At 63.1% G+C, this 111,139-nt stretch carries 113 protein-coding genes, 1 tRNA gene, 1 other RNA gene, 1 pseudogene and 1 riboswitch (2 of these 117 cut by a window edge); of the genes and pseudogenes, 67 read left to right on the top strand and 49 right to left on the bottom strand.

The features are described 5' to 3' along the window. From ftsZ to EOC94_RS18545, 8 genes are all read left to right on the top strand, one after another. On the top strand, positions 1-380 hold the end of the coding sequence (gene ftsZ, locus EOC94_RS18580; RefSeq protein ID WP_127292455.1) for a cell division protein FtsZ. It extends 1,285 nt beyond the left edge of the window; the window shows 380 of its 1,665 coding nt (coding positions 1,286-1,665); its start codon lies beyond the left edge, outside the window; its stop codon occupies positions 378-380. Positions 381-665: 285 nt separating this feature from the next. After that, positions 666-1,601 (top strand): UDP-3-O-acyl-N-acetylglucosamine deacetylase, encoded by a 936-nt coding sequence (gene lpxC, locus EOC94_RS18575; RefSeq protein ID WP_127292452.1) that lies wholly within the window; start codon positions 666-668, stop codon positions 1,599-1,601. Positions 1,602-1,816: 215 nt separating this feature from the next. Beyond that, positions 1,817-2,686: an outer membrane protein assembly factor BamD gene (locus EOC94_RS18570; RefSeq protein ID WP_127205066.1), complete on the top strand. Its 870-nt coding sequence runs from the start codon at positions 1,817-1,819 to the stop codon at positions 2,684-2,686. 13 nt (positions 2,687-2,699) lie between these two features. Next, positions 2,700-4,370, top strand: a complete 1,671-nt coding sequence (recN, locus tag EOC94_RS18565) for a DNA repair protein RecN (protein WP_095483343.1) — start codon at positions 2,700-2,702, stop codon at positions 4,368-4,370. A gap of 237 nt (positions 4,371-4,607) precedes the next feature. Further along, the gene (ligA, locus tag EOC94_RS18560) at positions 4,608-6,761 is read left to right on the top strand and encodes an NAD-dependent DNA ligase LigA (protein ID WP_127292449.1); all 2,154 of its coding nucleotides are present in this window, start codon (positions 4,608-4,610) and stop codon (positions 6,759-6,761) included. Next, on the top strand, positions 6,758-7,453 hold the full coding sequence (locus EOC94_RS18555; protein ID WP_127292446.1) for a TIGR02453 family protein: 696 nt from the start codon (positions 6,758-6,760) through the stop codon (positions 7,451-7,453). Before ligA ends, EOC94_RS18555 begins: the two co-directional genes overlap by 4 nt. A 150-nt stretch (positions 7,454-7,603) precedes the next feature. Beyond that, the gene (locus EOC94_RS18550) at positions 7,604-8,332 is read left to right on the top strand and encodes an AzlC family ABC transporter permease (RefSeq protein ID WP_126105896.1); all 729 of its coding nucleotides are present in this window, start codon (positions 7,604-7,606) and stop codon (positions 8,330-8,332) included. Further along, the gene (locus EOC94_RS18545) at positions 8,329-8,625 is read left to right on the top strand and encodes an AzlD family protein (protein ID WP_095483346.1); all 297 of its coding nucleotides are present in this window, start codon (positions 8,329-8,331) and stop codon (positions 8,623-8,625) included. Before EOC94_RS18550 ends, EOC94_RS18545 begins: the two co-directional genes overlap by 4 nt. A 29-nt stretch (positions 8,626-8,654) precedes the next feature. Here EOC94_RS18545 and EOC94_RS18540 read toward each other — a convergent pair whose 3' ends face one another. Continuing rightward, positions 8,655-10,499, bottom strand: coding sequence for an aminopeptidase P family protein (locus EOC94_RS18540; protein ID WP_127292444.1), 1,845 nt, complete (start codon positions 10,497-10,499; stop codon positions 8,655-8,657). A gap of 271 nt (positions 10,500-10,770) precedes the next feature. On the opposite strand from EOC94_RS18540, the gene EOC94_RS18535 reads away from it, so the two are divergent. Then, on the top strand, positions 10,771-10,956 hold the full coding sequence (locus tag EOC94_RS18535) for a hypothetical protein (RefSeq protein WP_095483353.1): 186 nt from the start codon (positions 10,771-10,773) through the stop codon (positions 10,954-10,956). Positions 10,957-10,990: 34 nt separating this feature from the next. Here EOC94_RS18535 and EOC94_RS18530 read toward each other — a convergent pair whose 3' ends face one another. Both EOC94_RS18530 and EOC94_RS18525 read right to left on the bottom strand, forming a co-directional pair. Further along, positions 10,991-11,863, bottom strand: a complete 873-nt coding sequence (locus EOC94_RS18530) for a 50S ribosomal protein L11 methyltransferase (RefSeq protein ID WP_127292544.1) — start codon at positions 11,861-11,863, stop codon at positions 10,991-10,993. 65 nt (positions 11,864-11,928) lie between these two features. Then, positions 11,929-12,507 carry an SCO family protein gene (locus EOC94_RS18525; protein ID WP_127292541.1) on the bottom strand — a complete coding sequence of 193 codons (579 nt, stop codon included), beginning with the start codon at positions 12,505-12,507 and terminating at the stop codon, positions 11,929-11,931. Between the two features lie 200 nt (positions 12,508-12,707). Here EOC94_RS18525 and EOC94_RS18520 point away from each other — a divergent pair, with 200 nt between their 5' ends. The 3 genes from EOC94_RS18520 to EOC94_RS18510 all read left to right on the top strand — a co-directional run bounded on the left by EOC94_RS18520 (position 12,708) and on the right by EOC94_RS18510 (position 14,481). Further along, positions 12,708-13,211, top strand: coding sequence for a CreA family protein (locus EOC94_RS18520; protein ID WP_095483478.1), 504 nt, complete (start codon positions 12,708-12,710; stop codon positions 13,209-13,211). A gap of 106 nt (positions 13,212-13,317) precedes the next feature. After that, on the top strand, positions 13,318-13,959 hold the full coding sequence (locus EOC94_RS18515; RefSeq protein WP_127292441.1) for a DapH/DapD/GlmU-related protein: 642 nt from the start codon (positions 13,318-13,320) through the stop codon (positions 13,957-13,959). A 93-nt stretch (positions 13,960-14,052) separates the two neighbouring features. After that, positions 14,053-14,481 carry a low affinity iron permease family protein gene (locus EOC94_RS18510; protein WP_164897887.1) on the top strand — a complete coding sequence of 143 codons (429 nt, stop codon included), beginning with the start codon at positions 14,053-14,055 and terminating at the stop codon, positions 14,479-14,481. Positions 14,482-14,484: 3 nt separating this feature from the next. Here the strand turns inward: EOC94_RS18510 and EOC94_RS18505 are convergent, their stop codons facing one another. Continuing rightward, positions 14,485-15,351, bottom strand: a complete 867-nt coding sequence (locus EOC94_RS18505; protein ID WP_127292439.1) for an SDR family NAD(P)-dependent oxidoreductase — start codon at positions 15,349-15,351, stop codon at positions 14,485-14,487. A gap of 132 nt (positions 15,352-15,483) precedes the next feature. Here EOC94_RS18505 and EOC94_RS18500 point away from each other — a divergent pair, with 132 nt between their 5' ends. Next, positions 15,484-15,765, top strand: a complete 282-nt coding sequence (locus tag EOC94_RS18500) for a hypothetical protein (protein ID WP_029351415.1) — start codon at positions 15,484-15,486, stop codon at positions 15,763-15,765. Between the two features lie 6 nt (positions 15,766-15,771). Here EOC94_RS18500 and EOC94_RS18495 read toward each other — a convergent pair whose 3' ends face one another. Next, positions 15,772-16,347, bottom strand: a complete 576-nt coding sequence (locus tag EOC94_RS18495; protein WP_095483356.1) for a TMEM175 family protein — start codon at positions 16,345-16,347, stop codon at positions 15,772-15,774. A gap of 153 nt (positions 16,348-16,500) precedes the next feature. Between EOC94_RS18495 and EOC94_RS18490 the strand changes: the two genes are divergently transcribed. Beyond that, positions 16,501-17,697: an MFS transporter gene (locus EOC94_RS18490; protein WP_127292421.1), complete on the top strand. Its 1,197-nt coding sequence runs from the start codon at positions 16,501-16,503 to the stop codon at positions 17,695-17,697. Between the two features lie 9 nt (positions 17,698-17,706). Here EOC94_RS18490 and EOC94_RS18485 read toward each other — a convergent pair whose 3' ends face one another. Together EOC94_RS18485 and EOC94_RS18480 are read right to left on the bottom strand one after the other, a co-directional pair. Further along, positions 17,707-19,179 carry an MATE family efflux transporter gene (locus EOC94_RS18485; RefSeq protein ID WP_127292417.1) on the bottom strand — a complete coding sequence of 491 codons (1,473 nt, stop codon included), beginning with the start codon at positions 19,177-19,179 and terminating at the stop codon, positions 17,707-17,709. A 171-nt stretch (positions 19,180-19,350) separates the two neighbouring features. Continuing rightward, on the bottom strand, positions 19,351-22,041 hold the full coding sequence (locus EOC94_RS18480) for a UvrD-helicase domain-containing protein (protein ID WP_127292414.1): 2,691 nt from the start codon (positions 22,039-22,041) through the stop codon (positions 19,351-19,353). 253 nt (positions 22,042-22,294) lie between these two features. On the opposite strand from EOC94_RS18480, the gene EOC94_RS18475 reads away from it, so the two are divergent. Then, positions 22,295-24,607 carry a glucose/quinate/shikimate family membrane-bound PQQ-dependent dehydrogenase gene (locus tag EOC94_RS18475; RefSeq protein WP_127292411.1) on the top strand — a complete coding sequence of 771 codons (2,313 nt, stop codon included), beginning with the start codon at positions 22,295-22,297 and terminating at the stop codon, positions 24,605-24,607. A gap of 9 nt (positions 24,608-24,616) precedes the next feature. Here EOC94_RS18475 and EOC94_RS18470 read toward each other — a convergent pair whose 3' ends face one another. Genes EOC94_RS18470 through EOC94_RS18460 form a run of 3 tightly spaced genes read right to left on the bottom strand, consistent with a single transcriptional unit; the run spans position 24,617 to position 27,095 of the window. Further along, positions 24,617-24,868, bottom strand: coding sequence for a hypothetical protein (locus EOC94_RS18470; RefSeq protein ID WP_101954435.1), 252 nt, complete (start codon positions 24,866-24,868; stop codon positions 24,617-24,619). Between the two features lie 48 nt (positions 24,869-24,916). Further along, the gene (locus EOC94_RS18465) at positions 24,917-25,711 is read right to left on the bottom strand and encodes a class I SAM-dependent methyltransferase (RefSeq protein ID WP_126105912.1); all 795 of its coding nucleotides are present in this window, start codon (positions 25,709-25,711) and stop codon (positions 24,917-24,919) included. 10 nt (positions 25,712-25,721) lie between these two features. Next, entirely contained in the window at positions 25,722-27,095 is a 1,374-nt protein-coding gene (locus EOC94_RS18460) for a cytochrome P450 (protein ID WP_126105913.1), read from the bottom strand. Between the two features lie 211 nt (positions 27,096-27,306). Between EOC94_RS18460 and EOC94_RS18455 the strand changes: the two genes are divergently transcribed. Next, positions 27,307-28,212, top strand: a complete 906-nt coding sequence (locus EOC94_RS18455) for a dienelactone hydrolase family protein (RefSeq protein WP_127292409.1) — start codon at positions 27,307-27,309, stop codon at positions 28,210-28,212. Here EOC94_RS18455 and EOC94_RS18450 read toward each other — a convergent pair whose 3' ends face one another. After that, positions 28,213-29,118 carry a DMT family transporter gene (locus tag EOC94_RS18450; protein ID WP_095483363.1) on the bottom strand — a complete coding sequence of 302 codons (906 nt, stop codon included), beginning with the start codon at positions 29,116-29,118 and terminating at the stop codon, positions 28,213-28,215. Positions 29,119-29,207: 89 nt separating this feature from the next. Here EOC94_RS18450 and EOC94_RS18445 point away from each other — a divergent pair, with 89 nt between their 5' ends. Next, entirely contained in the window at positions 29,208-29,687 is a 480-nt protein-coding gene (locus EOC94_RS18445) for an Lrp/AsnC family transcriptional regulator (RefSeq protein WP_127205082.1), read from the top strand. A 41-nt stretch (positions 29,688-29,728) separates the two neighbouring features. On the opposite strand, the gene EOC94_RS18440 is transcribed toward EOC94_RS18445, so the two are convergent. Together EOC94_RS18440 and EOC94_RS18435 are read right to left on the bottom strand one after the other, a co-directional pair. After that, positions 29,729-29,926: a hypothetical protein gene (locus tag EOC94_RS18440; protein ID WP_006335908.1), complete on the bottom strand. Its 198-nt coding sequence runs from the start codon at positions 29,924-29,926 to the stop codon at positions 29,729-29,731. A gap of 250 nt (positions 29,927-30,176) precedes the next feature. Next, a complete protein-coding gene (locus EOC94_RS18435; RefSeq protein WP_127292406.1) occupies positions 30,177-30,665 on the bottom strand; it encodes a thioesterase family protein in 489 nt (162 codons plus the stop codon). A gap of 98 nt (positions 30,666-30,763) precedes the next feature. Between EOC94_RS18435 and EOC94_RS18430 the strand changes: the two genes are divergently transcribed. From EOC94_RS18430 to EOC94_RS18420, 3 genes are all read left to right on the top strand, one after another. Continuing rightward, positions 30,764-32,176: an FAD-linked oxidase C-terminal domain-containing protein gene (locus EOC94_RS18430; protein WP_127292404.1), complete on the top strand. Its 1,413-nt coding sequence runs from the start codon at positions 30,764-30,766 to the stop codon at positions 32,174-32,176. 105 nt (positions 32,177-32,281) lie between these two features. Next, on the top strand, positions 32,282-32,803 hold the full coding sequence (locus EOC94_RS18425; RefSeq protein ID WP_126105922.1) for a hypothetical protein: 522 nt from the start codon (positions 32,282-32,284) through the stop codon (positions 32,801-32,803). 116 nt (positions 32,804-32,919) lie between these two features. Continuing rightward, complete coding sequence (locus tag EOC94_RS18420; protein ID WP_127292401.1) at positions 32,920-36,927, top strand: AsmA family protein; 4,008 nt, start codon at positions 32,920-32,922, stop codon at positions 36,925-36,927. 2 nt (positions 36,928-36,929) lie between these two features. Here EOC94_RS18420 and EOC94_RS18415 read toward each other — a convergent pair whose 3' ends face one another. The 4 genes from EOC94_RS18415 to EOC94_RS18400 form a co-directional block, all read right to left on the bottom strand. Then, positions 36,930-37,154: a ribbon-helix-helix domain-containing protein gene (locus tag EOC94_RS18415; RefSeq protein WP_126105924.1), complete on the bottom strand. Its 225-nt coding sequence runs from the start codon at positions 37,152-37,154 to the stop codon at positions 36,930-36,932. 20 nt (positions 37,155-37,174) lie between these two features. Next, a complete protein-coding gene (locus EOC94_RS18410) occupies positions 37,175-37,420 on the bottom strand; it encodes a DUF4169 family protein (protein WP_095483369.1) in 246 nt (81 codons plus the stop codon). A gap of 18 nt (positions 37,421-37,438) precedes the next feature. Continuing rightward, positions 37,439-37,972, bottom strand: coding sequence for an SspB family protein (locus EOC94_RS18405; protein ID WP_127292538.1), 534 nt, complete (start codon positions 37,970-37,972; stop codon positions 37,439-37,441). Between the two features lie 118 nt (positions 37,973-38,090). After that, complete coding sequence (locus EOC94_RS18400) at positions 38,091-38,780, bottom strand: TetR/AcrR family transcriptional regulator (RefSeq protein WP_127206155.1); 690 nt, start codon at positions 38,778-38,780, stop codon at positions 38,091-38,093. A gap of 165 nt (positions 38,781-38,945) precedes the next feature. Between EOC94_RS18400 and EOC94_RS18395 the strand changes: the two genes are divergently transcribed. Next, the gene (locus tag EOC94_RS18395; RefSeq protein WP_127292398.1) at positions 38,946-40,151 is read left to right on the top strand and encodes a multidrug effflux MFS transporter; all 1,206 of its coding nucleotides are present in this window, start codon (positions 38,946-38,948) and stop codon (positions 40,149-40,151) included. 60 nt (positions 40,152-40,211) lie between these two features. Here EOC94_RS18395 and EOC94_RS18390 read toward each other — a convergent pair whose 3' ends face one another. Then, positions 40,212-40,766, bottom strand: a complete 555-nt coding sequence (locus EOC94_RS18390) for an AAA family ATPase (protein WP_210212086.1) — start codon at positions 40,764-40,766, stop codon at positions 40,212-40,214. A gap of 136 nt (positions 40,767-40,902) precedes the next feature. Further along, positions 40,903-41,261, bottom strand: a transfer-messenger RNA (tmRNA) gene (gene ssrA, locus EOC94_RS18385). Positions 41,262-41,430: 169 nt separating this feature from the next. On the opposite strand from ssrA, the gene EOC94_RS18380 reads away from it, so the two are divergent. The 8 genes from EOC94_RS18380 (at position 41,431) to EOC94_RS18345 (ending at position 46,808) form a co-directional block, all read left to right on the top strand. Further along, on the top strand, positions 41,431-41,742 hold the full coding sequence (locus EOC94_RS18380) for a DUF2853 family protein (protein ID WP_127292395.1): 312 nt from the start codon (positions 41,431-41,433) through the stop codon (positions 41,740-41,742). A 158-nt stretch (positions 41,743-41,900) separates the two neighbouring features. After that, on the top strand, positions 41,901-42,695 hold the full coding sequence (locus EOC94_RS18375) for a thymidylate synthase (protein WP_095483374.1): 795 nt from the start codon (positions 41,901-41,903) through the stop codon (positions 42,693-42,695). Positions 42,696-42,697: 2 nt separating this feature from the next. After that, positions 42,698-43,111, top strand: coding sequence for a DNA-binding protein (locus EOC94_RS18370; RefSeq protein WP_127292393.1), 414 nt, complete (start codon positions 42,698-42,700; stop codon positions 43,109-43,111). Beyond that, on the top strand, positions 43,090-43,485 hold the full coding sequence (locus EOC94_RS18365) for a hypothetical protein (protein ID WP_127292390.1): 396 nt from the start codon (positions 43,090-43,092) through the stop codon (positions 43,483-43,485). Before EOC94_RS18370 ends, EOC94_RS18365 begins: the two co-directional genes overlap by 22 nt. A 267-nt stretch (positions 43,486-43,752) precedes the next feature. Further along, positions 43,753-44,547, top strand: coding sequence for a molybdate ABC transporter substrate-binding protein (modA, locus tag EOC94_RS18360; RefSeq protein ID WP_127292535.1), 795 nt, complete (start codon positions 43,753-43,755; stop codon positions 44,545-44,547). A gap of 15 nt (positions 44,548-44,562) precedes the next feature. Then, positions 44,563-45,267 (top strand): molybdate ABC transporter permease subunit, encoded by a 705-nt coding sequence (gene modB / locus EOC94_RS18355; protein ID WP_126105929.1) that lies wholly within the window; start codon positions 44,563-44,565, stop codon positions 45,265-45,267. Continuing rightward, the gene (gene modC, locus EOC94_RS18350) at positions 45,264-46,376 is read left to right on the top strand and encodes a molybdenum ABC transporter ATP-binding protein (RefSeq protein WP_127292387.1); all 1,113 of its coding nucleotides are present in this window, start codon (positions 45,264-45,266) and stop codon (positions 46,374-46,376) included. The genes modB and modC overlap by 4 nt, the downstream gene beginning before the upstream one ends. 90 nt (positions 46,377-46,466) lie before the next feature. Further along, complete coding sequence (locus EOC94_RS18345; protein ID WP_095483377.1) at positions 46,467-46,808, top strand: winged helix-turn-helix domain-containing protein; 342 nt, start codon at positions 46,467-46,469, stop codon at positions 46,806-46,808. Positions 46,809-46,844: 36 nt separating this feature from the next. Here the strand turns inward: EOC94_RS18345 and cobF are convergent, their stop codons facing one another. After that, positions 46,845-47,618: a precorrin-6A synthase (deacetylating) gene (gene cobF, locus EOC94_RS18340; protein ID WP_127292384.1), complete on the bottom strand. Its 774-nt coding sequence runs from the start codon at positions 47,616-47,618 to the stop codon at positions 46,845-46,847. Positions 47,619-47,752: 134 nt separating this feature from the next. On the opposite strand from cobF, the gene EOC94_RS18335 reads away from it, so the two are divergent. The 8 genes from EOC94_RS18335 to EOC94_RS18300 all read left to right on the top strand — a co-directional run bounded on the left by EOC94_RS18335 (position 47,753) and on the right by EOC94_RS18300 (position 54,076). Beyond that, positions 47,753-48,772 (top strand): DUF4424 domain-containing protein, encoded by a 1,020-nt coding sequence (locus EOC94_RS18335; protein WP_127292380.1) that lies wholly within the window; start codon positions 47,753-47,755, stop codon positions 48,770-48,772. Further along, positions 48,772-49,290: a dihydrofolate reductase gene (locus EOC94_RS18330; protein WP_095483380.1), complete on the top strand. Its 519-nt coding sequence runs from the start codon at positions 48,772-48,774 to the stop codon at positions 49,288-49,290. Before EOC94_RS18335 ends, EOC94_RS18330 begins: the two co-directional genes overlap by 1 nt. 142 nt (positions 49,291-49,432) lie before the next feature. Beyond that, positions 49,433-50,536, top strand: a complete 1,104-nt coding sequence (gene hflK, locus EOC94_RS18325; RefSeq protein WP_095483381.1) for an FtsH protease activity modulator HflK — start codon at positions 49,433-49,435, stop codon at positions 50,534-50,536. Next, positions 50,536-51,480 (top strand): protease modulator HflC, encoded by a 945-nt coding sequence (locus EOC94_RS18320; protein ID WP_095483382.1) that lies wholly within the window; start codon positions 50,536-50,538, stop codon positions 51,478-51,480. Before hflK ends, EOC94_RS18320 begins: the two co-directional genes overlap by 1 nt. Before the next feature lie 6 nt (positions 51,481-51,486). After that, positions 51,487-51,675: a DUF2065 domain-containing protein gene (locus tag EOC94_RS18315; RefSeq protein WP_126105936.1), complete on the top strand. Its 189-nt coding sequence runs from the start codon at positions 51,487-51,489 to the stop codon at positions 51,673-51,675. A 147-nt stretch (positions 51,676-51,822) separates the two neighbouring features. Further along, a complete protein-coding gene (locus tag EOC94_RS18310; protein ID WP_127292377.1) occupies positions 51,823-53,337 on the top strand; it encodes a DegQ family serine endoprotease in 1,515 nt (504 codons plus the stop codon). A gap of 71 nt (positions 53,338-53,408) precedes the next feature. Continuing rightward, positions 53,409-53,819 carry a putative toxin-antitoxin system toxin component, PIN family gene (locus EOC94_RS18305; protein WP_245465598.1) on the top strand — a complete coding sequence of 137 codons (411 nt, stop codon included), beginning with the start codon at positions 53,409-53,411 and terminating at the stop codon, positions 53,817-53,819. After that, a complete protein-coding gene (locus EOC94_RS18300) occupies positions 53,816-54,076 on the top strand; it encodes a pilus assembly protein HicB (protein WP_095483386.1) in 261 nt (86 codons plus the stop codon). The genes EOC94_RS18305 and EOC94_RS18300 overlap by 4 nt, the downstream gene beginning before the upstream one ends. Here the strand turns inward: EOC94_RS18300 and EOC94_RS18295 are convergent, their stop codons facing one another. Both EOC94_RS18295 and serB read right to left on the bottom strand, forming a co-directional pair. After that, positions 54,077-54,640 (bottom strand): GNAT family N-acetyltransferase, encoded by a 564-nt coding sequence (locus tag EOC94_RS18295; protein ID WP_095483387.1) that lies wholly within the window; start codon positions 54,638-54,640, stop codon positions 54,077-54,079. Then, positions 54,637-55,524 carry a phosphoserine phosphatase SerB gene (serB, locus tag EOC94_RS18290; protein WP_127292372.1) on the bottom strand — a complete coding sequence of 296 codons (888 nt, stop codon included), beginning with the start codon at positions 55,522-55,524 and terminating at the stop codon, positions 54,637-54,639. Before serB ends, EOC94_RS18295 begins: the two co-directional genes overlap by 4 nt. Between serB and miaA the strand changes: the two genes are divergently transcribed. Then, complete coding sequence (gene miaA / locus EOC94_RS18285) at positions 55,514-56,482, top strand: tRNA (adenosine(37)-N6)-dimethylallyltransferase MiaA (protein WP_127292533.1); 969 nt, start codon at positions 55,514-55,516, stop codon at positions 56,480-56,482. The two genes, serB and miaA, sit on opposite strands and share 11 nt — an antisense overlap. A gap of 104 nt (positions 56,483-56,586) precedes the next feature. Further along, positions 56,587-57,378, top strand: a complete 792-nt coding sequence (locus tag EOC94_RS18280; protein WP_095483389.1) for a GGDEF domain-containing protein — start codon at positions 56,587-56,589, stop codon at positions 57,376-57,378. 202 nt (positions 57,379-57,580) lie between these two features. Here EOC94_RS18280 and EOC94_RS18275 read toward each other — a convergent pair whose 3' ends face one another. Then, positions 57,581-59,419, bottom strand: coding sequence for an ATP-binding protein (locus EOC94_RS18275; RefSeq protein ID WP_127292369.1), 1,839 nt, complete (start codon positions 59,417-59,419; stop codon positions 57,581-57,583). Between the two features lie 155 nt (positions 59,420-59,574). Here EOC94_RS18275 and EOC94_RS18270 point away from each other — a divergent pair, with 155 nt between their 5' ends. From EOC94_RS18270 to EOC94_RS18260, 3 genes are read left to right on the top strand one after another with little or no spacing between them, the layout of a single operon-like run. Next, positions 59,575-60,141 (top strand): XRE family transcriptional regulator, encoded by a 567-nt coding sequence (locus tag EOC94_RS18270; RefSeq protein ID WP_127292366.1) that lies wholly within the window; start codon positions 59,575-59,577, stop codon positions 60,139-60,141. 4 nt (positions 60,142-60,145) lie between these two features. Continuing rightward, positions 60,146-60,454, top strand: coding sequence for a hypothetical protein (locus EOC94_RS18265; protein ID WP_127292363.1), 309 nt, complete (start codon positions 60,146-60,148; stop codon positions 60,452-60,454). Between the two features lie 49 nt (positions 60,455-60,503). Further along, entirely contained in the window at positions 60,504-61,031 is a 528-nt protein-coding gene (locus EOC94_RS18260; RefSeq protein ID WP_127292360.1) for a GNAT family N-acetyltransferase, read from the top strand. Between the two features lie 13 nt (positions 61,032-61,044). Here EOC94_RS18260 and EOC94_RS18255 read toward each other — a convergent pair whose 3' ends face one another. After that, positions 61,045-62,847 (bottom strand): NAD(P)/FAD-dependent oxidoreductase, encoded by a 1,803-nt coding sequence (locus EOC94_RS18255; RefSeq protein WP_127292357.1) that lies wholly within the window; start codon positions 62,845-62,847, stop codon positions 61,045-61,047. Positions 62,848-63,322: 475 nt separating this feature from the next. Between EOC94_RS18255 and EOC94_RS18250 the strand changes: the two genes are divergently transcribed. The 9 genes from EOC94_RS18250 (at position 63,323) to EOC94_RS18210 (ending at position 74,054) form a co-directional block, all read left to right on the top strand. Beyond that, positions 63,323-65,104 (top strand): acetolactate synthase 3 large subunit, encoded by a 1,782-nt coding sequence (locus tag EOC94_RS18250; RefSeq protein ID WP_126105945.1) that lies wholly within the window; start codon positions 63,323-63,325, stop codon positions 65,102-65,104. A gap of 84 nt (positions 65,105-65,188) precedes the next feature. After that, positions 65,189-65,761: an acetolactate synthase small subunit gene (gene ilvN / locus EOC94_RS18245; RefSeq protein WP_095483396.1), complete on the top strand. Its 573-nt coding sequence runs from the start codon at positions 65,189-65,191 to the stop codon at positions 65,759-65,761. A gap of 151 nt (positions 65,762-65,912) precedes the next feature. Then, the gene (locus EOC94_RS18240) at positions 65,913-66,509 is read left to right on the top strand and encodes a LysE family translocator (protein WP_127292354.1); all 597 of its coding nucleotides are present in this window, start codon (positions 65,913-65,915) and stop codon (positions 66,507-66,509) included. Between the two features lie 167 nt (positions 66,510-66,676). Next, on the top strand, positions 66,677-67,912 hold the full coding sequence (locus EOC94_RS18235; RefSeq protein WP_127292351.1) for an efflux RND transporter periplasmic adaptor subunit: 1,236 nt from the start codon (positions 66,677-66,679) through the stop codon (positions 67,910-67,912). After that, positions 67,909-71,073 carry an efflux RND transporter permease subunit gene (locus EOC94_RS18230; RefSeq protein WP_127292348.1) on the top strand — a complete coding sequence of 1,055 codons (3,165 nt, stop codon included), beginning with the start codon at positions 67,909-67,911 and terminating at the stop codon, positions 71,071-71,073. Before EOC94_RS18235 ends, EOC94_RS18230 begins: the two co-directional genes overlap by 4 nt. 66 nt (positions 71,074-71,139) lie before the next feature. Continuing rightward, entirely contained in the window at positions 71,140-71,751 is a 612-nt protein-coding gene (nthA, locus tag EOC94_RS18225) for a nitrile hydratase subunit alpha (protein WP_095483485.1), read from the top strand. After that, the gene (gene nthB / locus EOC94_RS18220) at positions 71,748-72,407 is read left to right on the top strand and encodes a nitrile hydratase subunit beta (RefSeq protein WP_095483400.1); all 660 of its coding nucleotides are present in this window, start codon (positions 71,748-71,750) and stop codon (positions 72,405-72,407) included. The genes nthA and nthB overlap by 4 nt, the downstream gene beginning before the upstream one ends. Next, positions 72,394-72,828: a nitrile hydratase accessory protein gene (locus EOC94_RS18215; RefSeq protein ID WP_127292345.1), complete on the top strand. Its 435-nt coding sequence runs from the start codon at positions 72,394-72,396 to the stop codon at positions 72,826-72,828. The genes nthB and EOC94_RS18215 overlap by 14 nt, the downstream gene beginning before the upstream one ends. A 98-nt stretch (positions 72,829-72,926) precedes the next feature. After that, a complete protein-coding gene (locus EOC94_RS18210; RefSeq protein WP_095483402.1) occupies positions 72,927-74,054 on the top strand; it encodes an ATP-dependent RecD-like DNA helicase in 1,128 nt (375 codons plus the stop codon). A gap of 36 nt (positions 74,055-74,090) precedes the next feature. On the opposite strand, the gene EOC94_RS18205 is transcribed toward EOC94_RS18210, so the two are convergent. After that, positions 74,091-74,495 (bottom strand): STAS/SEC14 domain-containing protein, encoded by a 405-nt coding sequence (locus EOC94_RS18205; RefSeq protein ID WP_095483403.1) that lies wholly within the window; start codon positions 74,493-74,495, stop codon positions 74,091-74,093. Between the two features lie 111 nt (positions 74,496-74,606). Between EOC94_RS18205 and EOC94_RS18200 the strand changes: the two genes are divergently transcribed. Further along, complete coding sequence (locus tag EOC94_RS18200) at positions 74,607-75,347, top strand: pyridoxine 5'-phosphate synthase (RefSeq protein ID WP_127292342.1); 741 nt, start codon at positions 74,607-74,609, stop codon at positions 75,345-75,347. 103 nt (positions 75,348-75,450) lie between these two features. Further along, entirely contained in the window at positions 75,451-77,364 is a 1,914-nt protein-coding gene (locus EOC94_RS18195) for a potassium transporter Kup (protein WP_095483405.1), read from the top strand. A 53-nt stretch (positions 77,365-77,417) separates the two neighbouring features. Here EOC94_RS18195 and EOC94_RS18190 read toward each other — a convergent pair whose 3' ends face one another. Then, on the bottom strand, positions 77,418-78,311 hold the full coding sequence (locus EOC94_RS18190) for an SDR family oxidoreductase (RefSeq protein ID WP_127205211.1): 894 nt from the start codon (positions 78,309-78,311) through the stop codon (positions 77,418-77,420). 136 nt (positions 78,312-78,447) lie between these two features. On the opposite strand from EOC94_RS18190, the gene EOC94_RS18185 reads away from it, so the two are divergent. Together EOC94_RS18185 and EOC94_RS18180 are read left to right on the top strand one after the other, a co-directional pair. Continuing rightward, a complete protein-coding gene (locus tag EOC94_RS18185; protein WP_126105955.1) occupies positions 78,448-78,858 on the top strand; it encodes a helix-turn-helix domain-containing protein in 411 nt (136 codons plus the stop codon). A gap of 2 nt (positions 78,859-78,860) precedes the next feature. Then, positions 78,861-79,094 (top strand): annotated as a pseudogene (locus EOC94_RS18180) (FAD-dependent monooxygenase); the annotation flags it as partial. On the opposite strand, the gene EOC94_RS18175 reads toward EOC94_RS18180, so the two are convergent. Further along, positions 79,057-79,767, bottom strand: a complete 711-nt coding sequence (locus tag EOC94_RS18175; protein WP_164547317.1) for a glutathione S-transferase family protein — start codon at positions 79,765-79,767, stop codon at positions 79,057-79,059. The pseudogene EOC94_RS18180 and the gene EOC94_RS18175 overlap by 38 nt on opposite strands. Before the next feature lie 150 nt (positions 79,768-79,917). Between EOC94_RS18175 and EOC94_RS18170 the strand changes: the two genes are divergently transcribed. Then, on the top strand, positions 79,918-80,376 hold the full coding sequence (locus EOC94_RS18170; protein WP_126107433.1) for a MarR family winged helix-turn-helix transcriptional regulator: 459 nt from the start codon (positions 79,918-79,920) through the stop codon (positions 80,374-80,376). Positions 80,377-80,395: 19 nt separating this feature from the next. On the opposite strand, the gene EOC94_RS18165 is transcribed toward EOC94_RS18170, so the two are convergent. Next, on the bottom strand, positions 80,396-80,824 hold the full coding sequence (locus EOC94_RS18165) for a DUF1772 domain-containing protein (RefSeq protein ID WP_127292338.1): 429 nt from the start codon (positions 80,822-80,824) through the stop codon (positions 80,396-80,398). A gap of 168 nt (positions 80,825-80,992) precedes the next feature. Between EOC94_RS18165 and EOC94_RS18160 the strand changes: the two genes are divergently transcribed. Together EOC94_RS18160 and ilvC are read left to right on the top strand one after the other, a co-directional pair. Next, positions 80,993-81,646: a TetR/AcrR family transcriptional regulator gene (locus tag EOC94_RS18160; RefSeq protein WP_127292335.1), complete on the top strand. Its 654-nt coding sequence runs from the start codon at positions 80,993-80,995 to the stop codon at positions 81,644-81,646. Positions 81,647-81,670: 24 nt separating this feature from the next. Beyond that, on the top strand, positions 81,671-82,690 hold the full coding sequence (ilvC, locus tag EOC94_RS18155) for a ketol-acid reductoisomerase (RefSeq protein WP_127205213.1): 1,020 nt from the start codon (positions 81,671-81,673) through the stop codon (positions 82,688-82,690). Positions 82,691-82,883: 193 nt separating this feature from the next. On the opposite strand, the gene EOC94_RS18150 is transcribed toward ilvC, so the two are convergent. After that, a complete protein-coding gene (locus EOC94_RS18150) occupies positions 82,884-83,168 on the bottom strand; it encodes a PilZ domain-containing protein (RefSeq protein ID WP_095483412.1) in 285 nt (94 codons plus the stop codon). Positions 83,169-83,371: 203 nt separating this feature from the next. After that, positions 83,372-83,935: a BA14K family protein gene (locus tag EOC94_RS18145; protein WP_127292332.1), complete on the bottom strand. Its 564-nt coding sequence runs from the start codon at positions 83,933-83,935 to the stop codon at positions 83,372-83,374. Between the two features lie 165 nt (positions 83,936-84,100). Here EOC94_RS18145 and EOC94_RS18140 point away from each other — a divergent pair, with 165 nt between their 5' ends. Both EOC94_RS18140 and EOC94_RS18135 read left to right on the top strand, forming a co-directional pair. Then, a complete protein-coding gene (locus EOC94_RS18140; RefSeq protein WP_127292330.1) occupies positions 84,101-85,213 on the top strand; it encodes an endonuclease/exonuclease/phosphatase family protein in 1,113 nt (370 codons plus the stop codon). A 150-nt stretch (positions 85,214-85,363) separates the two neighbouring features. Beyond that, positions 85,364-86,080, top strand: coding sequence for a hypothetical protein (locus EOC94_RS18135; protein ID WP_126105960.1), 717 nt, complete (start codon positions 85,364-85,366; stop codon positions 86,078-86,080). Positions 86,081-86,179: 99 nt separating this feature from the next. On the opposite strand, the gene EOC94_RS18130 is transcribed toward EOC94_RS18135, so the two are convergent. The 4 genes from EOC94_RS18130 to EOC94_RS18115 all read right to left on the bottom strand — a co-directional run bounded on the left by EOC94_RS18130 (position 86,180) and on the right by EOC94_RS18115 (position 89,772). Then, a complete protein-coding gene (locus EOC94_RS18130; RefSeq protein ID WP_095483416.1) occupies positions 86,180-86,422 on the bottom strand; it encodes a hypothetical protein in 243 nt (80 codons plus the stop codon). 125 nt (positions 86,423-86,547) lie between these two features. After that, entirely contained in the window at positions 86,548-87,765 is a 1,218-nt protein-coding gene (locus EOC94_RS18125) for an ABC transporter permease (protein ID WP_126105961.1), read from the bottom strand. Beyond that, the gene (locus EOC94_RS18120) at positions 87,762-88,475 is read right to left on the bottom strand and encodes an ABC transporter ATP-binding protein (protein WP_095483486.1); all 714 of its coding nucleotides are present in this window, start codon (positions 88,473-88,475) and stop codon (positions 87,762-87,764) included. The genes EOC94_RS18125 and EOC94_RS18120 overlap by 4 nt, the downstream gene beginning before the upstream one ends. A gap of 4 nt (positions 88,476-88,479) precedes the next feature. Beyond that, positions 88,480-89,772, bottom strand: a complete 1,293-nt coding sequence (locus EOC94_RS18115) for an efflux RND transporter periplasmic adaptor subunit (RefSeq protein WP_127292327.1) — start codon at positions 89,770-89,772, stop codon at positions 88,480-88,482. Positions 89,773-89,886: 114 nt separating this feature from the next. On the opposite strand from EOC94_RS18115, the gene EOC94_RS18110 reads away from it, so the two are divergent. From EOC94_RS18110 to EOC94_RS18100, 3 genes are all read left to right on the top strand, one after another. Beyond that, positions 89,887-90,798, top strand: coding sequence for a PhzF family phenazine biosynthesis protein (locus EOC94_RS18110; protein WP_127292324.1), 912 nt, complete (start codon positions 89,887-89,889; stop codon positions 90,796-90,798). 104 nt (positions 90,799-90,902) lie between these two features. After that, positions 90,903-90,978 (top strand) — tRNA-Lys (locus EOC94_RS18105). 128 nt (positions 90,979-91,106) lie between these two features. Next, on the top strand, positions 91,107-92,096 hold the full coding sequence (locus EOC94_RS18100) for a hypothetical protein (protein ID WP_127292321.1): 990 nt from the start codon (positions 91,107-91,109) through the stop codon (positions 92,094-92,096). 2 nt (positions 92,097-92,098) lie between these two features. Here the strand turns inward: EOC94_RS18100 and cobT are convergent, their stop codons facing one another. Genes cobT through cbiE form a run of 7 tightly spaced genes read right to left on the bottom strand, consistent with a single transcriptional unit; the run spans position 92,099 to position 98,408 of the window. Next, positions 92,099-93,109 (bottom strand): nicotinate-nucleotide--dimethylbenzimidazole phosphoribosyltransferase, encoded by a 1,011-nt coding sequence (cobT, locus tag EOC94_RS18095; protein WP_127292318.1) that lies wholly within the window; start codon positions 93,107-93,109, stop codon positions 92,099-92,101. Positions 93,110-93,133: 24 nt separating this feature from the next. Beyond that, entirely contained in the window at positions 93,134-93,901 is a 768-nt protein-coding gene (locus EOC94_RS18090; RefSeq protein ID WP_127292315.1) for an adenosylcobinamide-GDP ribazoletransferase, read from the bottom strand. Beyond that, on the bottom strand, positions 93,898-95,211 hold the full coding sequence (locus EOC94_RS18085) for a cobyrinate a,c-diamide synthase (protein ID WP_127292312.1): 1,314 nt from the start codon (positions 95,209-95,211) through the stop codon (positions 93,898-93,900). The genes EOC94_RS18090 and EOC94_RS18085 overlap by 4 nt, the downstream gene beginning before the upstream one ends. Next, positions 95,208-96,026 (bottom strand): uroporphyrinogen-III C-methyltransferase, encoded by an 819-nt coding sequence (gene cobA, locus EOC94_RS18080; RefSeq protein ID WP_127292309.1) that lies wholly within the window; start codon positions 96,024-96,026, stop codon positions 95,208-95,210. The genes EOC94_RS18085 and cobA overlap by 4 nt, the downstream gene beginning before the upstream one ends. Then, positions 96,023-96,787, bottom strand: coding sequence for a precorrin-4 C(11)-methyltransferase (cobM, locus tag EOC94_RS18075; RefSeq protein ID WP_127292306.1), 765 nt, complete (start codon positions 96,785-96,787; stop codon positions 96,023-96,025). Before cobM ends, cobA begins: the two co-directional genes overlap by 4 nt. After that, a complete protein-coding gene (locus tag EOC94_RS18070) occupies positions 96,784-97,170 on the bottom strand; it encodes a cobalamin biosynthesis protein (RefSeq protein WP_126106047.1) in 387 nt (128 codons plus the stop codon). Before EOC94_RS18070 ends, cobM begins: the two co-directional genes overlap by 4 nt. Continuing rightward, positions 97,167-98,408, bottom strand: coding sequence for a precorrin-6y C5,15-methyltransferase (decarboxylating) subunit CbiE (gene cbiE, locus EOC94_RS18065; RefSeq protein WP_127292304.1), 1,242 nt, complete (start codon positions 98,406-98,408; stop codon positions 97,167-97,169). Before cbiE ends, EOC94_RS18070 begins: the two co-directional genes overlap by 4 nt. Position 98,409: 1 nt before the next feature. Between cbiE and EOC94_RS18060 the strand changes: the two genes are divergently transcribed. Then, positions 98,410-99,177, top strand: coding sequence for a cobalt-precorrin-6A reductase (locus EOC94_RS18060; protein WP_127292301.1), 768 nt, complete (start codon positions 98,410-98,412; stop codon positions 99,175-99,177). Here the strand turns inward: EOC94_RS18060 and EOC94_RS18055 are convergent. From EOC94_RS18055 to EOC94_RS18020, 8 genes are all read right to left on the bottom strand, one after another. Next, positions 99,141-99,905, bottom strand: coding sequence for a precorrin-3B C(17)-methyltransferase (locus EOC94_RS18055; RefSeq protein WP_127292298.1), 765 nt, complete (start codon positions 99,903-99,905; stop codon positions 99,141-99,143). The two genes, EOC94_RS18060 and EOC94_RS18055, sit on opposite strands and share 37 nt — an antisense overlap. Continuing rightward, positions 99,902-100,663 (bottom strand): precorrin-2 C(20)-methyltransferase, encoded by a 762-nt coding sequence (locus tag EOC94_RS18050; RefSeq protein WP_127292296.1) that lies wholly within the window; start codon positions 100,661-100,663, stop codon positions 99,902-99,904. Before EOC94_RS18050 ends, EOC94_RS18055 begins: the two co-directional genes overlap by 4 nt. Next, positions 100,660-101,301, bottom strand: coding sequence for a precorrin-8X methylmutase (locus EOC94_RS18045; RefSeq protein WP_127292293.1), 642 nt, complete (start codon positions 101,299-101,301; stop codon positions 100,660-100,662). Before EOC94_RS18045 ends, EOC94_RS18050 begins: the two co-directional genes overlap by 4 nt. A 2-nt stretch (positions 101,302-101,303) precedes the next feature. Continuing rightward, positions 101,304-102,788: a precorrin-3B synthase gene (gene cobG / locus EOC94_RS18040; RefSeq protein ID WP_127292291.1), complete on the bottom strand. Its 1,485-nt coding sequence runs from the start codon at positions 102,786-102,788 to the stop codon at positions 101,304-101,306. Then, entirely contained in the window at positions 102,785-106,444 is a 3,660-nt protein-coding gene (gene cobN / locus EOC94_RS18035) for a cobaltochelatase subunit CobN (protein ID WP_127292288.1), read from the bottom strand. Before cobN ends, cobG begins: the two co-directional genes overlap by 4 nt. A gap of 18 nt (positions 106,445-106,462) precedes the next feature. Further along, entirely contained in the window at positions 106,463-107,500 is a 1,038-nt protein-coding gene (gene cobW, locus EOC94_RS18030; protein WP_127292285.1) for a cobalamin biosynthesis protein CobW, read from the bottom strand. Beyond that, positions 107,497-107,931: a DUF1636 family protein gene (locus tag EOC94_RS18025; RefSeq protein WP_127292282.1), complete on the bottom strand. Its 435-nt coding sequence runs from the start codon at positions 107,929-107,931 to the stop codon at positions 107,497-107,499. The genes cobW and EOC94_RS18025 overlap by 4 nt, the downstream gene beginning before the upstream one ends. Positions 107,932-107,968: 37 nt before the next feature. Further along, a riboswitch (cobalamin riboswitch) is annotated at positions 107,969-108,173 on the bottom strand. Positions 108,174-108,202: 29 nt separating this feature from the next. Next, positions 108,203-109,402: a winged helix-turn-helix domain-containing protein gene (locus tag EOC94_RS18020; protein ID WP_127292280.1), complete on the bottom strand. Its 1,200-nt coding sequence runs from the start codon at positions 109,400-109,402 to the stop codon at positions 108,203-108,205. Positions 109,403-109,737: 335 nt separating this feature from the next. Here EOC94_RS18020 and EOC94_RS18015 point away from each other — a divergent pair, with 335 nt between their 5' ends. The 3 genes in view from EOC94_RS18015 to EOC94_RS18005 are tightly spaced (at most 8 nt apart) and all read left to right on the top strand, a layout consistent with a single transcriptional unit that may run on beyond the window. Continuing rightward, on the top strand, positions 109,738-110,103 hold the full coding sequence (locus EOC94_RS18015) for an NADH-quinone oxidoreductase subunit A (protein ID WP_023798850.1): 366 nt from the start codon (positions 109,738-109,740) through the stop codon (positions 110,101-110,103). After that, positions 110,094-110,675 (top strand): NADH-quinone oxidoreductase subunit B, encoded by a 582-nt coding sequence (locus tag EOC94_RS18010; RefSeq protein ID WP_027156092.1) that lies wholly within the window; start codon positions 110,094-110,096, stop codon positions 110,673-110,675. The genes EOC94_RS18015 and EOC94_RS18010 overlap by 10 nt, the downstream gene beginning before the upstream one ends. An 8-nt stretch (positions 110,676-110,683) precedes the next feature. Beyond that, on the top strand, positions 110,684-111,139 hold the 5' portion of the coding sequence (locus tag EOC94_RS18005; protein ID WP_127292278.1) for an NADH-quinone oxidoreductase subunit C. It continues 147 nt past the right edge of the window; only the first 456 of its 603 coding nucleotides appear in the window; it begins with the start codon at positions 110,684-110,686; its stop codon lies off the right edge, out of view.

Raw genomic sequence — 111,139 nt, 5'->3', positions numbered from 1 at the left:
TGCTTCAACCGGTAGCCGCAGCACCCCAGCGCATGCCGCGCGTCGAGGATTTCCCGCCGGTGGTGAAAGCCGAAGTGGAAGCCAAGGGCCGCCCGGCCGACCATGAGAACAGCGGACCGATGGGACTGCTCAAGCGCCTGACGAACGGCCTTACCCGCCGCGAAGAGGAGCCTGCACGACTGCAGCCGGCGCAGCCGCGCGAGCCGAAACTGCGCCAAGCGGCACCCGAAGTGCGCCGCCTTGCCAGCCAGGATCCGCAGCTTTACGCGCCGCGTCGCGGCCAGTTGGACGACCAAGGCCGGCTGACGCCGCAGAGCAGGGCTGTCCAGGAAGACGATCAGCTGGAGATTCCAGCATTCCTGCGCCGCCAGGCCAATTGACCTGTTAACGGTCCGTAACAATTGTTAACAGGCAGACAAGAGATTGTTTGCCTGTTAGCGTTAAAAGCAGTTGCAAAACAGGGCGTTACGAGACCAGATCCGCTTCGGCTCGCGGTTACAGTGAGTAAGAAACCGTGATTTGGAGACTTCTTGCCGGACCACTATCTTCGCCCCGAGCAATGTCGGTTTGCCGGGATTCGGGGGAACTGCCCTGCCTGCCGATCAAAGAGCCGCGCCCTCGGGCTAATGAAGCGGACGTAGGCAGTGTGGGCTAAGGGGTTTGTTTTGCACGACTATCAGACGACACTTAAATCGCGTGCGACGCTGACGGGTACCGGCGTTCACAGCGGCAATTCCGTTACCGTTCATTTCCTGCCGGCGGACGCCGATACGGGTGTCGTGTTCCAGCTTTCGAATGGAAGCGAGGGCCGTGAGTTCCGTGCGCTCGTTTCCGAAGTCGGCGCCACCGATCTCTGCACGATGCTCGGCGACCCGGCAGGTGAGCATATCGCCACCGTCGAACATCTGATGGCCACGCTTTTCGGGCTCGGCATCGATAATGTCGTCATCGAGATCGATGGCCGCGAGGCTCCGATCCTTGATGGCAGCGCCATGGCGTTCGTGGAGGCAATCGACCAGGCGGGCATCGACACGCTGCCGGTCAAGCGCCGCTATATCCGTGTCGTCAAGCCGGTTCGCATCGAGAACGGTGCCTCTTGGGCGGAGTTTAGGCCTTATGACGGCACGCGCTTCGAGATCGAGATCGATTTTGAAAGCCCGGCGATCGGCCGTCAGCTCTTCGCATCCGACATGAACGCCGACATTTTCCGCCGCGATATCGCGCGGGCCCGTACCTTTGGTTTCATGAAGGATGTCGAGCGGCTGTGGGCAGCCGGCTATGCGCTTGGCTCCTCGCTGGAAAACTCGCTGGTGATCGGTGACGACAACCGCGTGATCAATATGGGAGGCTTGCGCTATCCCAACGAGTTCGTGCGCCACAAGACGATGGACGCCATGGGCGATCTGGCGCTGGCCGGCGCCCGGTTCATTGGCTGCTTCCGTTCGTATCGCGGCGGCCACAGGCTGAACGCGGCAGCGTTGCGCCGCCTTTTGTCGGACCGTTCGGCGTTCGAGATCGTCGAGACGACACGCCGCGAGCGCGGTCGTGCGGCCGATATGAGCGCCGTCCATGCGCACGTTTACGCGCCCTGGATGATCTGATTCTTAACGTTTTTCGGGTTTTATAGCCGCCGGCCTGTGTTGCAGGAATGCATCATTGGCCGGCGAAATCATGTAAGTGCGCGGGCCGCGCCAAGCCGCCACAAAAATGTGCGATTGGCCGGGGATAGCGTTGCCGGGCACGGCGGTTATGGTTTATGGCTGCTGCCCCAGAGCGAATGACGACTGAAATGACGCCGAAAGGGCGGAATCCAATCATGTTTTTCAAGCGAATTGGTCAATCGAAAGCGCCGCATCGGTCTGTTTTCCTGGCGCTTTCGGTGGTTGTTCCATCGCTGTTCCTGTCGGCCTGCATGTCGTCCGAGAAGGATGTCGACCTGTCGACCTATGTCGAGCAGACCGAGCCAGCCGACGTTCTCTACAATCAGGGCCTCGCCAATCTGAATGCCGGGCGCCTGCAGGAGGCGAGCCGCAAATTCAGTGCGGTCGACCGGCAGCATCCCTATTCGGAATATGCCCGCAAATCGATGGTGATGGGCGCCTTTGCCGACTATCGCCAGGGCAACTATAGCGAGGCAATCGGTTCGGCCAAGCGCTATCTCACGCTCTATCCCTCGACCGACGACGCCGCCTATGCCCAGTACATCATCGGGCTGAGCTACTACCGGCAAATCAGGGACGTCACCCAGGACCAGAAGGAAGCGCGTCAGACCGTGCAGACGATGCAGGATCTGGTGACGCGCTGGCCCGATTCCGAGTATGTCGATGACGCCAAGGAAAAGATCCGCTTCGCCAACGACCAGCTCGCCGGCAAGGAGATGCAGATCGGCCGCTACTATCTCGAGCGCCGTGAATATATCGCCGCCGTCAAGCGTTTCCGCAACGTGGTGGAGACCTATTCCAACACGCGCCATGTCGAGGAGGCGCTCGCGCGCCTTACCGAAAGCTACTATGCGATGGGGCTGACATCGGAGGCGCAGACTGCCGCGGCTGTGCTCGGCACCAACTATCCCGACAGCGTGTGGTATAAGGATTCCTACAAGCTCCTGCAGAGTGGTGGGCTCGAGCCGCGCGAGAATGCCGGGTCGTGGATCGCCAAGGCCGGGAAGCTGATCACCGGCGCCTGAGCGGCGCGTCACCATGCTTTCCAGACTGTCGATCCGCGATATCGTTCTGATCGAGAAGCTGGACATCGACTTCTCGTCCGGCCTTTCGGTGCTGACCGGCGAAACCGGCGCTGGAAAATCCATCCTGCTCGACGCGCTGTCGCTGGCGCTTGGCGCCCGCGGTGACGCTTCGCTGGTGCGGCATGGCGCGGCACAGGGCCAGGTCATCGCCGTGTTCGACGTGCCGCGCAACCATCCTGCCCGCATGCTGCTAGCCGACAATGCCATCGAGGACGATGGCGACATCATCCTGCGCCGCGTGCAGACGGCAGACGGCCGTACCCGCGTCTTCGTCAACGACCAGCCTTCGAGCGTGACGCTGATGCGCGACGTCGGTCACGCGCTGGTCGAGATCCACGGCCAGCATGACGAGCGTGCCCTGGTCGATCCCGGTGCCCATCGCGAATTGCTGGACAGTTTTGGCGGCCATCTCGGCGCGGCCCGGGCGACCGGCGAGGCATGGCGGCACTGGCGGGCCTGCGAGCAGGAATTTTCGCGACACCGCGCCAAGGTGGAAGCGGCGGCCCGCGAGGCCGACTATCTACGCGCCGCGGTCGCCGAATTGACGAAGCTCGATCCCCAGCCCGGCGAGGAAGCCGACCTAGCCGAATTGCGCGCCTCGATGATGCGGGCGGAAAAGATCGCATCGGAAATCCACGACGCACAGGATGTACTCTCGGGCCCGTCCTCGCCCCTGCCGCAACTCGCCAGCCTGTTGCGGCGACTGCAGCGCAAGGTGACCGAGGCGCCCGGCTTGCTCGAAGACGTGGTCAAATCGCTCGATGAGGCGATGCTGTCGCTCGACGCGGCACAGTCGGGGGTCGAAGCGGCACTTCGCGCCACCGAATACGATCCGCGGAGGCTGGAGCAGGCCGAAGAGCGGCTGTTTTCGCTGCGTGCCGCCTCACGCAAGCACAGTGTGGCGGTCGACGATCTGGCGCAACTGCGTGACACGATGGCGGCCGATCTCGCCGACCTCGACGCCGGCGAGGAGCGCCTGCATGGGCTGGAGAAGCAAGCCGCCGCCGCCCGCGAGACCTACGACATTTCCGCGGCACAGCTTTCGTCGCTTCGCCATGCGGCGGCGGTCGGATTGACCAAGGCGGTGATGGCCGAACTGCCGGCACTCAAGCTCGAACGGGCCGCCTTCATCGTCGAGATGGCAAGTGAGGCCGAGAGCCGCATGGAAGACGGCATCGATCAGGTCGAGTTCTGGGTGCGCACCAATCCCGGCACAAGGCCGGGGCCGATGATGAAGGTCGCTTCCGGTGGCGAACTTTCACGGTTCCTGTTGGCGCTGAAGGTGGCGCTGGCCGATCGTGGCTCGGCGCCGACCCTGGTCTTCGATGAAATCGACACTGGGGTTGGCGGCGCGGTTGCGGACGCTATAGGCCAAAGGCTGGCGCGATTGTCGAAGCGCGTGCAGGTGCTTTCGGTCACCCACGCGCCGCAAGTGGCGGCGCGTGCGGCGACGCATTTCCTGATCTCCAAATCCGGCAGCGCCGACCGGGTTGCGACCGGTATCGCCGAGATGGACCGGGCAGCGCGTCAGGAAGAGATCGCGCGGATGCTGGCTGGAGCGACGATCACCGACGAGGCACGCGCGGCGGCCGAGCGTCTGCTGCGGGAGAACACCGCAGCATAGCGGAACTCACGCTCGGCGTTATGGATCGAGTCAGGATGTGGCTCCATGCTGCTGTTCCGGAATGATTTTCTCACGATCTGGCTCCCTTGCGGGAAAATCCTGATCTATTGTGGCGCCGCCGCTACAGCGCCGCGCGTCCTTTCGGACGTGCAAAGGACGCTGTAGCAATTTGATTTTGCGCATAGTCATTTCCGAAGATCGTTCCGAGCTTCGGGATCATGCGTCGAGGAGCAGTGCATGTCCGAAAAACCTGTCGATTCGCTTGATGAAAGCGAGGCAGCAAGCGAGCTGAAGCGGTTGGCGCAGGAAATCGCCGGCCATGATTTGCGCTACCATGCCGAAGATGCGCCGACGATTTCGGACGCCGCCTACGATGCGCTGCGGCGGCGCAATCTCGCCATCGAGCAGCGTTTTCCTCATCTTGTGCGCGAGGATTCGCCGTCCCGGAAAGTCGGTGCGGCGGTCTCCGAGAAATTCGGCAAGATCGTCCACGCCATTCCGATGCTGTCGCTCGACAACGCTTTTGCCGATGCCGACGTGATCGATTTCGTCGGCCGCATCCGCCGTTTCTTGCGGCTCGGCGCCGACGCGCCGCTGGCGATGACGGCCGAGCCGAAGATCGACGGCCTGTCGCTGTCGCTGCGCTACGAGGCGGGACGGCTGGTGACGGCAGCAACGCGTGGCAACGGCCAGGTCGGGGAAGATGTGACAGCCAACGCCCGTACCATCGCTGAGATTCCCAATGTGCTTTCGGGGGATTTCCCCGAAGTATTGGAAGTGCGCGGCGAGGTCTATATGCGCCTCACTGATTTCGCTGAGCTCAATCGCCGCAATGCCGAGGCCGGAAAGCAGGTTTTTGCCAATCCGCGCAACTCGGCGGCAGGCTCTCTGCGCCAGCTCGACACCTCGATCACCGCCAGCCGGCCGCTGCGGTTTTTCGCCTATGCCTGGGGCGCGGTGAGCGCCATGCCCGCCGACACGCAAATGGGCATGGTGGCAGCGTTCGAGCGCTTTGGCTTCAGGGTCAATCCGCTGATGAAGCTGTTCGACAGCGTCGAGGGGTTGCTTGAACAATACCGGCTGATCGAATCCAACCGGGCGACGCTCGGCTACGACATCGACGGCGTCGTCTACAAGGTGAACAGTCTCGAGCTGCAGCAGCGGCTGGGTTTTGTGTCACGCTCGCCACGCTGGGCGATCGCGCATAAATTCCCGGCCGAGAAGGCGACCACGATCCTGACCGGCATCGACATCCAGGTCGGCCGCACCGGAGCGCTGACACCGGTGGCGCGGCTGGCGCCGGTGACGGTCGGCGGCGTCGTGGTGACCAACGCGACGCTGCACAATGAGGACTACATCAAGGGCATTGGCAATAGCGGCCAGCCGATCCGCGAAGGCCGTGACATTCGCATCGGCGACACTGTGAGCATCCAGCGTGCTGGCGATGTCATCCCGCAGGTCATCGACGTGGTCATGGAAAAGCGGCCGCCCGACAGTGTGCCATATGCATTCCCAGTGCTTTGCCCGGCCTGCGGCAGCCACGCCGTGCGTGAGGAGGGTGAAGCAGTCAGGCGCTGCACAGGCGGTTTGATCTGCCCGGCGCAGGCGGTGGAGCGTCTGCGCCATTTCGTGTCTCGAGGCGCTTTTGATATCGAGGGGCTGGGCGAGAAGCAGATTGAGTTCTTCTTCCATGCCGAGGATCCATCGCTGCGCATCTATTCGCCGGCCGACATCTTCACACTGAATGCACGGCAGGCAGCATCGCTGACCAAGCTCGAGAATGTCGACGGTTTCGGCGCGACCTCGGTACGCAAGCTGTTCGCGGCAATCGACGACCGGCGGCAGGTCGAGTTCTCACGCTTCCTCTATGCGCTCGGCATTCGCCACATCGGCGAAACCAACGCCAAGCGGCTGGCTCGCCATTTCCTTTCCTTTGCCGCTTTCCGCGAAACCGGGCAAAGCGCCGTCATGCCGGCCGGCAAGGGCGACCCGGGCAACGCCGCCTGGCAGGAGTTGAACGGCATCAACGGCATCGGCTCGATCGTGGCCGAAGCGGTGGTCGACTTCTTCGCTGAAGACCATAACCGGCAGGCGCTCGACGCATTGCTGGCGGAAGTAACAGTGCTCGACGAGGAGCCAGTCGGTGGCGTGTCGTCGCCGGTCTCCGGCAAGACGGTGGTCTTCACCGGTGCGCTGGAGAAAATGTCGCGCGACGAGGCCAAGGCAATGGCCGAAAAGCTCGGCGCCAAGGTCGCCGGCTCGGTGTCGAAGAGGACCGATCTCGTCGTTGCCGGACCAGGTGCGGGCTCCAAGCTCAAGCTCGCCACCGAGCTCGGTATCGAAGTGATCGACGAGGATGCGTGGTTCGTGCGGATCGGCAAGGGCGGATGACGGCCGCTGCGTTCAACGGTTTCGGCCAAAAGGCAATTCCCTTCCTCAAGGCGCTCAATTTTCATCAGCGCCGGGAGTGGTTTGTCGAAAACCGCGACCTTTTCGAAAGCGAGTTGCGCGATCCTTTCGGCGATCTGGTCGAAACGCTCTCCGAGCGCTTCGCTGTAGTGGGGCTGGGGTTGCGCGGCGATCGCAAGAAGTCGCTGTTCCGGATCAATCGCGACGTGCGTTTCGCTAAGGATAAACGACCCTATAACCGGCATCTGTCGGCAATTCTTTCGCCTGACGGCACCAAGATGGAACAGGGCGTGTTGTTCGTCTATATCGGGATTGAGCGCTGCTTTGCCGCCGTTGCCTGGTGGCAACCCGGGCCGGCGCTTTTGCTGGCGATGCGCCAAGCCATCGGGACACGGCCGGGTGAATTCCGAGCGCTGATCAAGGCGTTGAAGCAAAACCGTCTCGAACTTGATCCGGAAGGCTGCATGAAGCGCACACCGCGTGGCTTCGAGCATGTCACCGACATCGACCTCGTGGCCGCCATCCGCAATCGGCATTTCGTAGTCCGGCACGAGATCGACCCTGCGGGAATCCACAGTGCGGCACTGGTCGACGAACTCGTCGATTTCACCATGCGGGCCAAGCCGCTGCTCGACTGGGGCAGGGCGATCGAAGGCCAAGTCCCGGTGGACTAAGCTCCGGACCGATGATGCAGGCCTGAACGTGCAAAATGGTTGCGCGATCATTTCCGCTGATCGTTTGGCTCAAGCGAATTGGTGTGACAAGGCAAGTGGCGCTCCCTACATACGACCTTTCTCCAAAAGAATGGTCCCAAGGAGTGGCTGATGTCGGCGGAAGCAATCTCCGAAAACCGCGCGAAGAGCGATTTCTGGCAAGGCGTGCGGCTCAGCATGCCCGTCGTGGTGGCGGCGGCGCCGTTTGGACTGCTGTTCGGTGCGCTTGCCGTCGACAATGGTTTTTCGGTGCTCGAAGCCGTCCTGATGAGCGCCATGGTTTACGGCGGCGCGAGCCAGATGGTGGGTATCGAATTGTTCGGGCAGCATGTCGCGCCATGGCTGATCGTGCTGTCGATCTTCGCCGTGAATTTCCGCCATGTGCTTTATTCCGCCGGTATCGGCCGGCGCATCGCGCACTGGCCGCTGATCCAGCAAGCGGTAGGCTATTTCCTGCTCACCGATCCGCAGTTCGCGGTGGCTGAGCGTAAGGCGGAAGCCGGCGAGACGGTCGGCTTCGCCTGGTACATGGGGCTGGGACTGCCGGTCTATGTGTTCTGGGTAACCGAAAGCGCGCTCGGCGCGATGTTCGGCAAGCTCATTCCCGATACGCATGCGCTGGGCATCGATTTCCTGCTGCCGATCTATTTTCTCGGACTGGTCATGAGCTTTCGCAAACGGCCACTGTGGCTACCGGTGGTCGTCGCCAGTGCTGCTGCCTCCATCATAGCCTACAAGACGGTGGGCTCGCCCTGGCACGTCTCCATTGGCGCCGTGGCCGGCGTGCTGCTCGCTGTCATCCTGCCGCCGCACCACAGTGGTGTGGAGGCGCGGCCATGAGCACAACCCTGTGGATCATCATCGCCGGCGCGATCGCCACCTATCTCACCCGCATCGGCGGCCATCTGGTCATCTCGCGCTTCGAAAACATCCATCCGCGCGTCGAGGCCGGGCTGAATGCGGTGCCGGCGGCGGTGCTGACCACTCTGGTCGCGCCGGCAGCGCTGAGCGCCGGGCCGACGGAATGGGCGGCATTGATCGTCGCCGGGCTGGTCTCGCTGCGCGGCGGGCTTATGGCGATGTTTTTGGCCGGTGCCGCCGTGCTGATCCTCGCCCGGCAGTTCGTCGGATAGACGAAACCTGCTACACGCCTTTGTGAAAATCACGACTTCTGGTCGTGCGGCAGCGGTGCGGTTGCCTTTTCCAGCCATGCCAGCATCTCGCCGTCGAGCATTGGTCCGATCTCGGCCAGCACGCGCGCATGATATTGGTCGAGCCAATGCAACTCGTCACGCGTCAAAAGGTCGGACCGCACCAGCCTGGTGTCGATGGGCGCCAGCGTCAGCGTCTCGAAGCCATGCATGGCGATGTCGCCGCCCTCTATCTGCTCGGCTGGCGTCACTAGGAGGAGATTCTCGATGCGGATGCCGTAAGAGCCTTCCTTGTAGTAGCCCGGCTCGTTGGAGAGGATCATGCCCGCCAGCAGCTTTTCAGTGCCGGTCTTGGCGATGCGTTGCGGTCCTTCGTGGACGGCCAGATAGGAGCCGACGCCGTGGCCGGTGCCGTGGGCGAAATCGCAGCCATGTCTCCACAGGGCAAGACGCGCCACGGCATCGATTTCGGAGCCGCGCGTGCCCGGGGGAAAGCGCAGCATGGAAATGCCGATCATGCCCTTCAGCACCAGCGTGAAGCGTTCGCGCATTTCCTCGGTCGGCTTGCCGATCGGCACAGTGCGGGTGATGTCGGTGGTGCCGTCCTGATACTGCCCGCCGGAATCGAGCAGGAACAGCTCGCCAGACTGAAGCTTTCGGCTGGTGGCGCGGGAAACGCGGTAGTGCATGATGGCGCCGTTCGGACCGGCGCCCGAGATCGTGTCGAAGGATACGTCGCGCAGCGGCATCTGCGTTTCCTCGCCCGTGCTCCGTCGGCATTCCTCGAGCTTGGTGACGACGGCGATTTCGTCGAGCTTGCCGGGTTTCTGGCGGTCGAGCCAGCAGAGCAGCTTGGCCACCGCGGCGCCATCGCGGCGATGCGCGGCGCGGGTGCCGTTGATCTCGGCCTGGTTTTTCGTGGCGCGTGGAATGCGGGCAGGGTCAGGCGCTGAAATGACGGTGCCGCCATTGTCCTCGACTAGCATTTTAAGCTTCTCCGCCGCCAGCACCGGATCCAGCGCGATTTTTGCGCCGCCCTTGGCCAGGGCTGCGATAACAGCTTCGAATTCACCGGGCTGGTGCAATTCGGCGAGCTGCGTCAGATAGGCCGCGACGGTGCGCGAAAACTTGCGCTGGTCCATGAAAAGTTGGTGCGACCCGTCGGCGGCGAGCACAGCGAAGCCGAGCGCCAGCGGCGTATGCGGCACGTCGCCGCCGCGGATGTCGAAGGCCCAGGCGATGGAGGACGGGTCGGTCAGCACGGCATGGGTGGCGCCATCCTTGCCGATGGCCGACGCCAGCCGCGCCAGCTTGTCCTTGGCCAGTTCGCCGGCAAAGGCGATCGGATGGAGCTCGACCGGCGCCCGCGGCGGGTCGGGCTGGTCCTTCCAGATGGCGTCGATTGGATTCTTCTCGAGCGGCACCAATGTCGCCCCCGATTTTTCGGCCGAAGCTTTCAGCGCTTTCACGTCGCCGATCGTCTGCAGCCACGGATCGAAGCCAAGCCGCACGCCCTTGCCGAGATTGTCCTTGATCCAAGTGGGAGGCGGATTGTCGACCAGGCTTTCGATCGAGAAGATGTCGAGATCGACTTCCTGGCGCACCTGCAGCGTGTAGCGCCCGTCGACGAACATGACGGCGCGGTCGCCGAGCACGATGGCGATGCCGGCCGAGCCACTGAAGCCGGTCAGCCATTTCAGCCGCGCCGAGCGGTCGGCGACATATTCGCCCTGATGCTCATCGGCACGCGGCACGATGAAGCCATCCAGGTCGTTGGCCGCCAGCCATTGACGCAGCAGCGCCACCCGCGGCTTGCCGACGGCTGGGTCGCCGGCGGAATCAAAAGTCTGGAACATGACGGGGCTCTCCTCGGATGCTGGCGCGACCGTAGCGCATGACCCCGAAAATCGGAATCGACTTTTGCTGGGCTGATCTTCGGTTCGGAGAAAACCAGCGCAAGATCAAAGTGCTACAGCATCAGCCGCCTGACAACCGACGGGATTTGGTCCAGCAGCATCGCTTTTGCGCATAGACGCCATGCAGAATCAGCGATTTTCAAATAGGTCAGCAGAGCTTACCTTTTTGGAGTGGAGGAACGACTCTTATTGCACTGCAAAGGAGACCATCATGTCCACGATTTCAGCCAGACGCGGATTTTTCCGAAGCGCCATGAACGCTCTCATCGAAGCGCGCCAGCGCGAAGCGAGCCGCTATGTGAGCGGCGTTCTGCTTGGCTTTGACGACGAAACGCTGAAAGCGCACGGCTACGATCGCGAAGAGCTGAGGAAGGCGGCAAGGTCGCCCTACGTCTGAGCGACTTGCTGCTTGCGTTTGAAGGCGCTGCGCGTCACCGCTTGAGGTGGATCGTCACCCAGCCCTCGCGGTGCAACGTCCTGACATGGCGGAACCGCTGGCCGACATAGGCCGAGATCACTGCGTCGCGCTGCCGGTCGAGGATGCCTGATAGCACGATCGAGCCGCCCAAGGTGACATGCCCGGCCATTTCGGGCGCCAGCCGCATCAGCGGCCGCGCCAGTATGTTGGCGACGATGAGGTCGAAGGGGCCGCGCGCGGCAAAGATCGGATGGTGGAAGCCCGGCGCCGTCGCCGTTTCGACGAGCGCCTTGACGTGGTTGAGCCGCGCATTGGCGGCTGCGACCTTTATGGCGACCGGATCGATATCGGTCGCCAGCACCGGGATGTGGGCGAGCTTGGCCACCGCGATCGCCAGCACGGCACTGCCGGTGCCGAGGTCGAGCGCGTTGCGCGGGTGCTCGCGCCGCACGACCTGTTCCAGTGTTTCGAGGCAGCCGGCGGTGGTGCCGTGATGGCCGGTGCCAAAGGCGAGGCCCGCTTCGATCTCGATGGCGAGCTCGCCGCTGTGGCGCTTCCTGCGGTCATGCGCGCCGTGGACGAAGAAACGGCCGGCGCGTACCGGTTTCAGTCCCTCCAGCGAGCGCGTCACCCAGTCGATATCAGGCACGGGCTCGCGCGCAATCGGCCTCGACAGGGCAAGCCCGGCAAGAACCTCTTTCACGCGCGCCTCGACGGCATCGACATCGCCGTCGGCATAGAGCGACACTTCGTGGATGTCGCGATCCTCATCGACTTCGAGGCTGGCAATCGGCAGGCCCTCGTCCTCAAAGGCTGCTTCGAACGCCGCGAAGATACGGTCGGCCTCGATCTTTCCAGTGGTGAAATAAAGCCGCGTTTGGGTCATCAAACGATGTTTTTGTTTGAGCATGATCTTTTCCGAAAACCGGTCTCACTTTTCGGGATCATGCTCTAATCTTCCGCCGCCAGCCGCTTGAGCTTGGCGATGGCGGTGTCCGGGCTTTCGCCGTAGGCGATGGTGCCGGCGAAGTCGCCCCTGGCGTTGAGCAGCAGCACCGAAGCGGTGTGGTCCATCGTGTAGTCGCCGTTGCCCGTATCGACCTTCTTCGAATAGATGCCGAAGGATTTGGCCATGGCGTGGACCTTATCCGGTTCGCCAGTGATGCCGAGGATGCGGTCGGAGAAATTGCTGATATAGGCGTTCATGATTTCGGGTGTGTCGCGTTCCGGGTCCACCGAGACGAAATAGGCGCGCAGGTTCTTGCCGTCGTCACCCATCGTCTTCAGCCAGCCGGCCAGTTCGAACAGCGTGGTCGGGCAGACCTCCGGGCAATGGGTGAAGCCGAAGAAGACGACGCTGGGGTGGCCGCGAAAGGCAGCCTCGGTGACTGGAGCGCCCTTCTGGTCGACCAGCGTGAACGGCGCGCCGAACGGCTCGCCGCCATAGTGCCCGCGGTACCAGTCGAAGGTGAGCCAGCCGATGCCTGCTGCCATCAGGACAAGAATGCCGACCAGTATCGAACGCATCATCAATTGGGTGTCCGTCGTGATTTTCATTGGCGCCGTATCGGCGCAAGCTTGTTCGGCGAACACTCTTAACGGTTTGATCTCGCGCGCGCAAAGATGTCGCGTTGCCGCAACCGGCATTCCTGTCAAAAAATGATCCGCTTGCAAAGCGCTGCCGCCGGTCCCACCTGAGGTCGGCAAAACGCGAACCGCAGGAGGCTTCCTTGCAAGGACTGATTGGGCGAAAACTGATCGGCGGCGCTTTGGCCGCATGCCTTGTCATCGGTGCTGGTGCGGCTTTCGCCCAGGAGGTCGGCAAGGTCGGCGTCGACTGGCTAGGCAACGACATCATCGTCGAGGCAATCAAGGACCCCAAGGTCGAAGGCGTGACCTGCCACGTCTCCTATTTCGACCGCGGCGTGATCGATCGCTTGCAAAAGGGCAACTGGTTCGAGGATCCGTCCGATTCCTCGATCTCCTGCCGTCAGACCGGGCCGATCACCATCAGCGAGATCGACATGAGCGAGGCCGGCGAGGAGGTTTTCAAGCAAGGCATCAGCCTGATCTGGAAGAAGCAGGTGGTGAACCGCATCTACGACAAAGCCAATGAGACCTTGATCTATCTGTCGCACTCGCGCCAGGTGCAGGACGGTTCGGCGAAAATGTCGGTCACCACCGTGCCGCTCTACGGCCAGAACGTGGTGTGGACCAACGGCAAGCCAAAATAGGCTCTGGCACAGGCGACGGACGATTGGTCCCGCTTGCGGGACCAATCGGCGACGCGACAATTGCTCCCGCCTTGCAGGAGCAATCGCGCGGGGGTAAAGCCGCGGCATGGACCGCCCCGAAAACCTCGTCCTGAAAGACCCCGAGCCGCGTATCCACCCGACCGCGGAGCTGAAGGCGTGCAAGCTTGGACGCTACGCCTCGATCGGCGAGCGGGTCATCTTGCGTGAAGTCATAGTGGGCGATTTCTCCTATTTCGAGCGCCACGCCGAGGCGATCTACACGACCATCGGCAAGTTCTGTTCGATCGCCGCCAACAGCCGCATCAACGCGCTGGAGCATCCGATTGAGCGGCTGACCCAGCACAAGGTCAGCTACCGCCCGAACGAGTATTTTCGCTGGCTGGGCGTCGACGCGGCTTTCCGGGAACGGCGCCGGGCGCAATCCGTCAGCATCGGCCACGATGTCTGGATCGGCCATGGCGCGGTGATCATGCCTGATGTGACCATCGGCAATGGCGCGATCATCGGCGCCAATGCGGTGGTGACGCGCGACGTTCCTGCCTATGCGATTGTCGCCGGCGTTCCGGCCAGGCAATTGCGCCAACGCTTCGCGGCGGACATCGCCGCGCGGATCGAACGTCTTGCCTGGTGGGACTGGCCGGTCGAGAAACTGGCCAAGGCGGTCCCCGACATGCAGGCGCCGTCCATCGAGGTTTTCCTCGACCGCTGGGAAAACGAAATACCCTGATCTTGCGGGTGCGTGCACGGCTATGTCCGTGAAATCCCGTGAAATCCCTCCTTTCAGGGAACCCGGAGCGGTTGCCGGTTGTTTCTCCCTACCATGATAGAGAAGCGTTTCACGAAGATCGCCAACTACGTCGCCCATCTCGCCGGTCTGCCGTCGACATTCGCCATCTGCTGCCTGATCATCATGGCCTGGGCGATAAGCGGGCCGATTTTCGGCTTTTCCGATACGTGGCAACTCGTCATCAATACCGGCACGACGATCGTCACCTTCCTGATGGTGTTCCTCATCCAGAACACCCAGAACCGCGATGGCACGGCGATTCAGACGAAACTCGACGAGTTGATCCGGGCCGGCAAAGCTCACAATACTTTTATCGGCATCGAGCACCTGACCGAATCCGAGGTCGAGGAGATCCGCAAAAAATGTGAACAGGCGGCGAAACGGCATGACCAGAAGATCGCCGATGCGGCGGTCAAGAAAGCCGCTGCGCAAAAGCGCGGCTCGAAGACACGTGCGGCGTAAGCATCAGCTTTCCATGAACGCCGCGAAAGCGTCCTTGTGGTCCGGGTGCCAGCGCGACAGAGCAGGGCGGTTCTCGATGATGTCGCCGATCGCCCAGGCCATGCGCTTTTCGTCCATGGGTCGTGTCGCCTCGTTGTCGGGGCACAGGATGTAGAAGTCGCCACGCACCAGCGCGGTCAGCATGAAGTCGATCACCTGCTCGCCTGTCCAGGCACCGGCGGGTTTTTTGGTCGCGCCCTCGGTCAGGCCGGTAAAAGTGAACCCCGGAATGAGCAGATGCGCCGCAACCTTTGCGCTGGGCTCGTTGCGCAGCGCGTGTGCCAGGCCTTCGGTGAAGGTCTTCACGCCTGATTTGGAGACGTTGTAGGCAAGGTTGCCGGGCGGCGTGGTGATGCCTTGCTTGGAGCCGGTGTTGACGATCAGGCCCGGCCTGCCGGCCGCCAGCATGCGCGGCGCGAAGGCCTCGACGCCATGGACGACGCCCCAGAAATTGATGTCCAGCAGCCGCTTCCAAGCGTCGCGGTTCTCCCAGGGTTTGCCGGGATTGTTGCCGACCCCGGCATTGTTCATCAACAAAGACACCTCGCCGAAGGCACCGAATGCCTTTTCGGCCAGCAGGTCTAGTTCGTCGGCCTTGGAAACATCGGTGGCGACAGCAAGCACCGCGTTATCGCCGGCAATTGTGGCAACGGCGCGGGCAGCCTCGTCGAGCCGCGCGCCACCGATATCGGCCAGCACGATTTTCAGGCCCATCGCCGCCAGCCGCTTGGCCGCAGCAAGGCCGATGCCGCTGGCGCCGCCGGTGATGACGGCAGCGTTGCCGGAGGCAAGGGCAGGCAAAGCGGTCTGGATTTCGGCGTCGGTGGTCATGGCGATTGTCCTCGTTCAGTTGCGCCGAACTTAACGCGGCTAGGGGCCCGCGCAAGCCCGCTTTGGCGTCCTTGGGTTGACCACATCGGCAGGCGCTGCGCATGCTGTCCTGACAAAAAGGAGATTTACCGATTGACCGATTGGATCGAGATCCTGAAAGAACAGACCGCTACCGGTGACCAAATGAGCCGCGAAGTGCCGCAAATGCTTGCCAATCCCGATATCAGTGAAGCGCAAGTGAAGACGCTGTTTTCGGCGCTCGAAAAACAGGCGGAGTTCGTCGAGAAGCTGCGCATGGCGCTGGAAAAATTCGGCCATGATTTTTCGGTGATCAAGGCGGCCGAGCGGCTGGAGGAACGCTACGCCGATCTTGCTGCCTCGGTGGCGGAAAAGCTGAAAGCGATGCGAGGCTAGGCAGACCTATTTTTCGATCTGCTTTTCGAACCGCTTGTCCGGCACGAACCAGATAATGGCAACCAGCACATAGAGCGCGACGCTGATCCATTGATTGACGAAGGTCAGCGGAATGGCGGCGATGTAGAGGACCACCGAGATCTTTTCCTTGCGGTCGGTGCCTACCGCCCTGGCGAAGGCAGTGTCGTTGCCATGCAGCCGATGCAGCATGACGACCAGAATGAAGTAGGCGGCCGCGCAAAGCGCCAGGACAACACCGTAAACGGCGACAGGCACCGGCGCGAAATGGTTTTCACCCATGAAGGCGGTGGTCACGGGCATCAACGACAGCCAGAACAGCAGATGCAGATTGGCCCACAGCACGCGGCCATCGACGCGCTGCACGGTGTGGAACATGTTGTGCAGATTGTTCCAGTAGATGCCGACATAGATGAAGGACAGCACATAACTGAGAAAAGTGGGCCATAGAGGTGCCAGCGCGGAAAATTCCGCGCTATGCGGCACCTTCAATTCCAGCACCATGATGGTGATGATGATGGCCATGACGCCATCGGTAAATGCCTCGACCCGTCCCTTGCCCATGGATTCTCCTTACCAATGCGCTGAAGTTAAAAGATGATTTCGCGCAGCGCCACCGGCAATACCGCCAAACCTGTCAGGAGCACGTCCGAGGAGGGGAACACCTGGCCCGAAACAGGCGTTAGCGTCACGATTCCCTGACAACTGGAGGTCGAAATGATCGCCATGACGCGCGATAACGAGCTCGGCGGCAGGGCGGCAATGGCCGCCGTTGCTGCCATGATCGCAGTTCTTTTCGCCGGCAGCACGGTGCTGACGCCGCTTTACGTCATCTACAAACAGGCGTTCGGCTTCTCGCAGATCACCCTTACCCTGGTCTATGCCGTTTATGTCTTGGGTAACCTGGCGGCGCTTTTGATGTTCGGGCGCGTGTCGGATGTCATCGGCCGCCGGCCGGCCGCCCTGGCGGCAATGGCGGTGGCGGTCGTCAGCGCGCTGTTTTTCCTGTTCGCCGAAAATGTCGCGTGGCTCGACATCGCCCGGATTCTGAGCGGCTTGGGAATAGGCGTCGGTGCGGGAACCGGCACCGCCTGGCTCGCCGAGCTGGTCGCTACCGACGACAAATCACGTGCCGCCATCATTGCCACCAGCACCAATTTCTTTGGTCTCGGTCTTGGTGCGCTGGCGGCGGGACTGCTTGCCGAATATGCGCCGTGGCCACTAAGGCTGACATTCGTCGTCTATCTGGCGGTGCTTGCCCTTGTCGCGGCGCTGGTCTGGCGCACGCGAGAAACCATTTCACAACCGGGAAAACTGGCCGATATCTCCATGCAGCCACGGTTCTCGGTGCCTGGTGAAATCCGCGCCGGTTTCGTGGCGCCAGCGGTAACCGGCTTCGGCGCCATGGCGCTGGTCGGTTTCTACGCGGCGCTCGCGCCGAGCATACTGGCGCAGCAGCTCCATGTGACCAACCATGCCCTGGCCGGCGCCTTGTTCTTCGAAATGGCGATCGTGGCCGCCGTCACCATATTGGTGACGACACGCCTTTCGAGCCGCAGCACCATGCTCGCGGCTTTGGCCCTGATGATCCCGACCGTCGTCCTGGTCGTGGCGGCGCAGGTCTTCGCTTCGATGGCCATCATGATCGCCGCGACTGCATTCTGCGGCGTCGCGGCAGCGCTCGGCTATCGTGGCGGCCTGCAAGTGGTCAACCAGATCGCGCCGGCCAGCCGCCGCGCCGAAGTGGTCTCAGCCTTCTTTATCTGCTGCTTTTGCGGCAATGCGCTGCCGGTCATCGGTATTGGCATCCTGTCGACGGTGATAAGCGCGACAATGGCAAGCCTGGCCTTTGCCGGCATGATCACGATCTTTTCCCTGGTGGCGCTCGCATTCGGAGCCAGATATGCGCGGTGAGCCGATCGTTCAGCCGTTCGGCGTCTCGGGCGAAAGATGCGCGCGCTGGCGCGGCACGCCGAGGCCGGTGTCCGGCGGCTCGCCGGCGGCCGGCCTGTCCTCGATCATGTGCATAGTGCGCCAGCGGCCGAAGCGGTAATAGGCCGCTGCCAGCGCGAGCGAGGTGATCGAGCCGACCGGAAAGCTCCACCACAGCGCTTCCTCGCCGATCACGCTTCGGAAGAAATAGGCGAAGCTGGTGCGCACCAGAAGCACCGAGATCACCAGGATGATTAGCGGCGGCATCACCGCGCCGGTGGCGCGCACCGTGGCGAAGAGCACGATGGTGACGCCGAACAGGATGAAGGACCAGGACGCGACCTTGTTGATATGGGTGGCGATGTCGATTGCGGCACTGTCGCTGCTGAGGAAGAGGCCGAGCACCGGGCGGTCGAAGACGAAAAGCAAAGCGACCAGCGCGCCGGTCAGGACGAGGTTGAAGGCAACGCCTGACATGGCGATGCGGCCGATGCGGTCCCAGCGCCCGGCGCCGACATTCTGCGCGGCCATCGAGGAGACCGCGGCGCCGATCGCCAGCGCCGGCATCTGGATGTAGGTCCAGAGCTGCGCGGCGATGCCGTAGGCGGCGGCGACCTGCGAGCCGTAGGAATTGACGATGCCCATCACCGTCAGCGCCGCGGCCGAGATCACGATCATCTGCAGGCCCATCGGCACGCCCTTGAAAACGACGATGCGCAGCAGCGCCGGGTCCGGCCGCAGCAGAGCGAGGTTGGCGCCGGCCAGCCGCAACGGATGCTTGCGCGCGTAGAGCACGACCAGGATTGCGACGACGCTCACCGTCTGTCCGATCAGCGTCGAGGTGGCCGATCCTGATATGCCGAGTTCGGGAAACGGGCCGATGCCGCGGATGAGCAGCGGGTTCAAGATGATGTCGAGCACCACAGCCAGCGCCATGAAGATGAAGGGCGTGCGCGAATCGCCGGCGCCGCGCAGCACCGTCATGACGAAGGAGAGCAGGTTCATCATCGGCACGGCGACGAAGATGATGCGCAGATAGGAGCGGGCTAGCGGCAGCGCATCGGATGGCGTGCCCAGCGCATTGAGGATGGCGTCGACCCAGATCCAGCCGCAGACCGCAAGCACCACCGAGACGGCGAAGAAGAAGGTGGCACTGGTGCCGACGATGCGCCGGGCCTCGGGCAGGTCACGCGCGCCGACCGATTGCGCGATCAGGATGGTCGCCGCCATGCCGATGCCGAAAACGGTGCCGAGAATGAGAAACAGCACGAGATTGGCGTTGGACGTGGCCGTCAGCGCCGATTCGCCGAGGAAGCGGCCGACCCAGACGGCGTTGACCGACCCATTGAGCGACTGCAGCACGTTGGAACCGAGCACCGGCAGGGCGAACAGCAGAAGCGTGCGCGGGATGGGGCCACTGGTGAGGTCGCCGGTCCGCCGGCGCGCGGGCATCTTCTCGTCCATGGCGGGCAGCTCGGCAAAAGACCATATGAATCAGGCCCGCGATGATATCGCAGGGTTGTTCCACATGCATCTTTTCCCAGGTGCCCAGGACTCCCGCCTGCCTGGAACAGTTATGTCGAGGCGAGGGTCGGCGTGCGTCTGATCCAGCTCTTTTATTGATTTTGCTGTCTCTCACACCCCGGTGACAAACCCGTCCAGAACGCGTTTCTGGCCGGCCTTGTCGAAGTCGATGGTCAGCTTGTTGCCATCGATGGCCGAAATGTTGCCGTTGCCGAATTTCTGGTGGAAGACGCGGTCGCCGACATTGAAGGGAGATGGCGTGTCAGCGACGGACTTGGCGACCAGCTCACCGTCGATGGTGCGGCCTTTTACGCTGGTGCGGCCGGCGCCATAGCCACTGTCGGTTTCGCCATAGCCGATGCGCTCGACTTGGTGACCGGAACGCGAGCCCCAGTTGCGGTCGGTCGCCTCGGTGCGGTTCTGTTGCGCGCGCTGCCAGCCCGGCGTCGCATAGGTGTTGGAGAAGGCGCCGGATTTCTCGGCTCCGACATTGTCGAAACGCGAGGCGCCATAGGGGTTCTGCCTTCCTGCTCCTTGGCCGCCACGGCCCGATGCGAACGAGCCGCCGCCATAGGAATTGCCGTAACCGCCGTAGCTGTTGCCGCTTTCGGCGACCTCGACATGGGCTTCCGGCAATTCGTCGAGGAAACGCGACGGGATCGTCGATTGCCACAGACCATGGATGCGGCGGTTGGAGACGAACCACAAATGCAGGTTCTTCTTGGCACGGGTCAGGCCGACATAGGCCAGCCGCCGTTCTTCCTCCAGCCCGGAGCGGCCGCCCTCGTCGAGTGCGCGCTGGTGCGGGAACAGGCCTTCCTCCCAGCCGGGCAGAAAAACGGTCTCGAATTCGAGGCCCTTGGCCGAATGCAGCGTCATGATGTTGACGGCGTCGAGCTCGGCGTTCTGCTCGGCGTCCATCACCAGGGCGACATGTTCGAGGAAGGAGCGCAGCGATTCATACTCCTCCATGGAGCGGATCAGTTCTTTCAGGTTTTCCAGCCGGCCGGGAGCTTCCACCGAGCGGTCGTTCTTCCACATGTCGGTGTAGCCGCTCTCCTCCAGTATGGTCTCGGCCAGTTCGGTGTGCGGCGTGGTTTCCAGCGTCTTCTGCCAGCGCTCGAAATTGGCTGATACCTCGCGCAGTGCGGCGCGCGGCTTCGGCTTCAACTCGTCGCTTTCGGCGAGCTTGGCGGCGGCCTCCAGCATCGGGATGCGCAGCGCCCTGGCGGTATCGTGGATCTGGCGGATGGTGGCTTCGCCCAACCCGCGCTTCGGCACGTTGACGATGCGCTCGAAGGCGAGGTCGTCGGCGCCTTGGGCGACGACGCGGAAGAAGGCCAGCGCATCGCGGATTTCGAGGCGCTCGTAGAAGCGCGGGCCGCCGATGACGCGGTAGTTGAGGCCGAGCGTGACGAAACGATCCTCGAACTCGCGCATCTGGAAGGACGCGCGCACCAGGATCGCCATGTCGTTGAGATTGTGCTTCTGCCGCTGGTAGGCTTCGATGGTTTCGCCGACGGCGCGGGCCTCCTCCTCGGAATCCCAGGCGGCATGGACGTGCACTTTCTCATCGTCCTCTGCGACTTTTTCGGTGAACAGCGTCTTGCCGAAGCGGCCTTCATTGTGGGCGATGAGGTGGGAGGCGGTGCCGAGGATGTGCGCGGTGGAGCGATAGTTGCGCTCCAGCCGGATGATCGTGGCGCCGGGGAAATCCTTGTCGAAGCGCAGGATGTTGTCGACCTCGGCCCCGCGCCAGCCGTAGATGGATTGATCGTCGTCGCCGACGCAGCAGATATTAACCGTGGCCGGGCGCGGGTTTCCCTCCCCCTTGAGGGGAGGGTGGCCGGGCAAAGCCCGGCCGGGTGGGGTCCGGGCGGCAGTGCTCGACGCTCTGGCGGTGCCTTCTGAGACGACCCCCTCCGCCCGCTTCGCGGGCACCTCCCCCTCAAGGGGGGAGGATTGCGGCCGCTGCGCCAGCAGGCGCAGCCACATGTACTGCGCGGTGTTGGTGTCCTGATACTCGTCGACGAGGATGTAGCGGAAGCGCTTATGGTATTCCTTCAGCACGTCCGGGTTGGCGCGGAAGATGCGGATCGGATGGCACAGGAGGTCGCCGAAGTCGCAGGCGTTCAGCGTCTTCAGCCGCTCCTGGTAGGCTTTGTAGAGCTCTCGGCCCTTGCCGTTGGCGAAGGCGCGGGCGTCGCCCTCGGGGATATCGGCGGGGCCCCGGCCCTTGTTTTTCCAGCCGTCGATCATCTGGGCGAACTGCTTGGCTGGCCAACGCTTGTCGTCCAGCCCTTCGGCCTGGATGAGCTGCTTGATCAGGCGCACGACATCATCGGTGTCGAGGATGGTGAAGTCGGACTTGAGCCCGGCAAGTTCGGCGTGCCGGCGTAAGAGCTTCACGCCAATCGAGTGGAAGGTGCCCAGCCACGGCATGCCTTCCACATTGCCTTCGCCGATCAAGAGGCCGATGCGCTGCTTCATTTCGCGCGCGGCCTTGTTGGTGAAGGTGACGGCGAGGATCTGCGACGGGAAGGCCTTGCCGGTGGCGAGGATGTGGGCGATGCGGGTGGTCAAGACGCGCGTCTTGCCGGTGCCGGCGCCGGCCAGCACCAGAACCGGGCCTTCGGTGGTTTCCACCGCCAGCCGCTGCTCGGGGTTGAGCCCGTTCAGATAATCGGGCGCATTGTTGTGGCCGCTGCGGGCAGCCATGGCGCGCGCAGCAATGCCCGACGGGGCCACGGGCCGCGCGTTCGGTTCGTCAAAAAAAGGCATATCTTCCGAAAAGCCGGACATCTCCCCCGAATGTAGTGATTCGGCAGCGAAAGGCCAGAAGTGTCTCCGTTTTGTTCTCTATCCAGTCCGTAGAACCACAATCTGGATGGGTCCGCGACCCAAAACGTCGAGCTTGCTGTGGGTCCACGCCTAAAACGCGGAGCTTGCTTGACAGCCACGGCGGGCCGGAGAAAGTTGTGCTCGGGGCAGGAACGCAATGCCGGGTTGCCCATAGACGCGTTGCGAAGCGCGCACCAGTCGAAGGAGCATCGTCTTGGCTGTCGTCGTTACCTCCCTCATCCTTTTCCTCATCGGCCTGGCGCTTGGTGGCGGCGGCATCTGGTTAGCTTCGCTGGGCGGCAGTTGGTACTACATCATTGCTGGCATCGCCTTCCTCGTCGCTGGCTGGCTGCTCTACAGGCGCAAATCCATGGCGCTGTGGCTGTACGCGGCGATCGTCATCGGCACGCTCTGCTGGGCGGTCTGGGAAATCGGCTTCGACTGGTGGGAACTCGGTCCGCGCGGCGGCATCATCGTGCTTATCGCGTTGTGGCTATTGACGCCGTGGGCGCGGCGCGGGCTCACCGGTCCCGATGGACGCGCGCCGCTGATCCTCGCGGTGCTGGCGTCGCTTGCCGTCGCCGGCTATTCGATGACAACCGATCCAAAGGATATCGCCGGCGAACTCAATACCGATGAGGTGACGCCAACGGCCGACCTCGGCGGCAACGTGCCAGCCGGCGAATGGCATTTTTACGGCCGCACCCAGTATGGCCAGCGCTATTCGCCGCTCGACCAGATCACCGTCGAAAACGTTGCCAATTTGCAGCCGGCCTGGACCTATCGCACCGGTGACGTGAAAGGGCCCGACGACGTCACTGAGACAACCTATCAGGTGACGCCGCTGAAGGTCGCCGACACGCTCTACATTTGCACACCGCACAATTTCGCCATTGCCATAGATGCCGCGAGCGGCAAGGAGAAATGGCGCTTCGATCCCCAGGTCAAGCTGGACAAGGACCGCCAGCACCAGACGTGCCGCGGCGTGTCCTATTATGCCGATGCCAAAATCGCCGCCGGCCAGCCCTGTGCAGCACGCGTCTATCTGCCGACATCCGACGCCCGGCTGATCGCGCTCGACGCCGCGAATGGCCAGGTCTGTCCCACATTTGCCGAAGGCGGCACGTTGAACCTGCTCGCCAACATGCCATATCCGAAGCCGGGCTATTATTATTCGACGTCGGCGCCGCTGATCGTCGCCAACAAGATCATCGTCGGCGGCGCGGTCAACGACAATTATTCAACGCAGGAGCCGTCCGGCGTCATCCGTGCCTTCGACGTCGACACCGGCGCCCTGATTTGGAACTGGGATTCGGGCAATCCGGACCAGACGACGCCACTGGCACCGGGTCAGACCTATACCAACAACTCGCCCAACATGTGGTCGACGGCGAGCGCCGACGAGAAGCTCGGTTTGCTCTATGTGCCGCTCGGCAACAAGACGCCGGATCAGCTCGGCGCCGGGCGGAGCGCCAATGACGAGAAATTCTCCTCTTCGGTCACAGCGCTCGATCTCAACACCGGACAATTGCGGTGGGTGCGGCAGACCGTGCATCACGATCTCTGGGACATGGACGTGCCGGCGCAGCCGACGCTGGTCGACATCACCACGGCTGCCGGCGTCGTGCCGGCGCTGGTCGGGCCGACCAAACAGGGCGACCTCTATGTGCTCGACCGGCGCAGCGGCGAGCCGATCGTCCCGATCAACGAAGTGCCGGCGCCGGGCGGCGCGATCGAGGGCGACCACACCTCGCCGACGCAGCCGGTTTCGGACCTGAGCTTCAATCCGAAGCCGCTGACCGGCGCCGACATGTGGGGCATCACCATGTTCGACCAGCTGGCTTGCCGGATCGAGTTCCTTAAACTGCGCTACGAGGGCCGCTACACGCCGCCGTCGCTGCAAGGCTCGCTGATCTATCCCGGCAATTTCGGCACGTTCAACTGGGGCGGCGTGGCGGTCGATCCGGTCCGGCAGGTGATGTTCGGCATGCCGACATACCTGGCGTTCATCTCCAAGCTGGTGCCGCGCGCGGACGTGCCGCCGCCGGGCGATACCAAAGGCAGCGAACAGGGCCTCAACCGCAATGAAGGTGCGCCTTATGCAGTGATATTGAAGCCGTTTCTGTCGCCGCTCGGCATCCCCTGCCAGGCACCGCCCTGGGGCTATGTCGCGGGCGCCGATCTCAGGACCGGCAAGATCGTCTACAAGCATCGCAACGGCACCGTCTACGACATGACGCCGCTGCCGCTGCCGTTCAAGGTCGGCGTGCCGGGCATCGGTGGGCCGATGATCACCGCCGGCGGCGTCGCCTTCCTTGGTGCTGCGGTCGACGACTTCTTCCGCGCCTATGATCTGACGACCGGCAGGCAGCTCTGGCAGACCCGGCTGCCGGCCGGCGGGCAGTCGACGCCGATGACCTACACGGTCGCCGATGGACGCCAATTCGTGGTCATCGTCGCCGGCGGCCATGGCTCGGTCGGCACCAAGCCGGGGGATTATGTGATGGCCTACACGCTGCCGAAGTAGAGAGTTCTTTCAGAGGCCAGGATTGCTTTTCACGCTGCTTGCAGGCCGGCGCCGGTTGCTGCGGACCTTGACCATCGATCGCCTGGTGGCAGCGAAGGCTGCGGACCGGAGCGTCAGTAGGGCAGCGCCGGCAAGCACGAATGCGCTTACGAGGATCGGGGTGGGGAAGGTCATGCGCGTTTGTTCCTTCTTGTCAGAGCCAGCCAGCGTGGGCGACGTCACCACCAGCAGCTTTCCTTTATATTGTGGCAGGAACGTCAAGATTTGCCATCAATTACAAAAACGTGATGACGGCGTGGCGCGATCGCGTTACGGCTTTCGCGCCGAGACCAGCAGATAGGCCTTGGCGACAGCGCCGAAATAACCAGCGATGAGCCGGCAGACGATGGCGGTGCCGAGGCTGGACTTCAGGCTCATGGTGCCTTTCGCCCGTTCCGATGCCGGCCACGCGACGAGGCTGCGGCGGAAGCCGCCAAGGCAATTGTCGGTGGCGTCTTCTACCTTGACGTCCTGAAAGCCGGCCACGCCGAACAGCACCCGGTAGGAAGCAATGTCGGAGACCAGATTGGCCCTCGGCACGCCAAGGCGATCAGAGATTGCAGAGGTGAAGCCCCGAAACAGGATGTCGGACAGCACCAGCACGCCGCCGGGCTTGAGCACCCGGAAGGCTTCCGCGACGAAAGCCGCACGCGTATCGAAATGGAAGGCCGCCTCGACGCAGATGACCGCGTCGAAACTTTCGTCGGCGAAGGCGAGCTTGACGGCATCCATCTGCAGCACCGCTGCGCCGGGAGCGTTCTGGCGCGCCGTCGCAACCTGGGCGGCGGAGATGTTGATGGCGGTGACGGCCTCCGGCGGATAGGACAGCAGCAACCGTTTCGTCGATGCGCCGAGCCCGCAGGCGACGTCGAGGATGCGGCCGTCCTTCTTCGGCAGCCGCGCCAGCAACGTGTCGACAAGCGCTTCGCTGGCTTCGCGCTGCGACGTGGCGCCCGTCGCCCAGTAGCCGAAATTGTAGAATCCGCTGCCGCCGTAGTAGCGGCGCTGCTTGCTGCTCTTCATGACCCGGTCGTAGATGCGGATCATTTTCTGCTGCGCGACCATTGGCAGTTTCCTATGTCAGTGCCGGGATCACGACGAGCTCGCGGAACCGGCCGGTCGCCCGGACCGAACGGGCAGCCTCGCCGCGCGGGCGCATGATCACCTCGACGTTGCCGATCGGCGCCAGGGTTACTCTGGTGCGGTAGGCGATCCGCGCTGCCGGCGACAGCTCCACCGAGCGCTTCGACAGGATGGTGGCCAACGCGATCTTCATCATCTGCAGGCCGAAGGTGACGCCGGGGCACATGTGGCCGCCTGCGCCGAATACCGTGTACTGGAACGGCGATGGCCGGATTGTGGCCCAGCGGTCCGGCCGAAAGCTGTCGGGATCGGGATAGAGCGATGGATCGCGGTTGATCGTCATGGCGCTGATCAAAACCAGATCGCCGCGGGTAATCGGCTCTGCGCCCAGTATCGTCGTCCTGGTCGCCCTGCGCATCTGCAAGGGCACCGGCGGGAAAAGCCGCATCGCTTCCCTGATCGTTGCGTCGAGCAGCGGCAGCGTGCCGATCCGGTTCATTGTAGCAGGCCTGCCGCCGGTTGCCGCGTCGATCTCCGCGACCAGTCCTGCCATGGCGTCCGGATGCTGGGTGAGCAGGATCACGGTCCAGGCCAGCGCGTTCTGGCAGGTGTCATAGGCAGCGCCGAAGACGAAGCTGACGATGCCGCCGATCAGTTCGACCGAGGGTGGCTTGCCCACCTCGTCGGTGTTGTTGACGAGGATCGACAGGATGTCCTGCGCGTCCTTGTTGCCGCGCTTTTCCTCCGCCCAGGAAAGGATGGCGCGTTCCTGACCCTCGGCCTCGCGGAGCCAGCGGAAGAAAGCGGGGGTGGGGACGATCCAGCTCGCCTGCATCGCCCGCGCAATCATCTCGGCGATCGGCATGGCGCGCCGGTGGTCGTCGCCGAAGAGAAGGCCGATCGCCAAATGCTTGGCCATCGTCTTTGCGGCCTCTGTCAGCGGAAAGGCGGCGCCGAGCGGCCAACTCGCGACCTGTTCAGCGGCGATCCGCGCCATCTCAGGGCTCATCGCCATGACGGCTGGTCGCTTCAGCGGCGGTGCGAAAAGTTTGCGATAGTGCTCATGACGTTCGCCGCGCAGTCTCGTCATGCCGTAGGACAGGCGTTGTGAGGCGCCCGACCTCTTGCTGGTCGCACTGATCTGGACGTTGCGCCAAGTCTCGGTATCGGACAGCATGGTCTTGTAGAGTTCGGCATCGGCGATCATGAAGACGCGGCGCGGCTTTGCCGCGGTCGAGTGCGGGTAGTCAGCGCGGATGAAGAGGCCGAAGGCGCGATGCGCGTTACGCGCTGCCGTCAGCGGTTCGGCCGCGAAACGGGCCATCAGCCCGAGCGTGCGCCATTTCCCCACTTTGTATGCCAGCATGCCCCACCCAAGCTCGACATAGCCGCAAGCTTACGGATGTCCCCTTGGGCATCCTAAGGAAAACGCTCCGGCGGTCCATAGCTAATGCAGGCCGACCGACATTGTGGAGCGCGCTGCGTGCTGGGACCTCACTCATCCGTGACTGGATCATGCCGGCTTCTACCCTATGTTGCGCGGCGGGAGTATTTCCAGAAGCCGAGGAGAGCGCGCCATGACGAAACCGAGCCCTGCCAGCCCAGCCGTCACGAGACCCGCCATTACCCAGGCGATGATCGACGCCTATGATGAATACACGCATCTGACGCTCGACCGGCGGCGCTTCATGGAACAGTTGACCAGGCTTGCCGGATCAGGTGCGGCGGCCGCCGCAATCGCACCACTGCTGGCGGCGAATTCAGCCCGGGCGGCGATCGTTGCCGAGGACGATTCACGCGTGACGGGCGAGGACATCAGCTATCCCGGCAGCGGTGGCGAGATGAAGGGCTATCTGGTCAAGCCAGCCGGCCAATCCGGCAAGCTCGGCACCGTCATCGTCGTGCATGAGAACAGAGGGCTCAACCCGCATATACGCGATGTGGCGCGGCGCGTGGCGCTGGAAGGGTTCGTGGCGCTCGCCCCGGACTTCCTGTCGCCGCTCGGCGGCACGCCGGCCGACGAAGACAAGGCGCGTGACCAGTTTTCCAAGCTCGATCCGGCGCAGACCACCGCCAATGCGGTCGCAACGGTCGCTTTCCTCAAGAGCTACGCGGATGGCAACGGCAAGGTCGGCGCGGTCGGCTTCTGCTGGGGCGGCGGCACGGTGAACACACTGGCTGCCAACACGCCGGATTTGGCTGCCGCCGTCGCCTATTACGGGATGCAGCCGAAGGCCGAGGATGTGCCGAAGATCAAGGCGGCGCTGCTGCTGCATTATGCCGGGCTCGACACCCGCATCAATGCCGGTATCGACGCCTTCAAGAAGGAACTCGATGCAGCCAAGATCGAGTACACGGTCTATGTCTATGAGGGTGACAATCATGCCTTCAACAACGACACATCCGCGGCCCGCTACGACAAGAACGCGGCGGACCTCGCCTGGGGCCGGACGAGCACCTTCCTCAGGGAAAAGCTGGCCTGATCAGACATTTGCCGGTTTGTGGAAAGCGACGCCGGCCACCACCAGCGCGATGCCGAGGCAATCGATGGGGCTGGGTATCTGGCGGAGCACAATGACGCCGATCAGCGTGGCGGTGACCGGCAGCAACGACAGCATCAGCGCGAAGCTCGATCGCGGCAGCCGCGACATGGCAAGCTGGTCGCAGATATAGGGGATGACCGACGAGCAGATGCCGACGCCGATGGCGGCGATGAGCAGTGGCGGGGCCGAGAAAGCCGGCAACGCATCGCTGAAGCCTATCGGCAGCACGATGAGGAAGGCCACCGCCATGGCGGCACCAAGGCCGGCGATGCCGTCGCCAGCGCCGGCGCGGGCGACGCGATGGCCAAGCACGATGTAGCCAACGAACAGGGCGCCGTTGAGGAAGGCCCAGAACAGGCCGATCGGGTCGCTCGACCATTTGACGTCGATCAGCAGCAAGGTGCCGATGACCGCAACGGCAAGCGCGCCGAGATTGCGCGGGCTTCTGACGCCGACCAGCGCGACACCGATGGTGCCGACGAATTCGATCGCCGCGACCAGCGAGATCGGCAACCGGTCGAGCGCCAGGTAGAAGGAGCAATTCATCACGCCCAGACAAGCACCAAAGGCCAGAAGCAACAGTCGTGTCGGCCGGTCGGCGCGGGCAAAGACCGTCCACGGCCGGGTCATTGGCGCGAAGACCAGGGCGGCCGTGACGATGCGCAGCCAGGCCATGCCGAGCACGCCGACATGCGGGAAAAGCAGCACGGCGAAAGCCGGCCCGAGATAATGGAACACGGCGCTGACACCAAACCAGACATGCGGCGGCAGCGAGGTCGCCAGCTTGCCAAAGGCAGGGCCGGCGAGGGCAGGGCTTGCCGCGGGGGCTTGCGCTGAATCATCCATTGGATCACTATCGCAGGCTTTCTTTCCGGTTTATATGGATAATGATCAACCAAAGAGACCATTGATCTTCCAATGCCAAGGATTTTTCGTTGAAACGCCTTCGAAACGAAAATGCCGACCTGGATGCGGCGGATCTGAAAATCCTGCGCCTATTGGAAAAGGATGCGCGCACCAGCACGGCTGAACTGGCGCGCTCGGTCGGCCTGTCGGCGCCGAGCGTGGCCGAGCGCATCCGGCGGCTGCAGGAGAGCGGCGTGATCGAGGCCTACACGGTGCGGATCAATCCGGCCGCGCTCGGCATGAAACTATCGGCATGGCTGCGGATCAGGCCGGTGCCCGGGCAACTGGCTGTGGTGGCCGAGATCATCCGCGATTTGCCGGAAATCGCCCAGTGCGACCGGGTGACCGGCGAGGACTGTTTCATCGCGCTGGCGCATGTCGGCTCGGTGGCCGAGCTCGAACGGGTGATCGACCGCATCATTCCGTTTGCGATGACCAACACCGCGATTATTCAGTCGTCACCGGTGGTGGCGCGTTCGCCGCTGGGAGCGCTTAAGGAGTCGGCTTGATTCTCAGGGAAGGGCAATGCTGGCCTCGGCGTGACCTCCGATCAGGCGTGCCCGCGTTTCATCCGCGCTTGCTTCAGTATGGCGCGCCAGCGGATCATGGCGAAAGGGATCGGCTCGTTGTTGTTGGCGATGTGAAAGATCTCGTTGTTGAGGTTCTTCAGTGAGCGCCAGAAGTCATAGTCGCTAATGCGTGGGTCGGCCGCTAGCCTGTCCGCCTCGACCTTGATGTCGGTTTTCATGCACGTTCCCCGAACCGCTTCCGCCCAGCCGCCCGTATCGCAACTCGATAGGGACGGTTCTCGACCGCCGTGCTGAGTCGTTCAACGCCTCAATTCGGCTTGTTCACGTTAAAACCTCGGTAAGGTTAACGGCGGTCGGGTCGCGGTTCAAGCCGGCTTACAACGAATGGCTGTCAGTCAACAGCGGATAGTGGCTTTAGGGCAACGACACGCATGAAAACAATGGCTTAGCATTGCCCTCGGAACACTTTTAACCGCGGCGCGCCTTGATACCGATCGAACGGCCGGCGCGCTCCGGCATCGGCAGCGCGGCATGAGCGGCGCGCATGGCCTCGATCTTGGCCAGCACATCGGCCGGAAAGGGCGCCACTTTCGGTCCAGACATGTCAACATGGAGCGACAGCGATTCGGAAGTAGCAGCGAGCCAACCGTCGACATGGCGGATTTCCTGATAGGCTCTCAGCCGCTTTTCGTCGTGATCGAGGAGCTGGAAGGAGACTATGACCTTGTGGTCGAGATGCAGCTCCCTGACATAGCAGACATGGACTTCGGCCGTGTAGATGGTCAGCCGCCGCTGCTTCACATACTCCTCCATCCCCATTCCCATCATTTCGAACGCTTTGTCGGAGCAGCGATCGAACAGCACGTTGTAATAGGCCATGTTGAGATGGCCGTTGTAGTCGATCCAGTCCTTTTCGATGGCCATGGCACGAGAGACGAAGGGGGCGGGGATGGGCATCGAAAACTTCCTTCTCGCTGGACAGAGCGTGGTCGGTGAGACTACGCATCCATAAACGAATAACGAGAGTGGGCGCTGGTCCATTCGCGGAGGAATCGATGGCTCTGAGCGACCTCAATCCGGTCGAGCGCAATGAAGAAGGGATCGCCGCGGTGCTCGGCATCCTCAAGCAGCGGCTGGGTGAGCGGTTCCAGACCGGCGAGGCGATCCGCGCGCAGCACGCGCATACCACCACCTATATCCCGACCCAGGCGCCGGATGGCGTGGCGTTTCCGGAGACGACGGCGGAGGTGCAGGAGATCGTGCGCGCCTGCGCAGCGCACCGCGTGCCGGTGATCGCCTTCGGCGTCGGCTCCTCGCTGGAGGGCCACACCAACGCGCCGGGCGGCGGCATCTCGCTGGACACGTCGCGGATGAACCGCATCCTCGCGGTCAACCCGCAGGATCTCGACTGCACGGTCGAGCCCGGCGTGACGCGCGAGGATCTCAACCGGCACCTGCGCGACACCGGCCTGTTCTTCCCGATCGATCCGGGCGCGAATGCGTCGCTCGGCGGCATGGCGGCGACGCGGGCGTCGGGCACCAATGCGGTGCGCTACGGCACGATGCGCGAGAATGTGTTGTCGCTGACGGCGGTGATGGCCGACGGCGAGACGGTGACGACCGGCAAGCGCGCAAAAAAGAGTTCGGCCGGTTACGATTTGACGCGGCTCCTGATCGGCTCGGAAGGCACGCTCGGCATCATCACCCAGCTGACCCTGAAGCTGCAGGGCATTCCGCAGGCGATTTCCGGCGGCGTCTGCCCGTTTCCCAGCGTCGAGGCGGCCTGCAACGCTGTGATCGCGACGATCCAGATGGGCATTCCGGTGGCGCGCATCGAACTGGTCAACGCGCTGCAGATGCGGGCGATGAAGAGCTATTCGAAACTCGACTATCCCGAAAGCCCGTGCCTGTTCGTCGAGTTCCATGGCAGCGACGCCGGCGTTGCCGAGCAGGCCGAGACCTTCGGCATGATCGCCGAAGAATATGGCGGCGGACCATTCCTGTGGACCAGTGTCGCCGAGGAGCGAACGAAGCTGTGGAAGGCCAGGCACGACGCCTATTGGTCGTCGCTGACGCTGCGGCCGGGCGCCAAGGGGCTGTCGACCGACGTCTGCGTGCCGATCTCGCGCTTTGCCGAATGCGTCACGCAAACCGAGGCCGACATTGCCGAAATAGGACTGATCGCGCCGATCGTCGGCCATGCCGGTGACGGCAATTTCCATGTGCTGGTGCTGATGGACGCGGACGATCCGAAGGAAATCGCGGCGACGGAAGAGTTTGTCGCGCGGCTGAACATGCGGGCGATCGGCATGGATGGAACCTGCACCGGCGAGCACGGCATCGGACAGGGCAAGGTCGGCTTCCTGCGCCATGAGCTCGGCCACAGCGTCGACATCATGCGCACGATCAAGCAAGCGCTCGACCCGCTGAATATCATGAACCCTGGGAAGATACTGCCGGCCGCATAGTGGACGAAGATCAAATGGTGCTCGGCTTGACCGCACCACCATTTGGACCGAGGCTCCAAGGACATGAGGTTTTGAGGCAGGCGTCACAGACGGAGGAATGGTGTCATGGCGATTTCACGCAAGGAAGAGGCTCGAGCGCTAAGCGCCGACGAACATGCTCTCGTCGAGAAGTCGCACCATCCGGCGGTGCAGGATCTTGCCGACGCCGAGCTTTCCGGCCTGGTCAAGCTGTTGCGGGAGCGGCGCGACAAGGCGCAGGGCGAGGCGCATCGGCGCCGCCGCGAGATACGCGGCAAGGGTGCGCCAAAAGGAGCTGCCGCCTCAAAGGCCGACGGTGGCTCGCAGCTGAAGCTCGAGGTTCTGGCGATGGCCATGCGGCGGCTCAATGGCGAGGCCGAACGCCGCCGCCAGTTGGCGGCGCGTGTTTCGCTGGTCGACAATGCACGCAAGGCGCTGTCCATGAAGCAAGGCGCTGCGGCAGACGGTCCTGAGTTCAACACGCGCACCGCGCACAAAGGCATGCGGGCGGTGGTGAACCAGAGGGCGCCGAACCTGGTTCGGCCGATGGAACTCGGCCGACAGCGCAAGGCGGCCAAGGTGGCGCAGGCAAAGCGCGACGCTCGCTGAGTTTTCTTGGCTACCATCTTTTGCTCTAGAAGCCTGTCGGCCGGGAAATTGCCACTTTATCGACACGCGGATGCGGGTAGAGTGCGGCTGATTTTCAATCAACTGCTTCGGAGCTGATGCTCGCACGCCTGTTCGTGATCTTCGGTGGCCTTTTCGTGCTGGTGCTGTGTGCGGCGCTGGTGGTGCCGTACTTTATCGACTGGACGGGCTACCGTGCCGATTTCGAGCGCGAGGCGAGCGCCATTCTGGGCCGCAAGGTAACCGTTCAGGGCGATGCGACGGCGAGGCTGCTGCCGTTTCCCTCGGTGACCTTTTCGAACGTCACTGTTGCCGGCGGTCCTGCCGGCCAGCCGGCAATGACCGTCGAGACTTTTTCGATGGATGCGGAACTGGCGCCCTTCCTGAGCGGTGAGGTGCTGATCTTCGACATGCGGCTGGTGCGGCCGAAGGCGACGATCGACATTGCCGCCGACGGCACTGTCGACTGGACGATGCGCCCGTCGTCGCCCTTCGATCCCGGCCAGATCTCGATCGAGAAGCTGACAGTGACGGACGGAGAGATCGCGCTGCGCCATGCCGCCGGCGGGCGCAGCCATCTCATTTCCGAGATCAATTCGACGATCTCTGCCAAATCGCTGGCCGGGCCTTGGCGGATGGACGGCTCGCTGCGGCTCGACGGCCTGCGCAGCACCGTCATCGCGTCCACAGGCAGGGCCGGCGGCGACGGGCAGATGCGGCTCAGGCTCAAGGCCGATCCGGATGCCTATCCGCTGGTCGTCGAGGCCGACGGCAATGCTGTTATCGTCAACGGCGCCGCGATCTATTCGGGCCAGTTCAAGGTCGCAGGTTCTGACAAGAATGGCGCCGACAAGAGTTCGGCGCTGATTGACGGCGCGGACAGTGGGACGATAAAGGCCAGCGCCGGCAAGCCGGAGCCGGGATTCAGGCTGAACGGCAAATTCTCGCTCGACCACCGGAAGCTTGGTGTCGATGAATTCCGCTTCGAGACCGGGCCGCTCGACAATCCTTACACCGCCGACGGTAAGGCTGCCGTCGAGCTTGGGCCGAACCCTCGCTTTTCGATCGAGGCCAATGGCGCGCAGGTACAGTTCGATGAGGCGGTTGGTGCCGCGGCCGGCACTGGGCTGACGCTGTCGGCGCGTGTCGCGGCGTTGGAGCAGGCGCTGCTCGATTTGCCGAAGCCGACCATACCGGGCACCGTCGAGGTGAAGCTGCCGGCGGTGGTGGCCGGCGACACGACGGTTCGCGACGTCCGCCTTTCCGCCGAGCCGGCCGATGCCGGCTGGTCGGTGAAGTCGCTGGCCGCGACGCTGCCCGGCCGCGCTAGGCTGGAAGCAAACGGCATGCTTAGCGTCGAGGATCATTTCGGCTTCACCGGCTCGCTGCTTCTGGCCGTGGGGCAGCCTTCCGGCTTTGCCGCCTGGCTGTCGAAGGATGTCGACGAGGCGATCCGCCGGCTGCCGGCCGCCGGCTTCAAGGCAAAGGTCGACCTGACCGGTAAGCGCCAGGCCTTCAGCGACCTCGAGCTCGTTCTCGGCAAGGCGAAATTTTTGGGCCGCATCGATTCCAGCCAGCCCGACGATGCCAGGCCGTCGGTGCTGATGCGGCTCGAAGGTGGCGAGCTCGATGTCGACGGCCTCGCCGCCTTCGCCTCGATCTTCATCAGCGACAAGGGTGCCAACCGTTTTTCCGACCGCGACCTCGATTTTCAGATCAAGGCTGGGCCGGTCAATGCCGGCGGGTTGACCGCCGATACGGTCGATACGGCGCTGAGATTGCGCGACGGTCTGCTCGAAATCGACCGGCTCTCGGTTGGCGGGCTTGCCGGCGCCTCGATCAGCGCCACCGGCCGGATCAAGGATTTCCCAGCGAGCCCGACCGGCAAGCTCGATGCCTCCGTGGTCGCCGTCGACCTCAAGCCGTTGGTCGATGTCGCGGCGCAGCACTATCCGGGCAACGCCGTGCTGAAGGGGCTGGCAGCGCGTGGGGCGGCCTATCCCGAGCTGTTCCAGGATGCGCGGGTCGATCTGGTGACGAGTGCCGCCGCCAATGGCGATGGCACGACGGGACTGGCGGTCAGCGCGCAAGGCAAGGCAGGCGGCTCGGCGTTTTCGGCGTCGCTGTCCGGCAAAGGGGTAGCCGATCGGCTTTTCGAGGCACCGGTGTCGCTGACGTTCAACGCCAGGAATGCCGACGCAACCGCGCTCCTAGCGCTTTACGGCCTGCCGGCGCTGCCGCTCGGCATGGTTGGCGAGGCGACCACCGACATCTCGGCAAGAGGCACGCTTGGCGGCGGCATGATGACGAGCTTCAGCCTCGCCGGCGACGACTTCAAAGCCGGCTTCGACGGCACGGTTGCCGGCACGCCACAAGGCCCCACCGCCAAGGGCAAGGTCAGCCTGGAAGCCGCCGACATCGAGCCTTGGCTGATGACGACAGGCGTCGGCTTGCCGGGCATGGGGACAGGCATGTCGACGTGGCTTGCGGCCGACGCCGACTTCGGCAATGGCCTTCTGGTGTTGTCCGGCCTCAGCGGCGCCATCAACGAGGCGGCGGTTTCAGGTGACGTCAATGTCGACGTCAAGGACGGGGTGCCGCATCTTGCTGGCGCGCTGGCGCTCGATGAACTGGATCTCGATCCGATGGCGGTGGCACTGTTTGGCGACCAGGCCTTGCTGAGCACCGGCGGGGCTTGGCCGACTGCTCCATTCAGCCAGAAGTCCAGCCTGCCGTTCACCGCCGAACTCGACCTGACCACGGCATCGCTGGTCGCCGGCCCGCTTGCCACAGCTTATGACGCGGCGCTTTCGCTGAAGCTCCACCAGGAAGGCATCCGCGTCTCGGACCTCAAGGCAAAGTTCTCCGGCGGTGCGCTTTCCGGGCTATTCGAGCTGAAGAACAATGACGGCACCGGGCTTTTCTCCGGCCAGATGAAACTTGCCGGGGCCGATCTGGCCACCGTAGTGCCACAGGCCGGCATCAGCGGAAGCGGCGATTTCTCGGCGACGCTTTCGACCAGCGGCAAATCGGTCGATGCGATGATTGCGGCGCTGTCCGGTTCCGGCACGGCGGCGCTGAAAGGCTTGACTGTTGCCGGCGTCAATCCTGACGCCTTTGGCGCCTTCATCGCCAAGGCCGACGCGATCGGGCGCGATATCGATGCGGCCAAGACCGCCGGTTTCGCGCCGCAGATCGCCGCAAACGGCAGTTTTCCGGCTGGGGATACGGACATTGCCTTCACAATTGCCGGCGGCACGCTGAGGGCACCGCCGGTCAATCTTGAAAATCCGGCGGCGACGCTGTCCGCCGACATCACGGCGGACCTGAATGCCAGCACGGTCGCCACCAGTGGTTCGATCACTTATCGGCCCGGCGACGAAGCGCTGGTAGGCTCCGATCCGACTGTGAATTTCAGCGTCGATGGGCCGTTTGGCGCCGCGAAGCGGCAATTCGACAGTGAGCCGCTGGCGCAGTTTCTGACCCAGCGCGCACTTGAAAAGGAGCAGCAGCGGGTCGAGGCCATGCAGGCGGCACTGCTTGAAAAACAGCGGTTGCGGCGCGAGGTGCGCTACTACGCGGCCCTGCAGGCCGAGCGTGACAGGGCAGCCGAGGAATTGCGCAAGCAGCAGGAAGCGGCGCGGCTGCAAGCCGAGGCAGATGCGAGGGCGAAGGCTGAAGCCGAGGCAAAGGCTCAAGCCGAGGCAAAGGCTCAGGCTGAAGCGGAAGCGAAAGCCAAGGCGGATGCGCAGGCGATGGCTGAAGCCGAGGCCAAAGCGAAGACCGAGGCGGAGGCAAAGGCCAAGGCGGATGCCGAAGCGAAGGCCAAGGCGGCGCAAAAAGCGGCGGACGAGGCGGCGAAGGAACAGCAACGCCGGAAGGCGGAAGAGGCGATGCGGATCGCTTCGGAAGAAAAGGCCAAACTCGACGCCGAACGCAGGGTCGCCGCCGAACGTAGGGCCGCCGCGGCGCGGGCGCAGAAAGTGGAGCGCGCGCCTCAGCCGCCGCCGGCCAATGACAACCCACCGCCAGCAGAATCCGCGCCAAAACCCAAGCTTGAACCTTCGTCGATCGACAGTCTGCTGAAGTCGCTGGGCGGGGGGTAGATCTACCTTTCCATCCCTCGCTTCGCCCAATCCAAGACGTAGAGCCTGAGCGCCGAAGACAGGTTGGCATCGCGCGGCCGGGCCTCGTCGATTTCGGCGACGAGGGCGGCGAGCGTCAGTTTGCGCGCTGCCGCAATGGCGACGAGATCGTCGAAAAACGGCTTTTCGAGCGAATAGCTGGTGCGATGGCCGCGTATGGTCACCGAGCGTTTCTCGACCGGGCTCACCGGGCGTGACTCACTTCACTTCAAGCATCGGATTTGTCCGAAAACCGCGGCGCACTTTTCGGTCCGATGTTGGGGGAATCCGGATCGCTCGAGGTTTTGCGGCGATGGCCGGCGACGAATTTCTCTGCCTTGTCGGCGATCAGACGGTCACGCTCCCGGTCGGCCTTGGAACGGCCGTGCAGCGTCCGGTTCTGTTCGGCCAGGCGCTCCTTGTCGGCTCGTGCCTTCTGCTTGCGGGCCTGGCGGAGGTTGACGATGTCGGCCATATAGCGCGGCCCGTCGGATCACTTCTTGCGGAAGGCGTCGAGCGACACCACTTCGGCGCTCTTGGCGGCGGCGTCGGCCGCGGCAGGCTTCTTTTCGGCCTCAGTGGCCTTCTTCTTCTCAGGCTTCTTCTCGGCGACGATGGCCAGCGGTTCGGAAGCGGGCTGGCCGGCCAATTCCTCGTCCGCCGAGGTCTCCGTCTTCACGTCGAATTCGAGCTCGAAATTGACGGACGGGTCGTAAAAGCCGCGCACGGCCGAGAACGGGATTTCCAGTTTTTCCGGCACGTCGGAGAAGGACAGCCCGACCTCGAAGCCGGTGTCGGTCACCTTCAGGTCCCAATACTGGAACTGGATGACGATGGTCATCTGTTCGGGATAGCGCTCGCGCAAGCGGGAAGACACGCGCACGCCCGGGGCGCCGGTCAGGAAAGTGATGAAGAAATGATGGTTGCCGGGAAGGCCGGTGCGCGCGACCTCGGCCAGGACCTTGCGCATGACGCCGCGCAATGCCTCCTGGGCCAGAATGTCGTAGCGGATGTGGTCGTCGGCCATGTGGCTGTCGGGTTCCATTGAATCGTCTGCATAGCTGTAATCAAGCTTGAGCGCGGCGTAAACCGGATATAGACGCCGGCAGGGCAGATGCGAGAGGGCATGCCTCAGATTTGATCGCTCAAGCGCTGGTGAGGGCGTTGTGCTTTTGCGCATCGGCGGCCGGCTGCCGCTTGCCGAAGGCGCGCAGGAAGGTGCGCACGCCGTGTGTCGCCGATTGCAGCACCTCGTCGTCATCAGGCGTGCCGCCGAGCATGAAGGTCGTCTGCAATTCGGCATTGGCAAGAGCCAGGAACTGGCGTGCCGCGACATCAGGGTCATCGATGTCGAGGAAACCGGCATGGGCGAGCCGGGCGAAGCGGGCGGCGATCGCTGGCCATGTCCTGCCCGGTCCCTGTTCTCGCCATTCGGCGAAGAGCTCGGGATAGCGCTCGCCCTCAGTCTGGATCAACTTGCGCAGGAATTTTCCATCGCGGTTGCAGACACAGTTGCGGTTCATGCGCACGGCGAAGGCGATCAGATCGGCCTCGAGGTCCTTGGGCTGGTCGGGAAAGGTGGAAATGGTGGCGAAGATGCCGGCATTGCAACGCTCGGTGAGGTCGCGGACGATTGCGACGAAAAGTTTCTCCTTGTCGCCATGGTGGTTGTAGATCGTCTGGCGCGAAACGCCGGCCTCGGCGGCAATCATGTCGATATTGGCGCCGGCGAAGCTTTCGCGGCAGAACACCTCGCCGGCAGCGTCCATGATTGAGACGCGCTTGGCCTCGTGGCCGCGTGGCGGGAAGGCGTCAGGAGAAACGTTGGCTTTCATAAAAACTATATAGAGGTGATTGACGAATTAGACAAGAGTGTCTAAATTTATGGACTTAGATTGAAGAGGTTTCCCTCCGCAGAAGAAGTCGGAATTCCATGGGATGGAACGTCCTAGGATTAGACGCCGGTCGGCGGCAAACCAGATTTGAAAGAACCCGCTATCATGAATCCCCAATTCCTCCGCATCGCGGTCGTGCTCGGCCTGTTGTCCGCGATCGGTCCGTTCGCCATCGACATGTATCTTCCGGCGCTGCCTTCGATCGGCGCGGATCTGCAGGCCAGCACCGCTGCCGTGCAGATGAGCCTGCTGATCTTCTTTCTGTCCATGGGCTTTGGCCAGATCGTCGTCGGACCGATCTCCGACATGGTCGGGCGCAAGCTGCCGCTCTATGGCGGCCTCGCACTGTTCATGGTCGGCGGCATCGGCTCGGCGCTGGCGCCCTCGGTCGAATGGCTGATCGCCTTCCGTTTCCTGCAAGGGCTCGGCGCCAGCGCAGGCATGGCGGTGCCGCGCGCCATCGTGCGTGACCTGCATACCGGGACCGACGCTGCCAAGCTGATGTCGCTCTTGATGCTGGTGTTTTCGGTGTCGCCGATCCTGGCGCCGCTGACCGGTAGCGTCATCATCGAGAATTTCGGCTGGCGTGCCGTGTTCTGGACGGTAACGGGTGGGGCGGTGCTTGCCACCATCCTGCTGGCGACCTCGCTCAAGGAGACGCGGCCGGTCGAGGCGCGTGCAGGCAGTTCGTTTGGCACCGCGCTCTCCGCCTATCGCTTCCTGATGGGCGACCGCAACTTCCTTGGCCTGGCGTCTATCGGCGGCTTCGGGATCGCGAGCTTCTTCGTCTATCTGTCGAGCTCGTCTTTCATCCTGATCGACCATTACGGGCTGTCGCCGTCGGTCTACAGCATGTTCTTCTCGATCAACGCGGTCGCCTTCATCGGCATGTCGCAGTTGACGGGGGTGCTGTCGGAACGGTTCGGGCTAAGGCCCGTGGTGCGGGTCGCGGTGGTCGGCTATGCGACGACGATGGTGGTGCTGTTCGCCGTGATGGCGTCCGGCGTCGACCGGCTCGACGTGATGGCGGCGCTGCTGTTCGTCGGCTACGGGTTCCTCGGCCTGGTCATCCCGACGACTTCGGTGCTGGCCATGGAGGAGCATGGCGCGATCGCTGGCACGGCCTCGGCTTTGATGGGCACACTGCACTTCGCCATCGGTGCGGTCGCCATGGGCATCGCCGGGGTGTTCTTCGACGGCACACCGCTGCCGATGGTGGCCGGCATCACGCTTTGCGCGGTGATCTCCTTCACGCTGGCCAAGTTGACGCTCGGCCGTGGGCGGGAGGTTGTCGAAGCGCCGGCTGAATAAAGCAATCGCTATCGACGACAGAAAGGCCGGGTTCATTCCCGGCCTTTTTGACGTCTGAGATCAAGCTACAAGCCTGCCTCGGCGAAGATAAATCGCAATCGCGCCTCGACCGGCGCCAAAGGGCAACGGGATCAGCTCGTAGCCCAATTCCGTGTAGACACTGGTCAGCGCATGATAGGTGCGTTCGGCCTCGTCGAGGGTCTGCTTTCGCTCGCTGTCCTGCCGAAAGATCTCCGGCCAAGGTGGTGCGATGAAGACATGACTGGCGTAGCGGAAGCGTTCGGCGGCATTCCTGACGTGGCCGGGCACCGGCAGGCCAGTTAGCCTGATATAGCCAAGGGTGTCCGGCACGCCGCGATCGAAGAAGACGGGGCCGTTCTGTTCGAGCGATGCGTGATACGAACGCATTTCCCAAGACAGCATCAGTTCGGCGAACAGTGCCGGATCTCGCCAGGGCAGGGCAAGGCCGCCTATCGCCGATTGGTCGCGGATAATGCCGCGTCCGGCTTCGGGCGAGGTGGCGAGGCCGGCCTTCCGCAACGCTTCGATCAATGTGGTCTTGCCAGAACCCGGACCGCCGGTCAGCACGAAGAATCGATCGGAATCGTTTTGCATTCTTTTGGTCCTTTGGATGAATGCGGCAGCCCGCATTTGCCAGCAAGACAGCTTCGCGACGGGGCGCAGCGCAAGAAGCGCGGCCAACAAGCCTGCTGCCGTCACAATATCGAAAGGGGGAAATCGAAGGGGGAGAAGTGGAGGTTTCTGTTGCCAGGTACCTCCGAACCCCGCCTAGAAGTGCGAACCACTAGGGCTTGAATTGAAGCTATCGCACCGCTTACGCGGCGAGACGTGCTTCCGCATAGTTGTCGTTGGCAACTATAAGTTTAGCCCGATAACGGTGGTACAATGCCGGGCAAAAGTACGATCTTTACACCTTCGTCGATCCTATTTCGCCCCCAGCAAAAGCCGCTCTTAGACAAGAGCGGTTTTTGGTGGAGGCGCCGGGTACCGCCCCCGGGTCCGAACGGCTTATTTCATCGCCTGTTTATCGCCATAGTCGGTCAAGCCGACCAAACAGATATAGGGACCGATCGTGGAAAATGAAAGGCCTCAATGATGCTTTGTCGCTGAGTCAAACGGCATCGCGAAGGCTTGACTTGTGAACGGTCTCAACCGAAGCTTTGCGGTGGTGAGGCGTTACCGACTTAGCGCACATTTTGCGGCAGCGCGCCACAACCCTCATCGACCGGATCCCGTGGCGCCGACGAGGGGAAATTTGATGGCCGATTATCTCGCAGACGTGAAGAAGTACGACGCCGCGGCAGATGCCGACGCGGTCGCCAAGATCGTGAAGCATTTGGGCATTGCGCTCAGAAATCGGGATTCCTCGCTGGTGTCCTGCACGGACCCCAAGGAACTCGATCGCGTCAAGGCCAACTGGGTTGCCAAAAAGCTCGGCATCGCCGACGGCAGCAAGGGGGACGCGGCCATCGAAAAGACCTGCAAGGCGATGGAGGCCGACAACACCAAGAGCCGCGTGACCTTCTATTACTTGGTCGCCAAGGACCTGGGCAAGCTCGCCAGCCTCTGACAATCATCCTGCATTGGCGAATGCTGGCGCGATTTCCGCGCCAGCCCAGACTGTAGCTGTTTGTTGGAACATTCTGCGCTTTAATATGTTCGGCCGGCAGCCAGTCGGTTATGATGGTCGGTAACCCGAATCGAGCCCCCGAAATCGAGCCGAAGCCGATGCGCCAGTATCTCGACCTCTTGAAGCACGTACTGGAAAACGGCGCCGATCGCGGCGACCGCACCGGCACCGGAACGCGCTCGGTGTTCGGCTACCAGATGCGCTTCGACCTTGCGCGCGGCTTTCCGGTCACCACCACCAAGAAGCTTCATCTGAAGTCGATCGTGCATGAACTTCTGTGGTTTCTGGCCGGAGACACCAACACTAGATATCTCAACGACCACGGCGTCTCGATCTGGGACGAATGGGCCGACGAGAATGGCGATCTCGGCCCGGTCTATGGCAAGCAATGGCGCTCCTGGCCGGACGGCCATGGCGGCGCCATCGACCAGATTGCCAATCTCTTGAAGGAGATACGCAAGAATCCTAATTCCCGACGGCTGATCGTTTCGGCGTGGAACCCGGCCGAAGTGGAAGCCATGGCGCTGCCGCCCTGTCATTGCCTGTTCCAGTTCTATGTCTCGGAGGGCAGGCTCTCCTGCCAGCTCTACCAGCGTTCCGGTGATATCTTTCTCGGCGTGCCGTTCAACATCGCTTCCTATGCGTTGCTAACTCTGATGGTGGCGCAGGTGACGGGGCTGAAGCCCGGCGATTTCGTCCATACGCTGGGCGACGCGCATCTTTACGCGAACCATTTCGAGCAAGCGCGCGAACAATTGCGGCGTACGCCCAAGGCGCTGCCGACACTATGGATCAATCCGGAGGTGAAGGACCTCTTTGCCTTCCGCTTCGAGGATTTCCGGCTGGAAAACTACCTCGCCGATGCGACGATCAAGGCGCCGATCGCGGTGTGACATTGGAAAGGGCAACACTCCAAGCCATTGCAAATGCCAAACTGCGCGATGCTGAATTTTTGTTTCAGAACGAGCGTTTTTCGAACGCTTACTATCTTTTTGGCTATGCCGCAGAGATCGCCATCAAGTCGCGAATTTCGAGGCTTTTTCGGCCTGATACGATTCCCGACAAGAAATTCGTCCAAGACATTTATAGCCACGATCTCAACAAGCTCATAGCGCTGGCTGGTTTGTCTGCGGAGCTTACCGAAAGCCGTGCCGCGTCGCCGGTGTTCGACGGTCACTGGTCGGCAGTCTCAGATTGGAATGAGGCCTCGCGTTACGATATGATAGATGTGTTCGAGGCGACGGCCATGCGAAATGCCATGGTGGACGAAGAGCAAGGAATATTCAGATGGCTTCAGGAGCGTTGGTAAGGGCCGACATTGATGCCGGCATCAATTTGATTCGTGCTCTTGATGAAAGGAAATTCGGGGTCGCGGCTGCACTCTGGTTGTACAACGGCGATGTCGAGAATTGGCGTATGGTCATTGCCTATCGCGGGGCGCGAAAGGACCTTGAGAAAAAATACCTTGACGCGGCAACCATTGCTGCGGACTGGCGTAAGGCGCGTCCAGACGAGCCGATTTTGGATCTTAGCAAGGTGAAGATCACGTCATCGGACGACCGGCTGATCGCCGGCTTGGGCACTGCCATGCGGGTGGATGGTCTTGGGGAGGTGCGATTTTCCCATAACACCATCGATGGCATCTATGTTGAGGACGCTCTAATTCACAGGCTTGCTGCCTGACTCTCGCAAATTGGGAGTAGCTTTAGTGCACTTCCACCATGATGTCCGATGCCTTGACCCGCGGCAGCGGTCTCCAATCTCGCGCTGTATCCACCTCAATCGATCGCGAGCGGTGGCAACAACACGCAATGCCATTGGCCGGGCCACTAACTGGGCCATTGTCCGGGCTAAGTCTGGCAAAAAGCCTTCCCTTGTTATATTCATGTGGATATATCGATTGGCAGACTCGCGCTGATCGGATTTTCAAGCCCCGGGGAGAGTTTCATGCTGGTGCGCAAGGGTTTCGGATTGACGGCGGCCGCCATTGGCGGTCTCACGACGATGTTGATCGCCGCTATGCCGGCTGCCCATGCGGATGACAGGCTGATTGTCTTCGCCGCGGCAAGCATGAAGAACGCACTGGACGCCGTGAACACCGCCTGCGAGGCCGATGTCGGCGAGGCGGCGACTATTTCCTACGCCGCAAGCTCCGCATTGGCCAAGCAGATCGAGGCCGGCGCGCCGGCCGATGTCTTCATCTCGGCCGACCTCGACTGGATGAAATATCTGTCCGACAAGAAGCTGACCAAGCCGGATACCGAAGTGAAGTTGCTCGGCAACCAGATCGTGCTGGTGGCGCCGAAGGATTCGGCTGTCAACACCAGGATCGAAAGGGGTTTTGATCTTGCCGGGCTGATCGGCGACGGCAGGCTTGCCATGGGCGATTTCAAGGCGGTGCCGGCCGGCAAATATGGCAGGGCGGCACTTGAATCGCTCGGCGTCTGGTCCTCGGTCGAAGGCAAGGTGGCGCAGGCCGAGAATGTGCGCGCCGCGCTCAAGCTTGTTTCGACCGGCGAGGCAGTGCTCGGCATCGTCTACGCCACCGACGCGCATGCCGAGCCCGGCGTCAAGGTGATCGGCGCCCTCCCGGAGGATTCGCACCCGCCGATCGTCTACCCGATTGCCCAGATGGCGGATTCGAAGGACAAGGACACGCCGGCATTCCTGAAATGCCTGCAGTCCGCCAAGGCCGGCGAGCTCTTCAAGGCGCAGGGTTTTACGGTCCTTACGCCGAGCAACTGAGGCACACGCCAAAAGATGAACTGGCTGCTGGACCTCACTCCCGACGAATGGAATGCGGTCAGGCTGTCCGTCAAGGTGGCGACGGTGGCGATGATTGCCAGCCTGCCGCCCGGCATATTGATCGCGCTTGTGCTCGCCCGTGGACAATTCTGGGGCAAGACGCTGCTCAACGGGCTGGTGCATCTGCCGTTGATCCTGCCGCCGGTGGTTGTCGGCTATCTGCTGCTGCTCTCCTTCGGCAGGCGCGGTCCGGCCGGCGCCTTTCTGGCCGAGCATTTCGGCATTGTCTTCTCGTTTCGCTGGACGGGTGCGGCACTGGCCTGCGCTGTCATGGGCTTTCCCTTGATGGTGCGGGCGATCCGGCTGTCGATCGAGGCGGTCGACCGCAGAATCGAGGCGGCAGCCGGAACGCTTGGCGCCAATCCGCTGTGGGTGTTCGGGACTATCACGCTGCCGCTGATCCTGCCCGGCCTGATCGCCGGCGCGATCTTGTCTTTCGCTAAGGCGATGGGCGAATTCGGCGCAACGATCACCTTCGTTTCCAACATCCCCAACGAGACGCAGACGCTGCCATCGGCGATCTACACGTTCACGCAGGTGCCGGGCGGCGATGCCGGCGCGCTCAGGCTGACGCTGATCTCGATCGTCATCTCGATGGCAGCACTTATCGCGTCGGAAGTGCTGGCGCGGCGCGTCGGCAAGCGGATGGATACCGAATGACGGTCGTGGTCGATATCAGCCATCGGCTTGGCAATTTCGAGGTCGACGCCCGCTTCGAGAGCGCCGGGCGGCTGACCGCGCTGTTCGGGCCCTCGGGCTCCGGCAAGACAACGCTGATCAACATGATTGCCGGCCTTATCCGGCCCGATAAGGGGCGGATCGAGGCCGACGGCCGCGTGCTGGTCGATATTGATGCGCGCCTGTTCGTGCCGAAGCACAAGCGCCGCATCGGCATGGTGTTCCAGGATGCGCGGCTGTTTCCGCATATGAGCGTGGCCAGCAATCTGCGCTACGGCCACTGGTTCACGCCGACGGCGGAACGCTATGCGGACATGAATGCGGTGGTCGAACTGCTCGGCATCGGTCCTTTGCTCGACCGGCGGCCGGCGAACCTTTCCGGCGGCGAGAAACAGCGCGTGGCGATCGGCCGGGCGCTGCTCGCCAGCCCGAAATTGTTGCTGATGGACGAGCCGCTGGCTTCGCTCGACGAGGCCCGCAAGGCAGAAATCCTGCCTTATATCGAGCGGCTGCGCGACGAGACGAAAATCCCGATCGTCTATGTCAGCCATTCGATCTCTGAGGTGGCGCGGCTGGCAAGCGACGTCGTTGTGCTGGCGCGAGGCAAAGTCGCTGCTTGCGGCCCGACCGGGGCGATCATGCAGCGGCTCGACCTGTTGCCGGCGGAAGAGCGCGGCGAGGGCGGCGCGGTGCTGGACACCGCGGTGCTGCGCCACGACGAAGTCTTTGGCATGACCGTGCTTGGCTCGGCGGCGGGCGAGATCCGCGTGCCGCTTCTGACAACGCCGGTCGGTGCGCCGGTGCGCATCCGCATCCGTGCCCGCGATGTGATGATCGCCACCGGACAGCCGACGGGCCTCAGCGCGCTCAACATCTTGCCGGGCACGATCGTGGCGATAGAACCGGGTGAAGGGCCTACGGTCGAGATCGGCATCGACTGCAATGGCGCAACCGTGCTTGCCCGGATCACCGAGCAATCACGACAGACGCTGAAACTTCAGCTCGGTCGAAAAGTCTACGCGGTGGTCAAGACGGTAAGCTTCGACCGGGCGAACACGGGCGCCGGCTTGCCTGTCGAGGCGGATGGATGACCACCGGATGATTGTCGCTATATCATTTTAGAATAGCGGTATCATTGGAGAGCTTCTAGGATGGATGTGGCGTGACTGCGGAGGAGCAAGATGCCGTCGCTGAGCTTGCGGATAAACCTCGATCCAGAAGGGCGCATCGGGCCGGGCAAGATCGAGCTCCTGGAGCAGATCGCCGCCTTCGGCTCGATCTCGGCTGCGGCGCGGGGCATGGAAATGTCCTACAAACACGCCTGGGATCTGGTCGAGGACATGAACCGGGTATTCGGCAAGCCGCTGGTCGCGGCGCAGACCGGTGGGAAAAAGGGCGGCGGCGCCCAGTTGACCTCGGTGGGGCTCGCGGTGGTCAGCCGCTTTCGCGCCATCGAACGGGCTGCGGCTTCCGCGGCGGCGCCGCATATGGAGGCACTGCAGGCGGAGATCGATGCCGGGTGAGGTCGGTGGAGTCTGTGCCGGCCGAGCCTACCCCTCCTACTCCTCAGGCTCGCCGGGCTTGCGCAGCAGATAGGTGTCCATGATCCAACCCTTTTTCCGGCGGGCTTCCTCGCGTGTCTTCGCGATCTCGTCGCCGACATCGCCGAGGCGGCCGGAAATCAGGATCTCGTCGGGCGTGCCGAGATAGGCGCCCCAGTGGATGACGAGGTCCTTGTCGTCCAGCGTGTTGAAGGCGCATTTGCCGTCCAGCATGACGACGGTGCTACCGGCATTGTCGGGCAAACCTTCCTCGGTGAGCCGACGGCCGGTGGTGATCTGAACCGCATCGCCGATGCGGTTCAGCGCGGTTCTGTGGCTGGCGGCAAGCGCCTGGACAGCGGTGATGCCTGGGATCACCTCGAGCTCGAACGCGACATTGCCTCTCACGCGCACACGCTCCAGAATGCGCAACGCGCTGTCGTAGAGCGAGGGATCGCCCCAGATCAGGAAGGCGCCGCAGCCATCTTGCGAAAGCTCATCGCGGATCAGGCCTTCATAGATCGCGGCGATCGCCTCGTGCCAGTCATCGACGGTCGAGCGATAGGAGGGCGCCGGCTCGGCTCGCACCGGCACGTCGAACTCGACGCGGCGCGAGTCTGGATTGGTGACGAATCGGTCGCAGATCTGGCGGCGCAGTTCTGCGAGATCGTTCTTCTTCGCGCCCTTGTCGGGAATGAACAGCACCTCGGCGCGGTTCAAGCCGTCGATGGCCTGCACGGTCATGTGGTCGGGATTGCCGGCGCCGATGCCGATGACGAGAAGCTTGCGCATGGCCGAACTCCTGCCCGATCGGAACGTCGGTGTCCAGACAAGCCTGGCAAGCGCCGACGAGTGCGCGGAAGGGCTTTGAAACTCCACATTGAAACGGCTAGAGTCATACCGGCATTCTCGCCAAGGGAGCTTCCATGTTCCGTTATGTCCTGACCGCAGCGCTGGCGCTCTCGGCCACGCCCGTATTCGCCAATGATTCAATCGCCGAATTGGGAACGGGCGGCCTGATCCTGTCGCGCAGCGACGCCGTCGCGATGGAGAGCGAGGATCTCTATATCTCGCCGGAAAAGGTGACGGTCGACTATGTCTTCCGCAACAACACCGACAGGGATGTCGACGCGATCGTCGCCTTCCCGATGCCCGACATCGAAGGCGATCCCAACGAGATGCCGGCGATTCCCGACGGTCAGAGCGACAATTTCCTCGGCTTCGAGGTGACGATCGACGGCGTGGCGGCAAAACCGCAGCTTGAGCAGAAGGCGTTTGCGCTCGGCATCGACATCAGCGCCGATTTGAAGGCGCAGAACGTGCCGTTTTACCCGTTCGGCGACGCGGCCAAGGCGGCATTGGCAAAGCTGCCGCAAGCGGTTGCCGACGATTGGGTCGATCGCGGCCTCATCATCGAGGACACCGCCGACGATGGTTCGGGCATGAAGACCGTCTACGTGCCGTTCTGGCAATTGCGCTCGACCTATTGGTGGCGCTCGACCTTTCCAGCCAACAAGGCAGTCCGCGTCGCCCACCGCTACAAGCCGAGCGTTGGCGGCACGTCCTCGGTCAGCTTCTTCTATGACGGCCAGTTCCAGGGCCAATACGCCGCCTATAAGACCCGCTACTGCATGGACCAGACGTTCGAGAATGCGATCCGCAAGGCAGCGAAGGGCAATCCCGACGGCACTCTGAGATATTTCGAGAACCGCATCGCCTATATCCTGACCACTGGCGGCAACTGGGCGACGGGCACCATCGGCAAATTCAAGCTGACTGTCGACAAGGGCGACCCGAAGAACCTGGTCTCGTTCTGTGGCGAAAACGTCAGGAAAGTCGGGCCGACGCGTTTCGAGATGACGGCGCAAAATTTCTACCCCGAGCACGACATCGACATTTTGCTGCTGGTGCCTACCGATGGCGGCGATGGCGGGAGCGGTGGCTGATGGACGTCGCGATCTATGTCGCCATCGCCGAAAACGGCGTGATCGGGCGCGACGGCGGTTTGCCGTGGCGACTTTCCAGCGATCTCAAGCGGTTCAAGGCCGACACGATGGGCAAACCTATCATCATGGGCCGCAAGACCTATGAAGGCATCGGCAGGCCTCTGCCTGGGAGGCTCAACGTCGTGGTCACCCGCGACAAGACCTGGCGCGCCGAGGGCGTCGAAGTCGTGCATTCGCTCGACGACGCGATCAGTCTGGCGAAGGTGCGCGGGCGCTGCATGGCAGGCGCCGACGAAATCTGCATCATCGGCGGCGGCGAGATCTATGCCCAGGCGCTGCCCCTGGCCGACCGCTTGCATGTCACCCATATCCTTGCCGCGGTCGACGGCGATGCGCATTTCCCGCCTATCGACCCGGATTCGTGGCGCATCGTCCGCTCGCAGGACGTTCCTGCCGGTGAAAAGGATAGCCATGCGACACGCTATTCGGTTTACGAGCGACGCCGCGACGTGCATTGAGAGACGATAAAGGGTCGCGACAGTCCAAAACGGACTGTGTCGACGACCGATCGCGTTGAAAGCGCGCCGTCGCGTCCCTATAGAAGGACGATACTGGATTTTGCGCCGTCAGGCCGGCGCGCGAGGGAGCGAAAGGACATTCATGCCCTGGAATGACAAAAGCGGCGGAGGCGGCGGCCCATGGGGCGGCGGCAACAATCCAGGACCCTGGGGGCAGGGACCGAAGGGGCCCAGCGGCCCGCAGGGTTCGCCTCCCGATCTCGAAGACATTATCCGGCGCGGCCAGGACAGGTTGCGGCGTGCTTTGCCGGGTGGCGGTGGGGCAAGCCCAGCCGTGTTCGGGCTGATCGCGGCAGCGCTTGTCGTGCTGTGGGCGTTCAAGGCCGTCTATACCGTGCAGCCGGACGAGGTTGCCGTCGAACTCAGATTCGGCGTGCCAAAGACGGAGCTCTCGCAGCCCGGCCTGCATTTCCATTGGTGGCCCATCGAAACGGTCGAGACAGCCGTCATCGCCGAACAACTCGTCGATATCGGCGGCGGCACGACCTCCGGCAACGGTTCAGGCCTGATGCTTTCTGGTGACCAGAACATCGTCAATGTCCAGTTCTCTGTCGCCTATCAGGTCTCCGATCCGAGGGCCTATCTGTTCGATGTGTCCGATCCCGACGGCATGCTGCGGCAGGTCGCCGAAAGCGCCATGCGCGAAGCCGTCGGCCGTCGGCCGGCGCAGGACATCTTCCGCGATGATCGCGAGGGCATTGCGGCGTCAGTGCGCGAAATCATCCAGACGACGCTGGACGGCTATAAGGCCGGCCTGAACGTCAACGCGATTTCGATCGAGGATGCCGCGCCGCCGCGCGAAGTGGCCGACGCCTTCGACGAAGTGCAGCGCGCCGAACAGGACGAGGACAAGTTCGTCGAGCAGGCCAACCAGTATTCCAACCAGAAACTCGGCCAGGCGCGCGGCGAGGCCGCACAGATCCGCGAGGACGCGGCCGGCTATAAGAACCGGGTCGTGCAGGAGGCCGAAGGTGAGGCGCAGCGCTTCATCTCGGTCTATGACGAATACGCCAAAGCGCCGGATGTGACGCGCCAGCGGCTTTATCTGGAAACGATGGAGAGGGTTCTGAAGGATTCCAGCAAGGTGATTATCGAGCAAGGCAATGGACAAGGGGTTGTTCCCTATCTGCCGCTGCCGGCATTGCAGCAGAAGGCGCCGGCGCCGGTCCTCGGAGGAACCCAGTGATGGCCAACCGTCTTCCCATCATCGCCGTCATCGCAGCGGTCATCCTATTCCTGCTTTATTCGTCGGTCTTCGTTGTCAATGCGCGCCAGCAGGCGCTGGTGCTCAGGTTCGGCGAGATCGTCGACGTCAAGAGCCAGCCGGGCATCTATTTCAAGGCGCCGTTCGCCTTCTTCGATGCCGACAGCGTGCAGTTGATCGAAAACAGGGTGCTGCGCTTCGACCTCGACAACATCCGCGTCCAGGTTTCGGGCGGCAAGTTCTATGAGGTCGACGCCTTCATCGCCTATCGGATCTCGGATCCGCGCGTGTTCCGCTCCGCTGTGTCCGGTCAGATCGAGCTGGCCGAGGCACGATTGAGGACGCGTCTCGACGCCGCCTTGCGCCGTGTTTACGGTCTGCGCGACTTCGAGGCGGCGCTCTCGGAAGAGCGAGCCGTGATGATGCGTGAAGTGCGCGATCAGTTGAGGCCCGACGCCACGTCGCTCGGCCTGCAAATCGAGGATGTCCGCATTCGCCGAACCGATTTGACGGCGGAAGTCTCGCAACAGACATACGACCGCATGAAGGCTGAGCGTCTGGCCGAAGCCGAGCGGCTGAGGGCGCGCGGCAACGAGGCGGCGCAGCGCATCAGGGCTCGCGCCGACCGCGAAGTGGTGGAGATCGTCGCCGAGGCACGGAGGGAGTCTGAAATCCTGCGTGGTGAAGGCGAAGCTCAACGCAGCGCCACCTTCGCGGACGCCTACCAGCGCGATCCGGCCTTCTTCGGCTTTTACCGGTCGATGAATGCCTACGGCACGGCGCTGGACAATACCGGGACGACGATGGTGCTGTCGCCGAATTCGGAATTCTTCCGTTTCTTCCGCAATCCCGCCGGCGCGGATACGCCGGCAGCGCCGCCCGCAGCACCTGCTGCGCCGGCAGCGCAGCCAGGCACCGGCCAGTAACGGCCGGTGCAGGATTTTCTGGCGGCAATAGGCTTGGTTCTCGTCGTAGAGGGCCTGGTCTATGGCGGCTTTCCTGGCCTCGCCAAGAAACTTGCCGGCGAAGTTCTGTCGATGCCGGAGAGTGCGCTGCGGATCGCCGGGCTGATCGCAATCGCCGTTGGCGTCGGCATCGTCTGGCTGGTGCGTGGTGGGTGACGTGATCGGACTATGATTTCGGATAACGGAGGATTTATCCTGTGCCGATAGCCATAGCCGCAAACGTGCCGTATTTCTTGCCAACATGACTCGACGCAGCGTTTTCGGCGAGCGCTTTTCCTTTCTGAGACACCGGGAGACTTCTCGATGACATCCAACAGCTTTTTGCGCGCGGCGAGGCGGACGTTCACCGCAGGTGCTGCAGCACTTCTTATTGGCGCCGCTACCGTCCCGTCGCTGGTGACGCCGACGGCCGCCGCGGATGGCCCGGCTTCGGTCGCCGATCTCGCGCAGGGCCTGCTGGGTGCCGTGGTCAACATATCGACCTCGCAGAGGGTGAAGGGCACGGAGGGGCCTGGCGCGGTGCCGATGCCGCAGCTTCCAGAGGGCTCGCCCTTTCAGGATTTCTTCGACGATTTCTTCAAGAACCGTCCCGGCGAACAGGGCGATCGCTCGCAAAAGGTGCAGTCGCTGGGCTCCGGCTTCGTGGTCGATGCCGAGCAGGGCATTGTGGTGACGAACAACCACGTGATCGCCGATGCCGACGATATCGAGGTGAATTTCTCCGACGGCGTGACGCTGAAGGCGACGCTGGTCGGCACCGACACCAAGACCGACGTGGCGGTGCTGAAGGTCGATCCGAAAGGGCACAAGCTGACGGCGGTGAAATTCGGCGATTCCAGCAAGATGCGTGTCGGTGACTGGGTGATGGCGATCGGCAATCCGTTCGGCCTCGGCGGCACCGTGACGGTGGGTATCGTCTCGGCCCGCAACCGCGACATCAATTCGGGTCCCTATGACGATTTCATCCAGACCGATGCCGCGATCAATCGCGGCAATTCCGGCGGACCGCTGTTCAACAGCAGCGGCGAGGTGATCGGCATCAATACGGCGATTATCTCGCCGTCCGGCGGCTCGATCGGCATCGGCTTTTCCATTCCTTCGCAGCTCGCGTTGGGCGTCGTCGACCAACTCCGTCAGTTCGGCGAGACGCGGCGCGGCTGGCTCGGCGTGCGTATCCAGCCGGTGACGGACGACATTGCCGAAAGCCTCGGCATGGCGACCGCCAAGGGCGCGCTGGTCGCTGGCGTCATCAAGGGCGGACCCGTCGACAACGGCACCATCCTGGCGGGCGACGTCATCATCAAGTTCGACGGCAGGGACGTCAATGAAATGCGAGACCTGCCGCGCGTCGTCGCGGAAAGCTCGGTCGGCAAGGCTGTCGACGTGGTCATCGTGCGCAAGGGTGTCGAGCAGACCGTGAAGGTGACGCTCGGCCGGCTCGAAGATGGCGAAAAGCTTGCCAGCAGCGAGGACGGCAGCACCGACCAGGACAATGGCGACAAGGCGCCTGCCGTTTCGACGGCTTCCGTGCTCGGCATGACCGTTGGCGAGCTCAACGACGAGACGCGGACGAAATTCGGCATCGCCGCCGAAGTCTCCGGCGTCGTCATCACCGAGGTCACCAAGGATTCGGCCGCCGCCGAACGCGGCATCCAGGCCGGCGAGGTGATCACCGAGATCGCGCAGGAATCGGTCGCCACGCCCAAGGATGTCATGGACCGGATTGCCGCATTGAAGGAGCAGGGACGTAAGAACGCCCTGCTGATGCTGGCGTCGAAGACTGGCGAGTTGCGGTTTGTGACGATCCGGATGGATTGAGTCTGGTAACTTCACAGGCACGTTGAAACATCCCATGGGATGTACTATTTTGACCTGTGAAGCGGATCGTATTGGACACAAACGTTCTGACCGCAGGTCTGCGCAGCAGGAATGGTGCGTCATTTGCCGTTTTGCGGTTGGTCGCAAATCGACAGCTTTGCCCATTGGTGACAACAGCACTGTTTCTTGAATATGAAACCGTGCTGACCCGCCCTGAGCAACGGGCAATTCACGGATTGTCGCTTGCAGATCTGGATCGTTTGCTGGCCGGCTTCGCTGTCTTGGCAGAGCCGGTCGAACTGCATTTTCTCTGGCGCCCGCAATTGAATGATCCGAAGGATGAGATGGTGCTTGAGGCAGCGATCAATGGTCGGGCAGACGCATTGGTCACTCACAATCGCCGCGATTTTGTGACTGCGGCAGGCCGTTTTGAAGTTCCAGTCGTCAGCCCCGCCGAATTGTTAGAAGGATTTCGAACATGAGCAAGGCGACTTATCCGTTGAAACTTCCCTTGTCGATCAAGGAGGCGGCTGCACGTCTGGCAAAGGCTGATGGTGTGTCGCTGAACCAGTGGATCGCTTCGGCTGTGGCGCAAAAGGTGGGAGCCATGGAGACAGCGGCCGATTTCCTGCGTCGACGGGCTGGTGATGCATCGGGCGATGATTTCTCGAAAGTGCTCGATCGCGTCGGCGTCAAACCGCCGCAACCCGGCGACGAGCTTCCGTTTGACAAGCACTGATTAGGGTCGGTTTTTTCGCCAATCCTTGGCTGTCAGCCTGTAGAACACATGCTGCTTGAGCGCGGCGTGGCTGTCCGGAATGCCGGGGTGGTCGAAATCGCTGGCCGGGTCGGCGATCATGCCCAGGCGCTTCATGACCGCAGTGGAACGGTGATTATCCCTAACGGCGAAGGACACGATTTCGTCGAGGCCAAGCGTTTCGAAGCCATAGGCGAGCCACGCTTCGGCCGCCTCGGTGACATAGCCATGGCCCCAGAATTCGGGCGCCAGCCGCCAGCCGATCTCGACGGTGCCGGCGGGCAGGAAGGGCAAATGATCGGTATCGAGGAGGCCGACGAAGCCGATGCATTGGCGCGTTTCAATTATCTCGGCGGCAGCGAAACCGTAGCCATCCTCGGCGATCCAGGCGCGAAACTCGTCCATTTTGGCGTCCGCGGCAGCGCGGTCGCGGCGAAATGGAAAGAATTCCATGACGCGTTCGTCGGAATTGATCCGGTGGAAGAGCTCGCGGTCGCGATCCTCCCAGTTGCGCAGGATTAGCCGCTCGGTGCGGATCGGCGTCACTCTACAAACTCCTCCCGCCGGTAGCCCTGCAGATAGAGAAGCGCGGTCAGGTCGCCGTGGTCGATGCGGAATTTTGCCTCCGCCGCCACGACAGGCTTGGCATGAAGTGCCACACCCGCGCCGGCAAGGCGGATCATGTCGAGGTCGTTGGCGCCGTCGCCGACAGCAATGGCGTCTGCGGTCGTCAGCCCCAGGCGGGCCGAAATCTCGAGTAGCGCATCGGCTTTGGCGGCGCGCCCCAGGATCGGCTCGGCCACCAGCCCGGTGAAGTGGCCGCCCTGCTCGATCAGCCGATTGGCGCGATTCTCCTGAAAGCCGAGCATGGCGGCGATGCGTGCGGTGAAGACGTTGAAGCCACCCGATACGAGCGCAGTCCATGCGCCATTGGCGCGCATGGTCTGGACAAGCGCGCGGCCGCCGGAAGCCAGCGTCAAGCGGTTGGTGATGACGCGGTCGACCACGGCAGTGTCGAGGCCTTTCAGCAGCGCCACCCGCTCGCGCAACGCCGGCTCGAAAGCGATCTCGCCATTCATCGATCGCGCCGTGACGGCGGCGACGTAATCCTTGACGCCGATCTCATCGGCAAGCTCGTCGATGCACTCTTGATCGATCATCGTGGAATCCATATCGGCGATAAGGATTTTCTTTCGCCTTGCCTCGACCTGCTGAACGATCACGTCGACCGGTTCGGGTGCGAGCACGGCGCGCAGGCTGGCGGTCGTTTCAGCGGCTCCGGCCGCCTCGGGCAAAGCGAATTCGCAGGCGATGCCTTCGGCCAGCCAGCGAACAGTGCTTGCGCCGACCGACCGTGACGCCATATTCGCAAGCGCCGGCGACAATGCGCGGCCGGCGGGATGGGATACGAGCGTGGCGATCAGCGGCATCGAAAATTCCGGCGGGCAGGCGGGCGAGGGCCGCGTTGAGAACGCGATCCTGATAGCCGGGCCGACCGCCAGCGGCAAGTCCGCTCTCGCGCTCGATCTCGCCGAGCGCAAGGGCGGCGTCATCGTCAACACCGATTCCATGCAAGGCTATTCTGTGCTCGACGTGCTGACGGCGCGGCCGACCGCTGCCGAACTCGCTCGCGTCCCGCATTATCTCTACGGGCATGTCCATCCCTCCATCGCCTATTCCACCGGCGCCTGGCTGCGCGACGTGATGAAGCTCATCGACGAGGGCACGCTCTCAGAGCGGCCGGTGATTTTCGTCGGCGGCACCGGGCTTTATTTCCGGGCGCTTGCGCAAGGCATTTCGGAAATGCCCGACATTCCGCAGCCGATCCGTGACCGCTGGCGCTACGAACTCCGGGAGCAGGGCGCGGCCAAGCTTCACCGCATCTTGCTGCGCGAGGATTCCGCAGCAGGCATGATACTGAAGCCGACCGATGGCCAGCGCATCGTGCGGGCGTTGGAGGTGCTCGACGCGTCAGGCCGTTCCATCCTGGAATGGCAGACGGCGCGCGGCCGGCCGTTGATCGACAGGGACAGCGCACGCTTCTTCGTGATCGAACCGGACCGGGCGGCGCTGGTGGAGCGGATCGAGGCGCGGTTCGACCGCATGCTGGAGAAGGGCGCCCTCGATGAGGTCAAACAGCTCACCAGCCTTGGTCTCGATCCCGATTTGCCGGCGATGAAGGCGATCGGCGTTCGCGAACTCCAGGCCGCAATGGCCGGGGAGTTGAGTTTTCCCGAAGCGATCGGGCGCGCAAAGATCGCGACGCGACAATACGCCAAGCGCCAGGCGACCTGGTTCAGGCATCAGTTGGGTCCGGAATGGCTGAGACTGCGCCCCGGTGATCGTGTGGGATCCACGATCTCGGATCCCCTTTCCAGTGCAACCTGAAAAGTTGATCTTGGGGGGAGACTTCCCGTCGAAGTTGTCCTAGTTAACCGTCCGTAAGGCCCTCCATGCCATAAGGTCTGTGGGAATTTTCCAACGGGGAGCAGATGCGTTTTCACAAGGCGGAATCAGCCTTTTTCGTCTTCATCTTCGTGATCCTGGCCGCCGGCCTGGTGACGCTTCACGCCTATGGGCTTCTGCAGGCCTTCGCGGCCGAGAGTGTTACGCCTTCCGGGGTTGAGAAGATCATCTATCTCAACAAGCTGTTGTTTGCGACCGGCGTTCTTTTGGCGACTGCCCTGTTCTTCGGCATTTTCTTCATCTACCCACTGATCCGCAAGCAGGCGACGGAAGAAGGCAAGCTGCGCGCCATGACGGTTTCGCTCAGCGCCCGTTCGGAAACGCTGGAGCATGCGGCGCTGACCGACAGCCTGACCGGCATGCAGAACCGGCGCTATTTCGACGATGCACTGAAGGAATATCTCGAGGAATTCCGCCGCATCGAGAAGCCGGTCGGGCTGATGATCCTTGATCTCGACCATTTCAAGCAGGTCAACGACACCCACGGCCATGATGTCGGCGACGAAGTGTTGCGGGCGGTCGCCAATTGTCTCAAGGACATGACGCGCTATCACGACGTGGTTGCGCGCCTGGGTGGCGAGGAATTCGCAGTAGTCACCCCCAACATGGACGCCGAACTGCTGTCCAAATTCGCCGAGCGCATCCGCAAGGCGATCGCCAACATGTCGATACTATCAGGCAATGTTCGCCTGAAGATCACCACCAGCGTCGGCCTCGCCGTCTGGGATCGCAAGGAAACCGCCGAAGAATTCTATCGCCGCGCGGATCGCCAGCTTTATGAGGCCAAGAGGCAAGGCCGAAACCGCGTCTGCGCCTGAAATCCCGTCATTAAACTCGTGATGCTGGCCGTCTGGCGTCGTTTTCTGCGCTTCCGGTGCTCACGGACTAATGTCCGCTCCGCTCCGGTTCTCGAAAACGGCGCCATCCGACTCAGCCTGACGAATTTTCTGACGGGATTTGCCCTGGCTTCACAGGCTGACAAGTCTGCAACGGAAGCTTGATGGGCTGGAGGCCGCCGGCTCAGTCGTTTTGCGGGCGCAGACCGAAGGTTGCCGGTTTCAGGCCATAACGCATGTCGAAATCGTCGTCCGACTGGACGCGTGCGACAGTCGGGGCGGGTGGCTTGCGATAGTTGGGATCGCCGGCCTGCCGGTTTGAATCGACGACTTCGGCGAAGGCCATCGCCTGCTGCGGTTTTGGCACGTTGCGTAGCCTTTCGACGATCGCCACCAGATCGACATCGTTGCCGATCTCGGACGGCAAGGCTTCCTCGCGCTTGGCCGTGCCGGGGATCAGATCCGCGGACAGTTTTTCGAATTTCAGCCGCATGGTCGTCGCCACGCCTTCCCCGAAGGCGATGGCTTCGCGCTGGCCCATCGAAGACAGGAACGCCAGCGTCGAGGCCGAGGAATCGGCGATCGCCGAGCGGACGATCGCCTGGTCCTGCTCGTTGGCGAGCCGCATGGCGAAGAAGGTCGAGCACTGCGACAGGATGGTGGGATCGAGCTCGCCCGGGCGCTGGGTAACGACACCAAGATAGCAGCCATATTTGCGGCCTTCCTTGGCGATGCGCGACAGCGCGTGCCGGGTCGGTGCAAAACCGAGGCGCGGATCGGCCGGCATATAGCGGTGGGCTTCCTCGCACAGCAAAAGCAATCGCAGCCGGCCTTCGCTCCACAACGCTAGGTCGAAGGCCAGGCGCGCCAGCACCGAGCAGACCGAATTGACCACTTCCGACGGCATGCCGGCCATCTCGAAGCAGGTCACCGGGCGACCGTGATGCGGCACGCGAAAAATATTGCCGATCGTCTCGTGGATAGTGTCCTCGATCAGCCGCGAGTTGAACATGAAGCGGTAGCGCGGATCCGAGGCCGCCGATTCGATGCGCGTCTTCAGCGATTTGAGAGTGGGGCGGTCGTTCTTGCTTTCCAGCAGTCCCATGCGCTCGTCGATCTGCTTGATGAGATCGACAACGCGATAGGGCACCGGCGTGTCCGCGGTCAGCGCATCGCTGCCGCGCCTGAGATAGCCGCCCGAATTCGGATTGCGGTACAGGTTCTTGGCGGCGGGTATGAGATCGCGCAAGGCATCGATCTCTTCCGGCACGGTCTCGCGCCCGCGAAACAGCACTTCGGCAAATTCCTCGAGCTTGAACATCCAGAAGGGCAGGTCCAGCGTCGTCGAATCGACCCTGACGCAGTGTTCGGGCAAGGATGCGGCGAACTCGTTGTGCGGATCGAGGATAAGGACGCGCAGGTCGGGCCGGGCGGCGATCGACTTGCGCAAAAGCAGCGAGACGGCGGTGGATTTGCCGACGCCGGTGGTGCCGACAATAGCGAAGTGGCGCGCCAGCGTGTCGTCGATGGCGATGTTGGCGTCGATCGCCTCGTCCTGTGACAGCGTGCCGATGGTGATCGAATGACGTCCGGCGAGATCATAGACTGCCTGCAGGTCGCGGCTGCGAATGCGGTGGGCGATGGCGCCGATATGCGGATAGATGGTGATGCCGCGGTCGAAAATCGGTTTGGCGCCGGGCTCGGCGCCGTCGCGCACCTCGCCGATAAGCTCGATGCTGACCTCGATCGGGTTCTGGCCCTCATTGCTCCAGGCGCGATCTGACTTGCCGATCTCGTAGACCAGGCCGACGGTTCGCGTGGTGCCAAGATTGATGGAGATCATCTTGCCGACGCTCCAATGGCCGGTGACCGTGCCTTCGACATCGGCGGCATAGGCGCTGATGGTGGCGCGCGCGCCGTCGCACTGGACGACATTGCCCAGAATGCGCTTGTCGTTCTGCTCCGCCTTGCGGCGCTCCTGCAATGTCGGCTCTCCAACGGAGGCTTCGCGGTCGACGAACATGGACAGGCTTGCTTCCTATTTCCCCAGGCGATCGACCTTACCTCGGCGGGGTTAAGGTGGGGTGAGGTCGGATGGTGTAGGGGGCATTAAGCCATTCGCGAAAATTGAACCGGTCGGCCCCTTGCTCGAATCCATAATTTCGATATAACGGATTAATGACTGTTATAGCGAACGATATCTCGTCGACCATCGGCAGGAGAATACACGCCGAAAGGGCTTTGCGAGACTGGTCACTGGCGGAGCTCGCGGACCGCTCCGGCGTGTCTAAGGCCATGCTCAGCACGATAGAGCGCGGCAAGACGAGCCCGACCGCAGCACTTCTGGTGCGCATCGCAGCGGCCTTCGGCATGACGCTTTCCACCCTCATCGCGCGGGCGGAGCTGCAGGGCGGCGGGCTGCTTCGCCAAAGCGATCAGCCGGTCTGGCGCGATCCCGCCACCGGCTACCTCAGGCGGCATCTTTCGCCGGTCTCGGACATGCCGCTCGAACTGATCCGGGTCCAATTGCCGGCGGGAGCCAAAGTAAGCTTCCCGGCAGCATCCTATGCCTTCATCAGACAACAGATATGGTTGATTTCCGGACGGCTGGAATTCACCGAGGGCGATATCGTCCACAGTCTCGAACCGGGGGACTGCCTGGCGCTTGGTGCGCCGTCGGATTGCACCTTTCGCGCTCCGGGACCGGATGCCGCCGACTATCTGGTCGCGCTGGCAAGAGCCTGAACGCATGGCACGCCGTCCCAAACGCTCCGACAATGGGGGACCGCCACTCGACGACTACAAGGGCCCCCCATGGGGCAAGGGCGACCCTTACATCTTCTTTGCCTGGCAGGCTGCGTATGCCAAGGCGTGGAAGGCGCCGAGCCGCGACGTGATGCTGATGCGGATGGAAAAGGCCGAGCGGCTGGGCCTGACCTATGAGGAATATACGCTCGAAATCCTGGAACGCGGGCGGCATCTGCAGCCAAAGGACACCGATAGCATTGCCGCGATCAAGGTAGCACGAAAGCGACGCCGCATCGGTCGTCTGGGTTGACGGCTGGAACACGCCGATCGCTCCATCGCAGTCAAAGGACATCGCACGCATGAACTCCATCGAAATCAAGGCTCTGACCCAGGCTGCGGAAACGCACGCAATGCTGATCGACATGCTTATCGAGACGGTCGCGGCCGGCGGATCGGTCAGTTTCATGCATCCGCTGGCGCCGGAAGCGGCAGGCTCCTTCTGGAGCAAGTCGCTTATTGCGGCGGCAAGATGCGAAAGAGCCGTGCTCGGCGCTTGGGACGGCGAGGCCCTGATCGGCACCGTTACCTTGCTGCTCGACTGTCCCCCCAACCAGCCGCACCGGGCCGAGATCGCCAAGCTGATGACCCGCGTCGAGCGGCGCGGCGAGGGCGTCGCGACTCGCCTGATGCGGGCGGCCGAAAGCCTCGCGGTCGAGAAAGGCCGATCGCTGCTGGTCCTGGATACAGCGGCAGAGGAGGGTGCCTCCGGCCTCTATGAGAGGCTGGGATTCACGCTTGCCGGCGAGATACCGGACTACGCGTTGAAGCCGCATGGCGGACTGACCGGTACGCTGATCTACTGGAAGCGCATCGGCCAGTCCCGGTGACTGCTCTGAATTTCTATCCCTTGTGATGGACCTGCTGCAGGCCGTAGACCGGCGTCGCGATGCCCTCGTGCCGTGCCTTCAATTGCAGGGACAGGAATTGCGAATAGTGGCGCGACTGGTGCAGATTGCCGCCATGGAACCACAGCGCCTCCTGTTGCGTCGGCTTCCACATATTGCGCAATTCGCCCTCCCAGGGGCCGGGATCCTTGGTAGTGTTGGAGCCGAGGCCCCAGCATTTTCCGACCTTGTCGGCAACGTCCCTGGATATCAGGTCGGCCGCCCAGCCGTTCATCGAGCCATAGCCGGTGGCGTAGACGATGAGGTCGGCCGGCAGGTCCGATCCGTCGCTAAGCAGGACCGAATGCTCCCGGACCTCCTTGACCTCGACGCCGCTTTTCAGCTTGATCGAGCCATCGATGATGAGGTCGGAAGCACCGACATCGATGTAGTAGCCTGAGCCGCGCCTGAGATATTTCATGAACAGGCCGGAATCGTCATCGCCCCAGTCGAGCATGAATCCTGCCCTTTCCAGCCCCTCGTAGAATTTGGCGTCGCGCTTCTTCATCTCGGCGTAGGCCGGGATCTGGAATTCATGCAGGATCTTGTAGGGCAGGGACGCAAAGACGAGGTCGGCCTTGGCCGTGGTCATACCGCCTTGCACGGCTTTTTCCGAGTAGAGCGAACCCAGTCCGATTTCCATCAGCGTGTCGGATCTGGAGATATGGGTGGTCGAGCGCTGCACCATGGTGACATCGGCGCCGGCCTCCCAAAGGGCTGCGGCGATGTCATGGGCTGAGTTGTTCGAGCCGATGACGACGGCGCGCTTGCCGGCATAGGCATCGGGGCCGGGGTGCTTGGAGGAATGGTGCTGATCACCCTTGAAGTTGTCCATGCCCTTGAATTTCGGCAAATTGGCCTTGCCTGACTGTCCCGTCGCCAGCACCAGATGCTTCGGCTTCAACGTGATATCTTTGCCGTCGCGGTGGACGATGAGGGTCCATTCCTTCTTCTTGTCGTCATAGGTGGCGCTCTTGGCCTCGGTCGAGGACCAGTAATTCAGCTCCATGACCTTGGCGTACATTTCCAGCCAGTCGCCGATCTTGTCCTTGGGCGAGAAGACCGGCCAGTTCTTCGGAAAATCGATATATGGCAGATGATCGTACCAGACCGGGTCGTGCAGGCAGAGCGACTTGTAACGCTTGCGCCATGAATCGCCGGCGCGCTCGTTCTTCTCGACGATGATGGTCGGCACGCCGAGCTGCCGCAACCGGGCACCGAGCGCGATGCCGCCCTGGCCGCCGCCGACGATGAGCGTGTGGGGCTGACTGATAAAGCCGAGTTCAGTCGCCTCCTTCTCGCGCTCCTCCTTCCAGGTTGGACGATTTTTGCCGTGGCCATGCTTGGCGCCCAACGGCCGGGCGAAGCCGGCGGGTTCCTCATGGCCCTTCAGCTCGACCATGGTGGTGAGCAGCGTCCAGATCTTACCGTTCTTCAGTCTGATATGGCCGAAGCCGCGCGCAACCTCCGTTTCGAAGCTGATCCAGCCCTCCAGCAGCTCGCCGCTTTCGCTGGCGTCCTCGCCCTTGGCGATCGCCCAGTTCGAAGGTTTTGTCTTCGCCAACTGGCTCATCAGCATGTCGCGCACCTGGTCGCGACCTTCCATGGTCTTGATGTTCCAGGTGAAGGTCACCAGGTCGCGCCAGTAGCAGTCTTCCTGAAAGCACCCGACCGCCTTGTCGATGTCGCCGGCGGCGAGCGCTGCACCGAATTGATCGAGCAGGTCGGTCAGTTTCTGGGCTGGGGCCTTGTCGAGCATCAAATTTCCTCCCGTGAAGTCCTGGTCGTCATCGTGGCTTTGCCGGACCCTCCCAGCCCGGTTGGCCTGAGTATCGCGGCAAACTATGCGCCGCGTCACGTCGTCAAATAGTTTGCCGTGGTTTCAATGGCTTATCGGGACGATCGCGGACACTGATCCTGCCGGCGGTCGTACCGGAACGGTGGTTCAACGCGATGGGCGCCAACGGGCCTGTCTGACACGGCCAACCGCCCCGAACCGTTTTGGCGTTGTGCACATTGGCCGTTGACAGCGGCGCAAAACCAATTCTATTGTCCGCCACCATGAAAACGGCACTCATTCTCGTAGTAGGAAAGCGCGTGGGCAAGGCGGTGTAACCGCCGGGCGAAAACCTCCCATGCGCACACACAGGCTCCCTCGGGGGCCTTTTTTATTGCCCGAAACACGACTAAACGACCAGCAATCGCCTGATGGCGGACAGTACGGGACCAGACCGATGAGCAGTGGACAGAACGAGCGGCGCGAAATGACCGGCGCCGAAATGGTGGTGCAGGCGCTGAAGGACAATGGCGTCAAGCATGTTTTCGGCTATCCGGGCGGCGCGGTTCTCCCGATCTATGATGAGATCTTCCAGCAGGATGAGGTCGAGCACATCCTTGTCCGTCACGAGCAGGGCGCGGGCCATGCGGCGGAGGGCTATGCGCGCTCGACCGGCAAGGCCGGCGTCATGCTGGTGACTTCGGGGCCGGGCGCCACCAATGCGGTGACGCCGCTGCAGGATGCGCTGATGGATTCGATCCCGCTGGTCTGCCTGACCGGCCAGGTGCCGACATCGCTGATCGGCTCGGATGCCTTCCAGGAGTGCGACACGATCGGCATCACGCGGCCCTGCACCAAGCACAATTGGCTGGTGAAGGACGTCAACGAACTCGCGGCAATCATCCACGAGGCGTTTCATGTCGCGACGACAGGACGTCCCGGTCCGGTCGTCGTCGACATCCCGAAGGACGTGCAGTTCGCCAAGGGCATCTATGTGCCGCCGCAGACGGCGCCGCGCACGAGCTATCAGCCTAAGGTCCAGGGCGACCTGGAAAAGATCAAGGCGGCGGTCGAACTGATGGCCAACGCCAAAAGGCCGATCCTCTATACGGGCGGCGGTGTCATCAATTCCGGCCCGGAAGCCAGCCATTTGCTGCGCGAACTGGTCGACCTCACCGGCTTCCCGATCACCTCGACGCTGATGGGCCTCGGCGCCTATCCGGCTTCGGGCAAGAACTGGATGGGCATGCTCGGCATGCACGGCACCTATGAAGCCAACATGGCGATGCATGATTGCGACGTCATGGTCTGCATCGGCGCGCGCTTCGACGACCGCATCACCGGCCGGCTCACCGCGTTCTCGCCGAACTCGAAGAAGATCCACATCGACATCGATCCGTCCTCGATCAACAAGAACGTCCACACCGACGTGCCGATCATCGGCGATGTCGGCAGGGTGCTGGAGGATCTGGTGCGGCTGTGGCGGGCGACTGCCAAGGCCGACAAGAAGGCGCTCCACCCGTGGTGGGAGCAGATCGCGAAATGGCGCGCGCGGGATTCGCTTGCCTACAAGATGAACCACGACGTGATCATGCCGCAATATGCCGTCCAGCGGCTCTACGCGCTGACCAAGGACATGGACACTTACATCACCACCGAGGTCGGCCAGCACCAGATGTGGGCGGCGCAGCACTATCATTTCGAGAAGCCGAACCGCTGGATGACCTCCGGTGGGCTCGGCACGATGGGCTACGGCCTGCCGGCGGCGCTCGGCGTGCAGATCGCACACCCGGATGCGCTGGTCATTGATATTGCCGGCGATGCCTCGGTGCAGATGACGATGCAGGAGATGAGCGCGGCGGTGCAGCACGACGCACCGATCAAGATCTTCATCCTCAACAACCAGTATATGGGCATGGTGCGGCAGTGGCAGCAGCTTCTGCACGGCAACCGGCTGTCGCATTCCTACACCGAGGCGATGCCGGATTTCGTCAAGCTCGCCGAAGCCTATGGCGGCCATGGCATTCGCTGCGAGAAACCGGACGAGCTGGACGACGCGATCAAGGAGATGATCGCGGTGAAGAAGCCGGTGATCTTCGACTGTCGGGTCGCCACACTTGCCAACTGCTTCCCGATGATCCCGTCGGGCAAGGCGCATAACGAGATGCTTCTGCCGGACGAGGCGACCGACGAGGCGGTGGCCAACGCCATCGACGCCAAGGGCAGGGAACTGGTGTAGCCCCCAGGCCGAGGCAGGGCTTGTTGGAAGAAGCCGTGCGGAAACAGAGAATTAGCTCAAAAGTTTGAAATCGAGATTCATGTCATGAACGCACAGCTTCAACCGACCGGCTCCGCCTATTTCATCGCCAAGGAAACGGAAAAGCCGGAGACTCACACGCTTTCCGTGCTGGTCGACAATGAGCCGGGCGTGCTGGCCCGGGTCATCGGGCTGTTTTCCGGACGCGGCTACAATATCGAAAGCCTGACGGTCTCCGAAACCGAGCATGAGAAGCATTTGTCGCGCATCACCATCGTGACGCGCGGCACGCCGCATGTGCTGGAGCAGATCAAGCACCAGCTCGAGCGCATCGTGCCGGTGCACCGTGTCGTCGATCTCACCGTGCGCTCGCATGAGCTCGGCCAGGATCGGCCTCTGGAGCGCGAGCTCGCGCTGGTGAAAGTGGCCGGCACCGGCGAAGCCCGCGTCGAGGCGCTGAGGCTCGCCGATGCCTTCCGCGCCAGCGTCATCGACGCCAACACCGAGCATTTCATCTTCGAGATCACCGGCAAGGGTTCCAAGATCGACCAGTTCATCGCCATCATGAAGCCGCTCGGCCTGGTCGAAATCTGCCGCACCGGCGTGGCGGCGTTGAACCGCGGTCCGCAAGGGATGTGATCGTCCGGCGCTTTGGGTCCAGTGCTCTGGCGCCGCCTGTATTTATTCTGTCGCCTTGATCCTGATCTTCTGGCCCGGCTGCCGCCGTGAGGTGGCCTTTGTGCGTCTGAGGTAAAAGGACAATATTGCTGACCTGCTTGGGAGGAAGCCCATGACCCTCGACGCATTCTTCGCCCTACTGGTCTACGCCTTCGTGACCTCGATCACGCCGGGTCCGAACAACTTCATGCTTCTGGCTTCCGGTGTGAATTTCGGTTTCGCCAGAACCATTCCGCATATGCTGGGCATCAGCATCGGCTTCCTCGTGCTGTTGCTGGCCGTCGGCTTCGGTCTGGGCGCCGTGCTGACTGCGTTTCCGGTGCTGCATACCGGGTTGAAGATCGCGGGCGGCGTCTACCTGCTCTATCTCGCGTGGATGATCGCCATGTCGCGTTCGCTCAGCGGCAAGGGCGAGGCTAAGGCGCGACCGATGCGCTTCATCGATGCGGCAGCATTCCAGTGGGTCAATCCCAAGGCTTGGGTGATGGCGATCACCGCCATGGCCGTCTATGCCATTCCGGAGCATCCATTTCTTTCGGTGGCGTTGATCTCGATAGCCTTCACCGTCGTCAACCTGCCGAGCGTTTCGGCGTGGGCAGGTTTCGGCATGGCGCTGCGCGGTTTTCTGTCTGATCCGGTGCGGCTGAAATGGTTCAACATCGCCATGGGCGTGCTGCTGGCGGCGACGCTGTGGCCGATGCTGCGGTAGCCGCCGCTTTATTGTGCACTGCACATTAAATCTTCGTAATGCCGGGTTTTGGCACTTTTTCGCCTTCGGCGCCTTCTATCTATCTGGTGAAACCGCGGCATCAGGCTGCGAGTTATGCCAGATATGACCACCGAACCACGGCGTGTCGGATAGAAGGCTTTTTGGCGATGCGTGGAAAGATCGTGCTTGCGGTGCTTGCGATCGCCTGCCTTGTCGCGGCTGGGCTCTATCTTTCGCCCGCCGCAACGGAGAAGGTCCGGCAGATGCTGTCAGCGGGGCAGGCGGCACCTGACAAACCGGCGGCCGCCGCAAATGCCGCACGTTCTACCTCGGTGGTTGCCGCCGCCGCTTCGAAGGCCGACTTCCCGATCCGGCGCTACGCCATCGGCTTCGTATCCTCCCCCGCCGTGGTCAGCGTGAACGCGCGGATCTCGAGCCAGATCACGTCGATCGCCGTCAAGGACGGGCAAATGGTGAGGGCTGGCGACCTTCTGTTCTCGCTGGACGATCGTGCTCTGAAGGCGCAACTGGCCCGTGACCAGGCGACGCTCGCCAAGGATCAGGCGTTGCTTGCCAGTGCCACGGCCGATCTTCAGCGCGCCAAGAATCTTGTCGCCAGGCAGGCCGGCACGCAGCAGACCTACGATCAGGCGATCGCCGCGCAGAAGTCCGCCGCGGCCACGGTCGATGCCGACAAAGCGACGATCGATGCGGACGAGGTCCAGCTTGGCTTTGCTACGATCACGGCGCCGATTTCCGGCAGGCTGGGCGCGGTCAGCGTCACGATTGGCGATCTCGTCACCACCAGCAACGGCAACAGCACGTCGACCCCGCTGGTGACCATCACCCAGGTGGACCCGCTGCAGGTGAACTTCAATCTTCCGGAAAGCGATCTTGCCTTGCTGCACAAGGCGCTGGCGGCGCCGCAGGAAGGCGCAGTCACTCTGACCAGGGACGGTGACCCGACACCGATCGGCGAGGGAACCCTCGATTTCGTCGATTCCAGCGTCGACACCGCCTCCGGCACGATCGCAACGCGGGCCAGCGTGCCCAATGCCGATCTTTCGCTGTGGCCGGGCCAATATGTGAATGTCGTGCTTGATGCCGGCATCATGCCGGAAATGACCTCCGTTCCCACGGTTGCGGTCCAGCCCAGCCAGAAGGGGCCGTTCGTCTATGTGATCAAGCCTGACAACACGGTGGAGATGCGGCCCGTGCAGGTCGCGCTGACCGAAGGCGACAACAGCGCTATCGGCGAAGGGCTAAAGAGCGGCGAACGTGTCGTCGTCGAGGGCCAGACAAGGCTGAAGAACGGCTCGCCGGTCCGCGAAGCCGAAGCTTCGACCAGGCCTAGTGATCAAGCGTCTCCCAAGGTTGCCGAGACTGGCGAGGCGCGTCCATGATCTCCGAATTCTGCATCCGCAGGCCCGTCGCCACCCTACTCATGTCCTTCGCGCTCGTGCTGGGCGGGCTGTTCGCTTACAAGTTCCTGCCGGTGGCCGCTCTGCCGAGCGCCGAGTTTCCGGTGGTCAACGTCTCGGCCTCGCTGCCCGGCGCCTCGCCGGAAACCATGGCGACCTCGGTGGCAACGCCATTGATCAAGCAGTTCGCCACCATCGCCGGCATCGATTCGATCTCCACCACCAACTCGCTCGGCTCGACCTCGATCGCCATTCAGTTCGTGCTCAACCGCGATATCGACGCCGCGGCGGCCGACGTGCAGGCGGCGATCGCGCGAACGCAGCGGCAATTGCCGCCCGAGATGACCAGCCCGCCGAGCTACCGCAAGGTCAATCCGGCCGATGCGCCGATCCTGCTGATGTCGCTGGTCAGCGACACGGTTCCGCTGACCGATCTCGATGCCTTTGCCGAGAATGTGATCTCGCCGTCGCTGTCGACGATCGACGGCGTGGCGCAGGTCTCGATCTTCGGGCAGCAGAAGTACGCCGTGCGCGTCCAGATCGATCCGACGGCGCTCGCCGCACGCGGCATTTCGATCGACCAGCTGCAGACGGCGATCGCCTCGGCCAACAGCAACACGCCGCTCGGCGTGCTGCAGAACGACAAGCAGCAGCTGATGATCACCGCCAATACGCAGCTGACCAACGCGGCGGGATTTTCCAACATCATCATAGCCACCAAGAACGGCCGTCCGGTGCGGCTCGGCGAGGTGACACGCGTCATCGATTCAGTCGAGACCACGACGACAGCCAGCTGGTACGACGGCACTCGCGCGATCATCATGGCCGTGCAGCGCCAGCCCGATGCCAACACCGTCGACGTCGTCGACCGCGTCAAGGCGATGCTGCCGTCGTTCCAGGATCAGATGCCGGCGGCGGCCAGCATCCAGCTGCTCAACGACCGCTCGACTTCGATCCGCGAGGCGGTAGACGACGTGCAGTTCACGCTGCTGCTCACCATCGCGCTGGTGGTGATGGTAATTTTCCTGTTCCTGCGCCGGGTAACGGCGACGATTATCCCGGCGGTGGCGGTGCCGATCTCGCTGATCGCCACGCTCGGCGCCATGTTCCTGTTCGGCTTTTCCATCGACAACATCTCGCTGATGGGTCTGACGCTGGCGGTCGGCCTCGTCGTCGACGATGCGATCGTCATGCTGGAGAACATTTTTCGCCACATGGAGGAGGACGGGCTCTCGGCCCTCGACGCGGCGCTCAAGGGCGCCCGTGAAATCGGCTTCACCATCATTTCGATTTCGATCTCGCTGGTCGCTGTGTTCATCCCCGTGCTTTTGATGGGCGGAGTGATCGGGCGCATCTTCAACGAATTTGCGGTGGTGGTGACGGTCGCCATCCTGGCGTCGATGTTCGTGTCGCTGACGCTGACGCCGATGCTGTGCTCGCGGCTTTTGTCGGTGTCGAAAGCCGACCGCGAGGCAGCCCAGGGCGAAGGCCGCAGGCACGGTTTCTTCATGCGGGGCTATGATTGGCTGCTGACCTTTTGCCTGCGGCACAGTTTCCTGGTTTTTCTCGTCTTCGTCGGGACGGCCGCAATGTCGGTCTGGCTGATCCAGACCTCGCCGAAAGGCTTCTTCCCGCAGGAGGATATCGGCCAGATTTCGGTGACGACCACCGCGCGCCAGGACATTTCGTTCGACGCCATGGTGACGCTGCAGGGGCAGGTGGCTGATGTCTTCACCCATTCACCCTATGTCTCGCATGTCGGGTGGTCGGTAGGCAGCGGAGACAATGCGCTCAACCAGGGCCGGCTCTATGTGCAATTGAAGGACAAGGACCAGCGCCCCGATCTCGACAAGGTGCTCTCGGACCTGCGGCGGCAGCTGGCCAATGTCCCAGGCATCGAAACCTTCATGCAGCCGGTGCAGAACCTGCGGCTCGGCGCGCGCGCTTCGGCCAGCGCCTATCAGCTCGTTGTGCAGGGCCTCGACATAGGCGCGGCGGACGTTTGGGCGCAGAAGCTCACCGATGCGATGGCCGCCGATCACGCAGCCTTCACCGACGTCACCAATGATTTGCAGAACAACGCCTTGCAGGCGTCGTTGGTGGTCGATCGCGACAAGGCGGCGACGCTCGGCGTCGACACCGATACGTTGCGCTCCAGCCTCTATGGCGGTTTCGGCACCGAGCAGGTGTCGACCATCTTCGGCTCCGCCGACAGCTACGAGGTGATCATGGAGCTCGACCCGAGAATCGAGTGGTCGCCAGAAAGGATGCTGGCGATCAAGGTGAGAACGGCCAGCGGCAGCCTGGTGCCGCTCGGCGCCTTCGCTCGTGTCGATCGGACCGCCGGTGCCTTGACCGTCAATCAGCTCGGCCAGCTTCCGGCGGTGACCATCTCCTACAATCTGCCGCAGGGCGTCGCGCTCGGCGACAGCGTCACCCGCATCAATGCGCTGAAGGAAAAGATCGGCATGCCGGCGACGATCTCGACTACTTTTTCGGGCACGGCGAAAACGTTCCAGGATTCGCTTGCCAACCAGGGGCTATTGATCGGCGGTGCGATCCTGACCATCTACATCGTCCTCGGCATCCTTTATGAAAGCTTCATCCATCCGCTGACCATCCTGACCGGACTGCCGTCGGCGGTGCTCGGCGCGCTTGTTGCGTTGCGGCTTGCGGGAATGGACCTGTCGGTGATTGCGGTCATCGGCATCCTGATGCTGATCGGCATCGTCAAGAAGAACGGCATCATGATGATCGATGTCGCGCTCGAGCTCAGGCGCGACGGGATGTCGCCGCTCGATTCCATTCACAAAGCCTGCCTGATGCGCTTCCGTCCGATCATGATGACGACATTGGCGGCGCTGATGGGCACGATCCCGATCGCGCTCGGCACCGGCGCCAGCGCCGAACTGCGCCAGCCGCTCGGCGTGGCGGTGGTCGGCGGCCTGGTCGCATCGCAAGCGCTGACGCTGTTCGTCACCCCGGTCATCTATGTCTACATGGAGCATCTTTCCGGTTGGCTTGTCAGGCTGTGGCCGAGGCGTCGGGACGAGCAGCCACCCGTCGAAGCCGTCGACCAGCCTTCGCTGTTCGAGGGCGAAGAAGAGTTGCAGGGCGAGCCGCAGAAGGCGGCAGCGGAATAGAGGCCAATGGGCTGGCCCAAGCCGCGGCGCTTGCGATGAGATGCTTGCAGTCGTAGTTTTATGGCCATGTCCCACAACCATGATCACCACCACGATAACGAGCTTGATCCTTTTGCCGCCCGGGTGCGCGCGCTGGAGACTATCCTCACCCAGAAAGGGCTGATCGATCCGACCGCGATCGACGTGATCGTCGACACCTACGAGACAAAAATCGGTCCGCGCAACGGCGCCAAGGTGGTGGCGAAGGCGTGGGTCGATGCCGACTATGCCGAGTGGCTGAAGCGCGACGCGACGGCGGCGATCGGCTCGCTCGGCTACACCGGCCGGCAGGGTGAGCACATGCAGGCTGTCTTCAACACGGCAGACACGCACAACCTCGTCGTCTGCACGCTGTGCTCCTGCTACCCGTGGTCGGTGCTTGGGTTGCCCCCGGTGTGGTACAAGGCGCCGCCCTATCGTTCGCGCGCGGTCATCGATCCGCGCGGCGTGCTCGAGGAATTCGGACTGACACTGCCGAGGACGACAAAAATCCGGGTATGGGATTCCACCGCCGAGTTGCGTTACCTCGTCGTGCCGATGCGGCCTGAAGGCACCGAGGGCTGGAGCGAGGAGCGGCTGGCGGATCTGGTGACGCGCGACGCCATGATCGGCACCGGACTGGCGCGGGAGCCGGCATGAACGGGCCGCAGGATCTCGGCGGACAGATGGGGTTCGGGCCGGTCGCGCCCGAAAAGGACGAACCTTATTTCCATGCCGACTGGGAAAGGCGGGCGCTGGGCGTGACGCTGTGCGCCGGCGCTATGGGCGCCTGGAATATCGACGAGAGCCGGCATGCGCGGGAATCGCTGCATCCCGCCGACTATTATGCCTCCAGCTATTATGAGATCTGGATCAAGGCGCTCGAAACCTTGCTGAAGCGACACGGCTTCGTCAGCGATAGCGATCTGGCCACGGGCAAGGCGGTCGACCCTGCGGCGACGCCAAAGCGAGTGCTGAAGGCCGAAAACGTGCCGGCGGTGCTGGCCAAGGGCGGCCCCTGCGACCGGCCGATTGCCACATCGGCGCGGTTCAAACTGGGCGACCTCGTGCGCACGAAGAATTTTCATCCTACCGGCCATACAAGGCTGCCGCGCTACGCACGCGGCAAGCAGGGCGTCGTCGAGGCTGTGCGCGATGGTTTTGTCTTCCCTGATACAAATGCGCACGGCCAGGGCGAAAACCCGCAATGGGTCTATACGGTGGCTTTCGACGGCGCGGAGATTTGGGGCGATGGCGCCGACCCGACGTTGACCGTGTCGATCGACGCCTGGGAGAGCTACCTTGAGCCAGCGTGAGGCGAAGTCACACGATGCCAAGCTGCCCGCGGGCCTCGATGCGCCGGTATTCGCCGAGCCATGGCAAGCGGAAGCCTTCGCCATGACGGTTGCGCTGCACGACAAGGGCCTGTTTTCCTGGAGCGAATGGGCGGACGCCTTGTCCGCCGAGGTCAAGAAGCCGGGTGCCGCAAGCGATGGCCACGATTATTATGAGCACTGGCTGGCGGCGCTGGAAAATCTGCTGTCGGCCAAAGGCGTTGCCGGCAAAGGCGACGTCGATGCGCTCGCTGCCGCCTGGGAACGCGCCGCGCATGCAACGCCGCATGGTAAGCCGATCCTGCTCGAGAACGATCCCAGCCCGACCGAAGGTCGTGGCAGGCCAACCGAAGGTCTTGGCTCACCGCCCTTTTGTTCTCTTTACGTTCCGCCTTCTGCCTGATAGTTTGCGTCATTGGAGGCGGTGCGGCCCGCCGCCGGAGATCGGTGGCGGTGGCCGTCGGCCTTGTCTTTCCCTCGCGAATCCGGTCTCTCGCGCTGATGGAATTCTCTCCTCAACAGGACGATGCGCTGAAAGCGGTCGCCAACTGGCTCAAGACCGGAAAGCCGCAGCTCTTCCGGCTGTTCGGCTATGCCGGCACCGGCAAGACGACGCTGGCGCGCTATTTCGCCGAGCATGTCGACGGCCAGGTGCAGTTCGCAGCCTTCACCGGCAAGGCGGCGCAGGTGCTGCGTTCCAAGGGCGCGGTCAATGCCCGCACCATCCATTCGCTGATCTACCGGCCGAAGGGTGAGGAATCGGTAGCCGACGAGGTGACCGGCAAGACCTCGATGTCGCCAACCTTTTCGCTCAACCGGCAAAGCCCGATCTCGCGGGCCAAGCTCGTCGTCATCGACGAATGCTCGATGGTCGACGAGCAGCTTGGCCGTGACCTTTTGAGTTTCGGCACGCCGATCCTTGTTCTCGGCGATCCCGGCCAGTTGCCGCCGATCTCGGGCGGCGGCTTCTTCACCGACCACGAGCCGGATATTCTGCTCACCGAAATCCACCGGCAGGCACGCGACAATCCGATCCTCCGGCTGGCGCTAGACGTGCGCGAGGGCCGCGAATTCATGCGCGGCGACTATGGCACAGCGCAGGTGATCGGCAAGGAAGACGTCACCCAAGAGCTGGTGCTGAAGGCGGACCAGGTACTGGTCGGCACCAACAGGACGCGGCGTCGCTATAATCAGCGGCTGCGCGAGCTGAAGGGGTTCAATGCCGACTATCCGCAGGCCGGCGACAAGCTCGTCTGCCTGCGGAACGACCCGGCCAAGGGGTTGCTCAACGGCTCGCTGTGGAAGGTGATGACCTCGTCGCGCGAGACGGTGAAACCCGGCATCAATTTGCTGGTCTCACCGGAGGAGGACGATCCTGACCGCGGCGTCGCCAAGATCAAGCTGCTCAAAGCGGCGTTCGAGGAGCCGGACGCCGATATTCCCTGGCAGCAGAAGAAGCGCTTTGACGATTTCGACTACGGCTACGCGCTGACCGTGCACAAGGCGCAAGGCTCGCAGTGGAACGAGATCGTGCTTTTCGACGAAAGCTGGGCGTTCAAGGAAACCCGCCAGCGCTGGCTCTATACCGCGATCACGCGAGCGGCCGAACGGCTGACGATCGTCAGATAGGCCGATCGAGCCGCAGCCCCGTGGACTGGGATTGCGTCAGCGCGGGGCAATCGGTCTGGCGCCGAGCCATTCCCAGGCGGAAGCTTCGTCCTTGGCCTCGAAATGCCTGAGGTCGACGGGCAAGGAAGCAGGCAGCAAGCTCTGCGCGTCGGGTACCCAGTTCGGCTCGCCGACCGCCGCGCAGCGGCCGACATGCTCCACGGCACGGGCCGTGCCCTGTTCAAGCGTTTCGTCCGACACATCGACCCAGTCGACGCCATCATGGTCGATCAAGCGCACCAGCACGTCGATTTTCGGGTGCAGCGCGTAAGCCGCCTCCAGCAAACCGAACAGATTTTCGGCGTCGGCCGCCGCCACATGGCCGACGACGTCGATGGCGAACAGGTCGTCGCGGTCGGTGTCGATGCGGCGAACCGCCGGCACGGCTTCAAGATAGTTCACGGCTCTTCCTCTTGCTGGCCATTATCCATCCGTCTGGAACACCGGAAACCCCCTGTCTGTTCCCGTCAAAGGCGGTATAGATGCGCGACAAGATCAGCCCGGACCCGCAAAATGCCCGCAAAACTTTCCGTCAATCTCAATGCCATTGCCATGCTGCGCAACCGGCGCGATCTGCCGTGGCCAAGCGTGACCGGGCTCGGACGCATCGCGCTTGCCGCGGGCGCCCATGGGCTGACTGTTCATCCGCGGCCCGACGAACGGCATACCAGGCATTCCGACCTGCCGGAGATCCGGGCGCTGATCGACGACGAATTCCCCAGGGCAGAGTTCAACATCGAGGGCTATCCGAGCGAAGATTTCCTGGCGCTTGTGGAAAAGCACCAGCCTGAGCAGGTGACGCTGGTGCCGGATGACCCGGCGCAGGCCACCTCCGACCATGGCTGGAACTTCGTTGCCGACGCGGCGTTCCTGACACCGATCGTCAAACGCCTGAAGAAAACCGGCATTCGCGTGTCGTTGTTTTCTGATTCAGATCCAGCAGGCGCGAAGGCCGCGCGTGACACCGGCGCGGACCGGATCGAGCTCTATACGGGTCCGTATGGCAGCTATCATTCCGATTCGGAAAAGGCCGCGAAAGAGCTGGAAAGATTGGGAAAAACCGCCGATGCCGCACTTGCCGCCGGGCTTCAGGTCAATGCCGGGCATGATCTGGTGGTGAACAACCTGCCGGCATTGGCAAAGCGCATCCCGGCGTTGGCCGAAGTGTCTATCGGACATGGGTTGACAGCCGATGCGTTGGAGTATGGCATGGCCGGCACGGTCAAGAGATTTCTGAAGGCCTGTGGGTGGTAGAGATGGAAGCCTCGCATTGCTTACATGGCAGCCATCACGTTGGGGCACTTGATATTGCATCGCAGCAAGCGTAGAGCACCGCGCGCTTATCGGAGTGTTGTCCATGGCCCTTACCAACAGTGGTAGTGAGGCAGAACCCGTCGAACAATCAAGCCATTCTAAGGTCGAACAGCACAGCACCAAGGTCCTGATGCTTGGCGCGCTCGGCGTGGTCTACGGCGATATCGGCACCAGCCCGATCTATGCGCTTCGCGAAGCACTGCATGCTTCGTCCGGCACCGATCCGCGCAGTGCCGTTCTGGGCATTCTGTCGCTGATCGTCTGGGCACTGACGATTATCGTGACAATAAAGTATGTCGCTTTCGTGCTTCGGGCGGACAACAAGGGTGAAGGCGGTACCCTGTCGCTTATGGCGCTGGCCCGGAAAGCTTATCCGGCCGGTTCTGGCATCATTCTTGCCATTGGTCTCTGCGGAGCCGCACTGTTTTTCGGCGACGCGATCATAACGCCGGCCATCTCGGTGCTTTCAGCAGTGGAAGGGCTGAGCGTCGTGACCCCGGCGTTCGATCCATACGTGGTTCCCATTACACTGGTGATTCTTGCCGTCTTGTTTGCCGTGCAGCGCTTCGGGACCGGTAGAGTGGCCTCCGTTTTCGGGCCGGTGACGGCGCTCTGGTTTCTGGCGATCGGCATTGCCGGATTGGTGCACATTCACGACGATCCGTCGGTGCTTTTGGCAATCAACCCCTACTATGCAGTCGTCTATCTTGCCGAAGCCAAAACGGGCGCATTTCTCACCGTCGGCGCGGTTTTTCTGGCGGTTACCGGTGCTGAAGCCCTTTACGTCGATCTTGGGCACTTCGGTCGCCGTCCAATCGTGCTAGCCTGGTTCTGGATCGTCTTCCCATGCCTGCTACTCAGCTATTTTGGGCAAGGCGCGTTCGTTCTTGCTCACGGGGGGGTGCCCGACAATCCGTTTTTCCAGATGCTGCCAGATTGGGCACTGATACCGATGGTCGGGCTCGCAACAGCGGCGACTGTCATCGCCAGTCAAGCCGTCATCTCCGGGGCGTTTTCGCTGACCCGGCAGGCGGTGCAGCTCAATCTTCTGCCCAGAATCGAAGTTCAGCATACTTCCGAGATGCAACTCGGCCAGATTTACATGCCGCGCGTGAATCTCATTCTCGCGCTCGGCGTAATGCTGCTGGTCGTCGGCTTTGGCAGTTCGAGTTCCCTGGCTTCCGCTTATGGAATTTCGGTGACAGGCGAAATGCTGATGACGACTATTTTGCTATTTGTGGTGATGCGGTGGCAATGGAAATGGCAGATCGCGCTCGCTGCGGCGCTCGCGCTGCTCTTTGGCACGATAGATACCGGCTTCTTCCTGGCAAATATTGTGAAATTCGTGGAAGGCGGATGGGTTTCAATCGCTGTTGCCTGCCTCATGGGGCTGATCATGGGGACCTGGATACGCGGGAGTCACTATCTCTTCGACAAGACGCGCAGGAACGAGATTCCGCTCGATTTCCTTGCCGGCAATTTGTTGAAGAAGAAACCGCAGCTGGTGTCCGGTACGGCCGTGTTCCTCACCAGCGATCCAGTCAGCGCGCCGACCGCACTGATGCACAGCCTGAAGCACTACAAGGTGCTGCACGAACAGAACGTCATCCTGTCGGTGGTCACTGCGCAGCAGCCTCTCGTGCCCGATAGCGATCGGGTCAAGATGGAAACGATCAACGAGCTGTTCATGCGGGTGACGCTGACCTTCGGCTACATGGAACAGCCCAACATTCCGCGTGCGCTGGCGATCTGCCGCAAGCAGGGCTGGAAGTTCGACATCATGACGACCTCCTTCTTCCTGTCGCGGCGCTCGCTCAAGGCATCACCCAATTCCGGCATGCCGGTATGGCAGGACAAGCTGTTCATCGGGTTGGCGCGCACGGCAGCGGATGCGACCGAGTACTTCCAGATCCCGACCGGACGTGTGGTTGAGATCGGAACGCAGGTGGCTATCTAGTCGAAAGGCCGTGCCCTGTCGAAGGGGCACGGCCTTTGTCGCAACCTCCGCGGTCAGCCAGCCAAAGCTGCCTTGTTCGCCTCGATGAAATTTTTCAGCGATTGCGGCTTTTTGCCTGAAAGCGTCTCGACCGCGTCGGTCACCATGGCGATCCGACCGGAGCGCGTGTTGGTGTCGAAGGAAGTGATGACGGGGGCGAAACCTTCGGGGACGCCGGCGGCCTTCAGCCCCTCGGTGAGCGCTTCATCCGAAAGCTGGACGACCTCGATGGGCTTGCCGGTGACGTCGGTCACCAGGGCTGCGATCTCGGCGACTGTATAGGCCTGCGGACCCGTCAGCGTGTATGTCGTGCTTTCGGTCGCCCTGGAAGCGAGGCCGGCAGCGATCGCCGCGGCCATGTCGTCGCGAGCGCCATGGGCGATGCGGCCGTCGGCCGCCGATGTGTGCCACTGCCCGGAGGCAATGGCGTGTGGCAGCGACATGAACAGGTTCTCCTGGTACCAGCCATTGCGGAAAATCGTGAAGGGGATGCCACTCGCCTTGATAGCCTGCTCGGTGCCGTAGTGATCGCCGGCAAACAGCACCGGCGATCCCGGCTCCGGGTTGGGCATCGAGGTGTAGAGCAGATGCGAAACGCCGGCCTGCTTGGCTGCGGTGACTGCGTTCTGATGCTGCTTCAGCCGCTTGCCGTGAAGCAGGTCGATTTCGCCGGTCGAGATGATCAGAACCCTGTCGGCGCCCTTGAATGCGCTGGCCAGCGACGCCGTGTCGTCGAAGTTGGCGGCTCTGATGGCGACGCCACGCGCCGCCAGCTCGGCGAGATTTTCCGGGTTGCGTGTGGTGGCGATGATGCGTGCGGGCGGGACCTTGAGCGTATCCAGCAGATGACGGATGACGCCGCGGCCGAGCTGGCCGGAGGCGCCGGTGACGAGAAGGGTTTCGGTCATGGGAAGTCCTGTCGTTGCGCCGGAGCGGCGGGTGCTTGTATAAGTCTCAAAAAGAGACCAGCACTAAAATAGGAATTGACCGACCCTCGTAAAGAAGGCAGTTTTGCGGGAGGTAGGCAGGCGCAGGGAACCAGCGATGGACAGCAAGATCGTCAGTCTGAGATCGAAACTCGAGATCTATAAAGCGGGCAGCGGCGGGGGCAACATTGCGGACTGTCCCGTTCGCGATGTGATCCAGGGCATCAGCAACAAATGGAGTTCGCTGCTGATGATGGCGCTGGCAGAAAAGCCGTACCGGTTCGGCGAATTGCGGCGGCTGGTGCCTGACATTTCACAGCGCATGCTCACCCAGACGCTGCACGATTTGCAGCGCGACGGCTACGTCCATCGCGAGGTATTCCCGACCAAGCCGCCGAGCGTCGAATACAGTCTGACCGATCTCGGACGCTCGATGTTCGGGCCGCTGCACCAGCTGCTTCAGTGGGCCGAGCTCAATCATGGTGCTGTGCGTGACGCGCGGAACGCTTTCGACGCTACCGGGGCCTAACCCAGGCGCGGCGGTGGCACGTGCGGATATTTCAGGCGCTGTCGCTGATGCTGACGCCGTTCTACCAGTCGGATTCGACCGTGATGCCGTTCGTCCGCGACAGGCTGGTGGCGTCAGTGGCAAAAATCCCGCCGGCGCCAAACATCCTTGCCTCGATGGTGGCTGGAGCCGTGGTCGATCCGTTCAGGCGGATCGGGATCAAAAAAGCGCAGTGGCCGCCTCGTTGCGGCGGATGATGGTCGAAAGATGTGAACCCCTCGCTTGCAGGAATGCATGAAGGCGCTGTGGATAATCCGGGGTGACAGCGTTCTTCACCGCTTTGCGTTCGTGCAATCCCTTCCGCCAGGCCTCGACAAGCGGCTTTCCGCTCAGGATGCCGAAATCGCCGATCCGATCGAAGGCGTCGAAATAGCGGAAGATTGGTCCATAGACGGTATCGACCAATGAAAAGCGCTCGCCGGCGAACCATGGTCCAGCTCGGCCAGTCGCCAGTTCCGCTTCGAGACGACCAAACATTGCCGACAGACCTTCGCTTTCGGCAAGGAAGGCGGCCTCGCTCGGTGCGGAATAGAAACGACCGATTGCGTTGAGGATGGCCGAGCCGAACTCGATCCAGGCGCGATGCCGGGCGCGGGCCAGCGGATCGGCAGGATGAAGCGGGGACCGTTGCGTTTCCTCGAGGAATTCGAGGATGACCGCCGATTCGAAAATCACCGTTTCTTCGCCATTCTGCTGCACGCGCAGCAGCGGCACTTTGCCGAGCGGCGATATCGCCTTGAACCAGGCCGGCTTGTTGGCAAGATCGATGGTGAGGCGTTCGAACGGCACGCCCTTTTCGGCGAGCGAGATCGCCGCGCGCTGCACATAGGGACAAAGGTGGTGGCTGACGAGAACGAGCTTGTCGGCCACCAGGCTGCCCGTCTCCGGGATGTCGGCGGTCTTGCAGATTTCATGTTTCATGGTAGCACCCTCCGTTATCAATGCAGTTGCATCTATATAGATGCATTTGCATCCACTGGCAAGCTTGATGCAGTTGCATCTATCGCCTATGCTGCAATCATGACGGAGAAAACCAATCCTTCGCCCGCGGCCATCAAGGCCTGGGCGCGCCTGATGCGCGTTTCGCGCCAGCTGGTGGAAAGAGCCGAAGACGCGCTGAAGGACAGCAGCTTACCGCCGCTTGCCTGGTACGACGTGCTGCATGAGCTTGCCGAAGCAGGTGAGGGCGGGTTGCGGCCATTCCAGCTGATCGAGCGCACACTGTTTGCGCAATACAACATCTCCCGGCTGCTGGCGCGGCTCGAAGCGGACGGGCTGGTCGAGAAGCTCAGGGTTGCCGATGACGGGCGAGGACAGACTATCCGCATTACGGGCAAGGGGCGCGAGACGCGCCGCCGCATGTGGGCCGTCTACGGACGATCGATCGTGGAGCTGGTCGGTGCCAGGCTTTCCAACGATGACCTGGAAACCTTGTCGGCTCTGCTTGGGCGGCTGCGCTATCCAGCCGCCCTGGAGTGATGTGGCCGTTGGCGCGACCTCAGATACTGCCCCAGAGGAATGCCAGTGCCGCCAGCACGCCAAGCATGACGCGAACCAGATGCAGATTGCCCCATTTGATGATCAATTCCCTGGCCCGCGGATTGGTGGCAGCCGCGTCCATCGCCTCCAGCAATCGGTTTGTCGGCATCATTGCGATCAGCGTCCATGGCCAGGGTAGGATGATCAGCACCGCCCCGACCAGATAGGCGAGACTGCCGGTCTGCCACCAGGCAACGACACCAAGAACACAGGCGACCACGGCGATCGACGCCTGCATTGCGGCGCCGCGCTTGTAGGAAGGCTGCCATTCCTGCAGCAACGCCCGGTCATCGAGGCGAAGCCGCGCCGGCTGCTCGGCGACGCTGACATAGATGGCGGCGCCGGCGAAAGCGGCGGTAACGGTCAAGGCGAGCAGGCCGATGAGCATCTTCCCTCCGTGATACGCCGTTCTCCGTAAGGGCTGTCCTTTTTGGAAGGCGTCAAAATGGAGATAGGGGCTTGCACCGGCTCGGACAATACGCCATAGAAGTGCCGAACCGTAACGTACGGTACTGGCCTCTGAGTGAATGCCGCCGTCTTCGAGCAGGAAAAGAGTTTGTTGCAGGCAAGCGCCGACATCGACACCAGCGAAGCGCTGACGGAGCGGCAGAAAGCTGTGCTCGACGCTGCCCTTCGCCTGCTGGTCGAGGAGGGCGATCAGTTGACCATGACCGCCGTGGCGCGGCGGGCGAGCTGTTCCAAGGAAACGCTCTACAAATGGTTCGGCGATCGCGACGGGCTTTTGACGGCAACGGTGCAATGGCAGGCGTCCAAGGTGCGTGTGGTGCTGGTCGACCGCAAGGGGCTCGATCTTGCCTCGCTGACGGCGAGCCTCGAGCGCTTCGCTTCGGACTGGCTCAAGGTGATTTCGAGCGACACTTCGATCGCGCTCAACCGCGTCGCGGTCAGTCACGCCGGATCCGGCAAGGACGATCTCGGCGCCATCGTGCTGGAGAACGGCCGCTTCGCGCTGGCCAGGCGCCTGAAGCCGGTGCTGGAAGCAGGCCAGCAGGCCGGGCTTCTCGAGTTCTCGGATGCCGAAGCGGCATTCCGCACCTTTTTCGGGCTGGTCGCCCGTGACGTGCAGATTCGCCTTCTGCTCGGCGACCGGCTGGAAATGACTGATGCGGCGATCGGCGGCGATGCCGTCCGGGCGACGCAGCAGTTTCTCGCTCTCTACGGAGCAAAAACCGGGCCGCAAGGCCTCTGAATTCAAAAACGGGAAGGAAGAAAAATGCGTGTCTATTACGATCGCGACGCCGATCTCAACCTGATCAAGGGCAAAAAGGTCGCCATCATCGGGTATGGCAGCCAGGGCAGGGCGCATGCGCTCAATCTCAAGGATTCCGGCGCCAAGGACATCGCCATCGGGCTCAAGGCCGGCTCGGCGACCGCCAAGAAGGTCGAGGCCGACGGGCTCAAGGTGATGAGCGTGGCGGACGCCGCCAAGTGGGCCGACCTGATGATGATGGCGACGCCGGACGAATTGCAGGCCGACATCTACAAAAACGAGATCGCGCCGAACATCCGCGACGGCGCGGCGATCGCCTTCGCCCACGGCCTCAACGTGCACTTCGGCCTGATCGAGCCGAAGGCCTCGGTCGACGTCGTCATGATCGCGCCGAAGGGACCCGGCCACACCGTGCGCGGCGAATACCAGAAGGGCGGCGGCGTGCCGTGCCTGGTCGCCGTCAACCAGGACGCTTCGGGCAACGCGCTCGATCTGGCTTTGTCCTATGCCTGCGGCGTCGGTGGCGGCCGTTCGGGCATCATCGAGACCAATTTCCGCGAGGAATGCGAGACCGACCTGTTCGGCGAGCAGGTTGTGCTGTGCGGCGGTCTGGTCGAACTGATCCGTGCCGGTTTCGAGACGCTGGTGGAAGCCGGCTACGCGCCTGAGATGGCGTATTTCGAATGCCTGCACGAGGTCAAGCTGATCGTCGATTTGATCTATGAAGGCGGCATCGCCAACATGAACTACTCGATCTCGAACACCGCCGAATGGGGCGAATATGTATCGGGTCCGCGCATCATCACCGCCGACACCAAGGCCGAGATGAAGCGCGTGCTGAAGGATATCCAGACCGGCAAGTTCACCTCGGAATGGATGCAGGAATACCGCGCCGGCATGTCGCGCTTCAAGGGCATCCGCCGCAACAATGACAGCCACCAGATCGAGGAAGTCGGCGCCAAGCTGCGCGCCATGATGCCGTGGATTTCGAAGAACAAGCTGGTCGACAGGGCCAAGAATTAAGGAAGCCCGCGCCAATTCTACCCTGCCGGTCATCTGACGCAGGTTTCTGCGCTTCCGGTGCTCACGAACTTAATGTTCGCTCCGCTCCGGTTCTCGAAACCTGCGCCACCTGACTCGGCAGGGCGAATTGGCATCGGACTTCCCGTGTCGAAGCATCAAGCCGTGGGGCGACCCGCTGGCGCCAACACTGTGTTCAGCCGTAGTGCCAGTGAGGCTTTGGCGCGGTGCCGGTGAACATGACGCCGATGCGGTCCTCGCGACGCCAGCGGACCGCTGCCTTGTAGGCGATGCCGTCGGTCGGCACATAGAGCAGGAACTCGTCGGGCACGCGAGCGTCGATCGAGACCTTCAGTTCGGCGCCGCCGGCATGCATGTTGCGCACCGTGCATGTGACCTCGGAATTGGTCACGCCGGTCAGGATCGTCGCGCCCTTGAAGACGCGCTGCCTGCGTTGATCCCTGTGTTCGTCTTCAGCCATCGCGCGCCCAATCCCCGGCGATCGTCGCATTTCATGTGGTGCGATCGGCAAGATAATTAGGCCTGCCTGATAAACATAGCGTTATCGTCGGCGGCGAAAACGATTTCGCGGTGTCCCGGCCAGACAGAGAATAGTTCAGGAGAAGATGGGGCAGATGAAACGGCGCCGCGAGGGGACGGCGCCGTCCGGAATGCATCAGTCGATCAGCTGTAGGGCGACCAGCACTGCTGGCGTGGACCGCCATAGGGCTGGAATGTGTTGTCCCAGGCGCGATACGAGCGGTACCGATTATAGCACCACCGGACGTGAGCGCTCGACCCTGCACGATAATAGCGGCGCGGTGGCGGCGCATCGTAATAGTTGTAGTTGCTGTACATGCTGCCAAGGCCGAGCCCGAGGCCGAGGCCGAGAATCGCGGCGCCCGCGCCATCATCGTAGTAGCGGCCGCGGTAATGGCGGCGATGATGACGCCAACGCCAGTCGTCTCCGCGATTCCAGTGCCTACGGTGCCAGCTACCGCGGTCCCAATTGCCCGACCTTGAGAATCGGCGGCCGTCATGGCGACGCCATTGCCAGTTGTTGAAGCGTCGGTCGTTGCCGCCAGCCCAGCTATCGCGGACAGGCGTGATTGTCGGTGCAACGGCGCTGGCGGGCACCGAAATTTCGGGTTGCATGATCGGGCCGGCGGCGGACGGCGCGGTGATGCCGGAGATGAGACCGAGGGCTATCAGCCCTGATTTGACCGTCGAAGAAAAGAGCGAGTTCATTGCACTCTCCAAGAGATTTCAGGCCCCACGCCCAGAATACCCCGGGGAAGAACATCATTCATGGAACTTCGCGCCTGAACGGAGGATGAACGGGAGGTTCCGTCAACCATAGCGGGCAGGGCAGGCCCTTGTTTTCGGGCGCGCTTGCGGGCAAAGGTCACCGCCATGTCGCTGCGCCTTGCCACCTTCAATGTCGAAAACCTGATGAACAGGTTTGATTTTTCCGGATACCGCAACCAGCTCAACGAAGATCGCACGCTGGCGCTCTTCGACATTCAGAGCGAGGCCGAATACAAGATGCTGGAGCAGGCGCGGGCGATCGCGCAATCCGACGATACGCGCCAGTTGACGGCGCTGGCCATCGCGGCCACCCGCGCCGACATCATCTGCATGCAGGAAGTCGATAACATCGAGGCACTGAAGGCATTCGAATACGGCTATCTGTTCAAGATGGTCGGGCACGGCTACCGGCAGAAATACACCACCGCCGGCAACGATTCGCGCGGCATCGACGTCGCCGTGATGATGCGCAACGAGACCGCGCAAGGCCAGCCGATCGAATTCGTGCGCATGACAAGCCACGCCTATGTCACGTTCGAGCAGTTCGGCTTGCACACGCCTGAACTGGCGGCGCTTGGGCATCAGGCCAATCAGCGCATCTTCCGGCGCGACTGCCTGGAAATCGACCTGAAGATCGGCGGCGTGCCGCTGACGCTTTATCTCGTGCACTTCAAGTCGATGGGTTCGCCCCGCAACGGTCTTGACGGGCGCGAGGCGACCATGCCGCTGCGCATCGCCGAGGCGCAAGCGGTGCGCCGGATCATCGAGGAGCGTTTCGGTGGGGATCATGCGGCCGACAAGCGCTGGGCGATCTGCGGCGACATGAACGACTATCGGCAGCGCGTAAAGGTCTCCGGCGACGCCTTTGACGGCTACCGCTTCGAGGTGGTCAACGAGAGCCAGTCCTGCCTCAACGTGCTCACCGCCGGCGGCTTTTGCGAAAACGCGGTCGAGCGGCGGCCGGAGATGGATCGCTGGACCTTCTACCACACGCGCGGGCCTGAGGAGCGGCATCTGTGCCAGCTCGACTACATCCTGTTGTCGAAGGCACTGGCCGGCAAGAACACGACAGCCGTTCCCGACATCATCCGCAACGGCCAGCCCTGGCGCACGATTTTTCCGGCGGGCCAGGAGGTGGACCGCTTTCCGCGTGCCGGCTGGGACCGGCCGAAGGCGTCCGACCATTGTCCGGTGGCGATCACCCTGGACATGGCCTGAGGTGTGTTGATATTCAGGTGATGCCGGCCTGCAAGCGGCGGCTTCCTGCGCTTCCGGTGCTCACGTACCCAAAAGTACGCTCCGCTCCGGTTCTCGGAACCACCATTTTCGGCTCGGCCTGACCTGAATCTCAACACACCTCAGAGTAAGATGACCTTTGACCTGCCGCGCAACGTCATCCTGCCGGTCGACGCCGTCAATGTCAGGCTCGACCCCGGCCCGCATCCGTTCGAACGCGACAATGCGCAAGCGATCGCCGAGAACTGGGGCCGTGAGATCGCGGCCAATCCGGCGTTGTTCGACGGCACCGTGGTGCTGCTTTCGGCGCTCAGCTATCGCGACAACAGCCTTGTCGGCCGCTGCCATGCGGTGCGCTACTCGACCTTCATGCTTTGGCGCGGCAATCGTCAGGTGGCTGGGGCAGAGCACGCCTATGCCCATGCCATGCTGGTCGCCGGCGACAATGCGCTGGTCGCGATCCGCATGGCGTCGCACACGGTCAATGCCGGCCGCGTCTACTTCGCCGCCGGCTCATTCGAGCCAACCGACTTCCGCGGCGGCCTTGTCGATGTCGACTTCAACATGATCCGCGAGGTGCGGGAAGAAACCGGCCTCGACCTTGCCGGCGTAACACGCGGCAAGCGTTATTACGCCCTGTCGACAGCAAGCGGCACAGTGATCTTTCGCCGCTATCGCGAGACGGCATCCGCCGACGAGATCGCGCAGCGCATCAGCGCCTTTGTCGCGGCCGAGGCCGAGCCGGAAATCGAAGGGCCTGTCATCATCCGCAACGCCGATGACCTGCCGGACGGGCTGATGCCGCATATGAAGCCACTGATCGAGTGGCATTTTGCCGACAAGGACTAATGCATCGGCCCGAAAATCGGAATCGATTTTCGGAAAGCGCGATGCACAGGTTCAAAGTGTTAGAGCGTACTTTGTGCGTCCAAGTGGATGCACGTCGCTCTAACGGCGCATTTTGTTTTCGATGGTTTTGCGATCGTTGCGGGCGGCGACGAAAAACAGCATGACGCCGACACCGAGCAGCGCCCCCATCGCCGTTCCCATCGTCTGACCGACAACCTGCTGGAAATCGGCGGTGACATGATCGGGGTTGGCCATGCCATAGCTGGCCAAGTACCACCAGAGCCCCGCCAATGCGGCCTCGACGATCACCGTTATCAAAATTACTCGCTCTTTCTTGCTCATCCCACTATTCCCCCCATGTCCCCAAGGCGATTGCTATCACCGCAAACCGTGCGGCGACAGAGGGCAAGGTGGGGGCAGGATAAAAATTTCGGGGAACGTCTGAAGGCGGCGCACGCTGCGCCGCGCTATTCATGCCTCAGCGCGTCGATCGGATCGAGCCGTGCGCCACGCAGCGCCGGGAAGAAGCCGAACACCATGCCGATCAGCGCCGAGAAGCCGACAGCGAGCAGGATGACCGCCGGGCTTGGCGCGAACGGGATGGCCAGCGTCAGCGAGGCCAGGCCGGCCAGCGCCAGGCCGATCAGGATGCCGATAATGCCGCCGAGCAGCGACAGCACGGTCGCCTCGACCAGGAACTGGATGAGGATGTGCTTTTCATGCGCGCCGATGGCCAGCCTTATGCCGATCTCGCGTGTGCGTTCGGTGACCGACACCAGCATGATGTTCATGATGCCGATGCCGCCGACGAGCAGGCTGACGCCGGCGACCGCGCCCAGCATGCCGGTCATCGTCGTGGTGGCGCTCGCCATGGCGTCGGCGATCTGGGTCATGTCGCGGATCGAGAAATCGTCCTCGCGGTCGGGTGTGATGCGGCGTGTGTCGCGCAAGATGTCCTCGACTCGCGGCAGCAGCTCGGTGGTCGGCGTCCTGTCATCGGCGGCGACGTAGATCGACTCGATGTCGCGATTGCCGGCAATGCGGCGTTGATAGGCGGCGAGCGGCATCAGCACGACGTTGTCCTGGTCCTGGCCGAAGCCGGTATAGCCCTTCGGCTCGAGCAGGCCGATGATCTTGCAGGATGTGCGATTGACGCGAATGATCTCGCCTTCGGGGTCGCCTGCGCCAAAGAACTGCTGGCGCACCGTTTCGCCGATCAGGCAGACGCCGGTGCCCGAGCGGGTCTCCGAATCGCTGAACGGGCGGCCCGAAACCAGCTTCCAGTCGCGCGCATCGAGATAGGCGCTATCGGTGCCGGTGACACCCGATGTCAGGCTTTCGGTGCCGAAGATGACGCGGACCTGCTTCTGCGAGGCCGGCGAGATGGCGCGGGCGCCGCTCAGATGGGTGACGAGCGCGGCAAGGTCCTTTTGGGCAAGCGGACGGACCACCTGGTCGAGCCCTCCCGGTCCGCCGGGCCCCGCGGGACGGCCGGAACGGACGACGAGCAGATTGCTGCCGAGCTTGGAGATATCGGCCTTTACCTTCTCGGTGGTGCCCGAGCCGATCGTGAGCATGGCGATGACGGCGGCGACGCCGATCACGATGCCGAGCAGCGTCAAAAACGAGCGCAGCACGTTGCGGCGGACCGAAAGCAGCGAGAGGCGGACGGTTTCCCAGATCATGGTGACACCATCTCGAGATTCACGGTGTCGGAGGCGACGTGGCCGTCGAGGAAGCGAATCGTGCGCTCCGCATAGGCAGCGACATCGGCCTCATGCGTGACCATGGCGATGGTGAGGCCAAGCTCAGTGTTCAGCCTGGTCAAGAGTTCCATGATCTCGTGGGTGCGGGCGGTATCGAGATTGCCGGTCGGTTCGTCGGCGACGAGCAGGGTCGGCCTGGTGACGATGGCGCGTGCGATCGCCACGCGCTGCTGCTGGCCACCGGAGAGCTCGGCCGGTGTGTGATGCTCGCGGCCGACAAGGCCGACTTCGGCCAGCGCTTTCATGGCCAGGTCGTGGCGTTCGCGGGCGGCGACGCCGCGATAGATCAGCGGTAGTTCGACATTTTCCACCGCCGTGGTGCGCGGCAGCAGATTGTAGCCCTGGAAGACGAAGCCGACATAGAGATTGCGCAGCATGGCGCGACGGTTGCGGTCGAGACGGCCGGCGTCGATGCCCATGAAGCTGTAGGTTCCGGCGGTCGGCGTGTCGAGGCAGCCGATGATGTTCATCGCCGTCGACTTGCCCGAGCCGGACGGACCCATGATGGCGACGAATTCGCCGCTGCGGATGGCAAGATCGACGCCGGCCAGCGCATGGACCGTGGCCTCGCCCTGGCCGTAGCTTTTCCAGACCTTGTCGAAGGTGATGAGGGTCGCGCCCGCCGCCATGGTCTCAGCTCCGCTGCTGAGCGGCGGTGATGACTTGCGCGCCTTCTTCGAGGCCGGAGGTGATCTCGGTCAATTCGCCGTCGGTGGAGCCGACCTTGACGTTGACCGGCCGAGGCCGGCCATTCTCGAGCACGTAGAGCGTGCGTGAGCCGTCGGTAGGGGTCGTCGTCACCTGGCGCTGGCGGTTGCCGCCCGGACGGCCCATGCGGCCCGTGAACAGGTCGCTCAGGCTCCACCCGCGGGCGGCTGTTTGCGCCGGCCGGTAACGGAAAGCCGTCGACGGCACGGTGAGCACGCCTTTTGCCTGCTTCGTGACGACCGAAACGGTGGCAGTCATGCCCGGCCGCAACAGAAGCTCGTTGTTGTCGACTTCGAACCGCGCGTCATAGGTCACGACGCCGTCAGTGGTGACCGAAGCATAGGAGATGTCGCGGATCTCGGCATCGAACGGCCGTTCCGGAAAGGCATCGACGGTGAAGCGGGCATGCTGGCCGGGCTTGACCGCGCCGATGTCGGCCTCGTCGACCGCTGCCTTCAATTCCATGTTTTTGAGGTCGGCGGCGATGACGAACAGCACCGGCGCCTGCAGCGAGGAGGCGACCGTCTGGCCGGGATCGACCGAGCGCGTCAGAACGATGCCGTCGATGGGTGCATAGATGGTGCTCTTGGCGAAGTCCGTCTGCTGCGCCTTGAGATCGGCATTGGCGATGGCAAGATTGGCTTTGGCGCTGTCGAGCGCTGCCTTGGAGCGGTCGCGCGTCGCGGTCGCCGCTTCAAGCGACTGGTCCGTCGCCATGCCGCGCTTGGTGAGTGCCGCCGCGCGCACAAGCGCCCGTTCGTTTTCGGTCAGGGTTACGGTGGCGTCCTCGACATTGGCGGCCGCCGCTTTGGCGGAAGCCTCGGCACGCTCGATCTGCACCTCCAGCTTGGCCGTGTCGAGCGCCGCCAGCACATCTCCCTTCTTCACCTGCTGGTTCTCGTTGACAGCGACCGAGCGGACGACGCCGGACAGCTCGCTCGAAATGTCGACCTGGGTGAGCGGCTGCAGCGTGCCGGTCGCCGATACCTCGACCGTGAGGTCGGCGACAGCGGCCGGCACCGTGGTATAGTCGATCTTGGCGGGAGACCCGGCATACCATTGGTAGCCGGCGATGCCAGCCGCGATGACGATCAGCGCAAGCAGGCCATAGAGCCAGAAGCGGCGGCGTTTCTTCTTCAGACCCTGGTGGTCAAGCCCGAGCGCCGTCTCGATGGTGGAAGCGGATTCCACTTTTGGCAGATTGACAATCTGGTCCACGCCGGACCCCTATAATATCAGTGATGTCCCAATCAGTGCACAGATCAGGCCTAATGGTTCAAATATCAAATTAAATTTCGCCCATGTTGGGATTGAGGCAGAAGGCTTTCTACAATGCTGACCCGGAATTACTTACTTTACGACGTGTTCACGACCGAGCGGCTGGCCGGCAATCCGCTGGCCGTCGTGCTGGACAGCAAGGGGCTGGACACGGCCGCCATGCAGGCCATCGCACGTGAGTTCAACCTGTCGGAAACGGTCTTCGTGCTGCCGCCCGATAATCCCAAGCACCGCGCCCGCATCCGCATCTTCACGCCCGATTACGAAATGCCGTTCGCCGGCCATCCGACCGTCGGCTCCGCGATCGCGCTTGCCGAAATGGCTGGCGATGGCGACACGGCCGGCATCTTTGTCCTGGAAGAAAACATCGGCCCGGTGCGCTGCGCCGTCAGCAAGCACGGCGGCGCCACCTTTGCCGAGTTCGACCTGGCCAAACTGCCGGAGCAGCTGGAATTGTCGGCCGACCCGGAGGCGATCGGCGCGGCGCTTGGCCTGGGGCCGCACGAAATCGGCTTCGAGAATCACCGCGTTTCGTTCTGGTCGGCCGGCGTTCCCTATGTCACCATCCCGGTCGCCGATCTGGAGGCGGCGGCCCGGATAAGGCTGGACAACCAGGCATGGTCGGAATTGGCACCCCGCAAGAGCGAATGGGCCTTCGCCAGTCCGTATGTCTACTGCCGCGAGACGGTGAACCACGACAGCGCCTTCCATGTCCGTATGATTGTGCCGGGCAATCCTTCCTATGAAGATCCGGCGACCGGTTCAGCGGCGGCGGCCTTTGCCGGCGCGATCATGCATTTCGACGGCCCGAGGGAGGGTGTTTCCCAGCGTTGGATCGAGCAAGGCCTGGAGATGGGGCGGCCTTCGCGCATCCGCCTCGAACTGACTGTCGAAGGCGGCAAACTCGCCGCCGCCCGTATCGGCGGCCATGCCGTCAAGGTGGCGGAAGGCCGGTTGTTTGTTTGATCGCCATTGGCTCGAGGCGATTTGTCGGGAAATGAATCCGGCAGGGCTGGACATGGCGGATGGCGGCAGCTATATGCCCGCCGACGCTGGTTTTACCGGCGAGTGGGTGCGTAGCTCAGTTGGTAGAGCAGCTGACTCTTAATCAGCGGGTCACAGGTTCGATCCCTGTCGCACCCACCAAAAATCTCCTAGATTTGGTGGAAAGACCCCAGAACGGTCCTAACGTCGAACATTAACTCACGAGGGCCGCCGACGCCGCTACGCGGACTTGTCGAGACTCCGCTGGATGCGTCCTGAATATGGCATCCATGTTGAAGGTAGCTCATTCAAGCTGCCGAGTTGGCAGCCTATTCAAAGTACTGAAAATATACGATCTTGTCGCGATCGAACCTGGACCGGCTGGAGGGATTTCTGACGTGAGCGAGGAGCCGCCGCCCGATGAACTTTCCAGTAGTTCATTCAGTCTTGTCGCAACCCTGAAAGACAAAAGCGCTAGAAGTATTTTTATTCTAAATATGAGCAGAATCGAGCTGCTGTTGAAGGGTTCCTCCGAGGGTATCGCAAGATCAAAGAAAACATCTGAAGATATTCTTTCTAAAATTGTTGCCGCTATTGATCGAGGTGACGTAGAAGATGATGAAGGCGACGACGTACGTGTGAATCATCTTCCGGATGGAACAATAAGCATAAAGCTGTCGAACAAGGAAGCAAAATTAATCCACGATGTCGTAGATTATCAGTTTCGCGTATTGAGTGGTCTTGATTATTATCTTTACAATGTTCTACTTGTGTCCGCGTGGAGCGCGTTTGAGGGGTATTTGCAATCGGCGCTGGCCGAAATTTTCGTAAGCAATCCACATCTTCTCGAGTCTCAAAAATTGATTGAAATGAGAGAGATTGTTTCGGCGAGGGACCGAATCGTTGACTTTCTTGCTGAGCGTGAAATTGAGGATATAGGAAGAAAAAATTTCAACGACTTGCAAAAATATCTGCAGTCCAAGTTGCACATCCAGTTCCCAAATAGCGTGGTTCCGACGCTTCAAGGAGCATACTTTCTGCGAAACGTTATCGCCCATAGCGCTGGATTTCTTCGCGCAAGCCAGTTGGAGCTTCTGCCGGAGGGCATAGAAGTTGAGGAATCACAGCTGAGATTGACAGATAGCTATCTCAGAGATCTTTTCGGGTGTTTAAAGAAAGCTGTCACCCAGTTTGACAAGCTCGCTCAAAGCAAGAACTGGGAGCGGACGGCTCAAAGGTTCCCCAAGCTCCCTGGTAATGCCGATTCCGCCACCAGTTGAGGCTAGTTTTCCGAAACACCAGCCTCAGCAAAACTTGCCATGCGGGCATGGCATTCGAGCGCCGAGCGGACGATGTTGACGGCGAGGCAGGCGCCTGAGCCTTCGCCGAGCCGCATGCCGAGATCGAGCAGCGGCGGCAGGCCGAGCGCTTCGAGCAGGCGGCGATGGCCGGATTCGGCCGAGACATGCGCGGCGAGCGTGTGGGCGAGGCCGGCGGGGTGCAATTTTGCCAGCGGTGCGGCGGCGGCAGTGCAGACGAAGCCGTCGAGCAACACCGGCACGCCTAAATGGCGCGCGGCCAGCGTGGCGCCGAAAATGGCGGCGAGCTCGCGTCCGCCAAGCACTGCCGCGATCTTCAGGGGGTCGGCAAGGGCCTCGACGTGGCGCTTGAGGCCGGCCTCTATGGCGGTGATCTTGCGTATAAGGCCGGCATCGTCGACGCCGGTGCCGCGCCCGGTCCATTTTTCCGCGCCGCCGCCAAACAGGGCGGCCGAAATGGCAGCCGCCGGCGTGGTGTTGCCGATGCCCATTTCACCGAAACAGACGAGATCGAGGTCTTTCGTCACCGCGCCGTAGCCGGCCGAGACGGCGGCGAGGAAGGCCTCGTCGTCCATCGCCGGCATTTGCGTGAAATCGCCGGTCGGATGATCAAGATCGAGCGGAATGACATCGAGCTCGGCGCCGGCGATGCGGGCGAGCTGGTTGATCGCGGCGCCGCCGCCGGCAAAATTCGCCACCATCTGTACGGTGACCTCCGACGGGAAGGCGGACACGCCCTGTGCGGTGACGCCGTGGTTGCCGGCGAAGACGAAGACTTTGACGCGGTCGAGCTGCGGCATGTCGCGGCCCTGCCAGCGGGCCAGCCAGGCGGCGATGCTTTCCAGCCGGCCAAGGCTGCCTTGCGGCTTGGTCAGCGTGTCCTGGCGGCGGGCAACAGCACTGGCCGCGGCGTCGCTGCCCGCAGGCAGATCGAGGCAGGTCGCGCGCAGTTCATCGAGCGATTTGAAAGGCATGGGGGCAAAGTCTCCGAAACAGAGTCAGGAAAGGCAAACGGAAGCGACGAGCAGGACTGCGATTTCGCCAAGCTGCTGCAGGGCGCCGACCGTATCGCCGGTCTGGCCGCCGATCTGGTTGCGGCACAGCTCGCGGAAGGCGGCAAACAACAGGCCGAGCAGGATGAGCGCGGCGACCGCCCCACCAAACCCTAGCGCCAGCAGCGCCACGGCGCCGAGCACGGCACCGGCAATGGCGGTTTCGGCCGACACCATGCCTGCGTCGGCCGAGAGCCCGTCGCTGCGCGCCGCCGGCAATAGATGCATGAAAGCGCCGAACAAGCCGCGCGAAGCGGCATGCGCGGCGACGAGGGCCAAGAACACGTAGACGGGGCCAGCGAAACCCGAAAGCACGCTCCAGCGGATTAGCAGCGAGATGCCGAGCGCGCAGGCGCCATAGGCGCCAATACGGCTGTCGCGCATGATCTCCAGTTTTTTCTCGCGCGTCTTGCCGCCGCCAAAACCGTCGGCGACATCCGAAAGCCCGTCTTCGTGTATGCAGCCGGTGGCGAGCAAGGTTGCGGCAAGGGCAAGTGCCGCTGCCGGGCCGGCGGCAAGGCCGAGCCAGATCCCGATGGCGTAGACCAACGCACCAATCAGAGCGACGGCGAGGCCGGCGACGGGCGCTGCCCAGATCGCAGCCGCAAGGCTGCGGTCCCGAAAATCGACGACCGGCAGCGGCAACCGCGTGAAGAAGACGAGGCAGAGCGCGATGTCGTCGAGGGCTTGCCGGGGTGAGGGGACGACCGTCATTCGCCTCTCGCAATGGCATGGAAGAACGTGCCGCTGACATGGCCGCGCCGGTAACCGGAGGCGCCGAGCGGATTGCCCTGGCCATCAGCGAGGTTGGCCAGCGGTTCGTCATTGCCGGTCGCGGTCATCTGCGCATAGTGGAATTCATGGCCGCGGATCAGCGTGCCTTGGGCTCCCAGCGGGCAATCGGCCCGCAGCCGCGCCTCGCGGTAGCCGAGATTCATTTTTCGCTTGGCAAAGCTGGTCGAGTGGCCGAGCAGGCCGAGCATCCTGTGCGTCTCGCCCGATGCATCCTCCAGCGCCTCGCCGAGCACCATGAAGCCGCCGCACTCGCCGTGCACCGGCCGTGTTGCGGAAAACGCTTCCATGCCGGCCCTGAAATTCGCAGCCGCCGCGAGGCGGCCGGCATGCAGCTCGGGATAGCCGCCGGGCAGCCAGCAGACATCGCAATCGTCGCTGGGCGCTTCGTCGGCGAGCGGCGAGAAGGGGACGATTTCCGCCCCGGCCTTGCGCCAATGCGTGGCGACATGCGGATAGAGGAAAGTGAAAGCGGCGTCCTGCGCCAATGCGATGCGCTGGCCGGGCGGCGGCAGCGCATCGCCGAAACTGCCGGGAGCGGGCGCCAATGGCGCCGCCAGCGCCATGATGGCGTCGAGGTCGAGCGATCTTTCGACCATGTCAGCCAGCCGGTCGAGATGCACTATCAAATTCTCATATTCGCCGGCCTGGACGAGGCCGAGATGGCGCTCCGGCAGGTTTAGCGTCGGGTCGCGCAATATGGCGCCGACGACTGGCAGGCCGATCGCCTCGATGGCATCGCTGCAAAGCCGCCGGTGACGCTCGCTGCCCAGCCGGTTGAGCACGACGCCGGCCATACGCACATCGGGATCGTAGGTAGCAAAACCCTTGGCGACGGCTGCCGCCGTGGTCGACTGTCCGGAAACGTCGAGCACCAGCAGTACAGGCAGGCCGTAGAGCCGGGCGAGGTCTGCGGCCGAGCCGGTGCGGCCCGGAGCAGATGGGATGCCGTCGAACAGGCCCATGGCGCTTTCGAGGAAGATGAAATCGGCATCTTCGGTCGCGTCACTTGCCAGCGCGTTGAGCAACGCAGGCGGCATCGCCCAGCTGTCCAGATTGACGCCGGACAAGCCCGTGGCGGCTGTGTGGAAGCCGGGGTCGATATAATCGGGGCCGGATTTGGCGCCGCGCACTTTCAGGCCGCGCCGGGCGAGTGCGCGCAAGATGCCGATGGTGACGCTGGTCTTGCCCGAACCCGAGCGTGGTGCGCCGATGATGATCGCGCGGGTCATGGCTCGCCCGCCAATGCCGCGCGCATCGCAACGATGCCGCCGACGACGATCAGCGCCGGTGAGGTCAACCCGGCTGCAGCCGCTTCCTCGGCGATGGTGGCGAGCGTGGCGACAACGATGCGCTCCTGCGGCGTTGTTGCGGCAACAATCACCGCCGCCGGCGTCGACGGCGCCAGCCCACCCTCGAGCAGCGCGCCGGCGATCAGCGGCAGATTGGCCATACCCATATAGACGACGACCGGCTGGCCGGTGCGTGCGATTGCCGCCCAGTCGAGGTCGTCATCGGTGCCGGCGGCGTGGCCGGTCGCCAGGATCACCGCCTTGTTGATGCCGCGCATGGTGGCGGGGATGCCGGCACCGGCAAGCGCGCTGAGGCCCGAGGTGAGGCCGGACAGGACGCGGAACGGGATGTTTTCGCGGGCAAGCGCCAGCGCCTCTTCGCCGCCACGTCCGAAAATATAGGGATCACCGCCCTTCAGACGGACGACGCGCCGGCCCTCGCGCGCCAGCCGCACCAGCAAAGCGGTGATGTCGTCCTGCTTCATCGACGGTTGGCCGCCGCGCTTGCCGGCGTAAAACAGCTCGGCACTCGCCGCCACTGCCACGACATCGGGAGATACCAGAGCGTCGTAGACGAGGGCATCGCACTGCCCAAGTGCCGCCAGCACTTCCAGCGTCAGGCAGCCGGGATCGCCGGGGCCGGCGCCGGCGAGCCAGACATGGCCCGGCTCCAGCTGGCGCGGTTTGAAGTTCAGCCGGGCCAAAGCCTGTTCGACTGAAGCGTTTCCACTTCTGTTTCTGGTGCCGTCGTTCACAATCCGTCCCGTCCGCGAAAACGCCGCTGATAGTGGGCGTCGTAAAGTGAACTCTCGCCAAAGCCTTCGGCTGCCAGCGAGCGGCCGACGAAGATGATCGCCGTGCGTTCCATCGGATCGGCGGCCAACTGCGCCTCGATCGTCGCCAGCGTGCCGGTCAGCACGCGCTCGTCCGGCCAGGAGGCGCGGAAGACGACCGCCACCGGGCAATCGGCGCCATAGAATGGCGTCAGTTCGGCGACGACGCGGTCGATGGCGTGGATGGCAAGATGAATGGCCAGCGTCGCACCAGTGCGGCCGAAACCGGCCAGGGTTTCGCCGGGCGGCATTTTTGACGCACGGCCGGAGATACGGGTCAGCACCAGGCTCTGCGCGACCTCGGGAATGGTCAGTTCGCGGCGCAGCGCTGCCGCGGCGGCGGCGAAGGAAGGCACGCCCGGCGTCAGCGTGTAGGCGATGCCGTGCTTCTCCAGCCGGCGGATCTGCTCGGCGACGGCGCTCCACACCGAGAGATCACCGGAATGCAGGCGGGCGACATCATGGCCGGCCTCGTGGGCATCGAGATATGCGGTCTCGATCTCGTCGAGCGACATCGGCGCGGTGTCTATCAACTTCGTGCCAGGTGCGCAGTGCTGCAGCAGCTCGGGCGCGACGATCGAGCCGGCATAGAGGCAGACCGGGCAGCTTGCCAGCAGTCGGCTGCCACGCAAGGTGATGAGGTCGGCCGCGCCCGGTCCGGCGCCGATGAAATGGACCGTCATGCCGCGTCTCCGCTGATGGCGATGGCGCAGGTGACCGGGCCAAGCACAATGCGCGGCCCAAGCAGTTTCGCGTCTTTTCCGGCAGCGGCAAGCGCGGAGGCTTCGGAAACCGACGGCGTGCCGGCACGCTCCTGCGACAGGCTCGAGCGGCTGATTGCGCGCGACGACGCGGCCTTGAGCGCATCGTCCTCGACAATGATCACGGGCAGGGCGAGCTCGCGCCCGGCAGAGAAGATTGCCCGCTCGTTCTGCTTCAGAGAAGCAGTTGCGAGCGCCGAAAGCGCCGTCATCGCCAGCCCGTGCGCTTCCAGCGCGGTTTCAATGACGGCAAGCACATCCCTTGCGCTGACGCCCTTGCGGCTGCCGATGCCCGCGACCATCATGGCTTGACCCAGCTCCATTGGGTGACCGGCATCGCTGGCCGCCAGGCCTGCATCGATCCGACCGGTGACACACGCGATAGCGCGATGCGGGTGAGATCGCCGCCGAGCGAAGCGTGATGGACAAGCAGCAGCGCCTCCATCTCCAGCGTCACCGCATTGGCAACCAACCGGCCGCCAACACGCAGGGCCTTGATGGCCGCGCCCAGCACGCCGCTATCGCTGCCGCCGCCGCCGATGAAGATCGCATCCGGCGTGCCTAGCTTGGCAAGCGCCTTTGGTGCCGAGCCTTCAACGACGACAAGGTCGGGCACGCCACAGTGTGAAGCGTTGCGGTGGATGCGGGCGGCGCGGGTCGGATCGGCCTCGACGGCAATGGCGCGCAGCGAGGGATGGGTCAGCATCCATTCGATGCCTATCGAACCGGAGCCGGCGCCGATATCCCACAGCAACTCGCCGCGCCTGGGGGCGAGGGCGGACAGGGTAATCGCGCGGATCTCGCGCTTGGTGATCTGGCCGTCATGCTCGAACAAATGGTCGGCAAGGCCTGAGGTCAGCGGCAGGACGCGTGCTTCTGGAGTTGAGTCAACTTCGATCGCCAGCACGTTGAGTGGATTGATCTTTTCAAGGTCGAAGGCGTCGGCTCGCGCCGAACGCAGCCTTTCGTTCGGGCCGCCCAGCGCCTCCAGGATTGTCAGCCGAGAAGGGCCGAAGTCGAGCTCGGTCAACAGGCGTGCAATCGCTGCCGGCGCATCGCCGTCCGAGGTCAGCGCGAGGATGCGGCTGCCGGGGTGAAGCAGCGGCCGGATCAGGTCGAGCGAGCGGCCGTGCAGCGAAATGGTCTCGATATCCTGCAGCGCCCAGCCGAGGCGGGCGGCAGCCAGCGAGAAGGCCGAAGGTGCGGGGATGACGCGCATCTCCTCCGCCGCCACCTTACGGATGAGGGTGACGCCGACACCGTGGAAGAACGGATCGCCCGAGGCCAGCACGCAGACCTTTTTGCCCGCAAGCGCCAGCACGTCGCGCATCCCAGCATCGAAAGGGGTCGGCCAAGGGCGTGCTTCGCCTTTGGCGAAAGACGCGACAAGGGCAAGGTGACGCGTGCCGCCGAAGACGAATTCGGCCTCGGCGATCAACCGCTTGGCCTCGTCACCGAGACCCGCTACACCGTCCTCGCCGATGCCGACGATTGTTAGCCATCTTGAGTTGAGCTTGGCGCCGCGCGGACCCTCAGCAGGCATGATGACCCACCGCATTCTGATCCTCGGCGGAACAACCGAAGCCCGGCAACTGGCGGGAAAGCTGGCCGCGCGCACCGATGTGTCGCTCACGCTGTCGCTGGCCGGCCGCACTGAAAGCCCGGTGGCGCAAGGCGTTCCGACGAGGGTGGGTGGTTTCGGCGGCGCCGATGGACTGGCGGCGTACCTCCGCGAGACCGACGTCGGCCTGCTGATCGACGCCACGCATCCCTATGCGGCGCAGATCTCCGCCAATGCGGCGGAAGCGGCGCATGAGGCCGGTGTGCCTATCATTGCGCTCAGGCGCCCCGGCTGGGAGCCAGCCGAACGCGACCGCTGGACGCTCGTCGATGGAGTAACCGACGCGATGAAGGTGCTGGGATCGGCTCCACGCCGCGTCTTCCTGGCGCTCGGGCGGCAGGAGGTCGCCGCGTTCGAGGCCGCTCCCCAGCATCACTATCTGATCCGCAGCGTCGATCCGGTCGAACCAAGACTCGCTGTACCCGACGCGACCTATCTCTTGGCGCGCGGGCCGTTCCGGGAAGCGGACGAACATGCGCTGCTTCGCGACCACCACATCGATGTCGTCGTGTCCAAGAACAGTGGCGGCGAGGCGACCTACGGCAAGATCGCGGCGGCGCGGGCGCTTGGCATCGAGGTGGTCATGATCCGCAGGCCAGCGCTGCCGGACGTTACGTCGGCTGAGACCGTCGAAGCTCTTGCCGCGATGGTCAGTCATTTTCTTGGGCCCGCTGCTGAACGCGGCGTGTAGACCAGCGCTGGCCGGTCGCCGCGTTTGATGATCCTGGTTTCCGGCGAGCCGATGATGATGCAGGTCGCCATATCGGCCTTTTCCGCGTCGGCGTCCGCCAGCAAAACGACCTCGATGCGCTCGTCGGGGCGGCCGGCGGCACGGCCGAAGACGACCGGCGTGGTGCCGGGCAGGATCGCCGTCAGGCATTCGAAGGCGCGGCCAAGCTGCCAGGGGCGTGCCTTGCTGATCGGATTGTAGAGCGCAATGACGAAGCCGGCGCCGGCCGCCGCCAGCAGGCGCAATTCGATCAGGTCCCAAGGTTTCAGATTGTCGGACAGTGAGATGGCGCAGAAATCATGGCCGAGCGGTGCGCCGATGCGGGCAGCGACCGCGAGCATGGCGGTGATGCCGGGCAGCATTGCAACGTCGACGGCACGCCATTCCGCCGGGCCGGCCTCGATCGCCTCGCAGACCGCCGCTGCCATGGCAAAGACGCCGGGATCGCCGCCCGAGACGACGGCGACATCGTGACCCTGCGCGGTCATCGCCAGCGCGTCCTTGGCGCGGGACAGCTCTTCGCGATTGTCCGAGGCGACGCGAGTCTGGTCGGGGCGCAGATCGAGCCGGTCGAGATAAGGCTTATAGCCATAAAAGAATTTTGCCTCGGCGACGGCGCGGCTCGCTTCCGGCGTCACCTGGTCGGCATTGCCGGGCCCAAGGCCGATGACGGTCAGGCGGCCGCTCATGCCCCGGACTCCACCAACGCTTCAGGGCGGCCGGACCAGCCGGCGACCAGCACGATGGCGAAGTAGGGCGCCTTGTCGTCCTGCTTGTCGGCCAGCCGCATCGAGACGCCGCCCGACATGGTGCCGCGCTCGACATAGACGGCACGCGCCAGCTTGTCGGTCGCCTCCAGCGCGCGCCTGATCTTGGGCAGGTTGCGGCCAACCTTCATGATGACGGCGGCATCGGTGTCGGCGAGGCGGCGGGTCAGCTCGAATTCGCTCATCGTGCCCGGCAGCACGGTCAATACATCGTCGCCCTGGACGATCGGCGTTCCGGTGGCCGACCAGCAGCCGGACATGGCAGTGACGCCGGGAATGACCTCTGTTGGAAAGCGGTGCGCCAGCCTGACATGCAGGTGCATGTAGGAGCCGTAGAACAGCGGGTCGCCTTCCGAAAGCACCGCGACCATCCTGCCGGCGCTGAGATGCTCGGCGACCTTTTCGGCCGCCTCCTCGTAGAAATCCGCTATCTGCGACCGATAATCGCTGTGATCCTTGTCGATTTCGGTGGTGACGGGATAGAGCAGCGGCAACTCGATCAAATCAGGACGAAAATGGGCGCCGACGATGGCGCGCGCGTTGCTGTTGTTGCCGCGCTTGGCGAAATGCGCCACCACGTCGGCCTCGGCCAGCGCGCGCACGGCCTTGAGCGTCAGCAGCTCGGGGTCGCCGGGACCGGTGCCGACGCCGACAAGCCGGCCTTTTACAATCGCGTTCACAGGCCCGGCCTCGCCAATGCGTTGATTGCTGCGGCGGTCATGGCGCTGCCGCCCAGCCTGCCGCGCACGATGGCGTAGGGCACGCCATAGGAATTCTCGGCCAGCGCGTCCTTCGATTCGGCAGCACCGACGAAACCGACCGGCATGCCGATGATAACAGCCGGTTTGGGCGCACCGTCGCGCAGCCTTTCCAGCAGGTAGAAAAGTGCTGTCGGCGCATTGCCGATGGCGACGACCGAACCTGCCATGCGCTCGCCCCACAGGTCGATGGCCGCGGCCGAGCGGGTGTTGCCGATCCTTTTCGCGATGTCGGAGGTTTGCGGGTCGCGCAGCGTGCAGATCACCTCGTTGCCGGCCGGCAGCCGCGCGCGCGTCACACCGTGCGAGACCATCTCGGCGTCGCAGAAGATCGGCGCGCCGGCCGCCAGCGCCGTGCGCGCGGCGGCTACAAAATCCGCTGAAAAAACGAAGTGCCTGCTGGCCTCGACCTGTCCGCAGGCATGGATCATGCGAATGGCGACATCGGCCTCGGCGTTGGAAAACCGCGATAGGTCGGCCTCGGCACGAATGATGGCGAAGGAGCGCTCATAGATCGCCGTGCCGTCATGGATATAGTCGTAGGCGATGTGGGCGGGCATGCTCATTCCTGTCGGTAAGTTTCGATGATTTCGGCCGCGCCAAGCCTTGCCAGGCAAGTGGCGGCGGTTTCACCTCGAAGTCGTGTGCGGCGGATCGCTGCGGCAACGCGGCCAACGCCGCGCGCGGCGTCATAGCCTGGCCTGTATCCGGCAGGAAGGGCCTTCGCCGTCCCGTCCACGACAAGTCCGGCTCCATTATCGCCGCCGACCAGTGTCAGCGCCGCCGAGCCGGGATGCGCACAACCCTTGGCGCAGCCGGAAATGTGCAGCATGAAGGAGGAATCGAGGATGTCACCGTTTTCCGTAGCGATGGTCTCGGCGATGTCGCGGGTGGCGATCCGGCCGGAGGCGCAGGCCGGCGCACCGGGGCAGGCGGCGATCCTGGTGCGCGGATCGGTGGCGTTGGTTACGAAGCCAAGGGTGGCGGCGGCTTCCTGAAGTGAGTGGCAGGCGGTCGGGGAGAGGCCGACGAAAAGCAGCGCGCGTTGTGGCGCGAGTCGGATTTGGGTTGCGCCGAAGGTGATGGCGTGTCGCGTGAGGTCGATGAGCTTTTTCGCTGGCATGCTGCCGAAGGGCAGGCCGATGCCGAGAGCACGGCCATCTGTCAGATCGAAAATGCCAATGGGGAAGCGAGCCGGAACAGGAAGGCGCTCTACGGCGCCCCCCTCTGTCCTGCCGGACATCTCCCCCACTTGGGGGGAGATTGCGCCCTCATCTCCGCTTTCGCCAATCGCCAAAGATGCCGAGGGGGAGCCGCCGGCGAAGCTGCCGATCTCCCCCCAAGTGGGGGAGATGTCCGGCAGGACAGAGGGGGGCGCGAAGGAATGCCAGCTTGCGAGGGATATTAACTGCCTTTCCGTCAAATCCCGTGCATGGGCTTCGCGGCCTTTTTCGGCGATCATCCTGAGCATCGCGACTGCAATATCGCGCGCCGCATCGTCTTCCAGCGTAACGAGCGGCTTCGCATTCTGCCCATCACCCGCGACAGCCACCTGCCACTTGATTCCCGCATTGGTGCGCGTTGCGACGAGCCGCACGTCGGCGGTAACCGCATCCATTGTCAGCCGTCCGCCGCCGTCGACAATCACCGAGACCTTCGGGCCAAGGCGCTGTGCCAGCCCAGCTTCATCAATTGCCGCCCGAATCCGCTCCGCCAGCGGGCGCGGATCGACGATCTCCTTGGTGTCGAGCCCTGCCAGTGGACCGGTCTCGACCGGCACGCCGGTGCGCACGGCAATGCCAAGTGCATCGACCTCCACCGCCAGCAGCCGCGCGCTTGCCGGCGTCAGGCCGCGTATCTGCAGGCTGCCGCGTGCGGTCACTTCCATGATGCCGTTGCCGTGCCGCAAGGCGGATTCACCGAGTCCGATCAAGGATTTCGGCGAGAGTCCTCCAGCGACCGGGTTGAGCCGCACCAGAAGGCCGTCGCCGGTCTGCATCGGCGTCGACAAAGCGGGGCAGGCGCCGCGTCGGGAGAAGGCGTTCATGCCGCAACCTCCAGCGCCTGGACTTCGGCAATCAGTGTGGCGAGAGCGTCATCGATGGAATTGCGCAGCGGATGCCAGAGACCGCGCCGCCGTGCCGACAGCAAACGCTCGGCGATGACCTTCGCCGCCGCCGGATTCTCGCGCAGGATGAACGCCCGGACAATGGGGTCGCCGAGATAGGCGTCGTGCACGGCCTCGATCAGCGCGCCCGGTATGGCATAGGTGGTCTCGGCAAAGCCGACGAGACGGTCGACCGTCTCGGCGAACTCCGAGGCACCGCGCGGCCCGTGCCGCATCTGGCCGGCAATGAAGCGCGGGTTGACCGCGCGGGCGCGAACTACCCGAGATACCGCTTCTCCAACCGAGCGCGGCTTGGGTTTTTGCGGATCGGTGGTGTCGAGCACGATGACATCGGCGTTCTTGCCGAGTGCGGCAAGTGCTGCCGAAAAGCCGCCGATGAAGGCGACGTCGGCGGAGCCTTCGAGGATGTCGCGGCCGGGATCGTCGCCGGTATGGACGAGAAGGTCCGCCTCGGCGATACGATCCTCGAAGGCGCCGGGCGCCGAAATCCCTTCGCCCTCTGCGCCGCCATAGGCATGCGAGGTGGCGTCGAGGTAGGCGCGGCCGATTTCTTCGCGCGCGGCCCAGTCGCCGCTCGACAATAAATCCTCGACACCGGCGCCATAGGTGCCGGGCGAGGTGCCGAAAATGCGCGGGCTGATCTTCCCGTCAGCGCGGGTCCTTGCGGCGAGCGGGTTTTCGGACGCGTCCTCGTCGCGGGCGGCGACGGCATTGGCGGCAGCGTCGATCAGGGCGATCTGGGTCGGGAACATGTCGCGGAACAGGCCCGATATGCGCCAGGTGACGTCGACGCGCGGGCGGCCAAGCGTGGCCGGCGGCAGCACCTCGATGCCGGTGACACGCCCGGTGGCGGAATCCCATTGCGGCCGGCAGCCCATCAACGCCAGGCCTTGCGCGATCTCCTCGCCGCCGGTGCGCAGCGACGCCGAGCCCCACAGGTCGATGACCAGCGAGCGCGGCCAGTCGCCATGCGATTGCATATAGCTGCGCAAGACCTCGTCGGAGGCCGCCCTGCCGAGATCGAAGGATGTCGGCGTCGGCATGGTGCGTGGATCGGCGGTGAACAGATTACGGCCGGTCGGCAGCACATCGCGCCGGCCACGCGCGGGTGCACCGGCAGGTCCGGCAGCGACATGGCGGCCGTCGAGGGCGGCAAGCAGTGCTGCTTTTTCGGCTGTCGCGCTTTGCTCGCGCAGCGGATCGGCCTCGCCTTCCGGCGACCGGCCGTAGATGTGCAGGCCGTCCTTGATCGCGAAATCCTTGAGGTCGCAAAGCCAGGCGTCGATCCGGCGCAGCGCTTCGTCGGGCGCGTCGGTTCCGGCGACGCCGGCCTCGGAGGCGAAGCCGGTCTTCTGCGCCGTTTCGACGATCAACTTCGCCAGGCGGTCGCGGCGGCGGCGGTCGAGCCCATCGGCCTGGGCATATTCGTCGACCAGCCGTTCAAGCTGGTGCTGGTTCTCGTCGAGCCCGGCGCCGGTCAGCGGCGGCGGCAGATGGCCGAGGGTGACGGCGGCAATGCGCCGCTTGGCCTGCGCTGCCTCTCCCGGGTTGGAAACGATGAAGGGATAGATGACGGGCAGGGGACCGGTGACGATCTCAGGAAAACAGGTTTCGCTGAGCGCAACGGTCTTGCCGGGCAGCCATTCCAGCGTGCCGTGGGCGCCTACGTGGATGAGGGCATGGACACCGAGCGACTTGCGCAGCCAAAGACCGAAGGCGATCAGCGCATGACGGGGTGGCAATGTCGGGTCGTGATAGTCGGCGCGGCGGTTCGTGGAGCGGCCGCGATCGGGGGCGAGCGCCACGGTTATGTTGCCGAAGGTGGCGGCGCGGAAGGGGAATTTGGCGACGGTAGGTGCTTGAACACCCCCCTCTGTCCTGCCGGACATCTCCCCCGCAAGGGGGGAGATTGGCAGTTCCGATGCCGTCGCTCCTTCTGCAACGCTTGTAGTTGGCGAAAGCCTCAAAGAGAGTTCAATCTCCCCCCTTGCGGGGGAGATGTCCGGCAGGACAGAGGGGGGTGCCTCGCGCAAACCTGTCTCATCTTCCGCCTTCCCCCATGCGGCCTCTAACGCGGCGATAGCCGCGGGCGGCACTTGATTCGAGAAGGTCAGATACTCCTTCAATGCCAACCCTTGGCCGCCTTTTTCCAGCCTATCCAGCAACGCGCGCGGCGTTTGCGGAATCCCTTCAACGGCGTAGCCCTGTTCCCTCAGGTCATGCAGCATGGCCAGCACGCTCGACGGCACGTCGAGGCCGACGGCGTAGCCGGTGCGGCCGGGGGCGCTCGGATAGTCGGGAATCAGGATGGCGAGCTTGCGCTGTCCGCGCGGCGTGCGCTGCAGGCGCACGAATGCTTCGACACGGTTCGCCACCTGCGCCACCCTATCTGGCTCCGGCCGGTTGGCGAAGGCGCGAAAAGCCAGCGCCGGGTCGGTTTCGCTCTCGCCTTTGAAGGAAATGGCGCCGGCGAGGATGCGGCCGTCGAGCTCGGGCAGCACGACATGCATGGCGAGGTCGGCGGGGGCGAGGCCGCGCTGGTTGTTTTGCCAGATGTCACGGCGTGTCGTCGCGACGATGACCTGGAACACCGGCACGCCGGCGCGGTCGAACAGGGTTTCAATGCCGGGCTCGGCACCGGAGGCGAAGGCCGTGGCGGTGATGATGGAAGCGGGCTTAAGCGTCGACAGCGCGGTTTCGACAAAGGCGAGCGAGGCCGGGTCCTTAAGACTGGAAACGAAGATGGGGACGGGGATCATGCCGCGCTGCCGTAGCGCTTCAACAAGCGCGTCGATTGGCGCGACATCAGCGGCAAGCAGCATCGAGCGATAGAAGAGAATTGGGATGATTGGCGCGTCGTCTCCCTCCCCCTCGAGGGGAGGGTGACCCGCCGGGCCGGGTGGGGTCGTTGCGGCAGTGCTCGACGTTTTTTTCTGTTGGCGCGCGTCAGAGGCGACCCCACCCCCGGCCTGCGGCCGGACCCTCCCCTCGAGGGGGAGGGGGACATCGCGCTCGACGACCCCCAGTCCCGGTTGATAGTAGCCCGCCTTTGGCACGCTGACAGGTTCAGCGACCGCCACACCTGATCCGGCGAGACTTGCCAGCTGATGCACCAGCGCCATCATATTCTCCGGCCCGCCTTCGCGGAAATAGCCGAGCAGCCCGTCCAATTCGTCGCGCGGCAGCGTCGAGCATTCGATTAGCCGCAGATCCTCGTCGCGGCATTCGCCGGGCAGCAGCGCCAGTTTTATGCCACGCGCGCGGGCGGTCGAGGCGAGCTGGTCGCAGCCGTAGCGCCACCAGTCGTAACCGCCGAGGATACGAACCAAAATAACCTTCGCGTGGCGGGCGACGCTGTCGATCCAGAGATCGACGGACATCGGATGGCGCAGATCGCGTATAGCCGCCAGCCGCATCGACGGCAGGCGATCCGCGTCCGCCTTCCACGCCGCCGCCAAGCCGGCCAGATCGCTGTCGGTGAAGGACAGCGCCACGATATCCGCAGGCGTCTGCCTGAGATCGACAGGCTCGGCGAGATCGTCGAGCGAGGCGGATGTTGTGGTGAGGATGTGCATCGCGGCTCGTGCCTGAGGTCAGCCGGCGAGGATACGCTCGATTGCCGGGCGGTTCAGCCCTTTCAGGCCAATGACGACGAGGCGCGAGCGGCGGTCGTCGTCGGCGGTCCAGGCGCGGTCGTAATAGTGATTGACGCGCGGACCGACGGCCTGCAGCAACAGCCGCATCGGCTTGCCGCCGACCTCGACGAAACCCTTGACGCGCAAAACGTTTTCTTCCTCCGCCGCGGTGGCGACGCGCAAAGCCAGCTCATCGGGATTGGCGATCGACGGAATATCGATGACGAACGAGTCAAAATCGTCGTGCTCGTGGTCGAGCTCGTCGTCGTGATGGGTCTTGCGGTTCTCGATGTCGTCCTCGACGGCAAGGCCGAGGCCGAGCAGCACAGACGGATCGACCTTGCCCTGCGAGGTCGGCACGATCTTGACGGCGCGCGCGGTGTGCTCGCCGATGATGGCATTGGCGCGTGCTGAGCCGGCGGCGTCCATCAGGTCGCTCTTCGACAATATGATCAGGTCGGCGCAAGCCAGTTGGTCCTCGAACACCTCCTCGACCGGATCGTCGTGGTCGAGCGTCTCGTCCTGCGCGCGCTGCGCCTGCAGGGCGTCCATGTCGTTGGCGACGCGGCCATCAGCCAGCGCCGGTCCGTCGACGACGGCGATGACGCCGTCGACCGTCACCCGGCTCTTGACCGTCGGCCACTGGAAGGCCTGGACCAGCGGCTTGGGCAGAGCGAGGCCGGAGGTTTCGATCAGGATATGGTCGACCCTCGGCGTCAGCGACAGGATCTGATCGAGCGCCGGGACGAAATCATCGGCGACGGTGCAGCAGATGCAGCCATTGGCCAGCTCGACGATGTTCTCCTCCGGGCAGGTGTCGATGCCGCAGCCTCTCAGGATCTCGCCGTCGATGCCGATGTCGCCGAACTCGTTGACTATGATGGCCAGCCGCTTGCCCCCGGCGTTTTCGAGCAGATGGCGGATCAGCGTCGTCTTGCCGGCGCCGAGGAAGCCGGTGATGACGGTGCAGGGCACGCGGGAGACGGAAGCGTTCATATCTGGTCCTTCAAAAGGTCGAGGGGAGGGATGCGGGCGACGAGGCCGCGCTTCAGGCAATCGGGGCGGCCGCGCCATGGAATGAGGCCGTCGGTCGAGGTGGCGAAGAGCTTTGCGCCAGCGACGAGATCGGCGCCGCTTGTCGCGGTCAGGTCGCCGAAGACATAGCTCCAGCAGCCGTCGCGCAGGATCGCGGCGCTCAGCCGGCGCTTGCAGTTGCCGAGGCATTCGACGGTGCGGATGCGGATATTTTCGCCTGAAGCGGCGCGGCGCGTGTCTTCAGCAAGCAGTTCGCCGGCGCGGGGATGGCCATCGGAGCCGGTCTCATTGCGGCAGGAGGCGCAGATGATCACGGTAACGCCGGCCAAGGCATCACAATCGCCGGACAATACGCCCGCTGTCTCAGCCGAAAAACTGCTGTCGCGTTCCAAATCAGGCTCCTTGCCCGGAAAACCCGCCAGGCGATCGGATTCTTATGTCCTAGACGGCAGGTCTCCTGGCTCGCGGGTCATCGCCTTGGTGCCGCCTTCCCGGGACCGTCCCAGTGGTTTTCGGCCTTGGCTCGTCGCTTACAGTTGCGGGGACAGCCGCGGATTTGAAATCGGAATTTCGCACCGCATTCCCTCTTGGCTCCTCCCTTTGCCGAGAGGAGACCGTCTGGACCGGATTTAGGCTTGTGGAGGCAGTCGTGTCAACGCACGTCTACGAGGCGGCAATGTCGGCAAGGGGTTGGCCCAGGTCACCCGCAGGCGTCACCTCGATGCGTTCCAGGCCGAGCCAGCCCTGCATCAGCTTCAACTCCTCGAACAATTCATCGGCAGTTTGCGTCGGCGCGCCGGGCTCGGCATAGGCGGCATGGACGCGCAGCACGCCGGCGGGGCGGTCGGCCTTGAGGTCGAGGCGCGCCACGATCCTTTCGCCGAGCAGGAACGGCAGCACATAATAGCCGTATTGGCGCTTTTCGGCAGGGGTGTAGATCTCGATGCGATAGCGGAAGTCGAACAGCCTTTCCGTACGCGACCGCTCGAAGACGACCGGATCGAACGGGGCGAGCAGTGCGCGTGCCTCGATCTTGCGCGGAAAACGGGCTTCCTTGTGAAGATAGGCTGGTTTGTCCCAGCCTTCGACGCGAACCGGCAAAAGATCACCTGCCTCGACCAGCTCCTCGATGCGGCCCTTGATGTCGGCCGGAGAAAGTCGGAAATAGTCGCGCAGGTCGCCCGCTGTCGCGACGCCGTGGGCGCGGGCGGAGATGCGCAGCAATTCGCGATGCGCATCCTCAGGGGAGGGCACCGGCAAGCTGAGTATTGCCGGCGGCAGCACCCGTTCCGGCAGATCATAAAGCCGCTCGAAGCCACGACGTGATGCCGTGGTGATGCGGCCGGCCCAGAACAGCCATTCAAAAGCGTGCTTGGCGTCGCTCCAGCCCCACCAGCCGCCGTTTCCCTTTTGGCCTTCGAGAGCCGATGCGGCGATCGGGCCGCGCGATACGACCTCGCGGTAAATGTCTTCAATGTAAGTGGTGCGTTCGCGCCCCCACTTGGCCAGCCCATTATACATTTCCTCGCCGCGCTCGGCCCGTTCCATGCGCCAGCGCATCAGCGGATAGGTTTCGACCGGTAGAAAAGAGGCTTCATGCGCCCAGTATTCGAAGACCGTGCGCTTGCGCGTCACGGCGGCGTTGTCGAGCAGCGCAAGCGGGTAGGGGCCAAGCCGCGAATAGAGCGGCATATAGTGGGCACGCACCACTGCGCTGACGGAATCGATCTGCAGCAGGCCGGTGCGGGCAAGGACGCGGGCCAGATGGCGGCGATTGGGCGTGCCGTTCGGCCTGACATCGGTAAAGCCCTGTGCGGCAAGCGCGATGCGCCGGGCCATGGCAATCGAAATTTTTTCCTTCATGCAGACGGCACTCTGTTGGCGTTCGACCAAAGGTTGGGGCGATGATTCCGCGCCATGCTAGCAGGGTTTTGGCGGCATCTATGTCAGGAGAGAAAAGTGGAGTAAAAAGTGAAGGAAATCAAACAGGAGCAGATCGGACCAGTTTATCCGGATATGCCGTCCAGCACCGTGTTTTGAACAAGGTTTGACTTGCTTCGCCGAAAGGCCTGCGCTAACCCTCGCCGCGTTGCAGCATAGAGCCCCCTAAAACGGTTCAGTGGTTAAACTGTCACGCTTCCGCAAGTGGGTCCGGTGCTGTAATCAGAGTGGATTGGCCGCCAACGGAAAGCCGCAGCATGAACGCGTTGTTGAGTTCGTACCTGCCCATCGTCCTGTTCATCGGCGTGGCGCTAGTCGTCGGCCTGGCGCTGCTTGCCGCACCCTTCCTGGTGGCCTACCGCAACCCCGATCCGGAAAAGCTTTCCGCCTATGAATGCGGTTTCAACTCGTTCGACGACGCCCGCATGAAGTTCGACATCCGCTTCTATCTGGTGTCGATCCTGTTCATCATCTTCGATCTGGAAGTGGCCTTCCTGTTTCCGTGGGCCGTGTCTTTCAGCCAGATCGGCATGCTCGGGTTCTGGTCGATGATGGTGTTTCTGGCGGTGCTGACCATCGGCTTTGCCTATGAATGGAAGAAAGGAGCGCTGGAATGGGATTGAGCGACAATTCCGGCACGCTCGTCGCGCCGAAGCCAAAAGGCATTCTCGACCCCAGCACCGGAAAGCCGGTGGGGGCGAATGATCCTTTCTTCCTCGAGATCAACAACGAGCTTGCCGACAAGGGTTTTCTCGTCACCTCGACCGAGGCGCTGATCACCTGGGCGCGCAGCGGCTCGCTGATGTTCATGACGTTTGGCCTCGCTTGCTGCGCGGTCGAGATGATCCATACCTCGATGCCGCGCTATGATAGCGAGCGCTTCGGCGTCGCACCGCGCGCGTCGCCGCGCCAGTCCGACATTATGATCGTCGCCGGCACGCTGACCAACAAGATGGCGCCGGCGTTGCGCAAGGTCTACGACCAGATGCCGGAGCCGCGCTACGTCATCTCGATGGGCTCCTGCGCCAATGGCGGCGGCTACTACCACTATTCCTATTCGGTTGTGCGCGGTTGCGACCGCGTCGTGCCGGTCGACATCTACGTGCCCGGCTGTCCGCCGAGCGCTGAAGCGCTGCTCTACGGCATCCTTCTGCTGCAAAAGAAGATCCGCCGCACCGGCACGATCGAACGGTGAGCGGGATGATGAGCCTGTCGTTAAATGAACTCTCGACCTATCTCGGCGAGAAGCTGAGCGGCCGGATCGGCGATGCGGTGTTCGCCTATGGCGAACTCACCATCTCTGTCGAGCCGCACGATCTGATCGAGGTGGTAACCTTCCTGCGCGACGATAAAAACTGTCAGTTCATCTCGATCATCGACGTCTGCGGCGCCGATTATCCGTCGCGGGCCAAGCGCTTCGACGTCGTCTACCACCTGCTGTCGCCGAAGCAGAATATTCGCATCCGCATCAAGGTCCAGGCCGACGAGGAAACTGCGGTGCCGTCGATCACCGGCGTTTATCCCGGCGCCGACTGGTTCGAGCGCGAAACCTACGATCTCTATGGCGTGCTGTTTTCGGGCCATCCCGATCTCAGGCGGATTCTGACCGATTACGGCTTCGAGGGTCATCCGCTGCGCAAGGATTTCCCGCTGACCGGC

It is taken from the genome of Mesorhizobium sp. M6A.T.Ce.TU.016.01.1.1 (assembly GCF_003997065.1).
In the GTDB taxonomy this organism is placed as follows: Bacteria; Pseudomonadota; Alphaproteobacteria; order Rhizobiales; family Rhizobiaceae; genus Mesorhizobium; species Mesorhizobium mediterraneum.
This window is presented reverse-complemented; position numbering and strand designations above follow the sequence as displayed.

What these genes read in the sequence shown, in the direction of transcription:
- EOC94_RS18570 (WP_127205066.1), top strand. Translation starts at nt 1,817, where the DNA reads ATGTTTTTCAAGCGAATTGGTCAATCGAAAGCGCCGCATCGGTCTGTT.
- recN (WP_095483343.1), top strand. Translation starts at nt 2,700, where the DNA reads ATGCTTTCCAGACTGTCGATCCGCGATATCGTTCTGATCGAGAAGCTG.
- ligA (WP_127292449.1), top strand. Translation starts at nt 4,608, where the DNA reads ATGTCCGAAAAACCTGTCGATTCGCTTGATGAAAGCGAGGCAGCAAGC.
- EOC94_RS18555 (WP_127292446.1), top strand. Translation starts at nt 6,758, where the DNA reads ATGACGGCCGCTGCGTTCAACGGTTTCGGCCAAAAGGCAATTCCCTTC.
- EOC94_RS18550 (WP_126105896.1), top strand. Translation starts at nt 7,604, where the DNA reads ATGTCGGCGGAAGCAATCTCCGAAAACCGCGCGAAGAGCGATTTCTGG.
- EOC94_RS18545 (WP_095483346.1), top strand. Translation starts at nt 8,329, where the DNA reads ATGAGCACAACCCTGTGGATCATCATCGCCGGCGCGATCGCCACCTAT.
- EOC94_RS18540 (WP_127292444.1), bottom strand. Translation starts at nt 10,499, where the DNA reads ATGTTCCAGACTTTTGATTCCGCCGGCGACCCAGCCGTCGGCAAGCCG.
- EOC94_RS18535 (WP_095483353.1), top strand. Translation starts at nt 10,771, where the DNA reads ATGTCCACGATTTCAGCCAGACGCGGATTTTTCCGAAGCGCCATGAAC.
- EOC94_RS18530 (WP_127292544.1), bottom strand. Translation starts at nt 11,863, where the DNA reads ATGACCCAAACGCGGCTTTATTTCACCACTGGAAAGATCGAGGCCGAC.
- EOC94_RS18525 (WP_127292541.1), bottom strand. Translation starts at nt 12,507, where the DNA reads ATGATGCGTTCGATACTGGTCGGCATTCTTGTCCTGATGGCAGCAGGC.
- EOC94_RS18515 (WP_127292441.1), top strand. Translation starts at nt 13,318, where the DNA reads ATGGACCGCCCCGAAAACCTCGTCCTGAAAGACCCCGAGCCGCGTATC.
- EOC94_RS18510 (WP_164897887.1), top strand. Translation starts at nt 14,053, where the DNA reads ATGATAGAGAAGCGTTTCACGAAGATCGCCAACTACGTCGCCCATCTC.
- EOC94_RS18505 (WP_127292439.1), bottom strand. Translation starts at nt 15,351, where the DNA reads ATGACCACCGACGCCGAAATCCAGACCGCTTTGCCTGCCCTTGCCTCC.
- EOC94_RS18495 (WP_095483356.1), bottom strand. Translation starts at nt 16,347, where the DNA reads ATGGGCAAGGGACGGGTCGAGGCATTTACCGATGGCGTCATGGCCATC.
- EOC94_RS18490 (WP_127292421.1), top strand. Translation starts at nt 16,501, where the DNA reads ATGATCGCCATGACGCGCGATAACGAGCTCGGCGGCAGGGCGGCAATG.
- EOC94_RS18485 (WP_127292417.1), bottom strand. Translation starts at nt 19,179, where the DNA reads ATGGACGAGAAGATGCCCGCGCGCCGGCGGACCGGCGACCTCACCAGT.
- EOC94_RS18480 (WP_127292414.1), bottom strand. Translation starts at nt 22,041, where the DNA reads ATGTCCGGCTTTTCGGAAGATATGCCTTTTTTTGACGAACCGAACGCG.
- EOC94_RS18465 (WP_126105912.1), bottom strand. Translation starts at nt 25,711, where the DNA reads ATGGTCGCGCAGCAGAAAATGATCCGCATCTACGACCGGGTCATGAAG.
- EOC94_RS18460 (WP_126105913.1), bottom strand. Translation starts at nt 27,095, where the DNA reads ATGCTGGCATACAAAGTGGGGAAATGGCGCACGCTCGGGCTGATGGCC.
- EOC94_RS18455 (WP_127292409.1), top strand. Translation starts at nt 27,307, where the DNA reads ATGACGAAACCGAGCCCTGCCAGCCCAGCCGTCACGAGACCCGCCATT.
- EOC94_RS18450 (WP_095483363.1), bottom strand. Translation starts at nt 29,118, where the DNA reads ATGGATGATTCAGCGCAAGCCCCCGCGGCAAGCCCTGCCCTCGCCGGC.
- EOC94_RS18440 (WP_006335908.1), bottom strand. Translation starts at nt 29,926, where the DNA reads ATGAAAACCGACATCAAGGTCGAGGCGGACAGGCTAGCGGCCGACCCA.
- EOC94_RS18435 (WP_127292406.1), bottom strand. Translation starts at nt 30,665, where the DNA reads ATGCCCATCCCCGCCCCCTTCGTCTCTCGTGCCATGGCCATCGAAAAG.
- EOC94_RS18430 (WP_127292404.1), top strand. Translation starts at nt 30,764, where the DNA reads ATGGCTCTGAGCGACCTCAATCCGGTCGAGCGCAATGAAGAAGGGATC.
- EOC94_RS18425 (WP_126105922.1), top strand. Translation starts at nt 32,282, where the DNA reads ATGGCGATTTCACGCAAGGAAGAGGCTCGAGCGCTAAGCGCCGACGAA.
- EOC94_RS18420 (WP_127292401.1), top strand. Translation starts at nt 32,920, where the DNA reads ATGCTCGCACGCCTGTTCGTGATCTTCGGTGGCCTTTTCGTGCTGGTG.
- EOC94_RS18410 (WP_095483369.1), bottom strand. Translation starts at nt 37,420, where the DNA reads ATGGCCGACATCGTCAACCTCCGCCAGGCCCGCAAGCAGAAGGCACGA.
- EOC94_RS18405 (WP_127292538.1), bottom strand. Translation starts at nt 37,972, where the DNA reads ATGGCCGACGACCACATCCGCTACGACATTCTGGCCCAGGAGGCATTG.
- EOC94_RS18400 (WP_127206155.1), bottom strand. Translation starts at nt 38,780, where the DNA reads ATGAAAGCCAACGTTTCTCCTGACGCCTTCCCGCCACGCGGCCACGAG.
- EOC94_RS18395 (WP_127292398.1), top strand. Translation starts at nt 38,946, where the DNA reads ATGAATCCCCAATTCCTCCGCATCGCGGTCGTGCTCGGCCTGTTGTCC.
- EOC94_RS18390 (WP_210212086.1), bottom strand. Translation starts at nt 40,766, where the DNA reads ATGCAAAACGATTCCGATCGATTCTTCGTGCTGACCGGCGGTCCGGGT.
- EOC94_RS18380 (WP_127292395.1), top strand. Translation starts at nt 41,431, where the DNA reads ATGGCCGATTATCTCGCAGACGTGAAGAAGTACGACGCCGCGGCAGAT.
- EOC94_RS18375 (WP_095483374.1), top strand. Translation starts at nt 41,901, where the DNA reads ATGCGCCAGTATCTCGACCTCTTGAAGCACGTACTGGAAAACGGCGCC.
- EOC94_RS18365 (WP_127292390.1), top strand. Translation starts at nt 43,090, where the DNA reads ATGGCTTCAGGAGCGTTGGTAAGGGCCGACATTGATGCCGGCATCAAT.
- modB (WP_126105929.1), top strand. Translation starts at nt 44,563, where the DNA reads ATGAACTGGCTGCTGGACCTCACTCCCGACGAATGGAATGCGGTCAGG.
- modC (WP_127292387.1), top strand. Translation starts at nt 45,264, where the DNA reads ATGACGGTCGTGGTCGATATCAGCCATCGGCTTGGCAATTTCGAGGTC.
- EOC94_RS18345 (WP_095483377.1), top strand. Translation starts at nt 46,467, where the DNA reads ATGCCGTCGCTGAGCTTGCGGATAAACCTCGATCCAGAAGGGCGCATC.
- cobF (WP_127292384.1), bottom strand. Translation starts at nt 47,618, where the DNA reads ATGCGCAAGCTTCTCGTCATCGGCATCGGCGCCGGCAATCCCGACCAC.
- EOC94_RS18335 (WP_127292380.1), top strand. Translation starts at nt 47,753, where the DNA reads ATGTTCCGTTATGTCCTGACCGCAGCGCTGGCGCTCTCGGCCACGCCC.
- EOC94_RS18330 (WP_095483380.1), top strand. Translation starts at nt 48,772, where the DNA reads ATGGACGTCGCGATCTATGTCGCCATCGCCGAAAACGGCGTGATCGGG.
- hflK (WP_095483381.1), top strand. Translation starts at nt 49,433, where the DNA reads ATGCCCTGGAATGACAAAAGCGGCGGAGGCGGCGGCCCATGGGGCGGC.
- EOC94_RS18320 (WP_095483382.1), top strand. Translation starts at nt 50,536, where the DNA reads ATGGCCAACCGTCTTCCCATCATCGCCGTCATCGCAGCGGTCATCCTA.
- EOC94_RS18310 (WP_127292377.1), top strand. Translation starts at nt 51,823, where the DNA reads ATGACATCCAACAGCTTTTTGCGCGCGGCGAGGCGGACGTTCACCGCA.
- EOC94_RS18300 (WP_095483386.1), top strand. Translation starts at nt 53,816, where the DNA reads ATGAGCAAGGCGACTTATCCGTTGAAACTTCCCTTGTCGATCAAGGAG.
- serB (WP_127292372.1), bottom strand. Translation starts at nt 55,524, where the DNA reads ATGCCGCTGATCGCCACGCTCGTATCCCATCCCGCCGGCCGCGCATTG.
- EOC94_RS18280 (WP_095483389.1), top strand. Translation starts at nt 56,587, where the DNA reads ATGCGTTTTCACAAGGCGGAATCAGCCTTTTTCGTCTTCATCTTCGTG.
- EOC94_RS18275 (WP_127292369.1), bottom strand. Translation starts at nt 59,419, where the DNA reads ATGTTCGTCGACCGCGAAGCCTCCGTTGGAGAGCCGACATTGCAGGAG.
- EOC94_RS18270 (WP_127292366.1), top strand. Translation starts at nt 59,575, where the DNA reads ATGACTGTTATAGCGAACGATATCTCGTCGACCATCGGCAGGAGAATA.
- EOC94_RS18265 (WP_127292363.1), top strand. Translation starts at nt 60,146, where the DNA reads ATGGCACGCCGTCCCAAACGCTCCGACAATGGGGGACCGCCACTCGAC.
- EOC94_RS18260 (WP_127292360.1), top strand. Translation starts at nt 60,504, where the DNA reads ATGAACTCCATCGAAATCAAGGCTCTGACCCAGGCTGCGGAAACGCAC.
- EOC94_RS18255 (WP_127292357.1), bottom strand. Translation starts at nt 62,847, where the DNA reads ATGCTCGACAAGGCCCCAGCCCAGAAACTGACCGACCTGCTCGATCAA.
- EOC94_RS18250 (WP_126105945.1), top strand. Translation starts at nt 63,323, where the DNA reads ATGAGCAGTGGACAGAACGAGCGGCGCGAAATGACCGGCGCCGAAATG.
- ilvN (WP_095483396.1), top strand. Translation starts at nt 65,189, where the DNA reads ATGAACGCACAGCTTCAACCGACCGGCTCCGCCTATTTCATCGCCAAG.
- EOC94_RS18240 (WP_127292354.1), top strand. Translation starts at nt 65,913, where the DNA reads ATGACCCTCGACGCATTCTTCGCCCTACTGGTCTACGCCTTCGTGACC.
- EOC94_RS18235 (WP_127292351.1), top strand. Translation starts at nt 66,677, where the DNA reads ATGCGTGGAAAGATCGTGCTTGCGGTGCTTGCGATCGCCTGCCTTGTC.
- EOC94_RS18230 (WP_127292348.1), top strand. Translation starts at nt 67,909, where the DNA reads ATGATCTCCGAATTCTGCATCCGCAGGCCCGTCGCCACCCTACTCATG.
- nthA (WP_095483485.1), top strand. Translation starts at nt 71,140, where the DNA reads ATGTCCCACAACCATGATCACCACCACGATAACGAGCTTGATCCTTTT.
- nthB (WP_095483400.1), top strand. Translation starts at nt 71,748, where the DNA reads ATGAACGGGCCGCAGGATCTCGGCGGACAGATGGGGTTCGGGCCGGTC.
- EOC94_RS18210 (WP_095483402.1), top strand. Translation starts at nt 72,927, where the DNA reads ATGGAATTCTCTCCTCAACAGGACGATGCGCTGAAAGCGGTCGCCAAC.
- EOC94_RS18200 (WP_127292342.1), top strand. Translation starts at nt 74,607, where the DNA reads ATGCCCGCAAAACTTTCCGTCAATCTCAATGCCATTGCCATGCTGCGC.
- EOC94_RS18195 (WP_095483405.1), top strand. Translation starts at nt 75,451, where the DNA reads ATGGCCCTTACCAACAGTGGTAGTGAGGCAGAACCCGTCGAACAATCA.
- EOC94_RS18190 (WP_127205211.1), bottom strand. Translation starts at nt 78,311, where the DNA reads ATGACCGAAACCCTTCTCGTCACCGGCGCCTCCGGCCAGCTCGGCCGC.
- EOC94_RS18185 (WP_126105955.1), top strand. Translation starts at nt 78,448, where the DNA reads ATGGACAGCAAGATCGTCAGTCTGAGATCGAAACTCGAGATCTATAAA.
- EOC94_RS18170 (WP_126107433.1), top strand. Translation starts at nt 79,918, where the DNA reads ATGACGGAGAAAACCAATCCTTCGCCCGCGGCCATCAAGGCCTGGGCG.
- EOC94_RS18165 (WP_127292338.1), bottom strand. Translation starts at nt 80,824, where the DNA reads ATGCTCATCGGCCTGCTCGCCTTGACCGTTACCGCCGCTTTCGCCGGC.
- ilvC (WP_127205213.1), top strand. Translation starts at nt 81,671, where the DNA reads ATGCGTGTCTATTACGATCGCGACGCCGATCTCAACCTGATCAAGGGC.
- EOC94_RS18150 (WP_095483412.1), bottom strand. Translation starts at nt 83,168, where the DNA reads ATGGCTGAAGACGAACACAGGGATCAACGCAGGCAGCGCGTCTTCAAG.
- EOC94_RS18145 (WP_127292332.1), bottom strand. Translation starts at nt 83,935, where the DNA reads ATGAACTCGCTCTTTTCTTCGACGGTCAAATCAGGGCTGATAGCCCTC.
- EOC94_RS18140 (WP_127292330.1), top strand. Translation starts at nt 84,101, where the DNA reads ATGTCGCTGCGCCTTGCCACCTTCAATGTCGAAAACCTGATGAACAGG.
- EOC94_RS18135 (WP_126105960.1), top strand. Translation starts at nt 85,364, where the DNA reads ATGACCTTTGACCTGCCGCGCAACGTCATCCTGCCGGTCGACGCCGTC.
- EOC94_RS18130 (WP_095483416.1), bottom strand. Translation starts at nt 86,422, where the DNA reads ATGAGCAAGAAAGAGCGAGTAATTTTGATAACGGTGATCGTCGAGGCC.
- EOC94_RS18125 (WP_126105961.1), bottom strand. Translation starts at nt 87,765, where the DNA reads ATGATCTGGGAAACCGTCCGCCTCTCGCTGCTTTCGGTCCGCCGCAAC.
- EOC94_RS18120 (WP_095483486.1), bottom strand. Translation starts at nt 88,475, where the DNA reads ATGGCGGCGGGCGCGACCCTCATCACCTTCGACAAGGTCTGGAAAAGC.
- EOC94_RS18110 (WP_127292324.1), top strand. Translation starts at nt 89,887, where the DNA reads ATGCTGACCCGGAATTACTTACTTTACGACGTGTTCACGACCGAGCGG.
- EOC94_RS18100 (WP_127292321.1), top strand. Translation starts at nt 91,107, where the DNA reads ATGTTGAAGGTAGCTCATTCAAGCTGCCGAGTTGGCAGCCTATTCAAA.
- cobT (WP_127292318.1), bottom strand. Translation starts at nt 93,109, where the DNA reads ATGCCTTTCAAATCGCTCGATGAACTGCGCGCGACCTGCCTCGATCTG.
- EOC94_RS18090 (WP_127292315.1), bottom strand. Translation starts at nt 93,901, where the DNA reads ATGACGGTCGTCCCCTCACCCCGGCAAGCCCTCGACGACATCGCGCTC.
- EOC94_RS18085 (WP_127292312.1), bottom strand. Translation starts at nt 95,211, where the DNA reads ATGACCCGCGCGATCATCATCGGCGCACCACGCTCGGGTTCGGGCAAG.
- cobM (WP_127292306.1), bottom strand. Translation starts at nt 96,787, where the DNA reads ATGACGGTCCATTTCATCGGCGCCGGACCGGGCGCGGCCGACCTCATC.
- EOC94_RS18070 (WP_126106047.1), bottom strand. Translation starts at nt 97,170, where the DNA reads ATGATGGTCGCGGGCATCGGCAGCCGCAAGGGCGTCAGCGCAAGGGAT.
- cbiE (WP_127292304.1), bottom strand. Translation starts at nt 98,408, where the DNA reads ATGCCTGCTGAGGGTCCGCGCGGCGCCAAGCTCAACTCAAGATGGCTA.
- EOC94_RS18060 (WP_127292301.1), top strand. Translation starts at nt 98,410, where the DNA reads ATGACCCACCGCATTCTGATCCTCGGCGGAACAACCGAAGCCCGGCAA.
- EOC94_RS18055 (WP_127292298.1), bottom strand. Translation starts at nt 99,905, where the DNA reads ATGAGCGGCCGCCTGACCGTCATCGGCCTTGGGCCCGGCAATGCCGAC.
- EOC94_RS18045 (WP_127292293.1), bottom strand. Translation starts at nt 101,301, where the DNA reads ATGCCCGCCCACATCGCCTACGACTATATCCATGACGGCACGGCGATC.
- cobG (WP_127292291.1), bottom strand. Translation starts at nt 102,788, where the DNA reads ATGAACGCCTTCTCCCGACGCGGCGCCTGCCCCGCTTTGTCGACGCCG.
- cobN (WP_127292288.1), bottom strand. Translation starts at nt 106,444, where the DNA reads ATGCACATCCTCACCACAACATCCGCCTCGCTCGACGATCTCGCCGAG.
- cobW (WP_127292285.1), bottom strand. Translation starts at nt 107,500, where the DNA reads ATGAACGCTTCCGTCTCCCGCGTGCCCTGCACCGTCATCACCGGCTTC.
- EOC94_RS18020 (WP_127292280.1), bottom strand. Translation starts at nt 109,402, where the DNA reads ATGAAGGAAAAAATTTCGATTGCCATGGCCCGGCGCATCGCGCTTGCC.
- EOC94_RS18015 (WP_023798850.1), top strand. Translation starts at nt 109,738, where the DNA reads ATGAACGCGTTGTTGAGTTCGTACCTGCCCATCGTCCTGTTCATCGGC.
- EOC94_RS18010 (WP_027156092.1), top strand. Translation starts at nt 110,094, where the DNA reads ATGGGATTGAGCGACAATTCCGGCACGCTCGTCGCGCCGAAGCCAAAA.